This window comes from Bradyrhizobium sp. B120 (genome assembly GCF_049075665.1).
GTDB lineage: Bacteria > Pseudomonadota > Alphaproteobacteria > Rhizobiales > Xanthobacteraceae > Bradyrhizobium.
Genome location: NZ_CP185242.1, coordinates 5,207,520 through 5,321,577 on the forward strand (window position 1 = coordinate 5,207,520; position 114,058 = coordinate 5,321,577).

The 114,058-nt window shown below is 64.5% G+C and carries 103 protein-coding genes and 2 tRNA genes (2 of these 105 only partly in view); 35 read left to right on the plus strand and 70 right to left on the minus strand.

Annotated features, from left to right (window positions below):
- From rpoB to ACOIX3_RS24100, 10 genes are all read right to left on the minus strand, one after another.
- Window positions 1–2,211, minus strand: the 5' portion of a protein-coding gene (rpoB, locus tag ACOIX3_RS24055; protein WP_097675067.1) for a DNA-directed RNA polymerase subunit beta. Its footprint begins 1,908 nt before the window's first position; 2,211 of the gene's 4,119 nt are visible here — the first part of the coding sequence; the start codon lies at window positions 2,209–2,211; its stop codon lies beyond the left edge, outside the window.
- Window positions 2,212–2,650: 439 nt separating this feature from the next.
- A complete protein-coding gene (gene rplL / locus ACOIX3_RS24060; protein WP_420964556.1) occupies window positions 2,651–3,028 on the minus strand; it encodes a 50S ribosomal protein L7/L12 in 378 nt (125 codons plus the stop codon).
- A gap of 54 nt (window positions 3,029–3,082) precedes the next feature.
- Window positions 3,083–3,601 carry a 50S ribosomal protein L10 gene (gene rplJ, locus ACOIX3_RS24065; RefSeq protein WP_223967656.1) on the minus strand — a complete coding sequence of 173 codons (519 nt, stop codon included), beginning with the start codon at window positions 3,599–3,601 and terminating at the stop codon, window positions 3,083–3,085.
- Between the two features lie 579 nt (window positions 3,602–4,180).
- Window positions 4,181–5,134: a 2-hydroxyacid dehydrogenase gene (locus tag ACOIX3_RS24070; protein ID WP_420964557.1), complete on the minus strand. Its 954-nt coding sequence runs from the start codon at window positions 5,132–5,134 to the stop codon at window positions 4,181–4,183.
- A 208-nt stretch (window positions 5,135–5,342) separates the two neighbouring features.
- A complete protein-coding gene (rplA, locus tag ACOIX3_RS24075) occupies window positions 5,343–6,035 on the minus strand; it encodes a 50S ribosomal protein L1 (protein ID WP_029081784.1) in 693 nt (230 codons plus the stop codon).
- 6 nt (window positions 6,036–6,041) lie between these two features.
- Window positions 6,042–6,470, minus strand: a complete 429-nt coding sequence (gene rplK / locus ACOIX3_RS24080) for a 50S ribosomal protein L11 (RefSeq protein WP_066499365.1) — start codon at window positions 6,468–6,470, stop codon at window positions 6,042–6,044.
- A gap of 132 nt (window positions 6,471–6,602) precedes the next feature.
- Window positions 6,603–7,136 (minus strand): transcription termination/antitermination protein NusG, encoded by a 534-nt coding sequence (gene nusG, locus ACOIX3_RS24085; RefSeq protein WP_044538613.1) that lies wholly within the window; start codon window positions 7,134–7,136, stop codon window positions 6,603–6,605.
- Window positions 7,137–7,156: 20 nt separating this feature from the next.
- The gene (secE, locus tag ACOIX3_RS24090; RefSeq protein ID WP_044538526.1) at window positions 7,157–7,348 is read right to left on the minus strand and encodes a preprotein translocase subunit SecE; all 192 of its coding nucleotides are present in this window, start codon (window positions 7,346–7,348) and stop codon (window positions 7,157–7,159) included.
- 328 nt (window positions 7,349–7,676) lie between these two features.
- Window positions 7,677–8,960, minus strand: a complete 1,284-nt coding sequence (locus ACOIX3_RS24095; protein WP_420964558.1) for an ATP-binding protein — start codon at window positions 8,958–8,960, stop codon at window positions 7,677–7,679.
- A 47-nt stretch (window positions 8,961–9,007) separates the two neighbouring features.
- On the minus strand, window positions 9,008–9,754 hold the full coding sequence (locus ACOIX3_RS24100; protein WP_420964559.1) for a response regulator: 747 nt from the start codon (window positions 9,752–9,754) through the stop codon (window positions 9,008–9,010).
- Window positions 9,755–9,960: 206 nt separating this feature from the next.
- On the opposite strand from ACOIX3_RS24100, the gene ACOIX3_RS24105 reads away from it, so the two are divergent.
- Complete coding sequence (locus ACOIX3_RS24105) at window positions 9,961–10,869, plus strand: DUF3313 domain-containing protein (RefSeq protein ID WP_420964560.1); 909 nt, start codon at window positions 9,961–9,963, stop codon at window positions 10,867–10,869.
- 5 nt (window positions 10,870–10,874) lie between these two features.
- On the opposite strand, the gene ACOIX3_RS24110 is transcribed toward ACOIX3_RS24105, so the two are convergent.
- Window positions 10,875–12,488: an acyl-CoA synthetase gene (locus ACOIX3_RS24110; protein ID WP_420964561.1), complete on the minus strand. Its 1,614-nt coding sequence runs from the start codon at window positions 12,486–12,488 to the stop codon at window positions 10,875–10,877.
- Between the two features lie 51 nt (window positions 12,489–12,539).
- The gene (locus tag ACOIX3_RS24115) at window positions 12,540–13,304 is read right to left on the minus strand and encodes a FadR/GntR family transcriptional regulator (RefSeq protein ID WP_420964562.1); all 765 of its coding nucleotides are present in this window, start codon (window positions 13,302–13,304) and stop codon (window positions 12,540–12,542) included.
- Between the two features lie 186 nt (window positions 13,305–13,490).
- Between ACOIX3_RS24115 and ACOIX3_RS24120 the strand changes: the two genes are divergently transcribed.
- A complete protein-coding gene (locus ACOIX3_RS24120) occupies window positions 13,491–14,696 on the plus strand; it encodes an ABC transporter substrate-binding protein (protein WP_420964563.1) in 1,206 nt (401 codons plus the stop codon).
- Window positions 14,697–14,761: 65 nt separating this feature from the next.
- On the opposite strand, the gene ACOIX3_RS24125 is transcribed toward ACOIX3_RS24120, so the two are convergent.
- Window positions 14,762–14,837, minus strand: a tRNA-Trp gene (locus tag ACOIX3_RS24125).
- A 169-nt stretch (window positions 14,838–15,006) separates the two neighbouring features.
- Between ACOIX3_RS24125 and ACOIX3_RS24130 the strand changes: the two genes are divergently transcribed.
- A complete protein-coding gene (locus ACOIX3_RS24130; RefSeq protein WP_420964564.1) occupies window positions 15,007–16,230 on the plus strand; it encodes a serine hydrolase domain-containing protein in 1,224 nt (407 codons plus the stop codon).
- A 146-nt stretch (window positions 16,231–16,376) separates the two neighbouring features.
- On the opposite strand, the gene ACOIX3_RS24135 is transcribed toward ACOIX3_RS24130, so the two are convergent.
- On the minus strand, window positions 16,377–17,144 hold the full coding sequence (locus ACOIX3_RS24135) for an SDR family NAD(P)-dependent oxidoreductase (RefSeq protein WP_092115009.1): 768 nt from the start codon (window positions 17,142–17,144) through the stop codon (window positions 16,377–16,379).
- Between the two features lie 75 nt (window positions 17,145–17,219).
- Complete coding sequence (locus tag ACOIX3_RS24140) at window positions 17,220–17,927, minus strand: histidine phosphatase family protein (RefSeq protein ID WP_420964565.1); 708 nt, start codon at window positions 17,925–17,927, stop codon at window positions 17,220–17,222.
- A 153-nt stretch (window positions 17,928–18,080) separates the two neighbouring features.
- Between ACOIX3_RS24140 and ACOIX3_RS24145 the strand changes: the two genes are divergently transcribed.
- Window positions 18,081–18,866, plus strand: coding sequence for an SDR family NAD(P)-dependent oxidoreductase (locus ACOIX3_RS24145; RefSeq protein ID WP_229165650.1), 786 nt, complete (start codon window positions 18,081–18,083; stop codon window positions 18,864–18,866).
- A 306-nt stretch (window positions 18,867–19,172) separates the two neighbouring features.
- On the opposite strand, the gene ACOIX3_RS24150 is transcribed toward ACOIX3_RS24145, so the two are convergent.
- A complete protein-coding gene (locus tag ACOIX3_RS24150) occupies window positions 19,173–19,523 on the minus strand; it encodes an NIPSNAP family protein (RefSeq protein ID WP_420964566.1) in 351 nt (116 codons plus the stop codon).
- Between the two features lie 134 nt (window positions 19,524–19,657).
- Here ACOIX3_RS24150 and ACOIX3_RS24155 point away from each other — a divergent pair, with 134 nt between their 5' ends.
- The 4 genes from ACOIX3_RS24155 (at window position 19,658) to lepB (ending at window position 23,236) form a co-directional block, all read left to right on the plus strand.
- Complete coding sequence (locus tag ACOIX3_RS24155) at window positions 19,658–20,554, plus strand: hypothetical protein (RefSeq protein ID WP_420964567.1); 897 nt, start codon at window positions 19,658–19,660, stop codon at window positions 20,552–20,554.
- Between the two features lie 90 nt (window positions 20,555–20,644).
- The gene (gene argE, locus ACOIX3_RS24160) at window positions 20,645–21,814 is read left to right on the plus strand and encodes an acetylornithine deacetylase (RefSeq protein WP_420964568.1); all 1,170 of its coding nucleotides are present in this window, start codon (window positions 20,645–20,647) and stop codon (window positions 21,812–21,814) included.
- Between the two features lie 148 nt (window positions 21,815–21,962).
- Entirely contained in the window at window positions 21,963–22,346 is a 384-nt protein-coding gene (locus ACOIX3_RS24165) for a bleomycin resistance protein (RefSeq protein ID WP_420964569.1), read from the plus strand.
- A 131-nt stretch (window positions 22,347–22,477) separates the two neighbouring features.
- Window positions 22,478–23,236 (plus strand): signal peptidase I, encoded by a 759-nt coding sequence (lepB, locus tag ACOIX3_RS24170; protein ID WP_420964570.1) that lies wholly within the window; start codon window positions 22,478–22,480, stop codon window positions 23,234–23,236.
- A 123-nt stretch (window positions 23,237–23,359) separates the two neighbouring features.
- Here the strand turns inward: lepB and ACOIX3_RS24175 are convergent, their stop codons facing one another.
- The gene (locus ACOIX3_RS24175) at window positions 23,360–23,671 is read right to left on the minus strand and encodes an ArsR/SmtB family transcription factor (protein WP_298376717.1); all 312 of its coding nucleotides are present in this window, start codon (window positions 23,669–23,671) and stop codon (window positions 23,360–23,362) included.
- 96 nt (window positions 23,672–23,767) lie between these two features.
- Here ACOIX3_RS24175 and ACOIX3_RS24180 point away from each other — a divergent pair, with 96 nt between their 5' ends.
- Window positions 23,768–24,520: an SDR family NAD(P)-dependent oxidoreductase gene (locus tag ACOIX3_RS24180; protein WP_420964571.1), complete on the plus strand. Its 753-nt coding sequence runs from the start codon at window positions 23,768–23,770 to the stop codon at window positions 24,518–24,520.
- 92 nt (window positions 24,521–24,612) lie between these two features.
- On the opposite strand, the gene ACOIX3_RS24185 is transcribed toward ACOIX3_RS24180, so the two are convergent.
- The 3 genes from ACOIX3_RS24185 to ACOIX3_RS24195 form a co-directional block, all read right to left on the minus strand.
- Window positions 24,613–25,527, minus strand: a complete 915-nt coding sequence (locus ACOIX3_RS24185; protein WP_420964572.1) for a DMT family transporter — start codon at window positions 25,525–25,527, stop codon at window positions 24,613–24,615.
- Window positions 25,528–25,683: 156 nt separating this feature from the next.
- Entirely contained in the window at window positions 25,684–26,742 is a 1,059-nt protein-coding gene (locus ACOIX3_RS24190) for a phosphotransferase family protein (protein ID WP_420964573.1), read from the minus strand.
- 134 nt (window positions 26,743–26,876) lie between these two features.
- Window positions 26,877–28,109: an acyl-CoA dehydrogenase family protein gene (locus ACOIX3_RS24195; RefSeq protein ID WP_212309687.1), complete on the minus strand. Its 1,233-nt coding sequence runs from the start codon at window positions 28,107–28,109 to the stop codon at window positions 26,877–26,879.
- 272 nt (window positions 28,110–28,381) lie between these two features.
- Here ACOIX3_RS24195 and ACOIX3_RS24200 point away from each other — a divergent pair, with 272 nt between their 5' ends.
- Window positions 28,382–29,071 carry a TetR/AcrR family transcriptional regulator gene (locus ACOIX3_RS24200; protein WP_092115017.1) on the plus strand — a complete coding sequence of 230 codons (690 nt, stop codon included), beginning with the start codon at window positions 28,382–28,384 and terminating at the stop codon, window positions 29,069–29,071.
- 119 nt (window positions 29,072–29,190) lie between these two features.
- Here ACOIX3_RS24200 and ACOIX3_RS24205 read toward each other — a convergent pair whose 3' ends face one another.
- The gene (locus ACOIX3_RS24205) at window positions 29,191–29,586 is read right to left on the minus strand and encodes a Rid family hydrolase (protein WP_420964574.1); all 396 of its coding nucleotides are present in this window, start codon (window positions 29,584–29,586) and stop codon (window positions 29,191–29,193) included.
- Between the two features lie 241 nt (window positions 29,587–29,827).
- Window positions 29,828–31,054 carry a CaiB/BaiF CoA transferase family protein gene (locus ACOIX3_RS24210; RefSeq protein WP_420964575.1) on the minus strand — a complete coding sequence of 409 codons (1,227 nt, stop codon included), beginning with the start codon at window positions 31,052–31,054 and terminating at the stop codon, window positions 29,828–29,830.
- 285 nt (window positions 31,055–31,339) lie between these two features.
- Here ACOIX3_RS24210 and ACOIX3_RS24215 point away from each other — a divergent pair, with 285 nt between their 5' ends.
- Entirely contained in the window at window positions 31,340–31,582 is a 243-nt protein-coding gene (locus tag ACOIX3_RS24215) for a hypothetical protein (protein WP_420964576.1), read from the plus strand.
- Between the two features lie 88 nt (window positions 31,583–31,670).
- On the opposite strand, the gene ACOIX3_RS24220 is transcribed toward ACOIX3_RS24215, so the two are convergent.
- From ACOIX3_RS24220 to nirB, 7 genes are all read right to left on the minus strand, one after another.
- Window positions 31,671–32,213 (minus strand): carboxymuconolactone decarboxylase family protein, encoded by a 543-nt coding sequence (locus ACOIX3_RS24220; RefSeq protein ID WP_420964577.1) that lies wholly within the window; start codon window positions 32,211–32,213, stop codon window positions 31,671–31,673.
- A 4-nt stretch (window positions 32,214–32,217) separates the two neighbouring features.
- On the minus strand, window positions 32,218–33,966 hold the full coding sequence (locus tag ACOIX3_RS24225) for a thiamine pyrophosphate-binding protein (protein ID WP_420964578.1): 1,749 nt from the start codon (window positions 33,964–33,966) through the stop codon (window positions 32,218–32,220).
- Window positions 33,963–35,492 carry a flavin monoamine oxidase family protein gene (locus ACOIX3_RS24230; RefSeq protein WP_420964579.1) on the minus strand — a complete coding sequence of 510 codons (1,530 nt, stop codon included), beginning with the start codon at window positions 35,490–35,492 and terminating at the stop codon, window positions 33,963–33,965. The genes ACOIX3_RS24225 and ACOIX3_RS24230 overlap by 4 nt, the downstream gene beginning before the upstream one ends.
- Window positions 35,493–35,506: 14 nt before the next feature.
- Window positions 35,507–38,836: an AAA family ATPase gene (locus ACOIX3_RS24235; RefSeq protein WP_420964580.1), complete on the minus strand. Its 3,330-nt coding sequence runs from the start codon at window positions 38,834–38,836 to the stop codon at window positions 35,507–35,509.
- Window positions 38,837–39,247: 411 nt separating this feature from the next.
- Window positions 39,248–41,911, minus strand: coding sequence for a molybdopterin-dependent oxidoreductase (locus ACOIX3_RS24240; RefSeq protein WP_420964581.1), 2,664 nt, complete (start codon window positions 41,909–41,911; stop codon window positions 39,248–39,250).
- Window positions 41,912–41,932: 21 nt separating this feature from the next.
- Window positions 41,933–42,262, minus strand: coding sequence for a nitrite reductase small subunit NirD (gene nirD / locus ACOIX3_RS24245; protein WP_420964582.1), 330 nt, complete (start codon window positions 42,260–42,262; stop codon window positions 41,933–41,935).
- Window positions 42,259–44,718, minus strand: coding sequence for a nitrite reductase large subunit NirB (gene nirB, locus ACOIX3_RS24250; protein WP_342728461.1), 2,460 nt, complete (start codon window positions 44,716–44,718; stop codon window positions 42,259–42,261). Before nirB ends, nirD begins: the two co-directional genes overlap by 4 nt.
- A 634-nt stretch (window positions 44,719–45,352) precedes the next feature.
- Between nirB and ACOIX3_RS24255 the strand changes: the two genes are divergently transcribed.
- Window positions 45,353–46,612, plus strand: coding sequence for an MFS transporter (locus ACOIX3_RS24255; protein ID WP_420964583.1), 1,260 nt, complete (start codon window positions 45,353–45,355; stop codon window positions 46,610–46,612).
- A gap of 30 nt (window positions 46,613–46,642) precedes the next feature.
- The gene (locus tag ACOIX3_RS24260; RefSeq protein ID WP_420964584.1) at window positions 46,643–48,346 is read left to right on the plus strand and encodes a protein kinase domain-containing protein; all 1,704 of its coding nucleotides are present in this window, start codon (window positions 46,643–46,645) and stop codon (window positions 48,344–48,346) included.
- Between the two features lie 20 nt (window positions 48,347–48,366).
- On the opposite strand, the gene ACOIX3_RS24265 is transcribed toward ACOIX3_RS24260, so the two are convergent.
- Window positions 48,367–50,142 (minus strand): acyl-CoA dehydrogenase family protein, encoded by a 1,776-nt coding sequence (locus ACOIX3_RS24265; RefSeq protein ID WP_420964585.1) that lies wholly within the window; start codon window positions 50,140–50,142, stop codon window positions 48,367–48,369.
- 309 nt (window positions 50,143–50,451) lie between these two features.
- Here ACOIX3_RS24265 and ACOIX3_RS24270 point away from each other — a divergent pair, with 309 nt between their 5' ends.
- A complete protein-coding gene (locus ACOIX3_RS24270; protein WP_420964586.1) occupies window positions 50,452–51,390 on the plus strand; it encodes an IclR family transcriptional regulator in 939 nt (312 codons plus the stop codon).
- A 43-nt stretch (window positions 51,391–51,433) separates the two neighbouring features.
- Here the strand turns inward: ACOIX3_RS24270 and ACOIX3_RS24275 are convergent, their stop codons facing one another.
- From ACOIX3_RS24275 to ACOIX3_RS24290, 4 genes are all read right to left on the minus strand, one after another.
- Window positions 51,434–52,060, minus strand: coding sequence for a hypothetical protein (locus ACOIX3_RS24275; protein ID WP_420964587.1), 627 nt, complete (start codon window positions 52,058–52,060; stop codon window positions 51,434–51,436).
- Window positions 52,057–52,599, minus strand: coding sequence for a c-type cytochrome (locus tag ACOIX3_RS24280; protein WP_420964588.1), 543 nt, complete (start codon window positions 52,597–52,599; stop codon window positions 52,057–52,059). The genes ACOIX3_RS24275 and ACOIX3_RS24280 overlap by 4 nt, the downstream gene beginning before the upstream one ends.
- A 79-nt stretch (window positions 52,600–52,678) precedes the next feature.
- Complete coding sequence (locus ACOIX3_RS24285; protein WP_420964589.1) at window positions 52,679–54,451, minus strand: PQQ-dependent dehydrogenase, methanol/ethanol family; 1,773 nt, start codon at window positions 54,449–54,451, stop codon at window positions 52,679–52,681.
- A 143-nt stretch (window positions 54,452–54,594) separates the two neighbouring features.
- Entirely contained in the window at window positions 54,595–55,080 is a 486-nt protein-coding gene (locus tag ACOIX3_RS24290; protein ID WP_420964590.1) for a copper chaperone PCu(A)C, read from the minus strand.
- 130 nt (window positions 55,081–55,210) lie between these two features.
- Here ACOIX3_RS24290 and ACOIX3_RS24295 point away from each other — a divergent pair, with 130 nt between their 5' ends.
- Window positions 55,211–56,206: a phosphotransferase gene (locus ACOIX3_RS24295; protein ID WP_420964591.1), complete on the plus strand. Its 996-nt coding sequence runs from the start codon at window positions 55,211–55,213 to the stop codon at window positions 56,204–56,206.
- A gap of 3 nt (window positions 56,207–56,209) precedes the next feature.
- On the opposite strand, the gene ACOIX3_RS24300 is transcribed toward ACOIX3_RS24295, so the two are convergent.
- Window positions 56,210–56,938, minus strand: coding sequence for an NUDIX hydrolase (locus ACOIX3_RS24300; RefSeq protein WP_420964592.1), 729 nt, complete (start codon window positions 56,936–56,938; stop codon window positions 56,210–56,212).
- Window positions 56,939–57,039: 101 nt separating this feature from the next.
- On the opposite strand from ACOIX3_RS24300, the gene ACOIX3_RS24305 reads away from it, so the two are divergent.
- Window positions 57,040–58,083: an SPFH domain-containing protein gene (locus ACOIX3_RS24305; protein ID WP_420964593.1), complete on the plus strand. Its 1,044-nt coding sequence runs from the start codon at window positions 57,040–57,042 to the stop codon at window positions 58,081–58,083.
- Entirely contained in the window at window positions 58,067–59,002 is a 936-nt protein-coding gene (locus tag ACOIX3_RS24310) for a sugar kinase (protein WP_420964594.1), read from the plus strand. The genes ACOIX3_RS24305 and ACOIX3_RS24310 overlap by 17 nt, the downstream gene beginning before the upstream one ends.
- 16 nt (window positions 59,003–59,018) lie before the next feature.
- Here the strand turns inward: ACOIX3_RS24310 and ACOIX3_RS24315 are convergent, their stop codons facing one another.
- From ACOIX3_RS24315 to ACOIX3_RS24325, 3 genes are all read right to left on the minus strand, one after another.
- Window positions 59,019–59,201: a hypothetical protein gene (locus ACOIX3_RS24315; protein WP_420964595.1), complete on the minus strand. Its 183-nt coding sequence runs from the start codon at window positions 59,199–59,201 to the stop codon at window positions 59,019–59,021.
- A gap of 89 nt (window positions 59,202–59,290) precedes the next feature.
- A complete protein-coding gene (locus ACOIX3_RS24320; protein WP_420964596.1) occupies window positions 59,291–59,746 on the minus strand; it encodes a cupin domain-containing protein in 456 nt (151 codons plus the stop codon).
- 107 nt (window positions 59,747–59,853) lie between these two features.
- Window positions 59,854–60,369: a GNAT family N-acetyltransferase gene (locus tag ACOIX3_RS24325; protein WP_420964597.1), complete on the minus strand. Its 516-nt coding sequence runs from the start codon at window positions 60,367–60,369 to the stop codon at window positions 59,854–59,856.
- 198 nt (window positions 60,370–60,567) lie between these two features.
- Here ACOIX3_RS24325 and plsY point away from each other — a divergent pair, with 198 nt between their 5' ends.
- Window positions 60,568–61,254, plus strand: a complete 687-nt coding sequence (plsY, locus tag ACOIX3_RS24330) for a glycerol-3-phosphate 1-O-acyltransferase PlsY (RefSeq protein WP_420964598.1) — start codon at window positions 60,568–60,570, stop codon at window positions 61,252–61,254.
- 28 nt (window positions 61,255–61,282) lie between these two features.
- On the opposite strand, the gene ACOIX3_RS24335 is transcribed toward plsY, so the two are convergent.
- From ACOIX3_RS24335 to ACOIX3_RS24405, 15 genes are all read right to left on the minus strand, one after another.
- Complete coding sequence (locus ACOIX3_RS24335) at window positions 61,283–62,110, minus strand: cysteine hydrolase family protein (RefSeq protein WP_420964599.1); 828 nt, start codon at window positions 62,108–62,110, stop codon at window positions 61,283–61,285.
- Window positions 62,111–62,168: 58 nt separating this feature from the next.
- Window positions 62,169–63,092, minus strand: a complete 924-nt coding sequence (locus ACOIX3_RS24340; RefSeq protein ID WP_420964600.1) for an ABC transporter permease — start codon at window positions 63,090–63,092, stop codon at window positions 62,169–62,171.
- Complete coding sequence (locus tag ACOIX3_RS24345; RefSeq protein WP_420964601.1) at window positions 63,089–64,177, minus strand: ABC transporter permease; 1,089 nt, start codon at window positions 64,175–64,177, stop codon at window positions 63,089–63,091. Before ACOIX3_RS24345 ends, ACOIX3_RS24340 begins: the two co-directional genes overlap by 4 nt.
- Before the next feature lie 13 nt (window positions 64,178–64,190).
- Window positions 64,191–65,747 carry an ABC transporter ATP-binding protein gene (locus ACOIX3_RS24350; protein ID WP_420964602.1) on the minus strand — a complete coding sequence of 519 codons (1,557 nt, stop codon included), beginning with the start codon at window positions 65,745–65,747 and terminating at the stop codon, window positions 64,191–64,193.
- Between the two features lie 2 nt (window positions 65,748–65,749).
- Entirely contained in the window at window positions 65,750–66,739 is a 990-nt protein-coding gene (locus ACOIX3_RS24355) for a BMP family protein (protein WP_420964603.1), read from the minus strand.
- A gap of 100 nt (window positions 66,740–66,839) precedes the next feature.
- Window positions 66,840–68,285 (minus strand): DUF1116 domain-containing protein, encoded by a 1,446-nt coding sequence (locus tag ACOIX3_RS24360; RefSeq protein WP_420964604.1) that lies wholly within the window; start codon window positions 68,283–68,285, stop codon window positions 66,840–66,842.
- Complete coding sequence (gene fdrA / locus ACOIX3_RS24365) at window positions 68,285–69,883, minus strand: acyl-CoA synthetase FdrA (protein WP_420964605.1); 1,599 nt, start codon at window positions 69,881–69,883, stop codon at window positions 68,285–68,287. The genes ACOIX3_RS24360 and fdrA (ACOIX3_RS24365) overlap by 1 nt, the downstream gene beginning before the upstream one ends.
- A gap of 204 nt (window positions 69,884–70,087) precedes the next feature.
- Window positions 70,088–71,047 carry a carbamate kinase gene (arcC, locus tag ACOIX3_RS24370; protein ID WP_420964606.1) on the minus strand — a complete coding sequence of 320 codons (960 nt, stop codon included), beginning with the start codon at window positions 71,045–71,047 and terminating at the stop codon, window positions 70,088–70,090.
- 4 nt (window positions 71,048–71,051) lie between these two features.
- Window positions 71,052–72,560, minus strand: coding sequence for an acyl-CoA synthetase FdrA (gene fdrA, locus ACOIX3_RS24375; RefSeq protein ID WP_420964607.1), 1,509 nt, complete (start codon window positions 72,558–72,560; stop codon window positions 71,052–71,054).
- Window positions 72,557–73,807, minus strand: a complete 1,251-nt coding sequence (locus ACOIX3_RS24380; protein ID WP_420964608.1) for a DUF1116 domain-containing protein — start codon at window positions 73,805–73,807, stop codon at window positions 72,557–72,559. Before ACOIX3_RS24380 ends, fdrA (ACOIX3_RS24375) begins: the two co-directional genes overlap by 4 nt.
- Window positions 73,808–73,817: 10 nt before the next feature.
- Window positions 73,818–74,006: a hypothetical protein gene (locus ACOIX3_RS24385; RefSeq protein WP_050404632.1), complete on the minus strand. Its 189-nt coding sequence runs from the start codon at window positions 74,004–74,006 to the stop codon at window positions 73,818–73,820.
- 205 nt (window positions 74,007–74,211) lie between these two features.
- Window positions 74,212–75,048: a DUF2877 domain-containing protein gene (locus ACOIX3_RS24390; protein ID WP_420964609.1), complete on the minus strand. Its 837-nt coding sequence runs from the start codon at window positions 75,046–75,048 to the stop codon at window positions 74,212–74,214.
- A gap of 120 nt (window positions 75,049–75,168) precedes the next feature.
- Window positions 75,169–77,703, minus strand: a complete 2,535-nt coding sequence (locus ACOIX3_RS24395; RefSeq protein ID WP_420964610.1) for an ATP-binding cassette domain-containing protein — start codon at window positions 77,701–77,703, stop codon at window positions 75,169–75,171.
- Window positions 77,700–78,575 (minus strand): branched-chain amino acid ABC transporter permease, encoded by an 876-nt coding sequence (locus tag ACOIX3_RS24400; RefSeq protein ID WP_176530589.1) that lies wholly within the window; start codon window positions 78,573–78,575, stop codon window positions 77,700–77,702. The genes ACOIX3_RS24395 and ACOIX3_RS24400 overlap by 4 nt, the downstream gene beginning before the upstream one ends.
- Window positions 78,576–78,615: 40 nt before the next feature.
- Entirely contained in the window at window positions 78,616–79,818 is a 1,203-nt protein-coding gene (locus ACOIX3_RS24405) for an ABC transporter substrate-binding protein (RefSeq protein WP_420964611.1), read from the minus strand.
- Window positions 79,819–79,960: 142 nt separating this feature from the next.
- On the opposite strand from ACOIX3_RS24405, the gene ACOIX3_RS24410 reads away from it, so the two are divergent.
- The 3 genes from ACOIX3_RS24410 (at window position 79,961) to ACOIX3_RS24420 (ending at window position 83,062) form a co-directional block, all read left to right on the plus strand.
- A complete protein-coding gene (locus ACOIX3_RS24410; RefSeq protein ID WP_420964612.1) occupies window positions 79,961–80,944 on the plus strand; it encodes a polysaccharide deacetylase family protein in 984 nt (327 codons plus the stop codon).
- Between the two features lie 17 nt (window positions 80,945–80,961).
- On the plus strand, window positions 80,962–82,182 hold the full coding sequence (locus ACOIX3_RS24415) for an amidohydrolase family protein (protein ID WP_420964613.1): 1,221 nt from the start codon (window positions 80,962–80,964) through the stop codon (window positions 82,180–82,182).
- Between the two features lie 142 nt (window positions 82,183–82,324).
- Window positions 82,325–83,062, plus strand: coding sequence for a TetR/AcrR family transcriptional regulator (locus ACOIX3_RS24420; protein ID WP_342711812.1), 738 nt, complete (start codon window positions 82,325–82,327; stop codon window positions 83,060–83,062).
- Window positions 83,063–83,115: 53 nt separating this feature from the next.
- Here ACOIX3_RS24420 and ACOIX3_RS24425 read toward each other — a convergent pair whose 3' ends face one another.
- From ACOIX3_RS24425 to ACOIX3_RS24445, 5 genes are all read right to left on the minus strand, one after another.
- Window positions 83,116–84,708 (minus strand): gamma-glutamyltransferase family protein, encoded by a 1,593-nt coding sequence (locus ACOIX3_RS24425; RefSeq protein ID WP_420964614.1) that lies wholly within the window; start codon window positions 84,706–84,708, stop codon window positions 83,116–83,118.
- 152 nt (window positions 84,709–84,860) lie between these two features.
- Entirely contained in the window at window positions 84,861–85,748 is an 888-nt protein-coding gene (locus ACOIX3_RS24430; RefSeq protein WP_420964615.1) for a 2-hydroxy-3-oxopropionate reductase, read from the minus strand.
- 106 nt (window positions 85,749–85,854) lie between these two features.
- Window positions 85,855–86,640 (minus strand): hydroxypyruvate isomerase, encoded by a 786-nt coding sequence (hyi, locus tag ACOIX3_RS24435; protein WP_420964616.1) that lies wholly within the window; start codon window positions 86,638–86,640, stop codon window positions 85,855–85,857.
- Window positions 86,641–86,679: 39 nt separating this feature from the next.
- On the minus strand, window positions 86,680–88,467 hold the full coding sequence (gene gcl, locus ACOIX3_RS24440; RefSeq protein ID WP_420964617.1) for a glyoxylate carboligase: 1,788 nt from the start codon (window positions 88,465–88,467) through the stop codon (window positions 86,680–86,682).
- A 191-nt stretch (window positions 88,468–88,658) separates the two neighbouring features.
- A complete protein-coding gene (locus ACOIX3_RS24445; RefSeq protein ID WP_420964618.1) occupies window positions 88,659–89,501 on the minus strand; it encodes an IclR family transcriptional regulator in 843 nt (280 codons plus the stop codon).
- 238 nt (window positions 89,502–89,739) lie between these two features.
- Here ACOIX3_RS24445 and ACOIX3_RS24450 point away from each other — a divergent pair, with 238 nt between their 5' ends.
- From ACOIX3_RS24450 to pyk, 6 genes are all read left to right on the plus strand, one after another.
- A complete protein-coding gene (locus ACOIX3_RS24450; RefSeq protein WP_420964619.1) occupies window positions 89,740–90,153 on the plus strand; it encodes a CBS domain-containing protein in 414 nt (137 codons plus the stop codon).
- Between the two features lie 85 nt (window positions 90,154–90,238).
- On the plus strand, window positions 90,239–91,255 hold the full coding sequence (locus ACOIX3_RS24455) for a 2-dehydropantoate 2-reductase (RefSeq protein ID WP_420964620.1): 1,017 nt from the start codon (window positions 90,239–90,241) through the stop codon (window positions 91,253–91,255).
- Window positions 91,256–91,260: 5 nt separating this feature from the next.
- Entirely contained in the window at window positions 91,261–92,043 is a 783-nt protein-coding gene (locus ACOIX3_RS24460; RefSeq protein ID WP_420964621.1) for a fumarylacetoacetate hydrolase family protein, read from the plus strand.
- A 63-nt stretch (window positions 92,044–92,106) separates the two neighbouring features.
- Complete coding sequence (oxlT, locus tag ACOIX3_RS24465) at window positions 92,107–93,426, plus strand: oxalate/formate MFS antiporter (protein WP_420964622.1); 1,320 nt, start codon at window positions 92,107–92,109, stop codon at window positions 93,424–93,426.
- Complete coding sequence (locus ACOIX3_RS24470; protein WP_420964623.1) at window positions 93,416–94,711, plus strand: glycerate kinase type-2 family protein; 1,296 nt, start codon at window positions 93,416–93,418, stop codon at window positions 94,709–94,711. The genes oxlT and ACOIX3_RS24470 overlap by 11 nt, the downstream gene beginning before the upstream one ends.
- Window positions 94,712–94,714: 3 nt before the next feature.
- Window positions 94,715–96,130: a pyruvate kinase gene (pyk, locus tag ACOIX3_RS24475; RefSeq protein ID WP_420964624.1), complete on the plus strand. Its 1,416-nt coding sequence runs from the start codon at window positions 94,715–94,717 to the stop codon at window positions 96,128–96,130.
- 501 nt (window positions 96,131–96,631) lie between these two features.
- Here pyk and ACOIX3_RS24480 read toward each other — a convergent pair.
- The 4 genes from ACOIX3_RS24480 to ACOIX3_RS24495 form a co-directional block, all read right to left on the minus strand.
- A complete protein-coding gene (locus ACOIX3_RS24480; protein ID WP_420964625.1) occupies window positions 96,632–96,781 on the minus strand; it encodes a hypothetical protein in 150 nt (49 codons plus the stop codon).
- A gap of 94 nt (window positions 96,782–96,875) precedes the next feature.
- Window positions 96,876–97,706, minus strand: a complete 831-nt coding sequence (locus tag ACOIX3_RS24485; protein ID WP_420964626.1) for an alpha/beta fold hydrolase — start codon at window positions 97,704–97,706, stop codon at window positions 96,876–96,878.
- A gap of 39 nt (window positions 97,707–97,745) precedes the next feature.
- Window positions 97,746–98,351: a hypothetical protein gene (locus tag ACOIX3_RS24490; RefSeq protein WP_420964627.1), complete on the minus strand. Its 606-nt coding sequence runs from the start codon at window positions 98,349–98,351 to the stop codon at window positions 97,746–97,748.
- A gap of 541 nt (window positions 98,352–98,892) precedes the next feature.
- Window positions 98,893–100,050, minus strand: coding sequence for a DUF6236 family protein (locus tag ACOIX3_RS24495; protein WP_420964628.1), 1,158 nt, complete (start codon window positions 100,048–100,050; stop codon window positions 98,893–98,895).
- A gap of 193 nt (window positions 100,051–100,243) precedes the next feature.
- On the opposite strand from ACOIX3_RS24495, the gene ACOIX3_RS24500 reads away from it, so the two are divergent.
- The 3 genes from ACOIX3_RS24500 to ACOIX3_RS24510 are packed head-to-tail and all read left to right on the plus strand — an operon-like array spanning window position 100,244 to window position 103,607.
- Entirely contained in the window at window positions 100,244–100,852 is a 609-nt protein-coding gene (locus ACOIX3_RS24500) for a nucleotidyltransferase domain-containing protein (RefSeq protein ID WP_420964629.1), read from the plus strand.
- The gene (locus tag ACOIX3_RS24505) at window positions 100,845–101,270 is read left to right on the plus strand and encodes a hypothetical protein (protein ID WP_420964630.1); all 426 of its coding nucleotides are present in this window, start codon (window positions 100,845–100,847) and stop codon (window positions 101,268–101,270) included. The genes ACOIX3_RS24500 and ACOIX3_RS24505 overlap by 8 nt, the downstream gene beginning before the upstream one ends.
- 54 nt (window positions 101,271–101,324) lie before the next feature.
- The gene (locus ACOIX3_RS24510; RefSeq protein WP_420964631.1) at window positions 101,325–103,607 is read left to right on the plus strand and encodes a hypothetical protein; all 2,283 of its coding nucleotides are present in this window, start codon (window positions 101,325–101,327) and stop codon (window positions 103,605–103,607) included.
- A 132-nt stretch (window positions 103,608–103,739) separates the two neighbouring features.
- Here the strand turns inward: ACOIX3_RS24510 and ACOIX3_RS24515 are convergent.
- Window positions 103,740–103,813: transfer RNA gene (locus ACOIX3_RS24515), tRNA-Gly, on the minus strand.
- Window positions 103,814–104,294: 481 nt separating this feature from the next.
- Between ACOIX3_RS24515 and ACOIX3_RS24520 the strand changes: the two genes are divergently transcribed.
- Window positions 104,295–104,681: a YciI family protein gene (locus ACOIX3_RS24520; RefSeq protein WP_298372976.1), complete on the plus strand. Its 387-nt coding sequence runs from the start codon at window positions 104,295–104,297 to the stop codon at window positions 104,679–104,681.
- 21 nt (window positions 104,682–104,702) lie between these two features.
- Here ACOIX3_RS24520 and ACOIX3_RS24525 read toward each other — a convergent pair whose 3' ends face one another.
- A complete protein-coding gene (locus ACOIX3_RS24525; protein ID WP_420964632.1) occupies window positions 104,703–105,110 on the minus strand; it encodes a hypothetical protein in 408 nt (135 codons plus the stop codon).
- Window positions 105,111–105,211: 101 nt separating this feature from the next.
- On the minus strand, window positions 105,212–106,012 hold the full coding sequence (locus ACOIX3_RS24530) for a lytic murein transglycosylase (RefSeq protein ID WP_420964633.1): 801 nt from the start codon (window positions 106,010–106,012) through the stop codon (window positions 105,212–105,214).
- Between the two features lie 300 nt (window positions 106,013–106,312).
- On the opposite strand from ACOIX3_RS24530, the gene ACOIX3_RS24535 reads away from it, so the two are divergent.
- Together ACOIX3_RS24535 and ACOIX3_RS24540 are read left to right on the plus strand one after the other, a co-directional pair.
- Window positions 106,313–106,813, plus strand: coding sequence for a MerR family transcriptional regulator (locus ACOIX3_RS24535; protein WP_420964634.1), 501 nt, complete (start codon window positions 106,313–106,315; stop codon window positions 106,811–106,813).
- A complete protein-coding gene (locus ACOIX3_RS24540; protein ID WP_420964635.1) occupies window positions 106,749–107,075 on the plus strand; it encodes a VOC family protein in 327 nt (108 codons plus the stop codon). Before ACOIX3_RS24535 ends, ACOIX3_RS24540 begins: the two co-directional genes overlap by 65 nt.
- 68 nt (window positions 107,076–107,143) lie before the next feature.
- Here ACOIX3_RS24540 and ACOIX3_RS24545 read toward each other — a convergent pair whose 3' ends face one another.
- On the minus strand, window positions 107,144–107,371 hold the full coding sequence (locus tag ACOIX3_RS24545; RefSeq protein WP_021081740.1) for a hypothetical protein: 228 nt from the start codon (window positions 107,369–107,371) through the stop codon (window positions 107,144–107,146).
- A 155-nt stretch (window positions 107,372–107,526) separates the two neighbouring features.
- Window positions 107,527–107,823, minus strand: coding sequence for a hypothetical protein (locus ACOIX3_RS24550; protein ID WP_420964636.1), 297 nt, complete (start codon window positions 107,821–107,823; stop codon window positions 107,527–107,529).
- Window positions 107,824–108,250: 427 nt separating this feature from the next.
- On the opposite strand from ACOIX3_RS24550, the gene ACOIX3_RS24555 reads away from it, so the two are divergent.
- Both ACOIX3_RS24555 and ACOIX3_RS24560 read left to right on the plus strand, forming a co-directional pair.
- Window positions 108,251–108,646, plus strand: a complete 396-nt coding sequence (locus ACOIX3_RS24555) for an NUDIX hydrolase (RefSeq protein ID WP_420964637.1) — start codon at window positions 108,251–108,253, stop codon at window positions 108,644–108,646.
- Between the two features lie 168 nt (window positions 108,647–108,814).
- Entirely contained in the window at window positions 108,815–110,131 is a 1,317-nt protein-coding gene (locus ACOIX3_RS24560) for a chloride channel protein (protein WP_420964638.1), read from the plus strand.
- 6 nt (window positions 110,132–110,137) lie between these two features.
- Here the strand turns inward: ACOIX3_RS24560 and ACOIX3_RS24565 are convergent, their stop codons facing one another.
- The 3 genes from ACOIX3_RS24565 to ACOIX3_RS24575 all read right to left on the minus strand — a co-directional run.
- A complete protein-coding gene (locus ACOIX3_RS24565) occupies window positions 110,138–111,334 on the minus strand; it encodes an adenylate/guanylate cyclase domain-containing protein (protein ID WP_420964639.1) in 1,197 nt (398 codons plus the stop codon).
- A gap of 416 nt (window positions 111,335–111,750) precedes the next feature.
- Window positions 111,751–112,995 (minus strand): amidohydrolase family protein, encoded by a 1,245-nt coding sequence (locus ACOIX3_RS24570; protein ID WP_420964640.1) that lies wholly within the window; start codon window positions 112,993–112,995, stop codon window positions 111,751–111,753.
- Window positions 112,996–113,027: 32 nt separating this feature from the next.
- Window positions 113,028–114,058, minus strand: partial view of an MFS transporter gene (locus ACOIX3_RS24575; protein ID WP_420964641.1) — the 3' portion only. 325 nt of this gene lie beyond the right edge of the window; only the last 1,031 of its 1,356 coding nucleotides appear in the window; its start codon lies beyond the right edge, outside the window; its stop codon occupies window positions 113,028–113,030.

Genomic DNA, 114,058 nt, shown 5'->3' on the forward strand with positions numbered 1-114,058 from the left:
GTCGATCTGGTCGATCACGCCCGAACGGCGCGCGGCGATCGCCGCGCCCGAGTCACGGGCGACCACGCCTTCCATGCCGGTGCCGACGAACGGCGCCTCGGCGCGAACCAGCGGCACCGCCTGGCGCTGCATGTTCGAGCCCATCAGCGCGCGGTTGGCGTCGTCGTTCTCGAGGAACGGGATCAGGGCCGCGGCGACCGAAACCAGCTGCTTCGGTGACACGTCCATGTAGTCGACCTTGTCCGGCGTCACCGGCAGCACTTCGCCGGCATGACGGCAGACCACGAGGTCGTCGGTGAAGCGGCCCTTGGCGTCGAGCGGCACGTTGGCCTGCGCGACGCGGTAGCGGCCCTCTTCCATCGCCGACAGATAGACCACCTCGTCGGTGACCCGGCCGTCCTTGATCTTGCGATACGGCGTCTCGACGAAGCCGTACTTGTTGACGCGCGCGAACGTCGCCAGCGAGTTGATCAGACCGATGTTCGGGCCTTCCGGCGTTTCGATCGGGCAGATACGGCCGTAGTGCGTCGGATGCACGTCGCGGACTTCGAAGCCGGCACGCTCGCGGGTCAGACCGCCCGGGCCAAGCGCCGACAGGCGCCGCTTGTGGGTGATCTCCGACAGCGGGTTGGTCTGGTCCATGAACTGCGACAGCTGCGAGGAACCGAAGAACTCGCGCACCGCGGCGGCCGCGGGCTTGGCGTTGATCAGGTCCTGCGGCATCACGGTGTCGATATCGACGCTCGACATGCGCTCCTTGATGGCGCGCTCCATGCGGAGCAGGCCGATCCTGTACTGGTTCTCCATGAGCTCGCCGACCGAACGCACCCGGCGATTGCCGAGGTGGTCGATGTCGTCGATCTCGCCCTTGCCGTCACGCAGGTCGACCAGCGTCTTGATGACCGCCAGGATGTCTTCCTTGCGCAGCGTGCGATGGGTGTCGGGCGCATCGAGCTCGAGGCGCATGTTCATCTTGACGCGGCCGACCGCGGAGAGGTCGTAGCGCTCGGCATCGAAGAACAGCGACTGGAACATCGCCTGCGCCGAATCCAGCGTCGGCGGCTCGCCCGGACGCATCACGCGGTAGATGTCGAACAGCGCATCCTCACGCGTCATGTTCTTGTCGGCCGAGAGCGTGTTGCGGATGTAGGCGCCGACATTGACGTGGTCGATGTCGAGCAGCGGCAGGTCCTTGTAGCCCTGCTCGTTCAGCACCTTGAGCGACTTCTCGGTGATCTCCTCGCCGGCTTCGGCGTAGATCTCACCGGTCTTCGGGTTGACGAGATCCTCGGCGAGATAGTTGCCGACGAGCTCCTCGTCCGACATCCGCAGCGCCTTGAGGCCCTTTTCCTGCATCTGGCGCGCGCTGCGCACGGTCAGCTTCTTGCCGGCCTCGAGCACCACCTTGCCGGTGTCGGCGTCGATCAGGTCGTTGATGGTGCTGTAGCCGCGGAAGCGGTTGGCATCGAACGGCACGCGCCATCCGTCCTTGGTCCGCTTGTAGGTGATCTTCTTGTAGAAGGTCGACAGGATCTGCTCGCCGTCGAGACCGAGCGCGTACATCAGCGAGGTCACGGGCAGCTTGCGGCGGCGGTCGATGCGCGCAAACACGATGTCCTTGGCGTCGAACTCGATGTCGAGCCAGGAACCGCGATACGGAATCACGCGCGCGGCAAACAAGAGCTTGCCGGACGAATGGGTCTTGCCCTTGTCGTGGTCGAAGAACACGCCGGGCGAACGGTGCATCTGCGAGACGATGACGCGCTCGGTGCCGTTGACGACGAAGGTGCCGTTCATCGTCATGAGCGGGATATCGCCCATGTAGACGTCCTGCTCCTTGATGTCCTTCACCGACTTGGCGCCGGTTTCCTCGTCGATATCGAACACGATGAGGCGCAGCGTCACCTTGAGCGGCGCAGCGAAGGTCATGCCGCGCTGGCGGCACTCGTCGACGTCATACTTCGGCTGTTCGAACTCGTAGCGGACGAATTCGAGCATCGAGGTGCCCGAAAAATCCGAGATCGGAAATACCGAGCGGAACACCGCCTGCAGGCCCTCGTCGAGGCGACCGCCGGCCGGCTCGTCAACCATCAGGAACTGGTCATAGGATGCCTTCTGAACCTCGATGAGGTTCGGCATCTCGGCGACTTCCTTGATGTGACCGAAAAACTTGCGTACGCGTTTGCGACCGGTGAATGTCTGCTGCGCCATCGTGGCCTCTCATTTTCGTCGCCTTTATGGGGCGAACCTTCCGGGAGCGACTGCCATCGGCCCCGGGTTGAATTTCGAATCGTCCCGAAGGAACGAAGCGTAAAGTCAGGAATTAAATCCCCGGCCCAGCCCCATCACCTCCAAAACGCAAAACGACGCGCGAGGCGCATCACTGCACCCGCTCGTCCAAACGCTTCGCTTTACGGACTGAAAAAGCCCGAAATCTGACTGTCTCCCAACGGCTTCCGCCGGGTGCCCTGCCGCCCCCGCCGCCTACCGTGTTTTTCCGCTGCCAACCCGATATGGGATGGCAATAAAGGAGATTCGAGGGTTAAGTCCACGGATCCCCACACTTTCTTGTGTCCGGCGCGCCACGCGACACCCTGTCGCACGCCGTTTGCAGGCCCGGGAGCGCCCTGCGGCGCTCCCGGATCGCGCATTACTTGAGCTCGACCTTGGCGCCAGCCTTCTCGAGCTGGGCCTTGATCTTCTCGGCTTCGTCCTTGTTGACGCCTTCCTTGACGGGCTTCGGAGCGCCTTCGACGAGGTCCTTGGCTTCCTTCAGGCCCAGGCCGGTGATGGCGCGGACTTCCTTGATGACTTCGATCTTCTTGTCGCCGGCAGCAGCCAGCACGACGCTGAATTCGGTCTTCTCTTCAACCGCAGCAGCGGCAGCGCCGCCGGCAGCCGGGCCGGCCACCGCAACGGCGGCAGCGGCGGAGACGCCCCACTTTTCTTCGAGGAGCTTGGCGAGTTCAGCCGCTTCGAGCACGGTGAGGCTCGAGAGGTCGTCGACGATTTTCTGCAAGTCAGCCATTGATCTGTTTCCTTAAACGTTTGGTTCGAACCAGGTTTTGAGATTAGCGAAGGGTCAGGCCGCTTCGCTCTTTGAGGCATGAGCCTGAATGACGCGTGCGAGCTTGGCCGCGGGCGCGTTCGAGAGCTGAGCGAGCTTGGTCGCCGGCGCCACGAGGAGGCCAACGATCTTGCCGCGCAGTTCGTCAAGCGACGGCAGTGAGGCAAGCGCCTTCACGCTGTCGACATTCAGGACGGTTTTACCCATCGAACCGCCAAGGATGACGAACTTTTCGTTCGCCTTGGCGAATTCGACGGCAACCTTTGGCGCCGCAACCGGATCGCTCGAAGTAGCGATCACAGTCGGCCCCTTCAGCAGGGAACCGATGGCAGCGACGTCAGTGCCTTCAAGAGCAATTTTGGCGAGACGGTTCTTCGAGACCTTCACCGACGCACCCGCCTGCTTCATCTGCATGCGCAGCTTCTGCATCTGGGCCACGGTGAGGCCGGAATAGTGAGCGACGATCGCAACGCTCGTGGCCTTGAAGGCCTCGTTGAGCTGTCCGACCGCCTCTTTTTTTGCCGCTCGTTCCACAGCAAGCTCTTTCCGGTTGGCGGCCTTTCCGCGAAGGCAGGACCGCCGGGTTGCACCCATCGTCCCGCCCTAAACCTGATCCGTTGGGTGCAAAGACCCTTCGGACATGCCGGGCAAGACGACATCTAGAAGCCTGCCCTCCCAGAGCCTTGCGGCCATGGGCTGTCGAGGTTCGAACCAAACCAGCCTCCCAGCCGCGAACAGGCCGCGACGTGGAGCACAAAATCCGGTCTTCACCCGTCTATGCAGGCCATGCGATTAAGCCGTTGAAAACACGAAGTTCTCGCGGGCGCCTGCAGTCTCGGACAGGATCGGGCTATCGGCCGAGGCCGAACGCCCTGCTCTCATTCCGTTGGAGGCGACGGGTTTCCTTCCTCTCGAGCATCCTTGCGGCATGCGGAAAGGAATGATCTCCTATCACCTCAGGTTTTCGGAATGCGAGCACGGACATGCCAGCAAGTGCCAGCACGCCCGGAAGCCGCTATGTAACCGGTCCCGCCCTGCTTGCCAAGAGCAAATTTCAGACCAGTTTCACATTGCGGCCGGGGAACCGGTTCCGAGGCAGGAACCGGTAGCCGCTCAGGCGCCCCTTACCTCATACGGCAGCGGCTTGCCGGCGAAGAACGCGTCGAGATTGGCGAGCACGCAGTCCTGCATCGCCACGTGCGATTCCAGGGTGTGGCCGCCGATATGCGGCGACAGCACGACGTTCGGCAGCGCCGTCAGTTCGTCCGGCGCGTGCGGCTCCCTCGTGAACACGTCGAGGCCGGCGCCGGCGATTGCGCCATCGGTCAGCGCCGCGACCAGCGCCTTCTGGTCGATCACGGAGCCGCGCGAGATATTGACCACGATCCCGCTGCTGCCGAGCCTGCGCAGGATGTCGGCGTTGACGGCGTGAACCGTGTCCGCGCCGGCGCGCACCGCGATCATCAGCACGCTGCACCAGTCGGCCAGCGCCTCGAGGCTCGGAAAGTGCTGATACGGCACGTCCTGCGGTGACCGGCTGAAATAGCCGACCTCGGTCTCGAACGCCGCGACCCGCGCCGCGATCTTGCGGCCGATCTCGCCGAGGCCATACACGCCGACCTTGCGGCCGCGCATGCCGGCCTGCGGCCGCATCATCGGCGACGGCTTGGCGCCGATCCAGTCGCCGCTGCGGACATAATTATCGACGACCGGCAGCCGGCGGACCGCCGCCAGCATCAGCGTCACCGCGATGTCGGCAACCGATGCGGCATTGGCGCCGGGGCTGTGGCCGACCGCAATGCCGCGCTTGGCGGCGGCGGCAAGATCGATGCCCTCATAGCCGGTGCCGTAGCAGATGATGGCGCCAAGCTTCGGCAGCAGATCCATCGCCTCGCCGCCAAGTGCCGTGCCGCCTGATGTGATCATCGCCCGGATCTCGCCGAGCTCCGCTGCCGGAAACATCTCGGTCGGCGGCTTGCCCGCGGCATTCAGCAGCTCGTAGCGCTCGCCGAAGCGCACCAGTTCGTTTCTCGGAAAGCGCGAATAGACCAGGACCTTATCGGGCATTGTTGTTTCCTGCGAGCGGCTTCACCTGGAGCCTTTTCCGTTCCGATAGAATCGGAACGAGGCTTTGGATTCTTGTCCTGAGATTCTCGTCCTGGCGCGGTTTCTTCACGAGAGTTCGTAGCCACTTCGCGCGAAAACGCTCCGGCAAAACAAAGGGCGGAACCGGTTGCCCGATCCCGCCCTGTCTAACTCGTCACGGCCACAGACCTCAGCCGAGGATCGTGCCCGGCTCGACCTTCACGCCCGGGCCCATGGTGGAGGAAACCGCCACGCGCTGGATGTAGGTGCCCTTGGAACCCGCCGGCTTCGCCTTGGAGACCGCATCCGCGAGCGCCTTGACGTTCTCGACCAGCTTGTCCTCGGAGAACGAGGCCTTGCCGATGCCGGCCTGCACGATGCCGGCCTTCTCGACGCGGAACTCGACCGAGCCGCCCTTGGCGCCCTTCACGGCGTTGGTGACGTCCATGGTCACGGTGCCGATCTTCGGGTTCGGCATCATGCCGCGCGGACCGAGCACCTTACCGAGGCGGCCGACCAGCGGCATCATGTCGGGGGTAGCGATACAACGATCGAAGTCGATCGCACCGCCCTGCACCTTCTCGACCAGATCTTCGGCACCGACGACGTCGGCACCGGCGGCCTTGGCTTCCTCAGCCTTGGCGCCGCGCGCGAACACGCCGACGCGCAGCGTACGGCCGGTTCCGTTCGGCAGGTTGACGACGCCGCGGACCATCTGGTCGGCGTGGCGCGGGTCGACGCCGAGATTGATCGCGATCTCGATCGTCTCGTCGAACTTCGACTTGGCGCGCTCCTTGACCATCTTGATGGCGTCCGCGAGCGGATAGAGCTTTTCGCGATCGACACCCTCGCGGGCCTTCTTCAAACGCTTTCCGATTGCCATGGCCCGTTACCCCGCAACTTCCAGACCCATCGAACGGGCAGAGCCCTCGACCATCTTCATGGCCGATTCGATGGTGTCGCAATTCAAGTCCTTCATCTTCTTCTCGGCGATCTCGCGCACCTGCGCCTTGGTCACCTGGCCGGCCTTGTCGCGGCCCGGCGCCTTCGAGCCGGACTGGATCTTGGCAGCCTGCTTGAGGAAGAACGACATCGGGGGCGTCTTCATCTCGAAGGTGAACGAACGATCGGCGTAGATCGTGATCACCACCGGGATTGGGGTATTCTTCTCTTCCTTCTGGGTCTGCGCGTTGAACGCCTTGCAGAACTCCATGATGTTGAGACCGCGCTGACCAAGCGCGGGGCCGATCGGGGGCGAAGGATTCGCCGCACCGGCCGGGACCTGAAGCTTCAGGTATCCGGTCACTTTCTTTGCCATTTATCACTCCTGTTGTGCCGGACGGTGCCGGCGGTTTCAGGTTCCGTGGTTCGGTCGAAGGGGCTGGCGACCGCCTCCTCCCTCCCACGGCCTCTCACTTGACGCAGGGCGCATATACCCCACGCCGTCCGGTCAGACCACCTTTTCGACCTGACCGAATTCCAGTTCCACGGGGGTCGCGCGGCCGAAGATCGACACCGCGACCTTCACGCGCGAGCGCGCCTCGTCGATTTCTTCCACCACGCCGGAGAACGAGGCGAACGGGCCATCGGCCACGCGCACGTTCTCGCCGATTTCGAACGACACCGACGCCTTGGGACGCTCCACGCCCTCCTGCACCTGGTGCAGGATCCGCATCGCCTCGGATTCCGAGATCGGCATCGGCTTGTTTTCAGCGCCGAGGAAGCCGGTCACCTTCGGGGTGTTCTTGATCAGATGGAACGCCTCGTCGGTCAGCTTCATCTTCACCAGCACATAGCCCGGGAAGAACTTGCGCTCGGCATCGATCTTGCGGCCACGGCGCACCTCGGTGACCTTCTCGGTCGGCACCAGCACCTGCTCGAACAGCTCTTCCAGCCCGCGCTGCTTGGCCTGCTCGCGAATCGATTCCGCGACCTTCTTCTCGAAGTTCGAATAGGCGTGAACGATGTACCAGCGCTTGTCCATCAATTGAGTTCCCATGCTCATCAGTGGATGCCCAGTACCAGGGTGATGAGGTAGCGGATGACCTGGTCCGCGGCGAAGAAGAAGATCGAGGCCAGCGCCACCATCACGAACACCATGATGGTGGTGATGGTCGTCTCGCGGCGCGTCGGCCAGGTGACCTTGTTGGTCTCCGAGCGCACTTCCTGCAGGAATTTGAACGGGCTGAAAGCCATCGTGAGATCCGCGTCCGTCTCCGGACGATTTGCAACGTTTCAAGGAATCCGAACAGCCGACCTTGCGGACCCAGCCCTCGTTTGGAAGGTTGAGCCGATAAACGAGCTCGAATGTTCGGGGAATTAGGCCGCGCCGGATATCCGCGATCAAAGCGGGCCGGCTGCGAGTGTCGGGTATCTACTGCGAGACCGGCCAAAGGTCAAGGTCGGCGGGGTCGCGCCCCGCCCCGGCCCCGCCCCCGGCGGATCGGAACGGGGCCTCTCGAATCAAGCACTTAGCCGGCGCCCGGCGGTATCCCCGCTTGCTACCGAGATAACCGTCGCTCGTCTAGGCCAGGGCGGGCTTCGGCGGCAGCAGCATCGATACAAGCAATCCACTCGGCTCCCGCAGCCTCAGTGCGATGCTGCCGCCATGACGTTTGACAATATCCTGGGCGATCGACAGCCCTAGCCCGAAGCCGCCTTCCTGTCGTGCGTTGTCAGCCTTGAAGAAGGGCTCGAACACCCAGTCGTGCAGCATCGGCGGGATGCCGGGACCATCGTCGGCCACCTCGATCTCGACGTGGTCGGCCTCCGTAAGGCGGAGCGTCACCACGACCAAGCTGCCGTGCTTGACCGCGTTCTCCACGACATTGGTGACGGCCCGCGACAGCGCACGGGGCCGGCAGACATAGGGCAGTCGCGCCGGCCCGGAATAGGACACCGCGTGGCCCGTGTCGGTGAAGTCCGAGCAGATCGTCTGCAGAAAGCTCGGCAGGTCGATGCACGACGGCGCCTCCGAGCGCGCATCGTCGCGAAGATACTCCAGCGTCTCGTTGATCATGCGCGTCATCTTGGCGATATCGCCCAGCATCGCTGTGCGCAGTGCATCTTCGCGTACCCGCTCGGAGCGCAACCTGAGTCGCGTCAGCGGCGTCCGTAGGTCATGGCTGATGGCGGCCAGCATCCGGGTGCGGTCGTCGAGCAGCGCAGCGATACGGGTGCGCATGTCGTTCAGTGCGTCGGCAACCTGGGCGATTTCGAGCGGGCCGCGCCGGTGCAGCACCTCGGGAGCCCGCGGCGAGCGGCCGAACGACGTCGCGGCGCTTGCCAATTCCGCCAGCGGTGCGATCATCCAACGCACCGCATAGACCGACAGCAACAGCATCGAGATCAACACGATAGTCGCCATCACGGCCGCCGGACGAAGCAGAAAGGACCAAAAGCCGCCGGCGGTCGCGACGTCGGCCATCAGCGCGTGGCCGTCGTCGAGTTTCACGATCACCTGTGACGCCGAGCCTGCCGGATGACGCAATTCCTCCAGCAACTCAATTCCAGGCTCGGCCGCCAGTTGCCGAAACGCCCGCATGGACGGCCGCATCTCTCCGATCGTCCGGGGCACGAGTTCGCTCAACGCGACGCGCCTGACATCGAGACCGCCGCGCCTCGCCGCGGCCAGCAGCCCGTCCGCTTCGGTTGGCGTGGTCGTGGAGCGCAGGAGCTGTGCGACCTCCGCGACCCGCCCCGCAAGAAACTTCTGGGTGTCATTGACCGAGGGAGAATCGAACAGAAAAATGACGCCTGCCGCCGCGAGCGTGATGCCGATCAGTTCCGACAGCGCGACCAGGCTCATGATCTGCGCAGCGATGCTGCGCGGCACCAACCGCTGCGCCCATCGCATCAGATCTGCTCGACCGCTGGCGTGAAGAGGTAGCCGCCGAGCCGCACCGTCTTGATCATCGAGCGGTCCTTGGGATCCGGCTCGATCTTCTGCCTGATGCGGCTGATATGGACGTCGACGCTGCGCTCGACCGATGCGATCAAACCGCCGAAGGCCTGCTCGATCAGTTGTTCGCGTGACAGCACCTGGCCGGGATTGCGGCAGAACGCCAGCAGCAGATCGAACTCGGCCCCGGTCAGCGTGATGCGCACGCCGGCCGGGTCATGCAGTTCGCGCGTGGTGGGGTTGATGCGCCATCCGGCAAAGGTCAAAGGACGCGGCCGGGAGCGCGACGCGGCGCCGCTTTCGACACGACGCAACAATGCGCGGATGCGGGCCATCAGCTCGCGCGAATTGAACGGCTTGGTGACATAGTCGTCGGCGCCGAGCTCGAGGCCGAGGATGCGGTCGATATCCTCGCCCCGCGCCGTCAGCATGATGATGGGAATCGAGGACGACATGCGCAGGCGCCGGCAGACGCTCAGTCCATCCTCCCCCGGCAGCATCACATCGAGCACGATGAGATCGAAGCTCTCCTGCTTGAGCAGTGCGTCCATCTCCATGGCCGAACCGACCAGCACTGGTCGGAAGCCGTTGTCCTGCAGCACCTCGGCCAGCATGCGCGCGATATCGGCATCGTCCTCGACGCAGAGAATGCGCGCGTTGGTGACGGGCAAAGTCACGAAGTCATATTCCAGGATTTGCATCACGGCATTTTAGAGGCGTCTGCCGCAGATGCGCAGCCACGCAAATATTGCGTTTTGTTAAGCCTGCGCGGCCAAATGTGGCTCAAATAGGTCGCGCGATTTCGCGGTCTATAACTGACTTAATATCTCTTAATCCCGGCCTCGGCGGCCCCGCCCTATCGTGACACGCGATCGTTGCTGGGGTGAGCGGTCGTTCGAGGGGTGACATGAAAATCAAGTTTCGACCGGACTCTGCTGCGAACGCGCAGGGCACGGACCGGGTTTGGCTCGATCGCCGGTACGATCGGTCATCCGCGCTCGCCGGAGCCGCCGTCGCGGTCGCGTTGTTGTCGGGCTGCGCCAGCGCGCCGATGACCAGAGGCGGATCACTGGCGTCCTACGACAAGCTGACGCCATCCGACGGGCTGCTGGCGAAATCGCTGGTTCACGTCAACAAGGACGAGGTGCTCGCCGCGAAGACGGTACGGATCATGCCGACGACCTTCGCGCCCCCGGCCTCGCCGACGCTGTCGCAAGAGCAGAGGCGCCTCGTCGCCAACGTGATCGACCGTTCGCTCTGCGTCGGCCTCAGCGATCGGCTCGAAGTCGTTGCTCCCGATCAGCCAGCCGATCTGACCGTGCACGCGCTCGTCACCCAGGCGGCGCCCACCGACGAAGTCGCCGCGGGCGCCTCCACGGTGATCGGCTTTCTGCCGACGGCACTCAGCGCCAACGTGCCCGTGCCGATACCGCGGCTGCCGGTCGGTCTCGGCAGCCTGACCGTCGAAGCCGAGGTGCGCGATACGGCCAGCCGTCAGCAAGCGGCGATGGTCTGGGCCCGCGGCGCAAATTCATTCACCAACACGCCGAGGGCTTCGAGCGCCGCTGACGCCTACGATCTTGCGTCCTCCTTCAGCGACGATTTCAGCAAGCTCGTCGTCACCGGCGCTACGCCGTTCGGAAAGGTGCCGGAGCTGCCGTCATTCGACAAGATCGGCGCCTCGCTCGGCGGCAAGCCGAAATATGCGGTCTGCGAGGCGTTCGGCCGCAACCCCGGCTTGATCGGCATGGCTGCCGGAAAGCTTGGCTTGCCGCCGGAATGGTCCGACAAGGCGCCGGCAACAGCCGGCCAATAGCCGGCCTAGCCGGCAAAGCTCTTCTGGACCGCCTGGTCCAGCGTGCTGCCGCCGACATAGCGCTGGCGCAGTTCGCGCTTCAGCAGCTTGCCACTCGGGTTCTTCGGCAGGGCATCCACGAAGATGACCCGCTTCGGCACCTTGAAATGGGCCATCGACGCCGCGCAGTGCTTGATCACGGCCTCGGCGTCGAGGCTTTCGCCCGCCTTGGCCACCACGATCGCGGTCACCGCCTCGATCCATCGCGGATCGGGCAGCCCGACCACCGCGACCTCCGACACCGCAGGCAGCCGGTAGATCATCTCCTCGACCTCGCGGCTTGCGACATTCTCGCCGCCGCTCTTGATCATGTCCTTCACGCGATCGACGACCGTGATGTAGCCGTCGGCATCGACGGTCGCGAGATCGCCGGAATGAAACCAACCGCCGGCAAACGCCGCCGCGGTCTTGACCGGATCGTTGTGGTAGCCGGACAACAGATGCGGCGAGCGGTGCACGATCTCGCCGACCTCGCCCACTTCGACGTCGGTCATGTCCGGCCTGACCACCCGCGTCTCGACATTGATCGCGGGCTTGCCGGCCGATCCCGCCTTCGGCAGCTGGTCCGCCGGCGCCAGCACGGTCGCGAGCGGCGCGATCTCGGTCTGGCCGTAGAAATTCCAGAATTTTACGTCGGGCAGCCGCCGCTGCAATTCGAGCAGCACCTCGACCGGCATGATCGAGGCGCCGTAATAGCCCTTGCGCAGGGACGACAGATCGGTGCGGTCGAACGCCGGGGAACGCAGCATCGCGATCCAGATCGTCGGCGGCGCGAAGAACGCATTGATCTTGTGGGCCGCGATCAGCGCCAGGACGTTGTCGGGCACCGGCTTGCCGGTAATGAGACTGGTGGCGCCGAGATAGATCGCGGGCCCCAGGAAGACGTCGAGCTGCGCGCAATGATACAGCGGCAGCGCGTGCAGCACGATGTCGTCGGTCGCCATGCCGCCGTCGATGATGCAGCTGACATACTGCCACATCACGGCTTCATGGGTGAGGATCGCGCCCTTCGGCAGCGACTCGGTGCCGCTGGTGTAGATGATCTGCGCGGGATCGCGGCTGTCGACCGCGGCATCCGGCGCCGAGGCATCGCTGTGCAGCAGGCTGTCGAACGTCGTGATGCCCTCAGGCGCGGCGGCGGGATCCTCGCCCGGCAGCCAGATCAGGGTTTCGACCGCCGAGCCCTTGGCGGCGGCCGCGTGCGCGGTCTCTACGAAGTCTGGGCCGACCGCCAGCAGCTTTGCGCCGGAATTGGCGAGGATGAAATTGATCTCGTCGGGATTGAGCATGAAGTTGATCGGCACCAGGATCGCGCCGATCCGCGCCACCGCGAAGCGCAGCGCGGCAAAGCCATGCGAGTTGCGCGACAGCACCGCGACGCGGTCGCCCTTCGCAATGCCAAGCGCGAGCAAGCCGCGTCCGAGCCGATTGCAGATCGCGTCCATCTCCACAAAGCTCCAGCTCACCTCGCCGCAGATCAGCGCGGTCTTGCTGGGGTAACGCTTGGCGGAGCGGCGCAACAGATCGCCGATGCTGTGCTCGCGGGCGCGCTGGATGGTTGCTGCGATGTCTCCGCTCATATGTCCCTCCCGAATGTGCTTTTTGTCGTTGTCGTCTTCGCCGCGCCGTCCCTATTGCCGGGCGGCGTAGGCGTGTTCCATGTAGGTGTGCTCGACCGAGCGATCGAGCGAGGCGATCTTCTCGAAGCCGCGCCGCCAATCCTGCAGGTGCCGCCGCGTCCACAGCACGCCGGCCTCCTTGTCGCGCCCCTTGATCGCATCGAGGATGTGGCGATGCGCCTCGACCAGGCGCGCACCGCCCTCCGGCACGCGGCCGACGATCATCTCGGTGGTCGGAAAGAACAGCTGCGCGGCGGGCTCGCGGGCAAGCTGCAGCACGCGGTTCTGCGAGGCCTTGGCCATCAGCACATGGAATTCCGCATCGAGCTCGGCGAGATCGGCGGGATTGCCGACCACGGCCGCACTGCGCTCGAGATTGCCGGCGAGTTCGGCGATGTTCGCCTCGGTCGCGCGCTCCACCGCGCCCTCGACGCTCGCGACCTCCAGCGTCATCGAGGTCTCGAACAATTCGCGGAACGTCACCTCGTGCAGGATCAGGGCGCGGGACAGCCGCGTGGCGAGCTTGTTGTAGCGCGGCAGGCAGGCCTGCAAGCGGCGGCTGGAATCGCGGCGGATCAGCCCGCCCTCCTCGAGCACGCGAATGCCTTCGCGCACCGTCGAGCGGTTGACGCCGAACTGCGCCACGAGCTGCTGCTCGGTGCCGATCGGCTCGCCCGGCTTGATCCGGCCGTTGATGATCTCGCGTTCGATCGCGTCCGCGACCTTCTGATAGGCCGGCGCGACGTCGATGCGTCGAAACAGCGGCGTGGCGGGCATCTTCAACTCCCCGGGGCTCCCGATTGTCGTTTGTCGGACAAAGCATAAGCCAAGCCATTTGTAGCGTCAAACCAGCTATATTTGGCCGAATTGTCGCACCTGGTTGGGCTAGAATTGACAGCGGAACCGGCCAAATCTAGCTTTGTCGGACAAACCGATAAGAACACCCTGGGGAGGTCCATCACCATGAAATCCATCGTCACGAGTCTGTCCGCGGTCGGCCTGATTGCTGCCGCGCTGGCGGGCCCCGCGCTCGCGCAGCAGACGCCGCTCAAGATCGGCGTGCTGACCGATTTCCAGTCGGTCTATTCCGACATCGGCGGCGCCGGGAATGTCGAGGCCACCAAGATGGCGATCGAGGAGTTCGGCGGCTCGATGTTCGGCAAGCCGATCGAGCTCGTCACGGCTGACGCCCTCAACAAGGCCGACGTCGCCGCCACCATCACCCGCAAATGGTACGAGGCCGAGAATGTCGACATGATCATCGACATGCCGACCTCGGCGACCGCGCTCGCCGGCATGGAGATGTCGAAGCAGTTCGAGAAGATCATGATCGTGACGGATGCGGCGAGCTCCGACATCACCGGCAAGTCCTGCTCGCCCTACACGCTGCACTGGACCTACGACACCTACGCCAACGCCCACACCGTCGGCAGCGCGATCGTGAAGAACGGCGGCGACAGCTGGTTCTTCATCACCGCCGACTACGTCTTCGGCCATTCGATCGAGCGCGACACCGGCGATGTGGTCCGCGCCGCCGGCGGCAAGGTGCTCGGCAGCGCGCGGCATCCGCTCAACACGCCGGACTTCTCGTCCTTCCTGCTGCAGGCGCAATCGTCGAAGGCGAAGATCGTCGGTCTCGCCAATGGCGGCGGCGACACCATCAATGCCATCAAGCAGGCCGCCGAATTCGGCATCGTCGCGGGCGGGCAGAATCTGGCTGGGATCGTGATGTTCATCTCGGACATCCACAGCCTCGGGCTGAAGCTCGCGCAGGGCCTGATCATCACCGAGGCCTATTACTGGGATCTCAACGACCGTACCCGCGCCTTCGGCAAGCGCTTCTTCGAGCGCATGAAGCGGATGCCGACGATGAACCAGGCCGCGACCTACAGCGCCACCCTGCACTACCTCAACGCGGTGAAGGCCGCCGGCACCAAGGAGACCAAGCCGGTGCTGGCGAAGATGCGCGCGACCCCGGTCCGCGACGCCTTCACCGACAATGGCGTGGTCCGCGAGGACGGCCGCATGGTGCACTCGATGTTCCTGTTCGAGGTCAAGAAACCTGAGGAATCGAAGGCGCCGTGGGATTACTACAAGGTGCTCGCCGAGGTGCCCGGCGACCAGGCGTTCCGGCCGCTGAAGGACGGCGGCTGCCCGCTCATCAAGTGAGCGAATACAAATCATGGCCGGGGTCCAGGACCTCGGCCAACACGTTCAAATGATTAGGGAAAAGCTGGCAGGAGTGGCAGGGCTCGAACCTGCGACCCCCGGTTTTGGAGACCGGTGCTCTACCAATTGAGCTACACTCCTGCAGGGAACCTGCGTCGCCGCCGGTTCGCGCCGTTTCAAGCACAGGGCATGGCCGGTTTGCAAGGGCGAAGCGGTGAAGCTTCTGTTCATTGCAAAACTTCTGCGCCAGACTTCGGCCATCACTCCACGTCGGCGCTCCGCCGCAAGAATCAAGAACCCGGGAGAGACCATGAACGCCCAGACCGCCACCAAGCACGCCGCCAGCCAAACCACCCCGTCCCTCCCCCTCGCCAAACCCGAATCGATCGGACTGTCGAGCGCACGGCTTCAGGCGCTGTCCGACACCTTCAAGCGCGAGGTCGACAAGGGAACCGCGCCCGGCTTCACGGTGCTGGTGGCGCGGCGCGGCCAGATCGGCTGGTTCGACGCCATCGGCCGGCAAAGCCCGGCGGCCTCTGCGCCGATGACGCATGACACGATCTTCCGCATCTTCTCGATGACCAAGCCGATCGTCTCGGTCGGCATCATGATGCTGCTGGAGGACGGCCACTTCCTGCTCAACGACCCCGTCGCGAAATTCATCCCCGAATTCGCCGAGACCAAGGTCGGCGTCGAGCACAACGGCAAGCTCGAGCTGGTCCCGGTGCAGCGGCAGATGACGATCCAGGACCTGCTGCGCCACACCTCCGGCCTGACCTATGACCACACCGGCAACGGCCCGGTGCAGCAGCTCTACCAGCAGTCACGGCTGCGCAGCCGCAAGATCACCAATGCCGAGCACGCCACCATGCTCGCCGGCATGCCGCTGATCTGCCAGCCCGGCGCCGAGTGGAACTACAGCCGCTCCACCGACATCCTCGGTCGCATCATCGAGGTAGTCAGCGGCAAGCCGCTCGGCGAATTCCTCACCGAGCGCATCCTCTCGCCGCTGCAGATGAACGAGACCGCCTTCCACACACCGGAAGCCAATGCCGGCCGGCTCGCCGAGGCGTTTGCCAACGATCCCTGGACCAACGAGAAGGTGCAGCTGTTCAACATGCTGGAGAAGCCGGCGATGGAATCCGGCGGCGGCGGTCTGGTGTCGACCACGATGGACTATGCCCGCTTCGCGCAGATGCTGCTGGGTGGCGGCGCGCTCGACGGCACCAGGATCATCGGCCGCAAGACGCTCGAATTCATGGCCTCCGATCACCTCGGCGCCAGCGTCAAGGTCCAGGGCACGCTGGTGTCGCCCGGCCACAGCTTCGGCCTCGGCTTCGCGGTGCGCATGCAGCAGGGCATCGCGCCGTTCTCCGGCTCGGTCGGCCAATACTTCTGGAGCGGCATGGCCGGCACGTTCTTCTGGATCGATCCGAGCGAAGACCTGATCGCGGTCTTCATGATGCAGGGTCCGGGCCAGCGCGAATATACCCGCTCGCTGGTACGCAACGGCGTGTACGCGGCGGTTGAATAAGTCTCGTGCCCCGGATGCAACGCAGCGCGCGAGCGGTGCGTTGTTGAGCCGGGGCCTACCTCGATCCAATCGTGCACGTCCTCATGGGTCCCGGCGCTGCGGAGCGGCACTTCGCGCCGCACCGCGTCCGGGACACGAGATCGGCCTCAGCTGATCGTCGCGCCGCCGTCGATCACGATGGTCTGGCCGGTGAGGAAGTCGCCGGCGCGCGAGCCCATCAACACGGCGGCGCCCGCGATCTCGTCGGGCACGCCGATCCGCAGCAGCGGCGAGCGCGCGGTCGAGGCCTTCAGCGTGTCCGGATTGTCCCACAGCGCCTTGGCGAAGTCGGTCTTGATCAGGCCCGGCGCGATGCAGTTCACGCGGATATTGTGCTTGCCATATTCGCAGGCGAGGTTGCGCGCGAGCTGCATGTCGGCGGCCTTGGAGATCGCGTAGGCGCCGAGCACAGTCGAGCCCTTGAGGCCGCCGATCGAGGACACGATGATGATGGAGCCGTCCTTGCGCTCGATCATCTGCGGCACCACCATCGAGATCAGCCAGTTGTTGGCGACGATGTTGTTGTCGAGGATCTTGCGGAACTGATCGTCGGAGATGCCGGCAAGCGGACCGTAATACGGGTTCGACGCCGCGTTGCAGACCAGCACGTCGATCTTGCCGAAGGCGCGATTGCTCTCGTCGACCAGGTTCTGCAGGTTTTCCTTCGACGAGATGTTGGCGGCGATCGCAACCGCGGTGCCCTTGCCGAACTTGCCGTTGATGTCGCCCGCGACCTGCTCGCAGACGTCGGCCTTGCGCGAGGAGATCACGACCTTGGCGCCGTGCTCGGCCATGCGCTCGGCAATGGCCAGCCCGATGCCGCGCGTCGAACCGGTGATGACGGCGACTTTTCCCTTCATGTCGAACAAGGTCATGTTTCTCTCCCTGATGTAAGGCGTTTGAATTCTGTGTTCAGCTTAGGCAGCGTTCCGGCGTTGCGATAGCAGCAATCACGCAAGCTTGCTCGCCGGCCGGACTTCAGGTCCGGACGGCTGATGCATCGCGGCGTGGCGGGGATCGGCGATCCAGGGCTGCTGGTTCACCATCGGCAGCCGCCAGGTCGACAGGCCGATGCCCGCGATGTGATCGAGCCGCGTCACCGAGACATTGTCGATGTCGAAGGACAGGCCCCGGTCGGGCTGGCCGCCGAGCGCGAGACCGACCGCAGCCCGGATCACGCCGCCATGGCCGACCGCGATGATGTTCTTGCCCGGCTCCGCAGCCGTGATCCGCACGATCGTGCGGCAAACCCGCGTGTAGAGATCCATGAAGCTCTCGCCGCCGGGCGCGGGCTCGTTGACGTCGGCAAACCAGCTTCTGGCGGGGGGCTGGCTCGCGAGCAGCGCGGCGCGGTTCATGCCCTGCCACTGGCCGAGATGCTGCTCGGCGAAGTCGCGTTCCTGCGTCATATTGGCCGGCTTCGGAAAGCCGGCGGCCCAGATCGCTTCAGCGGTCTTGTGCGTGCGCTTCAGATTGCTCGAATACCAGACCGCATCGCGCGGCAGCATCTTGGCGACCGCCTCGAACACTTCGACGTCGCCGGTGTCGCAGTCGATGTCCTCTTGTCCGTAGATGTTGCCGCCGTCGCTGCGCACCGGTGCGTGGCGAACCCACCACCACCGCGTCACCGTCACGTTGGGCTTGTCTGGATTGGACATCGGATGGGCCCTTCAATAGTGTCCCCCGTCGCTGTACGTCACGCCGCACATCGTCTCAAGTGCTTCGGACGTTTGAAATTTTGTTTGAATTCCGTCGCGCGGCAGACGCGCCAAGGATCACTCGAACTAACCATGTAAACAGGGAGAAAAACCATGGGCCGCCTCGAAGGCAAATCCGTCATCATCACCGGCGCTGGAAGCGGCATCGGCCGCGCCGCTTCGCTGCTGTTCACCAAGGAAGGCGCCAAGCTGATCGCGGTCGATCGCACCGATGGTGTCAACGAGACCGCCAAGCTGGTGCGCGATGCCGGCGGCACGGTCGAAGCCGTCACTGCGGACGCCGGCTCGGAGAGCGACGTGAAGGCCTTCATCGAGAAGGCGGTTTCGAAATACGGCAAGCTCGATGCGATCTGGGCCAATGCCGGCGTCAGCGGCGGCCTCGTGCCGCTCGCCGACCAGACCCCGGAACATTGGCAGGAAGTGCTGCGCGTCAATCTGATCGGGCCGTTCCTCGCGATCAAGCATTCGATTCCGCACATGACCAAGCAGGGCTCCGGCTCGATCGTCTGCACCGCCTCCGTCGCGGGCCTGAAGTCCGGCGCCAGCGGACATCCCTACGGCGCAAGCAAGGCCGGCGTCATCAGCCTGGTTCAGACCACCGCCTACTCGCTCTCCGGCACCGGCGTGCGCATCAACGCGGTCTGCCCGGGCCTGATCGAGACCGGCATGACCAAGCCGGTATTCGATCGCGCCAAGGAGCGCGGGACCCAGGACAAGATCGGCCAGCTCAATCCGTTGAAGCGCCCCGGTCAGCCGCACGAACTCGCCGCGATGGGATTGTTCCTGGCAAGCGACGAGGCGTCTTACGTCAACGGCCAGGCCATCCCGGTCGACGGCGGCCTCACCGCGTCGATGCCGTATACGGGCAAGCCGATTTAACAACGGCATTCTCCGTTCGCGGCGCCGCGTGTTCGTATGACGCAACCGCGGCGCCACACCCACAACCGTCGTCCCTGCCTAGTGCGCAATTGCGCACGGGAGCAGGGACCCATAACCACAGAGTTGCGTTGCCGGACGCACTGTGGCTGCAGCTTCGCAAACCAATTGGCATTCGTGGTTATGGGTCCCGGGTCGCGCTACGCTGCCCGGGACGACATCGAATTTGTGGTTCGCTGCGCGCCAGCGCCCCCGTTTGCACCCGCGCTTCTCGCGACATGATTTGTCGGAGCGTTGCGCTACTGCACGTTACCCCGGCAACAAGCTCCGCTCCCTCGCCGGCGAATAGTCTACCTGAGCCAGCAGCCGATCCTCGATCTGCCCGACCATCGGGCCGTGCTCGGCAAGGGTGACCCGCTTGATCTCGCTCCATTCGGCGTCGCTCATGAATGCTGCCCATTGCGCCGTCTTGGTCGCCTCGTCGGGCCATTCGAGCAGGTACACGAACTCGGTGCGGTCACCGATTTTCGTTTCCCACATGCTGGCGAATTTGAACCCGTAGCGCTCCGTCATGATCCGCGCCGCGTGATCGCGGAACCGGGCGTGAAACGCGGCCTTGTTGTTCTCGAAGATCTCGTAGATGCGCAGCTGCTGGATCATGGCCATCTCCCCGCCTGACCAGCAGATGGGGGCGCGAATTTGGTTAGCAAGCTTGCCACCGGAAGTGACCCATCGCAATCTGCGCCAGCGTCGAGCATTGATCGAACGATTCCGTCACCCCGACCGAGCGTGCAATGAGCCTTGCCAACGACCCGCCTCAGCTCCCCTATCCGAAGCTGCCATTCTCGAGCACCGTTCGCCTTTCATATTCGAGTTACTTCCGGAACCTCGCCGATCTCCTGCGCGTCGCCTGGCCGGCGCTGCTGCTCGTCACGGCGGTCACTAGTATGACCAAGTGGCAACAAGGGCCAGAGGTGTTTCAAGACATTATTGCACCTCCATCTTTCTGGGCGGTGTCAACATGGCTGAAAGCGCTTGTTCTGATCGATACCACCCTGACGATCGTCGTGGCAGCAAGCATCGCCGTCACATGGCACCGGATGATCATCCTGAAGGAACCTCCCCGCTGGATCGGACGCAACGTGGCAACGATTAACTTCTGGCGCTACGTCGTCGTCAGCCTCGTTCTTGGTGCATTTGTGCTTGTGCCGGTCATGTGGAGCCTTCTGCCTATCGGATACATCCTACCCGCGTCGCTGATTGCAAACATGAATATCCACTCCGAGGGCACCTTTCTCGCGCTGACGCTGGGATTGCTTGCGGCGTACTGTGTGTCGGCCGTCATCATTGCTCGGCTTTGTCTTCTGCTCCCGGCTAGCGCAGTCGATCGAGGCAAATGGCCGATACGAGAAGCATGGGAACGGACAAGAGGAAACGTCTGGCGGCTGTTCTGGGGGTTGGTGTTCGCCACCCTCCCGCTCCACCTGGCCGCCAGATTCACGTTCGACAGGCTGATCGGCTCTGCCGTTTTCGCAAGGGAGGAAAATCTGGCCGCTGACTTCATGTTGACTATGATTGGCTCCGACGTCCTCGTGGCAATCGTCGATCTGCTGATCCTTCCGATCAGCATCGGATTCCTGTCGTACGCCTACCAGCACTTCTTCGAGCATCGGATCGCGCAACCGACCTAGGTCCGCACCATGCTTGCCCAACTGCATAGGGCGACCTAGGTGTTATAATCGTCGACCGGCATCGCCGCCCCCCTTCAACCGACCTGGACCATGCAAAATCAACGCCCCGACCGTATCCGCAAGCTCTTGGCCGACCTCGTCGCGTTCGACACGGTCAGCGACCGTAGCAATTTGCCCCTGATCGACTACATCGAGCGCTACCTCGCCTCGCTTGGCGTCAGCGGACAGCGCATCGTCGATGACACCGGACAGAAGTCCTCGCTGTGGGTGACGGTCGGCCCCGAGGACAAACCCGGCCTGGTGCTGTCGGGCCATACCGATGTCGTGCCGGTCGCCGGACAGGACTGGAGCCACAACCCATTCGAGCTCGTCGAGCGTGACGGGCGGCTGTACGGCCGCGGCACCACCGACATGAAGGGCTTTGTCGCGGTCTGTCTCGCGATGGTCCCGGAAATGCTCGCGGCCGGTCTGAAGACGCCGATCAATCTTGCAATTTCCTATGACGAGGAGATCGGCTGCGTCGGCGTCCGCCCGATGCTGCGCGACGTCGCACGCAAGCCGATCAGGCCACTCGGCTGTTTCGTCGGCGAGCCGACCCGGATGCAGGTGATCATCGGCCACAAGGGCAAGCACGGCGTGCGCGCCACGTTCCGCGGGCTCGCCCGCCACTCCTCGATCGCGCCCGACGGCGTCAACGCCATCGAATACGCGGCCGACCTGATCACCGAAATCCGCCGCCGCGCCGCGTTGCTGGCCGCGGATGCCGAACAGAACAGCCTCTACGACGTCCCGCACTCGACCCTGCTCACCAGCATCGTGCACGGCGGCGCCGCGCTGAATATCGTGCCCGACAGTTGTGTGGTGGAATTCGAATGCCGCGGCATCGGCATCACCGAGTCCAGGCAGGTGACGGACGCGATCATCGCCTGGGCCAGGGCCGAGATCGAGCCTGCCATGCGCAAGCGGCATCCCGAATGCGGCATCGATTTCGAGGAGATCCTCGACTACCCCGCACTCGACACCGCGGCGGATGCGCCGATCGTCACGCTCGCCAAGCAGCTCGCCGGCCGCAACGACCACGCCAAGGTCGCGTTCGGCACCGAGGCCAGCCTGTTCGTCAGCATGGCCGATGTCCCGTCGGTGGTGGTCGGCCCCGGCTCTATCGCGCAGGCACACACGCCGGATGAGTTCGTCGAGATGTCGCAGCTCGAGGCTTGCGGCGAATTCGTCGCGCGGCTGATCGCCCATTGCGCGAAGTGAATTGATTTCGTAGCCCGCATGAGCGACTTGTCCGCCATAGCTCGAAGAGCGACGGCGGAAGCGATATGCGGGAGCAGTTCCCTGGGTATCGCTTTGGCTCACCCGGGCTACGGACTGAGGGCGCCAAGTCAGGAAGGGAGTGGCACACATGGCAGCCGCACCGACGAGCAAGCCGATCCTTCATGCAATCTCTCCTCGCATCGCAGTTGGAAATGCGGAGCAAACCTTGGCCTTCTATGGACGACTGGGCTTTGCCTGCACACATCAGGAGGAAGGGTTCATGATCGTTGAACGAGATGGGGTGCAGCTTCATCTCCACCCCTCCAATGATCCTCCCACGCGCCACGGCGCGTTCTGGATCAGGGTGAGTAGCATCGAGGCCCTGTACCAGGAATTTTTGGCAGCCAATGTGATTACTTCGTCTAAGGTCAAGGCGCAGCCATGGGGATTCAAGCAGTTTCACATCTGTGATCCCTTTCGAAACATCTTTATTTTCGCCGAGAGTCTCACTGACGCGGCACCAGTCGCGTAGCCCGCATGAGCGAAGGGATATGCGGGAGCACTCTCCCGGGTATCGCTTCGCTCACCCGGGCTACGCAGCTGATCGGGCGTTACGCGAAGTGATGCTCTGCTGCGTAAGGCGTGAAACAGGAGCCCGGGACCATGTCGACCGAGAAGGAACGTCAGCAAGGCGGAATCGCGGAAACCTTCCGCGTGGCCGTGCAGGCGCTGATCATCGCGCTGGTGATCCGCACCTTCCTGTTCCAGTCCTTCAACATTCCGTCAGAATCGATGGAATCGACGTTGCTGGTCGGCGACTACCTGTTTCTCTCGAAATACAGCTACGGCTACACGCACTACTCCCTGCCGTTCTCGCCACCGCTGTTCTCGGGCCGCATCTTCGGCTCCGAACCCAAGCCCGGCGATGTCGTGGTGTTCCGGCTGCCGAGCGACGACTCAGTTGATTTCATCAAGCGCGTGATCGGCCTGCCCGGCGATCGCATTCAGATGATCGACGGACAGCTGTACATCAACGGCACCGCGGTGAAGCGCGAGCGCGTCGATGACTATGTCGATCGCGACGAGGGGCCGCGCCCGGTCCGCGTCAAGCGCTGGCGCGAGACCCTGCCGAACGGGGTCAGCTACGACACGCTCGATCGCATCGAGCGTTCCGAATACGACAACACACAGGTCTATGTGGTGCCGCCGGGGCATTTCTTCGCAATGGGCGACAACCGCGACAACTCGGCCGACAGCCGCGTGCCGCCAGCGCGCGGCGGTGTCGGTTACGTGCCGTTCGAGAACCTGATCGGGCAGGCCAAGGTGATCTTTTTCTCGATCGGCAATGACGCGCCGGCATGGCAAGTGTGGCACTGGCCGTCCTCGGTGCGCTGGAACCGGCTGTTCACCGGCATTCACTGACGAGCGAGCGGCGCGGATCAAGACGTAGCCCGCATGAGCGAAGCGATATGCGGGAAGGCCAATCCGCGATTGCAGCTGCGTTGAACGAACGGCGGATTAGGATTCGTTGATCCGCCCTGTGCGCTATTCCGGATACCCCAGGATCGTCTTGAGCAATTTGGGAAAGCGCGCATTGATATCGGCTTCGCGCACCACGTTGCGATGCTCGACGCCTTTTTTCGAGGTTTGAATCAAGCCGGCCTCTCGCAGGACGCGGAAGTGGTTCGACAGCGTCGATTTGGCCATGCCAGGGCACGGCGCCGCGGCCGTGCACGACATGCAATCGCCCTGCTCGAGCAGGCCCCTGACAATCTTCAACCGCATCGGGTCCGCGAGCGCTGCCAGCACTCCGGCCAATGTGATGTCCTCACGCGACGGGTGAACGAACTGCACCATCACGAAATATATAGCGCTGCCCTTGAACAGCTTCAATAGTTCACTATTACTGAACTATTGAACAACTGCGCATCCGCGTGGACAATGGAGAACGAGATGAGCAAAAGACTCGAGGGCAAAGTGGCGCTGGTAACCGGCGCGTCAAAGGGCATCGGCGCGGAGATCGCCGTCCGGCTCGCCGCGGAGGGAGCCGCGGTTGCTGTCAACTACAGCGCCAGCAAACAGGCAGCAGAGCGTGTCGTGGATGCGATCACCAGCAAGGGCGGCAAGGCCATCGCCGTCCACGGCAATCTCACCGACGCCAGCCATGTGAAGTCGGTGGTGGCTGAGACCGTCAAGGCATTTGGTCCGATCGATGTCGTGGTCAACAATGCCGGCCTCTACGAGTTCGCGCCGCTGGATGGCATCACCGCCGGGCACTTCCACAAGCATTTCGATCTCAACGTGCTTGGCCTGTTGCTGGTGTCGCAGGAAGCCGCGCGGCACTTCAATACGGCAGGCGGCAGCATCATCAATATCAGCTCCGGCGTATCAACGATCGCGCCGCCGAACACCGCCGTCTATACTGCGACCAAAGCCGCGGTGGATGCGATCTCCTCGGTGCTGTCGAAGGAACTGGCGCCGCGCAAGATCCGCGTCAACACCGTCAACCCCGGCATGATCGCGACCGAAGGCGTCGTGTCCGCCGGCCTTGCAGAAGGCGACATGCGCAAGTGGATCGAATCCACCACGCCGCTGGCACGGATCGGCAAGGTCGAGGAGATCGCAGCCGCTGTGGCTTTCTTCGCCTCGGACGATGCCTCCTACGTCACCGGCGAAACGTTGCACGTGACGGGCGGTCTCCGCTGAGGCGGTTGTTTTCGTCATGCCCGGATATCGGGCCTTGAACCTGCGATCGCCGTAGGGCGGATGACGCTGCGCGAAATCCGCCCTACAAATCTTCACAACCCATCCGGCGGCAGGCCCGGCCCCGTCGCGGCCGGACGCAGCTTGTCGCGCTTGCGCTCGCGGTAGAAGGCGTAGAGGCCGGAGGCGACGATGATCGCGGCGCCTGCGAGCATCTGGGCATCGGGCCGGTGGCCGAAGGCGAAATAGCCGAGCAGCATCGCCCATAGCAATGCGGAGTAACGGAACGGCGCCACCGCCGAGATGTCGCCCGTGCGCAGCGACACGATGATGCATTGATAGCCGATCAGGATCAGCACAGCGGCCAACACCAGCAGGCCGAGGGCGTGGCCCGACGGCGGTTTCCAGCCACCCAGCGGGACCAGGACGGCAGCGCCGGCCGTCGTCACCGTCACGGTGGTGAGCAGCGTGATGAACACGGTCGGCAGCGCTTTCGGGATGCGGCGGGTGGCGAGATCGCGCACCGCGCAGAAGCCGACCGACGCCAGCGCCAGAAGCGACGCCTGGCTAAAGCCCTCCGCGCCCGGCCGCACGATGACGAGCACGCCGATGAAGCCGGCTGATATCGCAAGCCAGCGCCGCCAGCCGACCGGCTCGCCGAACACCAGCGCCGCACCCAGCGTGATGACGAGCGGCAGCGCCTGGAAAATCGCCGACGCGTTGGCGAGCGGGATCTGCGCGATCGCCGAAAGATAGGTCAGCGTGCCGCCGATCTCGCCCATCACGCGCAGTCCGACCGGCCAGATCAGCAGTGCGCCAAAACTGCGCAACGCGTCGCGGTACCAGGCGAGTGCTGCGACCAGCACCATCGCGACCAGGCCGCGGACCAGCAGGATCTCCCCGATGTTGAGCTCCGCCGACACCGCCTTGGTGATGGCGTCGTTGGCCGTGAAGCTGGCCATGGCCGCCGCCATGAACAGGCTGCCGCGAAGATTCGGGGAAAGGGCCAAGGTGAAAGTGTCCGATCAGGACCAGGGCGGGCGTCGACCGGACTGACTTGCCAAAGCGGCGCAGCGAACTCAAGTCACAGATGGCTACAATGCGGAAACATGCCGCAGCTTGCGGAAGCGGCGCGAACCCTGGGGGATCGCGCCGCATTTCTCGGATCAGGTTGCGCCGGCCTTCTGCGCGTATTCCCAGGACGCCTGCGACAGCGGCACGGTGCGCTTGGCCGACTCGAGGGCCTTGGCATTCGCGGCGGTGCCGTCGCGGACCCGGCCCGCAATGCCCTGCGTGATGCCGGCGAGGCGGAACAGGTTATAGGAGAAGTACCAGTTCAGATCCGGCACAGCCATGCCGGTGACGTCGCAGTAGATCCGCGCGGCCTCGTCCTGGCTCGGAATGTTCAACGCCTTGAGGTCGGCATTGGCGAGGCCCGGCATGGTCCACTGCATCAACAGATAGGTGAAGTCGGCCATGGGATCGCCGAGCGTCGACAATTCCCAATCGAGCACCGCCTGCACCCGCGGCTCGGTGGCGTGGAAGATCATGTTGTCGAGGCGATAGTCGCCGTGCACGACCGAGACGCGCTTCTGCTCCGGCACCGTCTTCGGCAGCCACTCCGCGAGCTTCTCGAACTCGGGAATGTGCTGCGTCTCGGACGCACGATACTGCTTGGTCCAGCGGTCGACCTGGCGCGCAAAATAATTGCCGGGCTTGCCGAAATCGCCGAGGCCGATCGTTTCGGGATCGAGCATGTGCAGCTTCGCCAGCGTCTCGATCTTGCTGGTGAAGATCTTGCGGCGCGCGTCGGGCTGCTGGCTCGGCAGCGTCGGATCCCAGAACACCCGCCCCTCCTCCATCGACATGACGTAGAAGGCCGAGCCAATCACCGCATCGTCGGTGCACAGCGCGTAGGCTTTTGCGACCGGGAAATTCTGCTTGCCGAGCGCCGCGATGACGCGGAACTCGCGATCCACAGCATGGGCCGACGGCAACAATTTACCGAACGGGCGTCGGCGCATCACATAATTGCGGCCGGGAGTCTCGAGCTTGTAGGTCGGGTTGGACTGGCCACCCTTGAATTGCAGGACCGTGAGCGGGCCCTGATAGCCCTCGACATGTTCCTGCATCCAGGCCGCGAGGTTCGCCTCGTTGATACGATGGCGCTCCTCGACTTCCCTTGTGCCGGAAAATTCTTCGTCTTTCCTGACGCCGTCCGCCACGATGACGCTCCCTCAATTCAGTTTTTGGGGAGCGCCGTCGGACGCTCCTTCAATCAGGCTGGCACGCCAGCCTGATCTCTATTTTTCATTCTGAACACGATGTCAGCGCGAACGCCATGCGTTCCGCATCATGCTCAGTGCGACGTGTTTGCATACTTCCGAAGTTCAAGTCTGGCAATGGCGCGATTGTGCACCTCGTCCGGACCGTCCGCCAGCCGCAGCGTGCGGATGTGGGCATAGTCCTTGGCGAGCCCGGCCTCGTCGGAGACGCCGCCGCCGCCATAGGCCTGGATCGCCTGGTCGATGATCTTCAGTGCCATGTTCGGAGCTGCGACCTTGATCATCGCGATCTCGGCCTGCGCGGTCTTGTTGCCGACCTTGTCCATCATGTCGGCGGCCTTGAGGCACAGCAGGCGGTTCATCTCGATATCGGTGCGGGCCTCGCCGATGCGCTGCTCCCAGACCGAATGCTCGATGATCTTCTTGCCGAACGCGGTGCGCGAGGCGAGCCGCTTCACCATCTTCTCCAGCGCCTCCTCGGCCTTGCCGATGGTGCGCATGCAGTGATGGATGCGGCCCGGACCGAGACGGCCCTGCGCGATCTCGAAGCCGCGGCCTTCGCCGAGCAGGATGTTTTCCTTCGGCACGCGGACGTTTTCGAGCAGCACCTGGGCGTGGCCGTGCGGTGCGTCGTCGAAGCCGAACACCGGCAGCATCTTCTCGACCTTGATGCCGGGGGTGTCGAGCGGCACCAGGATCTGCGACTGCTGCTGATGCTTGGCGGCGTTGAAGTCGGTCTTGCCCATCAGGATCGCGACCTTGCAGCGGGGATCGCCGACGCCCGACGACCACCATTTGCGGCCGTTGATGACGTAGTGATCGCCGTCCTTCTCGATCCGGGTCTCGATGTTGGTGGCGTCAGACGACGCAACCGCCGGCTCGGTCATCAGGAAGGCGGAGCGGATCTCGCCGTCCATCAGCGGGCGCAGCCATTTGCGCTTCTGCTCCTTGGTGCCGTAGCGGATGAACACTTCCATGTTACCGGTATCGGGGGCGGAGCAGTTGAAGACCTCGGACGCCCAGGAGATGTGGCCCATCTCCTCGGACAACAGCGCGTATTCGAGGTTGCTCAATCCCGCGCCGTGGAATTCGTCATCCTCATGCGAGGACGGCGGCATGAACATGTTCCAGAGGCCCTCGGCCTTCGCCTTCTTCTTCAGATCCTCGAGGATCGGGATCACCTTCCAGCGCGGGCCTTCGGCGTCCTGCTTGTCGTAGATCGGCACGGCGGGGCGGACATGCGTTTTCATGAAAGCCTGAACGCGCTCAAGCCATTCCTTCTGCCTGGCCGACATCGTGAAATCCATGGGACGCTCCTCGTTTCCTAGACTTGGGCTTTGCACTTAGGCCGCGGAACTGGGCCTTGGCCGTTTGGGCAACATTGTTGACCCCGCGTCCGCGGCCCGCAAGGGCGTTCACGGAAACGGCGGCGGTGGTGTGCCAGAACGCCGCCCCGCGATCAGCGGATTGACATTTCCGGCTCTTCAAACGATAGTTTCATACAAATGTTTGAAATGCAACTCCCCGTCGTCTTCGTCATTCCCCGGCGCACCGCGGAATAACGGAAAGGCTCAAGACCATGGCCAGCGACCAGACCCGATCCGCCATTCTCGCCGCCGCCGAGCGACTCTATGCCGACCGCGGCTTCGGCGACGTCACGCTGCGCGACATCGTCGCGGAGGCGAACGTCAACCTCGCCGCGGTGAACTATCATTTCGGCTCCAAGGACGAATTGATCGCGGAGCTGTTCGTCACCCGCAGCATCCAGACCAACCGCGAACGTCTCAATGAACTGAAGGCGGCGGAGGAAAATGGCGGCGGACGCGCCTCGATCGAGGACATCATGCGTGCTCTCGTCGGCCCCACTTTGCGCGGCTGCCTCGGGCCCGATCGCGAGGGCTCGACCGCGGCGCGCTTCATGATCCGCGCCTCGATCGAATCGGTGCCGCCGATCCGCCGCATCAAGAACCGCGAGGTCGATCATTTGCGCAAATTCGCCGCCGCGATGCGTCGCGCGATGCCCGGCCGCGACGACACCGAACTGTACTGGGGCCTGCACTTCGCGCTCGCGATGGCGCATCACACCATCCGCGAGAAGGAACGCCTGCTGCGCCTGTCGGAAGGCAAATGCGATCTCGACGACGTCCGCGCCATCATCGATCGCGTGGTCACGGTCTCGGTGATGGCGCTGACGATGGGCGACGTGCCGAGCAAGCCGGCGCTGCGGCCGGTCGTGGTCCACGGCCGGCTGACGCGGCAAGATTTGTAAGCGGCTCTGCCCTCAAGCGCGATTTTCCATCGCGCTTTCGTTTCTTCTGAGCACGATCCGCGCAAACGCCTTGCGTTTGTCGCGACGGAAAACCGCTTCACACTTTTCCTGATCGTGCCCTACACCATCGCGATGCAATCTATCTCGATGTCGAACGGCCCGGTCCATTCCGGGATGCAGACGAAGATCCGCGCCGGCAGATCATCCGTGAAATATCTCCGGTAGATCGCGTTGAAGGTCGCGAAGTGTTTTGCCGAGGTGCAGAAGATGTTGCACTTCATCACGTTGTCGAACGATGCGCCGGCGGCCTCGAGGCACTGCCTGAGCTGCTCCATCACCAGTTCGCTCTGCCGCTCGATCGAGGCGCCGGCGGCGATCTCGCCGGTTGCCGGATCGAACGGCGGCAGGCCGGAGACGAACACCATATTGCCGGCGCGCGTGACCGCCGACGCCGGCGCCTTCCAGCGCTCCAGCCAGCTCGAGATCGGTTCGACGCGGACCACTTCCCGTTTCATGATTGGCACCTTCGATAGGGATCGATGGCGCCAATCTAGCAGGCTCGTGTCAAGAATGCTTCGATATAGGTCGAAGTGTTGTAGCCGACCAGACAGCCCTCTCCCCGTCATCCTGAGGAGCGCGAAGCGCGTCTCGAAGGATGCACGGCCCGGCTGGTGGCCGATTCATCCTTCGAGGCTCGCTCCGCTCGCACCTCAGGATGACGGGAAGAGCGGACCGCCCGCGGCTCCGAAGTCAGCGTTACAGAATCCCCTGCGCCTTCAGCCCTTCGACCTTGGCGTCGTCGTAGCCGATGGTCGCCAGCACGTCCTTGGTGTCGGCACCTAACAGCGGCGGGGCGCGGTAGTCGGTGATCGGCGTGCCCGAGAAGGTCAGCGCGTTGCGGATCAGCGACAGGTTCGGCTCGAAGGGGTGATCGACCTTCACCCGCATGCCGCGCGACTGCACATGCGGATCGCTGAACACCTGCTCGAAATTGTTGATCGGACCGGACGGCACGCCCGCCTCTTCGAGCTTGTCCAGCCAGTAGGCGACCGGATGCTTCAGGAACAGGCCGGCGAAGATCGCCATGATCTCCTTGCCGTGCACGACGCGGTCGTTGTTCTTGACGAAGCGCTTGTCGTTGGCGAGCTCTGGTTCGCCGAGCACGGCGCAGGTCCGCTGGAACTGGCCGTCATTGCCGACCACCAGCATCAATTCGCCGTCGGTGCAGCGGAACACGCCGGCCGGCATGCCGCCATTGCCCCAGGTGCCGCGGCGCGGCGGCATGTTGCCGTTGACGAGGTAGATCTGCAGCCAATGCGACAGCGAGGCAATCACCGTATCGAACAGGCAGACGTCGACATGCTGCCCTTCGCCGTTGTTGGCGTCGCGATGGTACAGCGCCGACAGAATCCCGATCGAGGTGTTCATGCCGGTCATGTAGTCGACGATCGACGGGCCGACCTTCATCGGGCCCGCGCCGGGCTCGCCGTCGATATGGCCGGTAACGCTCATCAGGCCGCCCATCGCCTGCAGGATCGCATCATAGCCGGCGCGCGTGGCGTACGGGCCGGTCTGGCCGAAGCCGGTCACCGAGCAATAGATGATGCCGGGGTTGAGCTGCTTGATGGTGTCGTAATCGAGGCCGTAGCGCTTGAGGTCGCCGACCTTGTAGTTCTCCATCATCACGTCGACCGACTTGGCGAGCTCGCGGACGATCGCCTGCCCTTCGGGCTTGGCGATGTTGACGGTGACCGACTTCTTGTTGCGGTTGGCGCAGAGGTAGAACGAGTTGTTGTTGTTCGCCTTGCCTTCGGGATCGGCGAGGTAGGGCGGACCAAAGGCGCGGGCGTCGTCGCCGCCGCCGGGCCGCTCGATCTTGATCACCTCGGCGCCGAGATCCGCCAGCATCTGGGCCGACAGCGGGCCCGCGAGCACCCGCGTCAGGTCGAGAATCTTGATGCCCGAAAGTGGCAGAGCCGACATGAACGTTCCTCCGAAATCTTGCTAAATCTTGATTATCCGGCGCCGGACCGTGTCTTGCCCGTTTCCTGCCCGTCTCCTGGGCGCGCCAGAGCTTGCGGATACACCATTTTGCTGCCGCGAGCACTGCATTGTCGGCATGAAGCCATCCCCGTGTGGCGCAGCGGCGGGGTCCTTCGGGAACCGGCCGCGCGTATCGGGCCGATTGCCGCCACGCGAAATTGTGAAGTTGGCCGACACCGATTTGCCGCAGCGTCAGCGGTACTTTACCGCGACGAGGAGGACATCATGCGGACGATCGCAACAGCCGGGCTGCTGCTGACCCTGGTTGCGGCTGCAATGCCGCCGGCGGATGCGCGCGGCGGCCACGGCCATGGCGGCTTGCACGGCATGCATGCCGGCGGCGCCGGTCGCGGCGGCGGATTTGCCGCCGACAAACGCCACGCCGACGACCCCTACACCAAGGCGGCCTCCGATGAAGAGGACCGCCTGCTCAACAGCAAGCTGAAGAGCATCTGCCGCGGCTGCTAGGACGCGATGAGGTTCAATCGTCATCGCGCTTCAGGGAGTTCATCAAGTGCTCCCGAGGTTCGACATCTACGGCTTGTACGGGACCGTCTCAGAACGGCGGCGGTCCGGGATTGGGCAGGGCTACGTCGAAGGCCGTGACGACGGTGGCGATGCAGCGGTAGAAGCCGCACAGCGTCACCAGTTCGACCACGCCCTTCAAGCCCAACGCCTGCTGCAAGCGCTGCTGCAGGAGGTCGGGCAGAGACTCTTGCGCCACGACATGGCGGGCCGCGCTGCAAATGTCGACGTAGAGAGCGCTCATCGGCGGAGCCGCGAAATCACCAGCCTGCAAGGCGTCCACCACCGCCTGGGGCACGCCCGCGGCGAGAGCGATCGGCGCATGCTGCTCCCATTCATAGGCCACGCCGAGGCCGCGCGCCGTCGCCAGGATGGCGAGTTCGCGCACGTCGGCACTGAGCAGGCCATGAAAGCGCAGATAGCTGCCGAGATTGCCGATATGCTCAGCCAGCACGGGATTATTCATCAGCGCCAAATACATGCCATGGAGTCCGCCGCGCGGGCCGGCCAGGCGCCGGTAGATGGCGCGGCCCTCATCGTCCAGATCCGGCGTCGGGTCGGGTAATTGTGCCATGGCTTCAATCCAGTGACGCGCCTTTGGCGCGGTTCCAGGGGCCCACGGGCGTGGTGGCGTCACGGTCGCAGCTCACATCGACGATGAACGTGCCGCCCGAACGAAAGGCATGCTCGAAGGCGCCGACCAGGTCGCCGGGCTGCTCCACCACCACGCCGTCGGCACCGAGCGAGCGCGCAAATTGCACCCAGTCGTGGGTGCGAAGCAGGGACAGCTCGGCTGCGGCCGGGCTCATCTGCTTGGCCCGCAGGTAGACATTCCCCAAGGCGCCGTTGTTGATGACGACATAGACGATAGCGAGACCGTGACGCGCCGCGGTCTGGATCTCGATGCCGTGCATCAGCATGCAGCCATCGCCGGTGATCACCGCACACGGCAGCTCCGGCCGCGCCAGCTTGGCGCCGATTGCCGCGGGAATGGCCCAACCCATCGGCGCCATGGCGGTGGCGGTGAGATAGGCGCTGGGCCCATGACTTTGCCAGTAATGCCCGCCAAAGACCCGATGCGCGCCGGAGTCGACCAGCAGCACGCAGTCGCGCGGGGCCACCTGACGCAGGTCGGCAACGGCGCGCGCCGGGTGGATGGGCACCGCATTGCTGCGGGTGTTGGCCACATCGTACAGGCGCGGCATGGCGCGTATGCGCGCGGTCCACGCATCGCGCGCCGCCCGGGTGCCGGCGAGAGCGCTGCGCACCGGCTCGTCTTCCAACATCCAGCGCACAAACTCGCGCGCGTCGCCCACCACGGACCCGGTCACCGCATAGTCGCGACCGAACTCGCAAGCGTCGATGTCGACCTGTACGGTGACCGCCGGCAGGTTCGGACTCCACGACATGGTGTCGCGCTGGCTCAGGCCCGAGCCCAGGATCAACAGCACGTCGGCCTTCACGTCGGCCGCCGGCGGCGGGTTGGGGCCGGTGTCGTCGTCCGGCGTCAAAGCCAGTGTCGAATGGCGAGTCCCGCCATAGCCAAACACGCCCAGCGACAGGCGATGGTCTTCCGGGATCACGCCCTTGGCGCGCAACGTGGTGGCCACCGGAATGCCGAAGTTATCGGCAAGCCGCACGAGGTCCTCCGTGGCGCCGGATCTCACGCAGCCGTTTCCGGCCAGAATGGCGATGCGCGGGCCTGCCGTCAGCAACGCTCGCGCGGCGGCCGCGGTCTCCCGGTCCAGCACACGCGGCGGCGTTGCCGGGCCGTATTGCAGCGGGCGGTAGGCCTCGGTCACGGGCCGCTCGTGCAGATCTTGCGGCAGGCTCAGGAAGACCGGCCGCGGCGAGTCCCCCACCATAGTGCGCAAGGCCACATGCAAATGATGCGGCAGCAGACTGACCGCCGGCACTTCCTGAGCGAACGCCGTCACCGGCCGCATCAGGGCGACGTCGTTCATGCCGGTACCGCTGCCGTCCTGGAATGAGCCGCGGCCTTCCCAGTCGCTTTGCACTTCGCCGGTCACGGCGAGGATCGGCGACTCGTCGGCATAGGCATTGGCGAGCGCCGCGACCAGATTGGCCGCGCCCGGCCCGCCGATGCCGAGGCATACGCCAAACCTGCCGCTTGCCCGCGCATAACCGTCCGCCATGAAGCCCGCGCCGCCTTCATGGGCGGCGACGATGGCTTTCACGCCGGTGACGTCACCGAACTCGGTGAGGAAGCCGTCGATCAATCCGCCGGGCACCATGAAGACATGGCTGATGCCTTCCTGCTTGAGCGCGCCGAGCACGAATTCGATGGCGTTGGGTGACTTGTTCATCGCATGACACCCAGTTGGGCTGCGGCCGGCTTGCGCCCTTCGCTGACAGCCAGCGCGGTGCGCACGCCGGACTCGATGGCGCCCTCGATCCACGCATGCTTGAGCGAGGTGTGCTCGCCCGCGAAGTGAACCTTGCCGCCTTCCGGCTCGAGCAGGTAGGGCATCAGCATCTCGAACTGCCCGGGCGCGAAGATGGCCGCCTCGCCGCACGCGAAAGGATCCTGCATCCAGCTCTTGCTGGTGCCACCCACATACAGTTTACGCACGCCCTCGCCGTGCAATGCGCAGATGCCGTCCAACGCGAACTGCAGGCGCGTGGGCTCCGTCAGCGAGTCCCAGCGCAAGGCGTCCTCGCCCCAGACGTAGCTCGCGAGCACGACGCCGCCCCGGTTCGAGCCCATGTCGTGGCTCGGGTAGTAGATGTAGCGGTTGGCAAGGTCGGTGGTGGAGCCCCCGCCGTAGATGTCGTCGTCCTGCTCCCAGAAGCGGCGGCTGAATTCGAGCAAGACCTTGGTGGCGGCGTCATAGTGCAATTCGCGAATGGCGCGCCGGCGCTGCGGCACGAACAACGGGTCAGTGCGCACGAAGCGCAGGCTGGAAAAGGGGATCGCGACAATGGCCGCGTCGCCCTTGAAGGTCTCGCCACTGGTCGTACGCAGACTGACGCCGCTCCCGTCCCAGCTCAGCGCGCTCAGGCGCTGGCCAAAGCTGATGCTGTCTTTCAGCGCCGGCAGGAAGGCCTGCGGCAACAAGTCGTTGCCGCCGGGTATCTGCCAATAGCGAACCTTGTCATTGATGATGGCAAGCTCGATGAAGGCCTGCACGAAGGACGTCATCAATCGCGATTCCAGGTTGTTCAACACGACGATCATCTCGATCGCCTCCTCGGAATACAGCGTCTGTTCCTTCAGGAAGCGGCGCACCGAGAATTCGCCGAAGCGTTCGATCACCACCGGCCATCGCGACGCCGGATCGGCCTTGATGAAATCGCGCAGCGGCGCCAGCGCGGCGTCCAGCATTTGCTGCGCAGTCTGGCCTTCCTCGCCCGGCGGCAGCGGGAAGTTCAACTGGCCGGCGGTGTAGGCGCTACGCCTGATCTTCACGCCATTGACGAACAGCCATTCATTGTTGCGCGACACCGGGTCGGCAGCGTCGCGGGTCGCGGGGTCGATGTCGACGTTGAAGAAGGGTTCACGCGGCAGCCTGAACAGATCGGCGAATGCGCTCACCAGCTGGTGCTGGCTCGGGATCCGCATCGCGCCCGCTTCGGCATAGAGATCGCCGCTGAAGGAGCGAAAGGTATGCACGCGGCCGCCGACATAAGTGTTGGCTTCCAGAATGCGCACGTGGTGGCCTGCGTTGCGCAAAAGATACGCCGCGGTCAGGCCGGCCATGCCGGCGCCGACAATGATCACGTCCTGCGGGCGCGCCGGTCGCGGCAATCCCCGCTGGACGATCTGGACATACTCCTTGATGATCGGGTCCAGCGCCTCATCGCCCAGATCATGCAGCAGCGACTCTTCCATGGCGTTATTTCCCTTTATGATGCTTGGAGCAGCGTACGGGCTTCGCGCAGATCCGGTTCGTCATACCCTTCGGTGAAAGCGGAACAGGCGGTTTGCAGTTGATGCCCGTCGCGTCGCCCCCGGTGATGGCGCTCCAGGCGATAGAGGCTCATCGCCGCGCGCAACTCCAGTGACCGGTTATTCTGCCGACGCGCCAGGGCCAGCGCCTGGTGCAGGCTGTCCCGAGCGGCATCCGCCGCGCCGGCGTCTTCGGCGAGCAGCAATTCGGCTTTCAGGCGCAGCAGTTCAGGTTGCCAGCGGCGCTCGAGGGTGTGCTCGATGCGCTCCAATGCGTCGTTCACGGCGCGCAACCCCGCGGCCGCTTCGCCGTTCTTGAGATACAGCTCGGCCAGCATAGCCAGGTAGTTGGGCTGGGCCAGTTCGGCACCGGTCGCCTGCACCGCCTCGATGCCGCGCAGCATGGTGCGGATGCCTTCAGCCGTGTGGCCTTCTTCGCCCAACAGCCAGCCCTGAAGCACGGAGCCCCGCGCTTCCCAGTAGGAGAAGCCGCGCTCGGTGGAGCAGGCCATCAACTGCTGCAGGCAATCACGCGCCCGATCCGCGGCCCGTCTGAACTGATGCAGCAGCGACGCGTAGTACAAGGCGTGGGCGAGGCTCGGCAGATGCGACAATTCGTGTGCCAGACGCACCGATTCCTCGCTGCGCATCAGCGCCTGGTCGGCTAGGCCCTGATGCCACAACGCCCAGGCGCCGCAGGAAAGACTGGTGATGCGCGGGTCGCTGGCCGCCACACTGACATGCTGCCGCGGGTCGTACAGCGCCACGGCTTGTTCCAGGTTGGCGGCGGCGGGCTCGATCTCGCCCTGGTAATATTGCGTGGTGCCCATCGCATAACGCGCCATCGACCATTGTGTGTCGACGCCCGATTCCTCGGCCGAGGCGATGAGTTGCTCGGCGAGACCGCGCGACGCGGCCAGGCGGGCACGGTTCAAGTAGTAGCGCCACAGCCCGAACAAGATGGTGAACCGCTGCTCGGCCTCGCCCAGTTCGTTCGCGAGTTCGCGTGCCCGCTCGTAGGTCCGCTCGACCTCCGGCGCAGCATAGCCGCGCGCCGCCATCAGCGCCGGTCCGAGACCGAGCCTCACCTCAAGTTCCTGCTTGGACCGCTCGGACCCCGCGGGCAGGCCGGCCAACAATCCCAGCGCCGCATTGAACTGGCTGATTGCCTCACGATGCGCCGCGCGCCCGACTGACAATTGCGCCGCGCGCTGCCACTGCGGGATGGCCTGTGCGGCGAGGCCGGCCTCGGTGTAGTGATAGGCCAGCACCTCGGGTTGCCCCTGCGTAAGGGTGGCGAAGCTTTCCACCAGTACCTGGGCGACGCGCTGGTGAAACAGCTGGCGCGTGCTGCGCAGCAAGGAGCCATAGGCGGCGTCTTGCACCAGCGCGTGCTTGAAGGTGTAGGTGGCGCTGGGCGGCAGGCCGTGTTGCTGCAACACCTCGGCGACGACAAGCTGCTGCAGCGACTGGCGCAACGTCGCCTCGTCCATTTTGGCCACCGCATGCAACAGGTCGTAGGCAAAACTGCGCCCCAGCACGGCGCCTAGTTGGGCCACAGTCTTGGCCGTCGATAGACGGTCCAGGCGCGCCATCAACGAGTCGTGCACCGTGGCCGGAATGGCCAGTGGGGTCAGCGGGCCCACGAGTTCGTAGCGCTCGCCAAGGTCCCTGAGCAGACCGAGCTCCATCACCGTCTTGGTCAATTCCTCGACGAATAGCGGCACGCCATCCGTCTTCTTGATGATCTGCTCCAGCACCTCCGCCGGCAGCGGCTTGCTGCCCGTCACCTGCAGCACCAGCTGGCTGATCTCGCTGCGCGCCAACCGGCCGAGGCGCAGCGCGTTGACCTGCGGCCGCGCACCCCAGGGCGGCTGGAAGTTGGGTCGGGCCGCGGTCAGCAACAGGATGTTGGCCGTGGGCACCTGATCGATCAGCAAGCCCAGGAGTTCCAGCGTGGAAGGATCCAGCCAATGCAGATCTTCGACCACAAGCAGGACCGGTTTGTGTGCGGCCAGCGCCAGCAACAGAGTGAGGATCGCTTCCAGCGTCTCCTTTTGCGTCCCGGCCGTCGCGGCGGGTTGGCCAGCTTCGCTGGGGAGCGACAGCAAGGCGGCGAACACGCTCGCCATGCGGGCGTCGCCGAGACCATGCAAGGCGAGGCCCTGATGCAGCTTGGCGAGGCGTGCCGGCGCGTCGTCGCCGGGCTCAAATCCCAGCAACCCTTGCAGGAGATCGATGACCGGGTGCAGCGCGGTGTTTTGGTGGTATGCCGAGCCGCTGGCCGAGAAGCACAGGGCGTGACCGGCCGACACATGGGCGCGCAGCATATGAACCAGGCGCGACTTGCCGATGCCGGCCTCGCCGCTGAGGCAGACCACCTGCCCCGTTCCTTCCACCACCTGGGCCCAGCGGTCCTGCAGCAACGAAACCTCGCTGTGCCGCCCGACCAGAGCCGTTAGTCCCGCGGAGGTGGCGGCTTCGAAGCGGCTGGCCGTCTTGCTTATGCCGCGGATGCGATAGCCATGCGTGGGGGGCGCGATGCCCTTGAGCGTCAGCTCGCCCAAATCCTCGTAATCGAACGTTCCTCCGGCCAGGCGCCGCACCTGCTCGCTCACCACGATACTGCCGGGGTGGGCTACGCTTTGTAGCCGCGCGGCGAGATTTGGTGTGTCGCCGACCACCGGATGCTCCTGCGCGGAGCCTTGTCCAATGAGATCGCCGACGACCACGACCCCCGTCGCAATACCGATGCGGATTTGAAGCAGGTCGGCGGCCCGCGTCTCCAGCCCCGCAAGGACAGCAACGATTTCGAGACCGGCGCGCACGGCGCGCTCAGCATCGTCTTCATGCGCGAGCGGATAGCCGAAATAGGCCACGATGCCGTCGCCCAGGAATTTGGCGACAAAACCTTCATAGCGCGCGATGACGCCCGAGCACGCGTCCTGATAGGAGCGCATCACCTCGCGCATGTCCTCTGGATCGAGTCGCGCCGACAGTGCGGTCGAGCCAACCAAATCGCAGAACATGACGGTCAATTGACGACGCTCCGCGGCGTCCCGCGGGCTCGGTTCGGCCGACGTCGGTTGCGATACCTCCGCCGTTTCCGTGGCGCTCAATTTCGCGATCGCCTTGAGGAGGCGCTTGCGGTGCCCCAACGGCACACCGAGCTTCTCAAGATCGTTCTCGGTCAGCTCAAGCAGGACTTCGGCATCGACTTCGTTCGCCCGGAACAGCGTTCCATACTGTTCGAGGCCCAGTTCCTGCAACCATCCCTCGACGTCCATGGTCGCGTTCCAATCGGTTTCAAAATCCTTTGCCGTAATATCCTATTGCGCGCTGCTGCTTTCGTAGCTCTACGATCGCCTGCAACGGGAGCTTCATCGGGCCGGCCCGACCTTCGGTCACCTGCCGGCCTTCAGCCTTAAATCATTGGCGCACGCAACTTGGCACTTCGATCGAAGTGCTGGAAAATTGATGAATGATTTGTACGGAATCAATCGAAACGTGATGGAATCGCAACTGCGGCGCCAGATACTGCAAACCGTATTTTCTATTGCGGCTTCCATCTGAACGAACGCTATCTGAAGTTTCTTGAGGAAACTATTGCACGTCTTCCGGCAATACGCAATGAATACAGCCGCTTCGCACTTTTCGGATCATGCGATCATTCGCTCGGCTCGCGCGGGCAGCGAGCCTCAGGACGCGATCGCCTGCCGCGGCTGCGCGGTGGCGCCGATCAGCTTCCCGATCTCGGGCTTGCAGCCGCCGCAATTGGTGCCGGCCTTCAGGCAGCGGCCGATCGCCTCGACGCTGCCCGCGCCCTTCCTGATCTCGGCGGTGATCTGGTGTCGTCCGACGCTGAAGCAGGAGCAGACGATCGGCCCAACATCCTCGCCGGCGCCGAACGGCCGCCCGGCGAGCAGCGCCATCCGCGCATTGGCCGACAATTGCTGCTCCGCGAACAACCCGGTCAGCCACGCCCGCGACGGCAGCGCGTGGTTGGGCGCGATGAACACGCAGCCCTCGAGCCGGCCGTCGCGCACCGCCGCGTAGCGGAAACGGCCCGCGGCCGGATCGCGATAGGCGATCCATTCGATCTCGACGCCTTCGAGGCCGAGCTGCGTCCGCGCCCAGTCGCGCCAGCTCTCCGGGCGGACGTCGAGCGCGAGCTCCAGCCGCGTGCAATCGCCGGCCTTGCCGTAAACCCAGTAGCCGCTTGCCGGACGCTTGATCGCATCGCGGCTCAGGATGAAGGCGTGCCATTTCGGCGCGTAAGGATCGGCCTTGACCGGCGTGTGCTTGGACTCCGGCTGGCCGGACAGCGGATCGACCGCCGGATTGACCAGCGCGTTGACGCGCCCCTCGCCGGCAAATTCCTCGTTCCAGTGCATCGGCACGAACACGCAGCCGCGGCGCTGGTCGGCGCTGACCACGACGCGCGCGATCATCTCGCCCCAGTTGCTGGTCAGCCGCGTCAATCCTTCGTTCTGCAGACCGGCCTGCCGCGCGTCCTCGGGGTGAAACTCGGCATAGGGCTCGAAGATATGCGACAGCAGCCGTCCGGTTTTCCCGGTCCGGGTCATGGTGTGCCACTGATCGCGGACGCGACCGGTGTTGAGCACCAGCGGAAAGTCGCGGCTGGTCGCATGCCGCGCCGCGCGCGGAGCGATCGGCACGAAGCGCGCCTTGCGGTCGGGCGTGAAGAATTTCTGGCTCTCGAACATCCGGGGCGTGCCGGCCGGATACTCCGATGTCACCGGCCACTGCACCGGCGCCAGCGCGTCATAGGCGCCGTCATCGAGCGCAGCCAGCGCCGAGATATCGAAATCGCGCTGGCCGTTATTCTCGAAGCCGGACAGTTCGGCGTGCTCGCGGAACACGTCTGCGGCTGACGCGTAATCGAAGCCGGAATAGCCCATGCGGGCGGCGACGTCGCAGATGATCCGCCAGTCGGCGCGCGCCTCGCCGGGCGCGGCGAGGAACGGCCGCTGCCGCGAGATCCGGCGCTCGGAATTGGTGACGGTGCCGTCCTTCTCGCCCCACGCCAAGGCCGGCAGCAGCACGTCGGCATGCCGCGTGGTGTCGGTGTCGCGCATGCAATCCGTCACCACGACGAGCTCGCAGGCGTCGAGCGCGGCGCGGGCGCGGTCGGCATCGGGCAAGCTCACCACCGGATTGGTCGAGATGATCCACACCGCCTTGATGCGGCCACTCGCGATGGCATCGAACATGTCGACCGCCTTCAGCCCGCCCTTCTCCGCAATCACAGGCGCGCGCCAGAACCGCTGCACCAGATCGCGATGCGCCGGGTTCTCGAGCTCCATATGCGCGGCAAGCTGGTTGGCGAGGCCGCCGACCTCGCGGCCGCCCATCGCGTTGGGCTGGCCGGTGAGCGAGAACGGCCCCATGCCGGGACGGCCGATCCGCCCGGTCAACAGATGGCAATTGATGATGGCGTTGACCTTGTCGACGCCGCTCGACGACTGGTTGATGCCCTGCGAGTACAGCGTGACGACGCGCTCGGTCCGGGTGAACCAGTCGAAGAACAGTCCGACCGCGCCTTCGCTCAGCCCACACGTCGCAGCCGTCTGCGCCAGGGTCTGGCCGGCCACCTGCTTGAGGGCGTCGACGATTCCCGTCGTGCAATTGCCGACAAAGCCGCGATCGACCGCGTTGCTGCCGGCGAGGAATGCGAACAGCCCGTTGAACAGCACGGAATCGCTGCCGGAGCGCAGCGGCAGATGCAGATCGGCGCCCTCGCAGGTCGCGGTGCGGCGCGGATCGATCACCACGATCTTGCACGCCGGGTTCTTCTCCTTCGCCGCCAGCATACGCTGATGCAGGATCGGATGGCACCAGGAGGCGTTGGAGCCGACCAGCACCAGAAGGTCGGCCTGCTCGAGATCCTCGTAGCAGCCCGGCACGGTGTCGCTGCCGAACGCGCGCTTGTGTCCGGCGACGCTGGAGGCCATGCACAGCCGCGAATTGGTGTCGATATTGGCGGTGCCGACGAAGCCCTTGGCGAGCTTGTTGATGACGTAATAGTCCTCGGTCAGGAGCTGGCCGGAGACGTAGAACGCGACCGCGTCAGGTCCGTGCTCGCGAATAACGCGACTGAAGCCATCGGCGACACGATCGAGCGCGTCATCCCAGCCCGCCGGCGCGCCGTCGACAACAGGCGCGAGCAGACGCCCGTCGAGATCGATGGTCTCGGCGAGCGCCGAGCCTTTGCTGCAGAGCCGGCCGAAATTGGCCGGATGCTGCTTGTCTCCTTCGACCCGGACGGCGCCCGCCGCGTCCTTCGACGCGATGACGCCACAGCCGACACCGCAATAGGGACACGTGGTCTTGACGGACATGGCTGGCCGATCCTTGCCCGCTCAGCTCACCGCAGCCGCCTGCCGCAGCGACAGCCAGACAACGCCGTTCTCGACCTTGGCCGGATGGGTATGGGTGCAGCCTTCATCAGGCGCGACCGCCTGCCCGCTCGCCAGCTCGATGACGAAATTATGCAGCGGACAGGTCACGCGCTTGTTGTGCACGATGCCCTGCGAGAGCGGCCCGCCCTTGTGCGGGCAGCGATCGTCGAGCGCGAACACCTCGTCGCTCTCGGTCCGGAACACCGCGATGTTGCCGCCCGGCGTCCGCACCACGCGCGAGCCGAGCCGCGGAATGTCGTCGAGCGCGCCGATTTCGATCCAGCTGGTCATGCGAGCTCCAATTCGGCGAGAGGCGCGAACTCGTTGCGGTCGACGCCGCGGCTGGCGCGCTCGGCCCACGGATCGGTCTGCGCGAACTGCTGCGAATGGGCAAAGCGGGCGAACAGCGCCTTGCGGTTCGCGATGTCGTCGACCACGCGCTTCCTGATCTGCTCGAGGCCGACGCGGTCGCACCATTTGTACATGCGCTCCAGATACCAGCCCTCCTCGCGATAGAGCTGGGTCAGCGCCACGATCACCTCGAGCGTCTCGTCCTCGGTCTCGACCTTGGTCAGGAACTCGGTGCCCTTGATGTGCAAGCCCGCGGCGCCGGCGAAGTGGATCTCGTAGCCGGAATCGACGCAGACCACGCCGACGTCCTTGCAGGTCGCTTCCGCGCAATTCCGCGGGCAGCCCGAGACGCCGAGCTTGACCTTGGCCGGCGTCCACGAGCCCCACATGAACTTCTCGAGCTTGACGCCGAGACCGGTGGAGTCCTGGGTGCCGAAGCGGCACCATTCGGAGCCGACGCAGGTCTTCACCGTGCGCAGGCCCTTGGCGTAGGCATGGCCCGACACCATACCGGCATCGTTGAGATCGGCCCACACCGCCGGAAGGTCCTCCTTCTTGACGCCGAGCAGGTCGATGCGCTGGCCGCCGGTGACCTTCACCGTCGGGATGTTGAACTTCTCGGCGACATCGGCGATGGCGCGCAGCTCACTCGGCGTGGTGACGCCGCCCCACATCCGCGGCACCACCGAATAGGTGCCGTCCTTCTGGATGTTGGCGTGGACGCGCTCGTTGATGAAGCGCGACTGCTGGTCGTCGCGATATTCGCCCGGCCAGGTCGCGAGCAGATAGTAGTTCAGCGCCGGACGGCAGGAATGGCAGCCGTTCAGCGTCTTCCACTCCATGAAGCGCATCACGGCGGGAATGGTCTTGAGCTGCTGCTCGACGATGACGCGGCGAACGTCGTCGTGGCTATGATCGGTGCACTTGCACAGCGGCTTGACCTTCGGCGCCGCCGAATAGTCGCCGCCGAGCGTGAACGCCAGCACCTGCTCGACCAGGCCGGTGCAGGAGCCGCAGGACGACGACGCCTTGGTATGGGCGCGGACGTCGTCGAGCGTGAACAGCTTCTTCTCGGAGATCGCCTTGACGATCGCGCCCTTGCAGACGCCGTTGCAGCCGCAGATCTCGGTCTCGTCGCTCATCGCGGCAACCGAGTTCTGGCCGTTGACGCCGCCGTCGCCCAGATTGGCGGCGCCGAACACCAGGCGCTCGCGCATGTGCGAGACGTCGGTGCCGTCGCGCAGATGCTGGAAGTACCAGGGGCCGTCGATGGTATCGCCATAGAGCACGGCACCGACGATCTTCTTGTCCTTCAGGATGATGCGCTTGTAGACGCCGCGATTGGCGTCCTGCAGCACGATCTCCTCCTTGTCCGGGCCCGGCGCGAAGTCGCCGGCCGAGAACAGGTCGATGCCGGTGACCTTCAGCTTGGTCGAGGTCACCGAGCCGTCATAGGTGGCAAAGCCCTTCATCGCAAGATGGTTGGCGCAGACCTTGGCCTGGTCGAACAGCGGCGCAACGAGACCATAGGTCTGGCGGCGGTGCTGCACGCATTCGCCGACCGCGTAGATGCGGCCGTCATAGGTCTGCATGGTGTCGGAGACGACGATGCCGCGTTCGCAGTACAGCCCGGCCTTCTTGGCGAGCTCGAAGTTCGGGCGGATGCCGACCGCCATCACCACGAGATCGGCCGCCAGCTCGGTGCCGTCGCCGAAGCGCACGCCGGTGACGCGGTCCTCGCCGAGGATCGCCTGGGTCTGCGCCGGCATCTTGAACACCATGCCGCGCTCTTCCAGCGACTTACGCAGCAGCCCGCCGGCCACGGGATCGAGCTGGCGCTCCATCAAGGTGTCGAGCAGATGCACCACCGTGACGTTCATGCCGCGCTTCATCAGCCCGTTGGCGGCTTCGAGGCCGAGCAGGCCGCCGCCGATCACGACGGCGTTGCGGTAGTCGGTCGAGGCCTTGATCATGCGGTCGACATCATAGATGTCGCGGAAGCCGATCACGCCCGGCAGGTCCTTGCCCGGCAGCGGCAGCATGATCGGGTTTGAGCCGGTCGCGATCAAAAGGCGGTCATAAGGCACGCGATCGCCGGCATCGGTGACGACTTCGCAGGTCCGGCGATCGATCATGCTGATCGTCTCGCCCTTGCGCAGCGTGATGTTGTTGTCCTCGTACCAGTCGACGGTGTTGAGCATGATGTCGTCGACGGTCTTCTCGCCGGCGAGCACCGGCGACAGCAGGATGCGGTTGTAATTGCCGTACGGCTCGGAGCCGAACACCGTGATGTCGTAGAGATCGGGTGCGCGCTCGAGCAGCGCCTCCACCGTGCGGATGCCGGCCATCCCGTTGCCGATCACCACGAGCTTCTGCTTGGTCACTTTGTCGAGCATGGTCTGCCTTTCAATTCCGACGGCGCTACGCAGCGACGCGATGTGCGTCGTTGATGGGCACCGATAAGGTTTGGAGTTGTAGGAAGCCCAGCCGCGGGCGCAGACCGTCTTCGATGACGACCGATGTTCCGTTATCGATTGGTATTCAAAACGCGTGCCAACTTTGGGCGAACGGATTTGGACGCAAAATCAATGGGTTCTCGGCAATCTCGAATCTGCCTCATGATGCGCCGCGCGGACGGCAGGCCGATTTTTTAGCCACGCCGATGATCTCTTGTGCATCACAGCATCGGCGGCCGCGGCCGCAAACGTGAACCCGTCATTGATACGCCATCGCGCGCTCGTGACGCATCGCACAAGAAAGCATCAGCGTGCGCGTTTGCGCGGCGGCGCTTGCCGCTAGCCACGCCAATCCCGATCGCGCGACGCGGTTCGCGATCTCGTAGCAACGTCTTGCGACTGCAAGGCAAAGCGGCGCGATCGATTCGATGGCACGCAAATTGCTGATCTGAACGGTTGACGGAGTGCGTCTCAACGACGAGCGCGCTCACCATTCACCCACATTCGATTTATCTGCGCCCGAGAGAGCCGCACCCGTGCGGCTATCTCCGCCGCATCACCGCGAGACGTTGCGATGAAGCTAGCCGAGTTCAAGAAGGCAGGTCACTGGCCGACCCTGCTCGCCGCGTTCCTGTACTTCGACATCAGTTTCATGGCGTGGGTCGCGCTCGGACCGCTGATCGTCTACATCGCGCGCGACATGAATCTGGCCGTGAACGAGAAGTTCACCCTGGTCGCCATTCCGGTGCTCGCCGGCGCATTGTTGCGCGTGCCGATGGGCATTCTCGCCGACATCATCGGCGCCAAGCGCACCGGCATCATCGCCCAGCTCGTCGTGATCGCCGCGACCGCGTCGGTCTGGCATTTCGGGCTGACCAGCAAGCTCTCGATCGAGCTGTTCGGGCTTGCGCTCGGCGTCGGCGGCGCCTCGTTCGCGGTCGCCCTGCCCCAGGCCAGCCGCTGGTATCCGCCGCAATATCAGGGCGTGGTCATGGGGATCGCCGGTGCCGGCAATATGGGCGTCGTGCTCGACACGCTGCTCGCACCGAGCATTGCCGAACATTGGGGCTGGCAGGCCGTGTTCGGATGCCTCCTGATCCCGATGCTGATGGTGCTTGCCTATTACGCGCTCGCGGCCAAGGACGCGCCGGGCGAGCGCAAGAAGATCTCGCTGCAAGCCTACGGCGCGCTGCTGAAGGATTCCGACAGCCGCTGGTTCATGTTCTTCTACTTCATCACGTTCGGCGGCTTTGTCGGCCTCGCCAACGCGCTGCCACTCTATTTCACCGTGCAGTATCACGTCTCGGGCGTCGCGGCCGGCATGCTGGTCGCGCTGATCGTCGCGTTCGGCTCGGGCTTCCGCCCCGTGGGCGGCATGATTGCCGACCGCATCGGCGGCATTCGTTCGCTGTCGATCTTGTTCGGCGTCGTCGTCGCGGCCTATCTCGTCATCGCCTTCATGCCGGAGGGCCCGACCGCGCCGGCTGCGGGCGGCTGGGCGTTGACCGAGCTGCCGCGCATCGCCTGGATCTCGGTGCTGCTGTTCTCGATCGGCGTGCTGGCGCTCGGCATGGGCAATGGCGCGGTGTTCCAGCTGATCCCGCTGCGCTTCCGCCACGAGATCGGCCTGATGACCGGACTTGTCGGCTGCGCCGGCGGCATTGGCGGCTTCTTCCTCGCCCAGACGCTTGGCTTCGCCAAGGGCATGACCGGCGGCTTCGGCGCCGGCTTCCTGTTCTTCGGCGTGCTGGCGTTGCTTGGCTTCATCGGACTTGCGATGGTCAAGGTCCGCTGGCGCACCACCTGGGGCGCGGTGTCGGGAGCGCGCGTCTAACGGCCCGCTCCGAAAAGGACGGGTTCGGACGTGTCGAACGGCGCGCAACACGATCTGGGCGTACGCGTCGGTTTCGCCAGCGAGACCGGCAAGCGCGCCGCCAATGAAGACTATGTCGCGGCCTGCCTCGGCCAGCCGGGCGCGCTGCATCGCGAGGTGGTGGCCGCGGTCGCCGACGGCGTCGGCGGCCACAAGGGCGGACGCGAGGCCGCGGAGGTCGCGGTCCGCAGCTTCATCGACGCCTATTATTCGCTGCCCGAGACGCTCGGCGTCCGCCGCCGCGCCGCGCGGGCACTTGAAGCCGCCAACAGCTGGATCTACGGCCAGGGCCGCGTCGATGCTGCGCGCAGCGGCATGGCCTGCGCGTTCTCCTCGATCATCCTGTCGCGTCGGCAATGCCATGTGATCCATATCGGCGACACCCGCGCCTACCGCCTGAGCGACGGACGGCTCGAGCGGCTGACGCAGGACCACATCGCCGGCCGCGGCGACCTCGCCCATCTGCTCAGCCGCGCCATCGGTTTCGAGGAGTTCGCCCGCTTCGACTACACTTCCGTCGGGCTCCGGCAACATGACCGCCTCGTCATCTGCAGCGACGGGGTTCACGGCGCGCTCGGCGATTCCCGCCTCCAGCAGCTGCTGGAGGAACGCACGCCGCCCGACGAATCGGCGCGCAGCATCGTCGATGCCGCGCTCGCGGCCGGCAGCAGCGACAACACGACCGCGCTGTTGCTCGACGTCGTCGACCTGCCACCGGCGGACCGCGACGATCTCACCCACGCGATCGCGACCTTGCCGATTTTGGACTTGCCGGAGAGCGGCGACACGATCGACGATTTCGCACTCTCCGACGTGCTGTCCGACGGACGCTACAGCCGCCTGTTCAGAGCGACCGACAAGCGCGCCGGCCGCGAGGTCGTGCTGAAGTTTCCGCATCCGCGGGTCGCCAGCGAAGGCTCCTACCGCCTCGCCTTCGTGCGCGAGGCCTGGGTCGCCGCACGCGTGCGCAGCCTCTGGATCGGCGAAATCATCGAGGTGCCGGCGGAGCGGCAGACCAGGCTCTATTCGGCGATGCCCCTCTACGAGGGCGAAACGCTGGAGCAGCGGCTTGGCCGCGCGCCGCGGCTGTCGCTCACCGAAGGCATTGCGATCGCAACCAAGCTGGTGCGCGCGGTCACGGCGCTACACCGCGCCGGCATCATCCATCGCGACATCAAGCCCGACAATGTGATCCTGCTGAAAGACGGCGGATTGCGCCTCGTCGATCTCGGCGTCGCGCGCGTGCCGCTGCTGGAGGATTTTCCCGCCGAGGATATTCCGGGCACGGCGAGCTACATGGCGCCGGAACTGTTCGGCGGCAAGGCCGGCGACGAGGCCTCCGACCTGTTTGCGCTCGGCGTTACCGTCTACCGTATGTTCACCGCGAACTATCCGTTCGGCGAGATCGAGCCGTTCTCGCGGCCACGGTTCGGCAAGCCGGCACCGCTGTCACGCTACCGGCCGGACCTGCCGGCCTGGCTCGATGCCGTGATCGGCAAGGCGCTCAGTATCGAGCCCGCGCAACGCTTCGGCGACGCCATCGAGTTCGCGCATGAACTGGAGAACGGCGCGACCTGGGCCGGCCCCGCCGTCACGACGCGCAAATCGCTGCACGACCGCGATCCCGTGACCTTCTGGAAGGTGCTGTGCGCCATCCTCGTCCTGATCATCGTGGTGCTGCTGGCGCGACATTGATCCGCGCCAAGACCTGGCGATCAGGCATCCAGCAACGCCGCTGCCTGTGCGAGCGGAACCGCTTCATTCCCGAGCACCAGCGCGATGGCCTCGCGCTCCCACGCATCGTCGGCCGGCGCCAGCGGGTCCTTGGCGGTCAGGCGATGCTCGAGCACGAAGCGCGACAGCAACAGCCGCCTCGCATCGACCTCCGGCTGGGATCCTTCCCATGCGAGCGTGATCGCCGAGGTCGCATGGTAGAGCGCGCTGGCGGCAAGCCGCGCCGTGTGCTCCGAGCCGGGATCGGCCGCGACCTGCTCGGCAAAGCCGACCGCGCGGTCGAGCGCGATCCGAAGGCGCTTGCGGAACGGCTCGGGCAACGCCTTCGCCTCCTCGAGGCGCGCCTGAAGGACAGTGGCAAGCGCCCGGTGCGCGCCGCTCTTGCCGACGGCGCGCGAAATGATGTCGAGCGCGTTGATGTTGCTGGTGCCCTCCCAGAGCACGCCGACATGGGCGTCGCGCACCAGCCGTGGCTGCACCCATTCCTCGATGTAGCCGTTGCCGCCGCGCACCTCCATCGCACCGGTGGCGACCGGAATGTTGTCGCGGCAGGCGCGATACTTCAACAGCGGCGTCAGGATGCGCAGCAGGTCCCTTGCCTCCGCCGAGCCGGCATTGGCATCGTCCATCGCCCGCGCGGCCACCAGCATCATCGACAGCGCCTGCTCGGTCGGCACGATCAGCTTCATCAGCTGACGGCGCAGCAGCGGGAAATCCATGACGCACTGGCCAAACGCCGTGCGCGACGAGGCGCTGACGACTGCCTCGTTGACACAGCGCCGCATCATCGCGGCGGCGCGCACGCCGTGCGACAGGCGCGAGAGGTTGACCTGCTCCATCATCTGCTTGAGGCCCTGCGTGGGGTCACCGACCAGATAGGCAACCGCGTTGTCGAGCCGGATCTCGCCTGATGCCATCGATTTGGTGCCGAGCTTGTCCTTGAGGCGGACGATCCGGTAGCTGTTGCGCCGGCCGTCCTTGAGACGGCGCGGCAGCGCGAACAGTGCGAGCCCCCTGGTGCCATCGGGCGCACCTTCCGGCCGCGCCAGCATCAGCGCGACGTCGGCATCGGCGTGCGAGCAGAACCATTTGTCGCCGGTCAGACGCCAGACGTCGCCGTCCCGGCGCGCGACGGTCTCGACGGCGCCGACGTCGGAGCCGCCGGCGCGCTCGGTCATGAACTGGGTACCCTTCCACAGCGTCGCCATATCATCCGACAGCATCTTCGGCAGCAGATAGGCCTTGAGCTCGTCGGAGCCGAACTTGCGGATCAGGTGTGTCGACGTGTCGGTGACGCTGATCGGGCACATCAGCCCGAACTCGGACTGCACGAACAGATACTGAAACACGTACTTGGCCACGGCCGGCAGCGGCCGGTCCATGCCGAGCACACCGGCGCGATGGCTCATGGCATGAAACTGAAAATCGCCGAAGGCGATCGCCTCCATCTCGCGGTAGGCCGGGTGATAGTCGATCCAGTCCTCGTCACGGCCGTAGGCGTCCCTCGGATTGAGTACCGGCGCATGCTTGTCGGCGATCCGGGCCAGCCGGTCGAGCCTGCCGCCCGCCAATTCGCCGAGCCGCTTGAAGTGCGGCTCCAGCCGCTCGCGATCCTCGCGCGCCAGATAGAGCCCCAGAAGGCCGCGGAGCCCGCGATCGAGATCATAGAAATTGAGGCCTGCGCAATCATGCGAGATGTGGCGGGCCGGATCGGCGGCATCGTTGGAGCTGCGAAGGTCGCGCGCGCTCATCTGCATCGGGGCTCTCCTGGTTCGGGATGACGTCGCGGCAGCCGCGCCGGTGTGCGCAAGGTCATCGCTCGGTGTTCAAACTTCGCCCGCAACATCGGGAACGATCGCTACGAAGTCTACTAGCGGACGCCCGCGCGAGAATAATTTCAGATACGTGGAGGAAATGCCGCCCACGCGCGGATCGCACGCCCGGTCATGCTGCACCGCGGACGCTTGACCTCCGTTGGTTTCGCTGCACATTCGACAGCAGAAGGCGACAATGAATGTTGCAGCGCACCAGGGCTGCGCTGCGTTCAAGGACCGAGCGGCAAGAAGATGAAGGGAGTTCGCTCCGATACCCAGCCCCCGTCCAGGCGGGGCCGCAGGCGCATCGTCGCCGACCGCGTGCGCACGCAAGCGGACGATCCCGCGGCGACGGTGATCGAAGCCAACCGGCATGACGAGTTGTTTCGCGCCGCCGACGGCAGCCCCGATCCGTCAATCGTCAAGTCGGCGCATCGCGTGCTCCGCATCTTCGAATATTTTGCCGAGATTGAACGGCCCGCGACCATGACCGAGATCGCGCGTCGGCTCAACTATCCGCCGTCGAGCACATCGGCGCTGCTGAAGAGCCTCGTCGAACTCGGCTATCTCGACCATGACCGGCAGGCGCGCAGCTACCGGCCGACGGTCCGCGTCGCCCTGCTCGGCGGCTGGCTCACGAGCCAGAGGTTACCGGGAGCGATGCTCGATGCCATCACACGCGAGCTGCACGAGGCAACACGGCTGACGACTTTCGTGGTGGCGCGCAACCAGCTCTACAGCCAGTATATCCGCGTGCTGCAGGGCACGACACCGGTGCGCTATTATCTCGAGCCCGGCGCACGGCGGCTGCTGACCCATTCGACTCCGGGCCGGGTGTTTCTCAGCCTGATGAACGACGAGGATGCGCGGCGGATCGTGCAGCGGATCAATGCCAAGGAGGCACCGTCATCCGCGGTCCGCTACGGTGATATCCAGCATGCGCTGGCGACGATCCGCCGCCAGGGCTTCGCCTATACGCGCGACATGGGAACCCCCGGCCTGAGCGCGATTGCGATGCGGCTGACCGAGGCCGACCAAACGCCTCCGCTTGTCATTACCGTCGCCGGCCCGAGCTCGATCGTCTCGGCGGAAAGCAAAGCGATCATCGGAAAGATGCGCGAGCTGGTCGAACGGCAGTCGCCCGGCCTGTTGCCGCAGATCGACATTGACGCAGCGCCGATCGAGACCTGAGATCGGGCGGGCTACCCGGCGCAAACGCGCCCGATCGATGTTCCTACAACCCCGCGCGGCGAATCGTGATCCGGGTCTCGTCGGTCATGTCCTTCAACTCCTTGTTCGGCTCACGATAGAGGTGACGCTCGATCTGGACCGTCCGGCCATCGGTGGTCTTGCTGCACGTCTCGTCGACGAATACGCCGCCGACCTCCTGCTTGTCGGCGCCCGGCTTCGCCGCCGAGCAGCTCCAGCCGTCCTCGCCGTAGCGCGACTTCGCCTGCAGGCCGAGCAGGAACGCCTTCTTGCGCAGATAGAGCCGCGCCTTCGGATCGGTCTCGATCGTCAGCGCCGCGATCCTGGCGTCCTTGTCGACCATCACGGTCAGGATCGCCGGATGGCCGCCGACCATGGTGCCTTCCCGCGCGGTCTCGCGATCATACTCGAAGCGGATGCCGCGCAGCTGGTCCGGCCCGGCCGGGCAAGCCGTCCACTGCGCCCATTCCGCCAATCGGTGCGTCTTCTCTCCGACGCAGGTCAGATTGATATATCCCGCGTCGGGAACGCTGCTGATGTCCATGCCGACATTGATGTCGCGCAGGTCACCTGCCGTGGCCATCGCCGGCACGGCCGCGGTGACTGACGCGGCGAAGACCAACCCGCGGATTGCCGATCCCAGCTTGCTCATGGCTTTGCCTTCTCGCTCTGGTCGGACGACGCGGCGGCGTGGCCGGCCTCCTTGTAGATATTGCAGACACGCGAGCCATCGCCGAAGAAGGCGATGCATTCGTCATAGTTCGGCTCACCCTTACCCTTGACGTGGGCGAGCACGTAATCGGCGACCGCCTCGATCTCGTTCGGCCGCAGGAACACATTCGCCTCGGGCGGCATGCGGTCCGCGACATCCTGCCGGGTCATCTCGTAGCATTTCGTGGTGTCGTAGGAGCCGCGCACGAAGAACGGCATGCCGGTGCCCGGCCGTCCGCACGTCACGGTCTCGATGATCTGCTCACGGGTCAGCTCGGTCTTGCGCAGCGACAGCGCATCGCCGCCATAGCCGCCGCCGCCATTGCCGTGCCATTTGTGACAGCCGACGCAATTGCCGCGCTTGAACACCGCCTTGCCCGCATCGGTCGGATCGCTCGCCGACTGTGCTTGCGCCGCACTCGCAAATCCCGTCACCAGCGCGCAGCCGAGCCACGCGCCAACCAGCCATTTTTGTTTCATTTGTTCTGTTTCTTGTCTGATTTCTCTCGGCCAGATCGACGCGGGAGGCCTCTCAGTGAAGCCTCCCGCGCTTGCGATGTCAGAGCGCGAACACGTAGAGCATCGAGCCCGGCTGCATCCGCTTCAGCTCGGGCGTGGCATCGATGAACCACTTGTCCCAGGCACCGCCGAGGCCAACCAGGATCGCGACATACTGCTTGCCGTCCACCGAGAACGTCATCGGAGGCGCATTGACGCCGCCGCCGGTGTTGAACTGCCAGAGCTGCTGCAGCGACTTCGCGTCGTAGGCGACCACCTCGCCGGACGGCTGTCCGGAGAACACGAGGTCGGGCGTCGCCAGGATGCCGCCGAGGTTCGGGAATTGCGTCTCCGCCTTCCCTGCCACCTTGCCGGTGGTGACGTCGATCGCGGTCACGCTGCCGGTGATCTTGACGTTCTGGCTCGGCCCGCCGCCGGTGAAGAACTCGCGCGCCTTCACCTTGTCCGGCGTCATCTCCTCGACCTTGATGTGGTTGCAGCTCTCGATCACCGGAATGTACCAGAGCTTCAGGTTCGGATTATACGCGGTCGGCGGCCAGTTCTTGCCGCCCATGTTGCCGGGACAGATATCCGTTTCCTTGTTGGTGCGGCTCGGCGTCACCGACGCGTTGTACTTCTGCACACCCTGCTTCGGATCATACTCCACCGGCTTGCCGGACTCGGGGTCGAGACCCTTGGTCCAGGTCACCTTCTTGACGAAAGGCAGACCCCAGATGAACTTGCCGCTGTTGCGATCGACCGCATAGGCAAAGCCGTTGCGGTCGGCCTCGAGCGCGAGCTTCAGCGTCGTGTTGTTCGGGCCGGGGACGTCGACCAGCACGTTCTCCGCCACGCTGTCATAGTCATAAGGGTCGTTCGGCGTGTGCTGGTAGTGCCACTTGATCTTGCCGGTGTCGGCATCGAGACCGAGCGACGAGTCGGTGTAGAGGTTGTCGCCGGGCCGGTATTCATTGTCCCAGTCCGGTCCGGGATTGCCGACGCCCCAGACGATGGTGTTGGTCGACGGGTCGTAGCTGCCGGTGACCCAGGTCGATCCGCCACCGCTTGCCTTGGCGTTCTTGTCGTCCTTCCAGGTCTCGGAACCGGGTTCGTCCTTACCCGGGATGGTGTGGGTACGCCAGACTTCCTTCTGGCTCTTCAGGTCGGTCGCGGCGATCCAGCCGCGAATGCCGTATTCGGCGCCAGCGACGCCCGTGATCGCCATGCCCTTGACGATCAGTGGCGCGCCGGTGATCACCTCACCCTTGTCGGGATCGGCGACCTGACGCTGCCAGGCAACCTGCCCGGTCTCCTTGTTGGTCGCGATCAGGCGGCCGTCGAGCGTGTGCGAGATCACGAGGTTGTCCCACAGCGCGACGCCGCGGTTGTCGACGCCGCAGCAGGCGACCGCGCCGGCCCAGTCGTGGTCGGTCTTGGGATCCATCTTCCAGAGCAGCACGCCTTTGCCGCCGTGCGCGTCGATCTTGTAGACCGAGCCCCAGCCGTCGGTGACGTACATGAATCCGTTCTCGACGATCGGAGTTCCCTCCAGGCCGCCGTGTCCCCAGATTCCGCCGCCCTCGACGCCGCCGAGATGCATGGTCCAGGCGACCTTCAGGTTCTTGACGTTGTCCTTGTTGATATCCGCCAGCGACGAGAAGCGGGTCGCCGAATAGTTCTTGTGGTGGTGCAGCCAGTTGCCTGCTTCCTTGTCAGCGTTGAGCAGACGATCCTGGTTGACATCGTCCGCGAGCGCGAAAGAGCCCGCGAAGGTCGCGGCGGATGCTACTGCCGCCGCGAGCATGTGCGATTTAACCCAATTCAACCTTGTCATGAATTCATTTCCTCCGGATCCAGCGTTCTTCATTGATCGAACCGCCCGTCATACACGGGCAGTTGCGCGAGAAGCCTTGCGTCCCGGCGATCGGCTGTGCCGCCCGCCGCCTTCCTTAGTCACTTGCCTTCACTTGTGTTGGGTCACTTCTGGACCTGTACCTCCGTCTCGATGGTTCCTGCTTTCTGAAAAACGACCGCGCATTTGAAGGTCTCGCCCGGCGCGAGCGCCTGACGCAACTGGAGCAGCATGACGTGATAGCCGTCGCGCTTCAGCTCGAGCGTCGCCTTGGCCGGGACTGGTATATTGGATATCGAGCGCATGGCGGGCGCGCCTTCACCGCGATCGACGATGTGGCGCTCGGAAAAATTTGCGACCGGGCAGCGCACACGGAGCAGCGCATCGGCGCTGTCGGCCTCATTCTTGATCGTCATCGTCAAGGGAAGGTCTCCGCCTTCTTTGTCCGCAGCCGGTACGCGCGCATCCACAATCTGCAAGGATTCGTTCGCGACGGCGTGATGCATCACTCCGAACGTGCTGATCAGGCAGAATAATGGCAACGCGATCCATGATCTGCACTTAACGGTCCTGCACGCAACGGCGCCATGCAACCCCCGCTCGAACGACATCAAGTTTTCTCCCGACATGATTTTTGCGACATTGTTTCATGCTTCGTCGCGCGCGACCAGCAATTGAAGATCGGGAACCCAACATCAATGCGATTTCGGCACGCATAGCCGTCATGCTAACTTTTTGAGCATGAGCGACCTCGATGCACTTCCACCGGAACAGCGCGATGCAGCGCATGCTGCGTTGCGTGAGGTGATCGGCGCTGCATCGATCGACGCCGTGACGTCGATCGCAGGCGGCGCCACGTCGGCGCGATTGTTTCGGATCGACGCGGGCGGCAAGAATTATTTGCTACGAATCGAAGGCGTGCCGAGCCCACTGCGCAATCCGTATCAATATGTTTCGCTGCGCATCGCCGCCGAGGCCGGCATCGCGCCGCGACTCTATTACGTCGACGAAGCGTCGCGCGTCGCGGTGATGGATTTTATCCAGCGGCAGCCGCTCAGCCGCTATCCCGGCGGCCTGCCGGCATTGGCAAAGGCGCTCGGCGAATTGCTGGCGCGGTTGCAGGCGACGCCGACCTTTCCGGCTTTCGTGCGTTATCCGGATATCGTGGCTCGGCTCTGGGTCCATGTCTGCCGCACCGGCCTGTTCGCACCCGGCGTACTCGACCAGTGCAACAAACATCTCGAACGCATTCGCGCGGCCTATGTCTGGGATGAGGCGAACTCGGTCTCGAGCCACAACGACTCGCTTCCCGCCAATATCCTGTTCGACGGTAACAGGCTCTGGATGATCGACTGGGAATCAGCCTATCGCACCGATCCGCTGGTCGATCTTGCTGTTGTCGGCGACAGCTTCGCGCGAACGCCGGAGCTGGAGGAGATTTTGCATCGCGCCTGGCTCGGCCGGCCGCTCGACGCGGCGCTGCACGCCCGGCTCCGATTGGTCCGCGCCCTCACCCGGCTCTACTACGCAGGCGTGCTGTTCAGCGCATCTGCGACAGCACCGCGCGCCGCACCCGATACGAGCCTCGCCGCGCCGACGCTTGCCGAACTCGCAGCGGCCACAAACGCCGGCCGGCTCAAGATCGACACGCCGGCGGCCAAGCACGTGTTCGGCAAGATGTTCCTTGCCTCGTTCCTGACCGATGTCTCGACACCCGGCTTCGATCTCTCGGTTTGACGTTCAACCCGGCGGATTGAACGTGCGCGCAAAGAACACCGGCACCCTGGACTTCTTCAAACGATAGAGCTGCGCCGGCCGGTTCGGTCCCTTGCGCATCTTCGCGACCGGCTCGATCAGGTCGGCGGCGAGCATGCGGGTGCGGAAGGCACTCTTCTCCAGCGGACGATCGAGCACGGTCTCATAGGTCCGCTGCAATTCCGGCAGCGTGAATTCCGGCGGCATCAGATAGGCGGGCAGCGACGTGTACTCGACCTTGCTGCGCAAACGCTGCAACGCCGCCTGCAGGATCTCGGCATGGTCGAAGGCAAGCTTCGGCCGCACCTTCTCGCCCTCGACCGCGAACCACTGTGCATCCGCGGCCAGCGCGCCGCCCGCGGCATGCTCCGGCAGCAATGCGAAGTAGGCATGCGTCGCAGACCAGCCGCGCGGATCTCTGGTGGCACTGCCCCAGCTGCCGAGCTGCTCCAGATACGGACTGATCACGCCGGTCTTGTCCTTCAGCTTGCGCGCGGCGCAGGCTTCGAGGTCGCGATCGCCAGCAATGTCGACGAAGCCACCGGGCAATGCCCAAGACCCTGGAAACGGCTCGGTTTCCGCTCTTGGGCGTTGAACCAACAGAACCTGAAGCGCGTCTGACCGTATGGCGAAAATGACGACGTCGACCGTCGTCAGCGGCCTCGGAAAGTCGAGTTCCGGCGTGCTCGCCATGCTGTCCTGCCCCTCTGCCATGCGGCGCGAACCTTTTCGTTGCTGGCCTTGACAATAGCATACTTAGTTGTACAGTCCAACTAACTTAGTTGCCTAGACACACTTATTCAGGAGTGCACGCCATGTTCGGTCTCCGCTTCATCAAGGCCCAGCCGACCACCTATCTCATGAAGTACCGCCGCGGCGCGGTGACCCAGCAGGGCGCCGGCCTGTCCGGCTTCTATTATGGGCCGGTCACCTCGCTGGTCGCGGTGCCGATCGGCAGCCGCGACGCCGCCTTCATCTTCCAGCAGATCGCGCGCGACTTTCAGGCGCTGACCATCCAGGGCCATGTCACCTACCGGATCAGCGAGCCGCAGAAGGCCGCCGCGATGCTCAACTTCACGCTCAAGGCCGACGGCAAGACCTACGAGTCCGACGACCCGGAGCAGCTGCCGCAGCGGATTCTCGCGACCGTCGAGGTGCTGGCGCAGCAGGCGGTGAAGGAACTGCCACTGAAGGAAGCACTGCAGGCCGCCGACCGCATCGCTGGCCTGATCGAGAGCGGACTGCGCGCTCGCGCCGATATCGCCGCCCTCGGCCTCGAAATCCTCGGCGTCTCCATCCGCGGCGTGAAGCCGACGCCGGACACCGCCAAGGCGCTGGAGGCCGAGGCGCGCGAGGCGATCCTCAAGAGCGCGGACGAGGCGATCTTCGCGCGGCGCAACTTTGCGGTGGAGCAGGAACGCGCCATCCGCGAGAGCGAGCTCGACACCGAGATCGCGGTCGAGCAGAAGAAGCGCTCGATCCGGGAGACCCAGATGGACGCCGAAGCGAGCGTCGCGGCGAAGCAGGCCGAGCTGCGCGAGGCCGGCATGGTCGCCGACATCACGCTGGAGAGCAAGCGCAAGGATTTCGTCGGCCTCAACGCCGAGAACACGCGCACGCTGGCCGATGCCGAGGCCTATCGGGTCGGCGCGCTGATGAAGATCTTCGAGGGCGTCGACACCCGCGTGATCCAGGCGCTGGCCGCAGCCGGCATGCAGCCGGGACAGCTGATCGCGCAGGCCTTCAGCGGCATCGCCGAAAAGGCCGAGAAGATCGGCCAGCTCAACGTCTCGCCCGATCTGCTCAACACGCTGCTGGACAGGCCCGTCGTGGAGGCTCCCCGTGCCCGCCGACAATGACCGCAAGATCGTCCTCGTCACCCGCAAGACGCGGCTCGAGGAGCTGATCGCAAAGTACCTGACGGCGGCGCAGGCGCGCTTCTATGTCGAGCATCTCGGCGCCGACTTCTCCGACTACCAGCGCGAGCACGATGTCTACCAGGCCGAGCGCCGCGTCACCGTGCAGGCGCTGGAGCAATGGGGCCGCTACCAGATTATCGACCGGGCTTTTCTGCCAAACTTCATTTTCGGCCCTTCCGACATCGTGGTGGCGCTCGGTCAGGACGGCGTCGTCGCCAACACGATGAAGTATCTCGACGGCCATCCGCTGATCGGACTCAACCCGGATGCCAGGCGCTACGACGGCATCCTGCTGCCCTTCGTGCCGCGCGACCTCCCTGCCCTGCTGCGCGAGGTCGCGGGCGACAGACGCGGCCACAAGGCGGTGACGATGGCCAAGGCCGCGCTCACCAACGGCCAGATCCTCTATGCCGTCAACGATCTCTTCATCGGCGCGCGCACGCATACATCAGCCGTCTACGAGATCGCCCTCGCCGATCAAAAGGAACGTCAGTCCTCAAGCGGCCTGATCGTCGCGACCGGTCTCGGCTCGACCGCCTGGTTCAAGAGCATCGTCACCGGTTCGCTCGCGATCGCAGGCAGCTTCGGCGGCGGCGCCGGCAGCCCACCCTATCTGCCGCAGGCCTGGGACGCCGGCGCGCTGCGCTTTGCGGTGCGCGAGCCGTTTCCGAGCCGCACCTCGCAGGTCACACTGGTCTGCGGCAGCCTCGAACGCACCGAGCGCCTCAGCGTCCGCTCGCTGATGCCGGAGAACGGCGTCATCTTCAGCGACGGCATCGAAGCCGACCGGCTCGACTTCAACTCGGGAACGGAAGCCCAGATCACGGTCGCGGACCGCGAAGGACGGCTGGTGGTGTGAGGCTGCCGCACGCAGCTCACTGCGGCACCGGATGCAGCCGCGCTAGCTGTTCGAGCGACAGGCCGGCCTCGCGATCGCTCAAGGCAAAACGGACGATGATATCCTGACGGGCCACCTGCCCCCACAGCGCGTCCGACGACCACTTCTGCGGCTCGGGTCCGCGCGGACCGTCAATCCAGATGAAATACCATTCCGTCATGGACGCGACCAAATCTCCCTCGCCGGAAGATTGGTCCTTCGCCGGCCAATCCGCAACGCCGATTTTCGCGGCAGCTTGCGGTTCAGGACCTATTCGTACGGCCGGCCGTCCTTGTGCAGGAAGCGGCCGTCGGAGCTCGGGCTCATCATGTCGATGTCGGAACAGGTGATGACGTCGGCACGCGAGCGCGAGCCGACCTCGAGATAGGTCGCCGTCATCTGCGACCGGTTGATCATGTGGTGCCCGTTGCCGGAATTCTTCGGGAATGCCGCGCAATCGCCGGCGCGCAGCACCGTCTCGCCGCCGTCCTCGATCAGCACCACCTCGCCCGCGAGCACATAGACGAACTCGTCCTCGTCCGAATGCCAATGACGCTGGCTCGACCAGTCGCCCGGCGGCAGCCGCATCAGATTGACGCCGAAATCGGCGAGCCCACCGGCGTCGCCGAGACGCTGCCGGATTCGCTCCGCGCACGGTGCGGCGAACTCGGCCGGATAGCCGGAGCCCTTGCGTTCCGGCACGTTTGTCAGATCGATCTTCGGCATGGCAGCATCCCCGGGGCGATGACGGCAAACGAATGCGCGACGTTGAGCGTGGACGTGCGCCTATCGCAACGTGACGCCAGAATTGTGACGCTCCACCCTGTGCGACGTCAGGCGCGCTCGATCAGGTCCTTCGCCATCAGGATGTCGTCGTAATAGCGGCCGTCGATCTTCAGGGCATGCTTCTCCAGCCCGTACTCGACAAAGCCGGCGCGCCGGTAGAGCCGGCAGGCAGGCTCGTTGCCCTTCACCACGACGAGCTGCACCAGCTCGACCGATTGCGCGGCGAGCGCGAGCGCGGCATCGACCAGCAGCCGGCCGACACCGGCGCGGCGCGCCTGCTGCCGTACATACATGCTCACCAGCGCGCCCTTATGCTGCCGTTTCGGCCCTTCCGCCGCGATGAAGCCGACGATGCCGGCGAATTCACCGTCCCGAAACGCCCCAAGTATCACAACTGCGCCCGCGAGCCTCTCCGCGAACCAGCCGACGGGATGAACGCTCTCCGTCTCATACGCACTGCCGAACGCCTCGGGGCTGAAGCGCAGCGCCTCGAGGCGGATGTCGCGATAAAGCGCAGCGTCGGCAGGCAAGAGGCGGCGAATCTCGATGGCGTGCGTCGTCATTCCGTGTCCTGTCTCCGTCGCGGCAGCATGGCCGATCGATCGGCATGTCGGTCGCAATTTCTATCGCGCGGCCAGCCTATTCCAAACAGGGTTGCAGCGGGTAAGCGATTCCACCTCTCATATCCGCGGCATCGGCCGTCGCATAGATGTAGACTCCGGATGACGCTTGCCTGACACTGGCGCATCGAGGAGAAGCCGATGATTTTCTGGATCGCGAGTGTAGCTGGACTGGCGACAGCCTACCTTCTCGGCTCGATACCCGCGGGCTATCTGGCGGGAAAACTGCTGAGGGGTATCGACATCCGGGAGCACGGCTCCAGGTCCACCGGGGCCACGAACGTCTTGCGTACTTTGGGCAAGTGGCCCGCGTTGGCGGTCCTGCTGGTCGATGTGCTGAAGGGCGCGGGGGCGATTGTATTTGCCCGCTGGTTCTATCCCTGGCTCGGGACATTGCCGTCGGTCACGCCACCGACGGCGATCGATCTGCAAACCTTGCTGCCTTGGGCGGTGTGCCTGGCCGGACTTGCCGTATTGCTGGGCCACAGCCGTTCGGTCTGGTTGAATTTTACGGGTGGCAAATCCGCCGCGGCAGGGCTCGGCGTGTTGCTGGCGCTGTCCTGGCCGGTCGGTTTAGGCGCCGCCGCAGCCTTTGGCGTTGTGCTGGCAATTTCCCGGATCGTTTCCCTGAGCTCGATGTTGGCGGCGCTCACTGCCATCGCACTGGTCTGCACCTTGGAGCAGCCATTGCCCTATCGGCTGCTGGTCATCGCAGGTGGCCTTTACGTGATCGCGCGCCATCGCGCGAACATCCAGCGGCTGCTTGCCGGGACCGAGCCGCGCCTGGGCTCGGGTGGACGAGAATCGCAAGCGGCGTCACAAGGCTAATGTGCGCGCTCGGAGCGCGACCGATCCGTCACGCCGTTGGATGTGCTCCTGAAATGGCCTCGATGACATCTGACGAATGCGTCACGAAGCCGAAGCACTTCTTGACGTTGAACAGGGTTGCTTCAACGCAGTAGCCCGGCGAGGTCGTTGCGCAGCAGTCCTCGACCAGGAGGCAACCGTAGCCGAGGAAGTTCGCGTCGGTGAGCGAATGCAGCACGCATTGATCGGTGTTGACACCGGCAAACAGGATCGTCTTGGTTCCGAGATTGCGCAGAATGCTGTCCAGCGGCGTGTCCCAGAATCCGCTGATCCGGTACTTGTCGACGTGAATGTCCTCGGGCTCCTGCCCCAATTCATCGACAACGGCCGCGGCCCAACTGTCCTTCTGCAGCACGCGCGCGCCGCTACCCGGCAACGGCTCGCCAAGGCCGATGCCGACGCCCTTCGGCTTGTAGAGATGGAGCTGGTTCGGCGCCATGTTCTTCAGATCGGGCCGATTGCCCCAGTTCAGCCAGATGATTTGCACGCCGGCGTTCCGCAACACCGGGAGAAGCTTCTGCAGCGGCTCGATCGGCGCCCGATCCGGCGTATGGTCGAGGCCGAGATGGTCGACCCATCCTCCCTTCGCGCAGAAGTCGTTCTGCATGTCGACGACGATGAGAGCGGTGCGATGCAGATCGACCGTCACCGTTTGCGGCTGCGCGTCGATCGTGACCGCCTTGGGCGGCGGCGGCGCCATCGCCATGTTGACGTTGGCGTCGTCGACCAGCCATTTATAGCCGGGCGCAGACCCAAGGGGATTGGCGTTGCTGGGTACGGCGGATTCCGTGGCCTTTGCTAAAGTGGAACTCGTCATCGGATTGTCCTCCCTTGGCTATGTTTTCTTGCCTATGTTTTCTTGAAGTCTGTTGTGATCAGCCGCCGCGTTCGAACGGAATGGTCAGGGCCGAGGGCTGTCTGCTTTTTCCGACGAAGCCCGCGATGGCGACCAGCGCCAGCAAATAGGGCAACAGCAACAGCAGCGCGACCGGCACATCGAGCTGCAACGCCGGCATCAGGAATTGCAGCGCGGTCGCGAAGCCGAACAGCAGGCATGCCGCGAGCGTGTACCAGGGATTCCAGCCGCCGAAGATCACGGCCGTGATCGCAAGATAGCCTGCACCCTTGGTCATGTTCTCGGTGAACGTATTGCTGTCGGCAACCGACATGAACGCGCCGCCGAGGCCCGCCAGGATGCCGGCGTAGAGCACACCGAGATAGCGCGTCTTCGCCACGCTGATGCCGGCCTTGTCCGCGGCGCGCGGATCCTCGCCGACCGCCCGCACCGCCAGCCCGAACGACGTGTACTTCAGGATCAGCCAGGTCACGACGACCATCAGGATGCTGACATAGGCAAGGCCGGTCTGGTTCGCCAATGCCGGCCCGATCACCGGGATACTGGCGAGCCACGGCAGATTGAGCTGCGCGAAGCCGGGAATCGGATCGCGCGACAGCGGCCCGAAGATCTCGCGGTAGAGAAACGTCGTCGTGCCCAGCGCCAGGATGTTGAACCCGATCCCCACCACCAATTGATTGGCGCGCAAGGTCACACTCAGCACGGCCTGGACCGCGGCCACCGCCATCGCGACCAAGACGCCGGCTGCCACGCCGAGAAGCGGCGAGCCGGTCGCCCACGATGCCAGCGCCGCCGTGAAGGCCGACATCAGCATCATGCCGTCGAGGCTGAGATTGAGCACGCCGGCGCGCTCGCTCAGCATCTCGCCGGTTGCGGCGAAGATGATCGGAACCGCGAGACGAAGTCCGGAACCGATGAATACGGCCATTTGTTCGTCAATCATCGGGTCACCTTTCGGTTGGTGAGGATCGCGGAGCCTGCAATGACAATGACGATCAGGCCCTGGCAGATCAGAACGACGGCGGACGGGACGTGCGCCGAGATTTCCATATTGATCGATCCCGATCGCAGAAAGCCGAACAGCAACGCACCGATCACCACGCCGACGGCCGAGCCGCGCGACAACAGGCCGACCACCAGGCCGTCAAATCCGTATCCGGACGAGAAATCGCTCGTCAGATAGAACTGCTGGCCGAGGATCATGATCGCGCCGCCGAGACCGCCCAGGCCGCCGGAGACCGTCATGGCCAGGATCACGTAGAAGCTCGTCCGCATGCCGGCACGACGGGAGGCCATCGCATTCAAGCCGACGGCGCGCAGCCGCAGGCCGAGCGTGCTGTGCTTGAGCACCAGCCACACCACGACGACTGCGATCGCCGCGATCAGCAAACCGATATGGAGCGGCGATCCGTTGTCCGGGAATAGCAGCGGCAGCTTGGTCGTGTCAGGAATCTCAGCCGATTCCGGCAGCGACGACACATCGCTGATCGGCTTGCGCAACAAGTGAAAGGATTCGACGGACCAGTACACCAGCGGCAACGCAATGAAGCTCAACAGCAAGGTGCTGATGACCTCGTTGGTGCCGCGTGCCGCCTTGAGGAAGCCCGCCAGGCCGCCCCAAACGGCACCGGCGACGGTTCCGACGGCAAGCGGAACGATGAACGCCAGTCCGAGCGGCAGGTCTCCGGCGCCATGCAGGGTCGCGGCCGTCGCGAACATGCCGCCCATCGCGATCTGCCCCTCGCCGCCCACATTGGTCAGGTTGGCACGGCTGGCGAAGATGAAGCCGAGACCGACCAGCGCGAGGCTGATGGCGCGATTGATCGAGGCACCGATGTTGAAATCGCTTCCGGCCATGCCGTCCCAGAAGGCTTCGATCGCCTCGAGGACGGATGCACCGGTGGCGGCGATGATGAGCAGGCCGATCCCGAGCGCGATGATGGTCGATATCACCGGAACCAGAACCTGCAACGGCACGAGCTCGAGTCTTGCGCCCTTTGCGACCCGCGCGAGCTTCGGATTTTTCATAACCATGGCCAACCTAGACATGCGCATGCCCCGACATCATCGCCCCGATCGCCTCGCGGCTGAACGACCCGGCCGCGAGCTCGCCAACCAGCTTTCCGCGGTAGATCACCGCAATCCGATCCGACACCGCCATCAGCTCCTCGAGCTCGCTCGAGATCAGAAGCACCCCGAGGCCGTCATCGCGCGCGGCACGGATCCGATTGTAGACCGCCTCGATCGCACCGACGTCGAGGCCGCGCGTCGGCTGCGCGGCGAGCAGGAACACCAGCGGATCGAGCGAGAGCTCGCGCGCCAGCACCGCCTTCTGCTGATTGCCGCCGGAGAGGCTCGCCATCGAAACATCAGGGCTGCTCGCCCGCACGTCGAAGTCGCGCATCATGGCCTCCGCCGCCTTGCGGCGCGCCGACTTGTCGAGCAGGCCGAAGCGGCTGAATTTTCCGATCGCGCCGAGAAACAGGTTCTCGGCCACCGACAATTCCTTGATGCAGGCCACCGCATGGCGATCCTCGGGAACGATGCCGACGCCGGCATCGGTGATCTCCTGCGGCGTGCAGCCGCCGACCTGTGTCCCGCCGACGACGATCGCGCCGGCGCTTGGCGCGGCGAGCCCGGCCAGGATCAGTCCGAGCTCGGTCTGGCCGTTGCCTTCGACGCCCGCGATCCCGACGATCTCGCCGGTGCCGACCGTGAGGCTCAGGCCGTCGAGCCGCGGCACGCCATGCGGGTCGCGATACACGAGGTCCGAGATCTGCAGCACCGCCTCGCCCGGCGACACCGGACCGGCCGCGTCCACACTGGATTTCGCCGGCGTCTTGCCTTCGATGTCGACCGCGGCAGCAAGCACCGAGCCTGCCGACTGGACGTCGCGGCCGACCATTGAGCGCACCAGCGATCGGATGTCGGCGCCCTCCATCGCGACGGTCTCGATGATGCGGCCCTGCCGCAGCACCGTGGTGCGATCGGCCACACGGCTGATTTCACCGAGCTTGTGCGTCACCAGGATCACGGATTTTCCGCGCAGCGCCACCTGGCGGCAGATCGCCAGCAGCGCGTCGATCTCGTCCGGCTGCAGAACGGCAGTCGGTTCGTCGAGCACCAGCAATTGCGGATCGCCGAGCAGGCATTTGATGATCTCGACCCGCTGCCGCTCGCCGACCGAAAGCTCGTCGATCCGCGCCGCGGGGTCGATTTCGAGCCCGTATTCGGCTGCGAGCTGCTCCATCCGCACGATGATGTCCTGCGGCTTCAGCACCGCGCTGGCGCGGCCGAGCATCAGGTTCTCGGCCACGCTCATGTTGGGCACCAGGCTGAAATGCTGATGCACCATCACGACGCCGCGCTGCAGCGCTTCCGCCGGGCCGCGCGGATCGAACGGCTCGCCGCCCAGCGTCATCGTGCCGGCATCCGGCCGGTGCACCCCGAACACCAGGTTGCACAACGTCGATTTGCCGGCGCCGTTCTCGCCGAGCAGGCAGTGCACCTCGCCGCGCTCTATCAGCAGCGATATGTCGTCGAGCGCGGTAAAAGCCCCGAAGCGCTTGGTCAAGCCAGACAGTTCGAGAAGAGCCACGGTCAACCCACCTTGACTTTGATCTTGTTCGACAGCAGGTCGTCCTTGAGCTCCTTGATCTTGGCCTGGATCTCCGGCGTCGCGCCGGCGCAGATCTCGATGTCGGCCGAACGTGGCCCCATCGCGAGGCCGAACTGCTTGTATTCCGGGTGCCACGTTCCGGCGACGGCCTGGTCGATGGCATATTCGACCATGAACCCGATGCCGCTGACCGTGTAGGCGATGTAGAGCGGGTTGTTGTCGGAGCAGTAGTTGGTATAGCTCCCGATCATCCTGGTGCCCTTCTCGCGCGCCGCCTGCTCCATTCCGCGCACGCCGAGATTGAGGATGTTGTAGTGGACGTCAGCCCCCTGCGCGATCGCGGCAAGGGTCGCTTCCTTCGCCTTGGCGACGTCGTCGAAGTCACCGGTGTAGGTCACGAAGCATTTGGTGTCCGGCTTGACGTGCTTGGCGCCGTTCGCGAATTCCGTTCCGGTGTTGACGATGGCCGGGATTTCAAGCCCGCCGACGTAGCTGACCGCGCCGTTCTTCGACATCATCGCGGCGACCGCGCCGGCAATGAAGCCGATCTGTGCCTGCAGCACGTCGTATTGCGCGACGTTTTCGGTCGGTTGTCCGGTCGGGCCAACGATAGAGAACTTCACCTTCGGGAATCGCTTGGCGACCTTGAGCACCGATGCCTGGGTCTGCCCCGCGGCGCCGATCACCATGTCGTTCTTGCTCGCGAGCGTGACGAGCGCCTGCTCCATGTCGGCGAACTTGACGTTCTCGATCGACGTGATCACGACCTTGTTCCCGTGGCGTTGCTCGGCCGCCTTCATGCCGTTGTAAGCCGACTCCATCCAGCCATGGTCGGCCCGCGACCCCGGAATCAGAATGCCGATGCGAAGCGGCTTCGCCGCATCGTCGGCAAAGGCGAGCCGGCCTGATGAACCGATCCAGGCTGCCGAGAGCAGGCCTGTTTGCAGAAATGCACGACGGGTACCGTTCATCTGTTTCCTCCTGTTCGTTCCCGGTGTGCCGCAATCTTTGCTGCGGCATTTTTTCAATCGACGGCGCGACCGCGCCGTCGTTCTCAGACTCGAAGCAACGTCATCTCCCAGCCACCGTCGCCAGCGCGCCGACGGCGTCGACGAAGCACTTCATCGGCGCTTGCACGACGCCAGCGCCGATGATCCCCATGCCCGGCTCCTTGTGCGCCGTTGCGGTGTTGATGACCGGCCGCCTGCTTTCGTCCACGACCTTGCGGATGTCGATGCCAACAGGCGCTCCGATGAAGTCGAGCATCGGCAGGGTGAAGCCGGGATTGCGGCCGATCGTGACGTGCGCCATCTCGCGCGAATAACGCAGCGCGTCCTGCGGCGTGCCGCCGACGAACTGAACCATCGCGGGGGCCGCCGCCATCGCGAACGCGCCCAGCCCCGCAGTCTCGGTGATCGCGCTGTCGCCGATATCGGGATTGGCATCGGCCTCGCTGAAGCCCGGCAGGAACAAGCCGACGGGGATGTCGGCCGGACCGACAAACCACTGCCCGTTCAGCCCGCTGACCCTGATCCCGACATTGACGCCGTTGCGCGCCATTGCGGTCACGATGCTGCTGAACGGCACGCCGTGCGCGGCATCCATGGTCGCCTTGCATGCCGCCATCGACAGGCTAAGGAAGAACATGTCGTCCGCCCCGATCGTCCGCAGCGTCTCGTGAACGAGATCGCGCGAGATCGAGGATTTGAGCAGCGATTCCGTGACGGCGCGATACAGCAGCAGGGTCGCCGCCGTGTTGCGGTTGTGGACGTCGTCGCCCATGTGCAGCGACTGCGACATCAGCGGCTTCAACGGCAATCCACCGTCGATGCCGGCGACCGCGGCCTTCAGACACGGCGCCAGCACATTTTCGATCAGCTTGAGGCCTTCGATCACCTCGGGCGCGAAAGCGCCGAAACGCAATGTCTTGGCGCCGCCGGATTCCATCATCGGCGCATAGGCGCGATTGCCGGTAGTCTGGTTCTGCACCACGAACAGCGGCATCGAAGGCGAAATAATCCCGGTCATCGGCCCGACCGCGCCGAATTCATGGCACGGCGCGAAGCGGATGCCGCCTGCCGCGACGAGTTGCTCGGCCTCTTGCTGGGTCGTCGCCCATTTCTCGTAGAGAATTGCGCCGACGACCGCCCCCTTCATCGGGCCGCACATATCGCCCCAGGCGATCGGCGGACCGGCATGGAGCAGCGTCCGGCCCATGTCCGGCCAGACTTCGGACGCGTGCGCCGCGACGTCGACCCATACCGGCTGCGCGGTCAGGATGCGCTCGAGTACTTCCGCATTGGCGCGATCGATCCGCGATCCGAGGCAGTCGGAATCGCCGGCATCGCCAACCAGTTGCGCGAGACTCCAGGCGACCTCGGGACTTCCGTCGCCGACCGGCTGCCACTGCAGACGCACCAGCGGGGCTCCGCTGCTCTCGACACCGCGGTCGAGGCCGGAGGCGCCGAGGCTGATGACGGAGGTCTTGTGCTGGAGCGCGGAAGGAGCTGCGTTCATCATCGTTCTCCACCTTGCATCACGCGACGCCCCGTGGCGTTGTCGTCCGCGGCCATACGGCTCGCGATGGCTTGCGCAGAGCGGGCTGCGGCCGTGCTGCTGCCGACAATCTCCGCGCCGGCGTCCGCCAACATGGCTTTCTGGGTCTCGTAGGGCTGCGGATCTGAATCCGTGCCGCAGACGAAGCAGACCACGGGAAGCTCCCGCCCCTGCGCTCGCGTCGCGGCCTTCGCCCGGCGGATCGCCGGGGCCAGGAGCTCGGCCGGATTGGGGTGGCTGCCGTAACCGAGCACGACGTCCAGGACGATGCAGGCAACGGTCGGATCGTCCGCTTCCTTCAGCAGCCGTTCGATCCGCACGCCATAGTCGATCATCGGATGCGGGCGCCCCACCGTGAATTCGTCACTGCCCAGATCGATCGCCGTGTGCCCGTGGCTCTCTTCCACGTCGGCGAGACGGTCTGCGCCGGCAAGCGGCGCATTCGACCGGGCACGAATGCCCGCCGCCCGCCAGATGGTCTGGGCTTCCGAGCAGAACGTTCCGCCGGAGTAGAGACCGCGCAGGTAGCGCTGCGAGGGTGCCAGCGACGCGCAAACCCTTGTTGCCAACTGTTCGATCGCACCTTCGTTACGCTCGGGCTGGCCGGGCGCCGCAAGCGCGAGGGCCTGCCGCGCCGTCTCCTCGAGCGACGATGTGCGGTGAACATTGCCGGCGGATGCGGCGGGCTCGCCGCCGAGGAAGCAGATCACGACCGGTTTTCCGATCGCGCTGGCGCGCTCGATCACCCGCTTCTGGACATCGGGCGCAGGAGGCTTGGAGACGATGGCGACAACTTTGGTCTCCGCGTCGGCGGCCAGCAGCTCCAGGCCCTGCAACATGGTGATGCCGCCGACCTCACTGGAAACGTCGTGGCTGCCGGTGCCGATGGCCTGCGAGATGCCCTGGCCATGACGATGGATCTGGCACATCACCTCCTGCAGGCCGGTGCCGGACGCTCCGACGAGCCCGATCGCGCCGCGCCGAACGACGTTGGCAAATCCAAGCGGCACGCCATTGATGATGGCCGTGCCGCAATCCGGTCCCATCACCAGCAGGCCCTTCTGCGCCGCAACGCGCTTGATGGCCTTCTCCTGTTCGATCGGCACATTGTCGCTGAACAGCAGCACGTTGAGGCCCCGCCGTAGCGCCTTCAGGGCTTCGGCGGCGGCATAGGGGCCGGGCACCGAGATCAGTGCGAGGTCGGCATGATCGGCCACCGCGACGCCGCCGGAGATCGAGCGCGGCGGTGCTTCGGCCGCGGCTTCAGTCGATCCGCCCTTCGGTTCTTCGCCGGCGATCAGGGAGTGGATCTCGCGCTCCGCGGCTGCGAGCTTCTCGGGCGCATCGTCCGCCACAACGATCATGATATCGCCCGGCTTGGCGCTCTCGAGCGCCGGACTCATCAGCCCGGCCTGCTGCAGGAACTCCTTGTTGCTGCGCGTTCCCATCAGCAGCGTGACCCGCTGCACACCGGTCCGTGCGACCGTCACCTGCGAGATCCGCATCAACGACACGGAATCCTTGTAAAGGTTCGCCTTTATGCTGGATTGAATGGCCATTGCCTTGTCGTTCCCTTGAATCCCGCGGGCTGCTTGTTTGTCTTGTATGTGTGAGCTTGAGCCGGCGGCCAGCTCGATCGCCTGATCAGAATGAGGCGCCGATGCGCCCCAACTGCTTCAACTCAGTGAGCGCGCGCCATCTGCTCGACGCTCGAATGCAGATTGGCGCGGGCGGATGTCCCGTTGATGCGCCAATCCCGGTGGTTAGTGAACGACGTGCGTCCCCGTCTCGCCCCGCAGCGCCGCCATGGCGCAATCGAGGTGACTGATGATCGCGCGCTTGCCGCCTCCCTCGAGAAACCGGATCGCCGCATCGACCTTGGGTCCCATGCTTCCCGGAGGAAAATGTCCTTCACGGTGGTACGCCTTGATCTCCTCGAGACTGACCTGATCCAGATCCTTCTTGTTCGGCTTGCCGAAATTCACCGCGACGCGCGGGACCGCGGTCAGGATCAGCAACTCTTCGATACCCAGCACATTCGCGATATGAGCGGATGTCAGATCCTTGTCGATGACTGCCGGCACGCCGGTGCGCACGCCCTTGGCATCACGAACCACGGGAACGCCGCCGCCGCCTCCCGCGATGACGATCGTTCCCCGCTTGACCAAGGCATCGACCAGCGAGATGTCGCAGACATGCTTGGGCTTCGGCGACGGCACGACATGACGCCAGCCGCGCCCTGAATCCTCACGCATCGCCCAATTGAGCTCCGCGCTGATCTTCTTCGCCTCGTCCTCGGAAAAGAACGGTCCGACGAACTTGGTCGGATTCTCGAACGCGGGATCGTCCTTGTCTACCTCGACCTGGGTCAGCAGGCTTGCCACATGTCGCTGGTTGCCTTGCTTGCGCAGGGCATTCTCGATCGCCTGCATCAGGAGATAGCCGATGCCGCCCTGGCTGTGCGCGACGCAGATGTCTAGGTCCATCGGCGGGATTCGGTTCATCGTCAGCATCTGGCGCATCATGATCTTGCCGACGACCGGACCGTTGCCGTGCGTGATGACCAGCTCATTGTCGAGTTGCGCAAGTGGCAGCAGCGCTTCCGCAGTGATCTGCGCGACGGACTTCTGCTCCTGGGAGGTGCCCCTGATATCCTCGGGGTGAACCGCATTGCCACCGATCGCGACCACCAGGCGACGCGGCACGTCATTGAGTGTACGCATTTCCTTACCTCCCGGCATTCTGGACGATGGCAACCGCAAGCTCGCACGCCTGCGCGTTCGACGGCGCAACGAGGATTCCGGCCTGCTCCAGTTTCTTGACCTGCGCGGAGCGCCCTTGCGGATCCTGCTCCGTGCCGACGACGGACGCGATCAACGCCGGCGCATCCTGCCCGCGATCGGCGACGATCTTCGTCAGATGCTCGGCGGGATCGGCATGCGCGCCATAGCCGAGCACAAGATCGAGCAGGACCACCGAAAGATCGCGATTCCTGAGCGCAGCACGCAACGCATCATCGCGCACTGAGGGGTCGATCATCGGGTGCGGTCGGCCACGGGTATATTCGTCGTCGCCGAGGTCGATCAGCCGGTCCCGTCCGGCGTTCGGCTCGACGCCGAGCTTGACCACGCCGGGGATGGCGGCGTTCGACGCCACCTTCCGGCCTGCGGCAGCAAGGATCACCTGAGCTTCGGCACACAGCGTTCCGCCGGCGAACAAGCCCTCGATCCCGCCGCGGCCGCTGCGCGGAAGCCGTGATGCGACCGCGTTCGCGTCGAAGCCCGCGCCGATCTTCTTGTCTCCCAGTGCCAGCTCCGCGGCGCCCTTCAGCGTCGGCGAGAAGCGGGCGTTCGGCGGCAGCTCGATCTCCGAAGCACCGATGAAGCACACGGTGTACGACTTCCGGCTTCTGCCGATCCGCTCAAGCACGGATTTGGCGACGTCAGGATGCGGCGGCTTCGAGATCAGCACCACATGATCGGTTTCCGGATCGGACTCGAACGCATCGATCGCCATCAGCGTGGTGATGCCGCCGATATCCTTCTTCAGATCGCGCCCGCCGACCCCGATGGCGTGGGAGATCCCCGCGCCGGCTTCCGAGATCAGGCAGGAGACCTCCTGCGTGCCGGTTCCCGACGCGCCGATGATTCCGATCCTGCCGCGCCTGATCTTGTTGGCGAACGCCAGCGGCGCGCCACCGATCACGGCGGTTCCGCAATCCGGCCCCATCATCAGCAGGCCGGCCGCCCGCGCCTGCTGCTTGAGCGACAATTCGTCCTCGAGGGATACGTTGTCGCTGAACATCAGGACATGCAGGCCGCGATTGAGCGCCTTGCGGGCCTCGGCGGCGGCGAACTCACCGGGAACGGAGATCAGCGCAAGATTGATCTCCGGCCTGACCTTCACGGCCGCAGCAATCGAGTGCGGCCGCCAGGCAGCCTGCGCATCGCCCTGGGTCTTCGGCTTGTCGAGCGACTTGATCGCATTGTCGAGGGCTTCGCGGGCAGCGGGCTCCGACTCGGCCTTGACCGCGATCACGAGGTCATTGCCCTTCACGGCAGTGCCCTCCTCCAGCAGCCCCGCATTGCGCATGATCGCCGCGTTCGACGGCGTTCCCATCATCAACGCCGCCTCGATCACGCCGGGCGAGCCGGCCACCTCGCGCGACAGCCGCATCAGCGCGACCGAGTCGAGATAGAATCCCTTGCGGACCTCGTTCAGGACAACGACGTTCATGACACACCCAAATCGTTGGCGATCGCGACGATCGCCTGCTGGAAGCACGCCAACGGCGCCTTGACCACGCCGGCACCGACCTGGCCGATGCCGGGCTCGCGATGCGCGATGCCGGTGTTGATGACCGGCACCACGCCGGAATCGACGACCAGGCGGATATCAATGCCGGTCGGCACGCCGGCGAAGTCCATTGCGGCGATGGTCCATTCCGGATTCTGCGCAACCGTGATCTCGCCCATCGAGCGGGTGAAGTTACCGGCCTCGGACGGCGCGCCGGCCCCGACGAAGCCTGCGACGGCCGGCGCCGCCGCCATCGCAAATCCGCCCAGGCCGATCGTCTCGACGATGGCGGAATCGCCCATGTCCGGATTGGCGTCCTTCTCGGAATAGCCGGCAAAGTACAGCCCTTCCGGCATTTCGACCGGCGCGGTGAACCATTGCTCGCCGAGCCCGCTGACGCGGATCCCGAAATCGGTGCCGTTGCGGCACATGGTGGTGACGATGGTCGAACCCCGAATGCCGTTGGCGGGATCGGTGATCGCCTTGCCCATCGCCATCGCGATGTTGAGGAAGAACTGATCGTTCTGCCCGATGAACGCGAGGCATTCGGCGAGAACGGCGTTGTCGGTCGAGGTGCGTGCCATCCAGGGCGCGATCTCGCGAAGGAAGACGCTCGAACAGGCCAGATTGCGCTGATGCAGCTCGTCGCCCATCGACAGGCCCCGCGCGACGATCGATTTCAGGTCGATGCCGCCGGCGGCACGGATCGCCTTGCCGAGCGTCGGACCGAACACGTCGCGCAGCCAGGCGAGCCGCTTCAGCACGCTGGCGTCGTTGCCGCCGAAGCGCATCACCTTGCCGAGCCCCTCGTTGATCGCGCAATAGGCGCGGTTGGAGAAGCGCGCGTTCTCGACCACGAACAGCGGCATCGACATCGTGGTCATGCCGGTCATCGGGCCGACCGCCCCGAAGTGGTGGTTCGGGTGAAATTCGATCTCGCCATTGGCGGCGAGCTTGGTCGCGGTCGGGAGATCCTGCGCCCATCCCTCGAACACGATGGCGCCTGCGACCGCACCGCGCATCGGGCCGCACATCCTGTCCCAGGAGATCGGCGGTCCGGCGTGGAGGATCATCCGTTCGCGCAGGTCCGGGATCAATTCGCGGGCGGGAACGATGTCGATCAGCCGCGGCTCCCCTTCGAGGATCCGGGCGAGCGCCTGCTGGTTTGCGTCTTCGATCAGCTTCATCGGTGCGCCCTCACACACCGAGCTTCGCGAGCAGGGCCGCCATCTGCGGATCTCCGCCCGCCGACGGCTTCCAGTCGACGTGGACGACATCGATGCCGCAGTCGCGAAGGTCCTTCACGAACCCCTCAAGCCCGACATTCACGACTTCGACCTTGCGCGCCAGCAACTGCTGATACTGCGGCCTATCCTGATCCGTCATCGTCTCCGCCCTAATCAAGTTTCGTTTTCGTTGCGTCGAGTTAATAAGAAAATACTTACTTCGTCAAGACCGGATTCTCGAAGAATGCGAATTTCCGCAACCCTCGAACAGCGGACCGGTCGAAGTGCAATCGCGCCTTAAAAAAAGTGCTCCGAACTTCGTTCGGAGCAGTCTGGGAGAACTCGAAATACGGTCTGCAACGGCGTCACCGCTCGCGAAGGGCGTGACGCAGGACGATCAGACTGCCGGCAAATGCATCCAGTCCGGATGAATGCCCGATCGCGGTCAGGGCCGTGAGGGCGCGACGAAATCCGGCGGCCTCGCCGCTCATCGTTGCATGGATGGCAGCGTGCAGGGCCGCCGCGCCGTAACCCAGCGCCGCCGCGCGCAGATGGATTCGGCTGATGTCGTTGGTGCCGTCGAGCAGCCTGCGGCAATGCTCCCACAATGCGTCGCGAGCTTCGATACGTCCGAGCGCAGCCAACGCAATCAGCGCACCACCGATCAGATCGTCGCCGGATGGCGTCAGCCCCGGCCCGAGACCGATCAGACTGCCAAGCCCGGGCTCGCGATCCGTATCATCATCCGAGCCTGCGAGGATCAGCTCCAGTGCAGCGAGACCAGGCATGGCAGCTCGAACAAGCGGAGAAGCGTCGCTCGGAACATGTCCGGTCCCGAGCGTGGCGAGGCCCTCCGCAATCAGATCACCGCCCCACACCTCGTCGACGGCATCAAGGCCGCGTCGCAGGCTGGCCGTCGACCAGTGTGGTGCAGCGGGCGGCGCCCAGACCGACCGCGCCGCCAGATTCGCGAGCGGCGTCGCTCCGATCCACAGAATGGAGTCCGCGACCCGCACCGGATCGCCGACCGCCAATCCCGGCCATCGGAAGTCGCCGACCACGTGCAACGGACCCGATCCGATGCCGATCCGTCCGACGCAGATCCAGATCCCGTCGATCACGGCGTAGAACGAACGTTCGAACACGGCGACGACCTGACCCGCGGTGCGATCGCGAAGCGCCTTGTCGGCAAGCAGCCCCACTTCCACATCGGCACAGACCGTCGCTGCGGGCTCGGGACGCCGCTCGCCGGGCGCACTCCCGCGACCTGGCTGCCTTCCGTCCGTTTCGCGGCCTCCGACCAACATCCGCCCTCGCCTCCCTCAGCGTGCCTGGGCCGCGAGCCGTTGCGTCGCGCCGGCCTGGGCCTCGCCGCCCAGATACGCCGCCTCGAGCAGCGGATCCTCGGCGATGATGTCGGCGGCGCCGCTCTTCAGGATCGCACCGGTCTCCAGCAGATAGGCCCGGTCCGCCAGCGCGAGCGCGTGACCCGCCATCTGATCGACCACGATGATGGTCATGCCCTCGCTGCGCAGCCGCTCAAAGGACGCGAACAGTTCATCGACCACGAGCGGCGCCAACCCGAGCGACGGCTCGTCCAGCATGTAGATCTTCGGCCCGGTCAGAAGTCCGCGTGCCACCGCGAGCATCTGCTGCTCGCCTCCGGACAAAAGGCCGGCGCGCTGGTCGATGCGCTCCTTCAGGCGCGGAAAGCGCACGAACATCGCCTCGATCTCGGCATCGAGGTCTATTCCCTTGCGCGCATAGGCACCGAGCTGGAGGTTCTGCTTCACCGTCAGCTCCGGAAACACCTGCCGCCCCTCCGGCACCAGCACGACGCCATGGCGGGCACGAACATGTGCGGGCATCCTGTCGATGCGCGTCTCGGCGAGCCGCACTTCACCCGTGGAGCGCGGCGGCTCGAGACCGGCGATCGACCGCATCAGGGTGGTCTTGCCGGCGCCGTTCGCGCCGAGGACGGCGACCGCCTCGCCGGGAGCGACCACCAGATCGATCCCGTTCAAGGCCCGCGACAGGCCATAGAACGAATCGAGCGTCTTGACCTCGAGCGCGGTGCCTTGCCGCGCCGGCCGCGGCGCGCGGCTCTTCTCACCGGCCGTCGCGTCGCCGAGATAGGCCTTGCGGACCAGCGGATCGTTGCGGATCGCCGCCGCATCGCCGATCGCGATGCGCTTGCCGCCGTCGAGTACGACGATGAGATCGCTCAGCGACATGATCATCGGCATGTCGTGCTCGACGATGATGACGGCGATCCCGAGATCGGCGATCCGGCGCAACAGCGCGGTCAGGCGTTGCTTGTCGCCCTTGGAGAGGCCCGCCGCGGGCTCGTCGAGCAGCAGGATGCGGGGCCGCAACGCCAGCGCGCGCGCGATCTCGACCAGCCGCTTTTCGCCATGGGACAGCGAATCCGCGAGACGATCGACGTCGCCATCGACACCGGCAAAGCGCAGCAGGAACCGGGCGAAACTCTCGGTCTCCGCGTTGCGCAGTGCGGAGACCACGCCGCCGAGACGGCCGACCCGCTCGGCCAACAGGATGTTCTCCAGGATCGTGAGAGAGCCGAACAGCTGCGTGGTCTGGAACGTGCGCGCCACGCCGACCCGCGCCAGCAAATGCGACGTCATGCCCGTGACATCGCGATCGCCGAGCTTCACCGTCCCCGCCTGCGGCCGGTAGAAGCCGCAGAGCAGATTGAGCGCGCTGGTCTTGCCGGCGCCGTTGGGGCCGATGATGCTGGTGACGGCGCCGGGCGCCGCCTTGAACGAGACGCCCTGGACCGCGCGCACGCCGCCGAACGAGATCGACAGATCCGTCACGTCGAGCCCCGCCGCGTTGTGGGTTTCGAGGATCGCCGCATCGGTTTCCGCTGCAGCGGTCGCGGGCTCGGCCGCCGGCTTGCGCGCCGGCAGGAATTTTGCGGCGAGCTGCTCCACAAGGCCGACGATGCCGGAGGGCGCGGCGCGCAGCACGACGAACAGCAGCACGCCGAAGGCCAGCAGGCGATACTCGGCAAGATCCGACAGCGCTTCCGGCAGCAGCACCACCAGCGCTGCGCCGATCACCGGGCCGAGCACCGAGCCGGCGCCGCCGACCATCACCGCGAACAACAATAGCACCGATTGCAGGAACGGAAACGAGCTCGGGCTGATATAGCCCTGCAGCGGCGCAAACAGCGCGCCGGCCAGCGCCATCGCGGCCGCCGAGATCACGAAGGCCACGGCGCGAACCTGCACCAGATCGATGCCGAGCGAGCGCGTCGCGACCTCGGTATCGCGGGCGGCACGCATGGCATAACCCCAGCCGCTGCGCTTCAGCCGCTCGAACAGGATGAGGCCGACAAACACCAGAACGACGCCGGCGATGGCAAGCGAACGCTCGGACAGCGAGTACCCGAACACGCTCGGCGGCGCACTCAGCATCAGGCCGTTGCCGCCGCCGGTGAGATCGCGCCACTCGATCGTGACATGCTCGACGATGAAGCCGAAGGCAATCGTCACCATCGCCAGATACGGCCCGCGCACGCGCAGCGCCGGCATCGCCAGCAGCCCGCCGACGATGCTGACCAGCACGATGGCCCCCGCCGTCGCGGCGAGGTAGGGCCAGCCCGCCTTCTCCATCAGCAGCACGGTGGTGTACGCACCGATCGCCATGAAGCCGATATGGCCGAGCGAGATCTGGCCCGCGAGGCCGAGCAGGACGTTGAGGCCGATACAGCCGATCGCCGTCAGCGAGATCGTCGCGATCAGGAACACCGAATAGCTGTCCGCGACCGCGGCGTAGCCGATGGCAATCGCGAACGCTGCGACCGCGACGAGAAGGGAGGCGCGCGAGGTCATACCTTCTTAACTCCAGCTCGGCCGAGCAGCCCGTGCGGCATGACGACGAGGATGACGATGACGGAAGCGAACGTGATGATCTGGGTGTAGACCGACCCGAGATAGTTGGTCGCGAACACCTCGATCAGGCCAAGGCACAGTCCGGCCAGCATGACGCCCCAGGCGCTGGCGAGACCGCCGATGATCGCGGCGGCGAACGCCTTGATGCCGAACAGCGTGCCCATCTCGGACGAGACGTTGAACAGCGGCGCGATCAATAGCGCGGCGACGCCCGCCAGCATGGCCGACACCGCGTAGCTCGCGGCAATGGCGCCGCTGACATTGATGCCCATCAGCCGCGCGGCATTGGGATTCTGCACCACCGCAAGCATCGCGACGCCATGCCGCGTGCGGCGGGTGATCAGATGCAGCGCCAGCGCAAGCAACAGGCCGACCACCGGAATCAGGAGCTGCAGCGGGTAGACCCCTGCCCCCTCCACGATCTGGATCGGCTTGGCCGCGAGCATCGACGGGAAGCTGCGCGGCTCCTTGCCGAACACGAACAGCATCACATTGTCGACGATGATGCCGACCGCAACGGTCGCCATCAGCCAGTTGTCCGAGCCGCGCAGCACGAACGGACGAACCGCGAAGCGTTCGATCAGGACGCCGTAAACCGCGCAGACCAGCAACACCGCGGGGATGCCGATCGCGGCCGGCCAGCCCCACACGATGAGGAAGAAGTATCCGGCAACGGCTCCCAGGGTCATCGAGCTGCCCTGCGAGAAGTTGACCGTGCCGGATACTGCGTACGTGACGTGAAAGCCCAGCGCGAGCAGACCGTACATGCTCCCCAGCGCCATTCCGGTTATTATCGCCGAAAGAAACGACATCGATGATCACCCCGATCTGCTTGCTGGACGACCGCTGCCGTCAGTTCTTGAACGGCAGGATGTGGTTGTCCTCGAAATGGGCCCAGATGTAGTCCTGCGCCGTCAGCGCATCGTGCTTGTCCTGGGCGAACGGCTTCTCATAGGTCTTGATCAGGCCTTCCAGCCGGTCGATTCCGTAGAAGCCGTCACGAATGGCGGTCGGATCCGTGCTGCCGGCCTTCTGGATCGCGGCGGCGATCACCAGGACGCTGTCATAGGCGTTGGCAAAGCCGACCGCGGGCGTCACGTCCGCCGGGCCCTTGATGTCCGGATACTTCGCCTGCAATTCGGCGAGCACGCGCTTGCCGACCGGCGAGAGGTTGCCGAAGAAGCTGTAGGTCTGGACGAAGACGACGCTCTCGGCGCTCGGCCCGGCGAGCTCGGTGAAGCGGCCGCCGGCCGGTCCCCAATGCGATACGATCGGCGGCGCCCAGCCCATCCGGTCGAGCGATTTCACGACCTGCGAGGATGGACCGACATTGCCGACCAGGTACAGGGAGTCGGCGCCGGCCTGCTTGAGCCGGGACAATTGCGCGACCACGTCGACGTCGTTCGCCTCGAACTTCTCGACACCCGCCGGCTCGATCCCGGCCGCCTTCAGCGCCGCGCGCAGGCCGTGCTCATTCGATTCGCCCCAGGGATTGTTGACGAGGATGAGGCCCGGCTTCTTGGCGGCGAAGGTCTTGCCGGCGAACGCAACGATCGCCTTGTCGACCTCGTCGTCCATCGCCGAGACGCGGAACACATAGTTGGACGCGGCGCCGTTCTGGGTGATGTTGGTTCCGGCGGCCCATGGCACCACGAAGGGCATCTTGACGTTGTTGACGAACGGCACGATCGCGAGCTGGACCGGCGTATCGAGACCGCCGAGCAGCACCGCGACCTTCTCGCGCTGGATCAGTTCGCGCGCGGCGGTCAGCCCCTTCGCGGGGTTGCTTTCATCGTCACGGCGCACCAGCTCCAGCGGACGGCCGAGCACGCCCCCTTTCGCGTTGATCTCCTCGATCGCGATCGTGGCGCCGCGCGTCAATGCTTCGCCGGCGCGCGCCGACTGGCCCGACAGCGCGGTGACCAGCCCGATCTTGATCGGCTCGGCGGCCCGCGCCCGCTCCGCAAGCGGCACAGCGCCGAGGAGAATGGCGAGCGCGCCCTGCAAGACGACACGGCGGCACAACCGGGTAATGGGGGTACAAGCGTAGCTCATTTCTGCAATTCCTCCCGCTCCGACGGCTCCTCAGCCGCCTCTGGTCCGCTGCCGCCGTCTCCGCGGCCTTGACGGAAGTAAAAACTTTCTTCACAAATTGACGAATGTCAAGCGGCTGATCGCGCGCCGAATGGAGATTGCAATGCAACGGGAGACTGGAGCGGAACCGGAGCGGGCCACCTCAAATGGCGTTCTCGGCGGTGCAACATCCGCACAAGCGGCGGATCCAGCGCGGGGTCTCAACTCTCACGACCGCTATCGCTACAGCGCGATCACGCGCCGGCCCGACTTCGTGTGGCCACACGGAAAGCGGCTCGCGGTTTACATCGCGCTCAACCTCGAGCATTTCGCTTTCGGCGATGGACTCGGCGCCGAACTCTGCCCAGGCGGTCCACATCCGGACGTCCTCAATTACGCCTGGCGCGATTATGGCAACCGGGTCGGCGTCTGGCGGCTCATCGACCTGTTCAACGAGCTGAAATTGCCGCTCTCCGTGCTGGCGAACAGCAGCATCTATCACTACTGCCCGGAAGTCATGGACGCATTTCGCGCGCGCGGCGACGAGGTCGTCGGCCATGGACGGACCAATTCCGAACGGCAAGGCGTGCTTTCACCTGCCGAGGAGCAGCAACTGATCGAGGAGGCGACGGATGTCATCGCGCGTGCCGAGGGACGACGGCCGCTCGGCTGGCTCGGTCCGTGGATCTCGCAATCCGCCGTGACGCCGGACCTTCTCGCCGAAGCGGGCTACCAATATCTGCTCGACTGGTGCATGGACGACCAGCCGGTGTGGTTCTCGACAAGGGGTGGCGGGCGGATCCTGTCCGTCCCCTATCCACAGGAACTGAACGACATCCCCTCGATTGTCGGACGCAAGGACAGCGGCGAACAGTTTGCGACCATGATCACGGACACATTCGAGGAGATGCTTACCCAATCCACCAAGCAGTCGCTGGTGATGGGGATCGCGCTGCATCCATACCTGGTCGGCCAGCCGCATCGGCTGCGGCCGCTGCGGCGCGCCCTGCAGGCGATCGTCGCACGGCGCGAGGACATCTGGATCACCACCGCCGGTGAGATCGCGGCATTTTCGCGCGCCCTGCCCGACGGCATCGTCCCGACATAAAAAACTGGAGACTCGAATTGACTGCCATCGACACACTCTTTCAGAACGCGCGGCTCGCCGACGGCCAGCTGGTCGAAATCGCCGTCCGCGGCGGCAAGATCGTGGCGATCGCGTCGTCCCCGCAAAGCTACGGCGCAGTCGGCGAAAGGCGCGACCTTGGCCGACGCCTGGTGCTCCCCGGCATGGTCGAAGGTCACATCCACCTCGACAAATGCTTCATCGGCGACGACTGGAAGCCGCATCGGCCCTGCACCGCGGGCTTCAGCGTGCGCGAGCGCGTCAAATTCGAGAAGGAAGCGCTCGCCGGCGCCAAGCCGATCCCGGTTCGGGCCGCGGCCCTGATCGACCTTTGCGTCTCGCAGGGCACCACTCACATGCGCAGCCATGTGGATGTCGATGCCGAGGTCGGCCTGCGACATTTCGAACCGATCGCCGCCGCGCGGGAGGCGCACCGGGAGAAGCTTTCGATCCAGATCGTCGCGTTTCCCCAGAGCGGCATCCTGACATCGCCCGGAACGGCCAAATTGCTCGAGGAAGCCGTTCGCGCCGGCGCTGATCTGGTCGGCGGGCTTGATCCCGCAGGCCATGACGGTGACGTCGCCGGGCATCTCGACGTCGTCTTCGGGATCGCCGAGCGGCATGGCGTCGGCATCGATATTCACCTGCATGACGGCGGCCTGCAGGGCATCTCGGAGATCGAGGAGATCGCGCGACGCACCAAGGCGTCGGGCCTTGGCGGCAAGGTCACGATCAGTCATGCCTACGCGCTCGGCGAAGTGGCCGTTGACGTGGCTCAGCGTACCGCGCAGCAGCTTGCCGAGGCCGGCGTCGCTATCTTGACCAATGCCCCGGGCGCGCACGCATTCCCGCCCGTGTTGCTGCTTCGCGATGCCGGCGTCACCGTGTTCTCCGGCAACGACAACATCCGCGATTCCTGGTGGCCCTACGGCGACGGCGACCTGCTCGAGCGCGCAATGATGGTCGGCTATCGCTCCGGCTTCAACACGGACGATCAATTGGCCGCGGCCTTTGACATGGTCACGACCAACGCAGCGCGCGCGCTTGGCCTCAAGGACTACGGCCTCACGGTCGGCGGGACGGCGGATTTCGTCGTGCTGGACGCCCGGCATGTCCAGGAAGCCGTGGTTGCTCGTCCCAAGCCACGCGATGTCTACAAGGCTGGCCGACTCGTCGCGCACAACGGCGCGACGGTGGCAGCCGGCGCCCAGAAGCAGTGAACATGGAGGAATCGCACTTGACGAACAGTCGCAATGCCGATCTCAATCCCAGCTGCTTGCGCCGGGAACCGGTCCGCTGTCCGATGTGGCCTGATGCGGATGTGCCCTGCGTGAATACCCGAGCCCAGGCAAGGTTGACGCCGTGACAGAAACGACAGCACCGACCAGCCCCACCCGCAGCACCACACGCGGAAAGCGGCCTCGCGACTCCGCGCTCACCAAGGAAGCGATCCTGCGCGCCGCGACCTTCGAGTTCTGTCACAATGGCCTCGGCGGCGCACGCGTCGAGGCCATTGCGCAGCGCGCCAAGGCCAACATGCGCCTGCTCTACGCCTATTTCGGCGACAAGAACGGGCTCTACATTGCCGTGCTTGAGGACGTCTACACCGAAATTCGCGCCGCCGAACAGCGGCTGAACCTGGATGATCTCGAGCCGATCGCCGCAATGAGCGGGTTGATCGATTTCACGTTCACGTTCTTCGGGCAGCACCAGAACTACATCGCCCTGATCAACACCGAGAACCTTCAGCGCGGACGCAATATGCGCAAGTCGCGCAAGATTGCCGATCTCACTTTGCCCCTGGTTGCAAGCATCGAAAGCATTCTGCGGCGCGGCGTGGCGGCGGGCCTGTTTCGCGGTGACGTCGATCCCATCCAGCTCTATGTCTCAATCACCGCGATGAGCTATTTCCACGTTTCCAACCGGTACACATTGTCGGCGATGTTCGACAAGGATCTCGGCGCGTCGGACTGGCTAGAGCTGCGCCGAGAGCATGCGCAGGACATGATCCTGACCTGGCTGACGGCCCCTGCCGGGGGACGCAAGGACAAGTCAGCAGGATCGAAGGCGACGACGCGCCTCAGCAAGCCGTCCCGCTAGCGGGGCAAGCCGCACGACGCAATATCGTGCGGATCATGCGCCGGGAATGCCCCTCAGCGGGTCGCAACGACGCCGTCACTGCGCGGATCGCTGGCTCCTTCCATCAGGCCGTCCGGATGCCAGACGATCGCGCCGGCGTGTCCCATGACCTCCTCGAACGGACCGGTCACCTGAATGTCGTGGCCGAGTGCGCGGAGCTGTTCGATGATCGCGGGATCGAAGCGGGATTCGATCTTCAGATTGTTGTTTTCCTCGCCCCAGGTGCGACCGAGCAACCAGCGCGGCGCCGTGATCGCCGACTGCAGCTCCTGACCGTGCATGGCGTAACGGGAGAAGATAGCGGCCTGGGTCTGCGGCTGCCCCTCTCCGCCCATCGTGCCGAAGGAGATCAGCCGCCCGTCGCCGAGTTCGGCCATCGCCGGCTGGATCGTGTGGAACGGCAGGCGTCCCGGATCCAACCGATTGGTATCGGTCTCGCTGAGGCTGAAGCTCGTTCCGCGGTTTTGCCAGGTCACTCCGCTCTCGGGGAGGATAACGCCCGAACCAAATTCCCAATAGACGCTTTGAATGAAGCTGACGCTGAGTCCGTTGCGATCGGTCGCAGCGAGCCACACCGTATCGCCCTGCTTGGACGGATCGGGCCACGGCGCGGCGCGGCGGTCGGATACCGTTTCGTGAAGCGCGGCGAGCGACTCCTCGGACAGGAATTCAGCGGCCGGCCGCTTCATGTAATCGGGATCGGTCACATGGCCGTTGCGAATACGGAACGCAGCCTTCGTGCATTCGACGAGCCTGTGCAGATGATCGACGCCATCGGCTTCGCCGGCGATGCGCCGGGCATACAGTGCCAGGATCAAAAGCGAGGCCAGCCCCTGCGTCGGCGGAGGCATATTGAAGACCTTGTGTCCGGACACCTCGACCGACAGCGGCGTCACCAGCGATGCCTGATGCCGCTCCAGATCAGCGAGCCGCAGCGGGCTCCCTACCCGCTCGAGGTCGGCCGCCATCGCGCGCGCCAGTTCGCCGCGATAGAAATCAGACAGCCCTGCCTTGGCCAGACGCCGCAGCGTCTCGGCGACACGCGGCTGCCGCAGCCGCGCACCGAGCGCGAGCGGGGTGCCTTGCGGCAGATAAACCTCGGCATAGCCGGGCACGTTTTCGAGCTCATGCCGCTTCTTGCGGATGTTCTCGTGCAGCGTGCTGGTGACGGCCGCGCCCTCCTCGGCATGCCGGATCGCGGGCTCGAGAAGCCGCGACATCGGCAGCCGCCCGTCATGACGATCGCGGCTGAGTTCGTAGGCCTTCTGCCAGCCGTCGACGGTGCCGGCGACGGTGAGCGCGGCGAGCGGGCCGCGACCGGGAATGCTGCCGCAGCCACGCTCGCGATACCAGCCGCGATCCGCGGCCATCGCAGAACGTCCGCAAGCCTGAATCCCGACCGGCATCGAACCGGCGCGGCCGACCAGCCAGAAGCTGTCGCCACCGAGACCGTTCATGTGCGGATAGACCACCGCAATCGTCGCGGCCGCGGCGATCATCGCCTCAATGGCATTGCCACCTTCCGACAGGACGGCGAGTCCCGCCTGCGCCGCCAGGTGGTGCGGCGCGGTCACCATGCCGCCATAGCTTCGTTTTGTCTGCAACATCGGTCGTCTCTCCCAAGCCCGCGTATGTAATAATATTTTTACTTACCGTGTCAAGGAGCCAAAGACCGCTCTTTGGGATACCCGTGCCGGGCCGTCGAACTCGTCACCGGGGCGGACTGTTCAAAGTCCGCACGGCGACCATTGCATGAAGCTCAGGCAGCCGCCACCTCGTGGCCCGCCATGACTTCCAGCGCCCTCAGCATTGCGGAATGATCCCAGGCCTTGCCGCCGAGCGCGGTGCAGGTGTTGAACAGCTGCTGGGCTGCCGCGGTGCCCGGCAGCGACAAGCCGAGCGCCCGCGCGCCTTCCAGCGCGAGGTTGAGATCCTTCTGATGCAGCTCGATGCGAAAGCCCGGATCGAAATTGCGCTTCAGCATGCGCTCGCCGTGCACTTCAAGGATCCGGGACGAGGCAAAGCCGCCCATCAGCGCCTGGCGCACCAGCGCAGGATCGGCGCCCGCCTTGGACGCGAACAGCAGCGCTTCGCTCACCGCCTCGATGGTCAGCGCCACGATGATCTGGTTCGCAACCTTGGTGGTCTGGCCGTCACCATTGCCGCCGACATGCGTGACGTTCTTCCCCATCGTATCAAAGAGGGGCTTCATCGCGCTGAACGCCCGCTCCCGCCCGCCGACCATGATGGTCAGGCTTGCCGCCTTTGCACCGACCTCACCGCCGGAAACCGGCGCGTCGAGATAGTCGGCTCCGAGCGCATCGATCTTCCGTGCAAACTCCTTGGTCGCCAGCGGCGAGATCGAGCTCATGTCGACCACGATCATGCCCTTGGAGACGCCCTCAGCAACGCCGCCCTGACCGAACAGCACGGCTTCGACATGCGGCGTATCCGGCACCATGATGATCACGGCATCCGCTTCCTGCGCCACTTGCCTCGCGGACTCGCAAGCGACGGCGCCGGCCGCAATCAGGTCCGGCGGAAGAGGTGCGACGTCGTGCAGGAACAGGCGATAGCCGGCAGCCAGGAGGTGGCTCGCCATCGGACGTCCCATGGTGCCGAGCCCGATAAATCCGATGTCTTTCATTTGTCGTCGCTCCTGTCAGGCGGGTTAGAGCGTTCTCCAGCGAAGCGGAAAACGCATCAAAACAAGATCCAGAGTTCCGTTCCGGTAAGATCGGAACGCAAAATCTCTAGGTCACGAAGGTCTGCGCGGCATGCCAGGCGAGGCTCTCGAGCGTGGTCGTCCGCGGCTTGTATTCGCACCCGATCCAGCCGCGATATCCGATGCTGTCGAGATGCTTGAACAAATAGGGATAGTTGATCTCGCCGGTCCCCGGCTCGTTACGGCCGGGATTGTCGGCGAGCTGGACATGCGCGATCCGGTCGAGATGCTTTTGCAGCGTCCGCGCCAGATCACCTTCCATGATCTGCATGTGATAGATGTCGTACTGGATGAACAGGTTGGATGAGCCCACGTCGGCAATGAGCTGCACCGCCTGTTCCGTCCCGCTCAGGAAGAAGCCGGGAATATCGAGCGTGTTGATCGGTTCGATCAGGAGCTTGATGCCGTGCTGGCCGAGCGCAGCGGCGGCGAAGCGCAGATTGGACACCAGGACCTCGCGCAGGTCGGCGGCATCCGCACCGGCGGGAGCGATGCCGACCAGGCAGTTCAGCTGCCGGCAATCCAGCGCCTTCGCATAGTCGATCGCGCGCACCACGCCGTCGCGAAATTCATCGACACGGTTGCGCAGGATCGCAATGCCCCGCTCGCCGGCGGCCCAATTGCCGGCCGGAAGGTTGTGCAGAACCTGGGTCAGCCCACAGCGCGCCAACTCCTCGCGCAACGCGCCCTTTTCGAAGTCATAGGGAAAGAGATACTCGACTGCGTTGAAGCCGGCGGCCTTGGCGGCGGCGAACCGATCGAGGAACGGCAGCTCGTTGAAGAGCATGGTGAGGTTGGCGGCAAATTGAGGCACGGGTGGAATCTCCGCTTGGGGCAGCGCTGGATGATGTCGTCAGGCCGGCAACAGCGTGCCGGATCGTTGTGCGCTCGGCACGTCATCGAGCGGGAGATCGAGCACCTCCTCGAATTCGACGATGTTGTCGATCTCCGTTCCCATCGCGATATTGGTGACCCGCTCGAGAATGAACTCCACCACCACGGGCACCCGGTGCTTGGCCATCAGCTCGCGCGCGGTCGCGAACGCAGCCTGCGCCTCGTTCGGATCCGTCACGCGGATCGCCTTGCAGCCGAGCCCCTCCGCGACGGTGACGTGGTCGACACCGTAAGCGCCGATCTCGGGTGCGTTGATGTTCTCGAACGAGAGCTGGACGTGATAGTCCATGTCGAAGCCGCGCTGCGCCTGCCGGATCAGCCCGAGATATGAATTATTCACGACGACGTGGATGTAGGGCAGATTGAACTGCGCCCCGACCGCGAGCTCCTCGATCAGGAACTGGAAGTCGTAATCACCCGACAGCGCGACGATGTCGCGGTCGGGATCGGCGGCGCGCACGCCGAGCGCGGCGGGCAGCGTCCAGCCGAGCGGACCGGCCTGCCCGGCGTTGATCCAGTTGCGCGGCTGATAGACGTTGAGGAACTGGGCACCCGCGATCTGCGACAACCCGATCACCGTCACGTAGCAGGTGTCGCGGCCGAACGCCTTGTTCATCTCCTCGTAGACGCGCTGCGGCTTGATCGGGATGTTGTCGAAGTGGCTCTTGCGCAGCATCGAGCGCTTGCGGTCGCGACAGGCCGCGGGCCAGGCCTGCCGATCGCGCAGCTTGCCGGACTTGCGCCACTCCCGGGCGATGGTCACGAACATCTCCAGCGCGGCCTTGGCGTCCGACACGATGCCGAGGTCCGGATTGAAGACCCGTCCAATCTGCGTCGGCTCGATGTCGACGTGAACGAATTTGCGTCCCTTGGTGTAGGTCTCGATCGAGCCGGTGTGCCGGTTGGCCCAGCGGTTTCCGATGCCGAGCACGAAATCGGATTCGAGCATCGTGGCGTTGGCGTAGCGATGGCTAGTCTGCAAGCCGACCATGCCGGCCATCAGCGCGTGATCGTCGGGAATGGCGCCCCACGCCATCAGCGTCGGGACCACGGGAACGTTGACCGCTTCGGCGAACGCGACCAGCAGCTCGGATGCATCGGCGTTGATCACCCCGCCGCCAGCCACGATCAGCGGCCGCTCCGCGGCGTTCAGCATCTCGAGCGCCTTCTCGATCTGCTTGCGTGTCGCCGCAGGCTTGTAGACCGGCAGCGGCGAATAGGTCTCGTCGTCAAACTCGATCTCGGCCAGCTGCACATCGACGGGAAGATCGATCAGCACCGGCCCCGGCCGCCCCGAGCGCATGATATGGAAGGCCTGGCTGAACACCCGCGGCACCAGCGCCGGCTCCCGCACCGTGACGGCCCATTTCGTCACCGGCTTTGCGATCGCCTCGATGTCGACGGCCTGGAAATCTTCCTTGTAGAGCCGCGCCCGCGGCGCCTGACCGGTGATGCAGAGGATCGGAATCGAATCCGCGATCGCCGAATAGAGGCCGGTGATCATGTCGGTTCCGGCCGGGCCCGACGTGCCGATGCAAACGCCGATATTCCCCGCCTTCGCCCTGGTATAGCCTTCCGCCATATGCGAGGCGCCCTCGACGTGGCGCGCCAGAATGTGCCGGATCGAGCCGTTGCGCTTCAGCGCGGAGTAAAGCGGATTGATCGCGGCGCCGGGAACGCCGAACGCGCAGGTGATCCCCTCGCGTTCGAGAATGCGCACTGCTGCATCGATTGCTCGCATCTTCATCTGATGATCCCGCTTCGCTATGAGTTGGCCTGAGTATGATCATCAGGCCCGGGGTCATCGATCTCAACGCAATCGATTGGATTTTCCGCACAGTGGCAGCGCTTGCGATTTCTCGCATGTCTCCAAGCGATTAGCGCCTGCGAAACAATGGAAACCGGCAAAGCCGAGAACCGCAGCAGGCCTTGCGCCTGCTACGGTTGCGTGCGGCTGCTGCCGCGAAGCTCCGCCGAGAGCTCGGCTGCGATCTGATGCACGATGGCGCCGATCTCCGGCAGGCGCGCGTCGGTCAGCCGATCCGCCATCCCCGACACCGAAACCGCGGCGAACGGCTCGCTGCAATCGTTGAAGACGACCGCAGCCACGCAGCGCAGGCCGAGCCGCGCCTCTTCATCGTCCACCGCATAGCCCTGGCGTCGCACGGTCTCCAATTCCCGAAACAGCTCGCCCGGCCGAATGATCGACTTTTCCGTCAGGCGCGGCATGCCGCGACGGCGGATGATCGCGTTGATGTCCGCATCGGAATACGCGGCGAGCACCGCCTTCCCCACGCCCGACGCAATCAGCGCTACGCGTCCGCCGACCTTGGTCAGCGAGCGCATGATCTCCCGGCTTTCGATGCGGGATACGACGATGATGGAATCATCGTCGACCACGGCAAGATTGGCGGTTTCCCTGGTCTGGTCGCGCAGCTTGCGCAGATAGGGCAATGCCCGCGCGGAAAAATTGCGCCGACGCATGAAGGTCGAGCCGACCACGAAGCTTTGCGCGCCGATGTGCCACTTCGACTCCTCGCGGTCGAACTGCACGAACCTGCGATTCTCCAGCGTCGTCAGCAGCCGATGGGCCGTCGAGGGCGGCAAGCCGATGCGGATCGCAAGATCGGTCAGCCGATAGCCTTCGTCATCCTCTGCAAGCGCTTCGATGATTTGCAGCGCGCGATCGACCGATTGAACGCCGCCGTCTCGCGCGTCCTGATCCGGCTGCGCGCGAAAATCGGGATCGGACGGCTTGCGCCGGATCGGCTCTCTTTTCATCACGACCTGCCCCTAACCGGTTGCGGTTCAGAACGAAATTGCTCGCCGACAACGAGCCTCACATTTGGCATATGGCATACCAAAAGACCCCTGAGTCAAGGTAGCAGAATTCGAGAATAGGTCAGTATTTTTGCCATTTATCTTGCATAAAGCGTCGATTCTTTTGTTTGACTTCTGGGATAATGTATACCACGATTGTTTCTTAACGACCCAATGATGCAACCGGGAGGACCATACCATGTATGTCGGGGACATCCTTCGCACCCACAGTGCGCACGTGGTGACGATCGGCTCGAGCGAAACCGTGAGCATTGCAGCGAACCTGATGTACGCGAGCAATGTCGGCGCACTCGTGGTCAGGAGCGCCTCCCGCAGCGTCGACGCCGCCGTGGTCGGAATGTTCAGCGAGCGCGATGTCGTCGCTGTGATCGCCGAGCGCGGCACTGGTGGTCTTGGCGCGAAAGTCGCGCAGTTCATTTCGCCGCGGCCGCTGGTGTCCTGCAATTCACAGGATGCGCTCGCCGATGTCGAGCGTCTGATGGTCCGTCACGACATCCGCCATATTCCCGTCATCGACAACGGCCGGCTCGTCGGCGTCGTGAGCATGCGGGACATCGGCTTTGCCTTGGAGGAAGCCGCCTGCGCGGCCTGACGGATTTCCCCAAGGCCATTGCCACGCAACCCGGTTCGAGCCGTTGTGGCTCATGCTGTGCCCCCACTCTGCTCGCGAGGATTTCATGAAGGTCTGCATCTACGGCGCCGGTGCCATCGGCGGCTATCTCGGTGTCGAATTTATGCGTGCTGGCGCCGATGTCAGCCTGGTCGCGCGGGGCGCGCACCTCGCCGCGATGCGGCAGAACGGCCTGAAGCTCCTGATCGGCGATGAGGAGCGCGTGGTGCATCCTCGCTGTACCGATAACCCCGCCGAACTCGGCGAGCAGGATTTCGTCATCATATGCCTCAAGGCGCATTCGATCACCGGCGTCATCGAGCCGATGCGGCCGCTGCTGGGTGAGCGGACCCGCATCGTCACCGCTGTCAACGGCATTCCCTACTGGTATTTCTACAAGCACGGCGGACGGCACGAAGGATCGGCGCTGGAGAGCATCGATCCCGGCGGTCGGCAGTGGAACGAGCTCGATCCCGCGCGCGCCATCGGCTGCGTGGTCTATCCCGCCACCGAGATCGAGGCGCCCGGCGTGATCCGCCACGTCTACGGCAACAGCTTTCCGCTCGGCGAACCCTCCGGCGAGATCACACCGGATGTCGAGCGGCTTGCCGCCCTGTTCGCGGCAGCGGGCATGAAGGCGCCGGTCCTCGACCGCATTCGCGACGAGATCTGGCTCAAGCTGTGGGGCAATGTCTGCTTCAACCCGATCAGCGCCCTCACCCACGCGACCCTCGACGTGATCTGCACCAATCCCGGCACGCGCGCGCTGTCCAGGGCGATCATGCTGGAGGCCCAGGCGATCGCGGAAAGCCTCGGCGTCAAGTTCCGGGTCGATGTCGAACGCCGCATCGAGGGCGCCCGCAAGGTCGGCGCGCACAAGACCTCGATGCTGCAGGATCTCGAGCGCGGACGGCCCGTCGAGATCGATCCGCTGATCACCGTGGTGCAGGAGATGGGCCGGATGACAGGGATTGCAACGCCGGCGCTCGACGCGGTGCTGGCGCTGGTCGCGCAGCGCACCAGACTGGCAGGCCTCTATGACGGGGCGGCCGGCGTCGAAGCCCAATCGCTGGCGGTGGCGTGATCGCGATGACCAATGTGACGCGCTGGGTCCGCTTCCGCCACCATGCCGAAATCGGCTTCGGGCAACTCACCCCGTCCGGCATCTCCGTGCACGCAGGCGAGATGTTCGGCGAGACACGACCAACCGGACAGACGCTGGCGCTTGACGATGTCGAGCTGCTCGCGCCGACCGAGCCGAGCAAGATCATCGCGCTCTGGAATAATTTCCACGCGCTGGCGGCGAAGCTGAAATCACCTGAGCCGGCCGAACCGCTGTATTTGTTGAAAGCGCAAACCAGCGTGACCGCGCCTGGCGCCGTCATCACGCGCCCCTCAGGCTACGACGGCAAGACGACCTACGAAGGCGAGCTCGGCATTGTCATCGGAAAGAGCTGCACGGCCATCGCACCCGAACAGGCCGACGGCTTCATCTTCGGCTATACCTGCACCAACGACGTCACCGCCGCCGACATCCTCAATCGCGATCCGACCTTCCCGCAATGGGCGCGGGCCAAGGGTTTTGACGGATATGGCCCCTTCGGTCCCGTCATTGCCTCGGGCCTCGACCCCGCACGCCTCGTGGTGCGCACCATCCTCAACGGCGTCGAGCGCCAAAACTACCCGATCGCCGACATGATCTTCAGCGCGCAGGCGCTGGTCAGCAAGATCTCACACGACATGACGCTGTTGCCGGGCGACCTGATCTGCTGCGGGACATCGATCGGCGTCGGGGTGATGAAGGAGCCCGTCAATACCGTCACCGTCGCGATCGACGGAATCGGGGAGTTGACCAACGAATTTCGTCAGTAGGCGGCGGCAGGACCACAGCCCGACGCAGCCGGACCAACCGACCAACATCTTCTGGGAGCGCACATGATCTCCAGCACGAAACCGGCATCGACGCCCGGCGGCTTCCGCTGGCTCCAGCTCGCGATCGGCATCGTCTGCATGGCGATGATCGCCAACCTGCAATACGGGTGGACGCTGTTCGTCGATCCGATCGACGCGAAGTTTCACTGGGGTCGTCCGGCCATCCAGCTCGCCTTCACGATTTTCGTGATGACGGAGACATGGCTGGTGCCGGTCGAAGCTTGGTTCGTGGACAAATACGGCCCGCGCATCGTCATCATGTTCGGCGGGCTGATGATCGGATTGGCCTGGGTGCTGAACTCCTACGCCTCTTCTCTCGTCATGCTCTATGCGGCGGCTATTGTCGCGGGCATCGGCGCTGGCGCCGTCTACGGCACTTGTGTCGGCAACGCGCTGAAATGGTTTCCGGACCGGCGCGGCCTCGCCGCAGGCGCGACCGCCGCAGGCTTCGGCGCCGGCGCAGCCCTCACCGTCGTGCCGATCGCCAACATGATTGCCACGAGCGGCTACCAGAGCACCTTCCTGACGTTCGGTATCGGGCAAGGCCTCATCGTTCTCCTGCTGGCCTGGTTCGTCCGCCCGCCGCATGGCGTCGAGGCCCCGAGGAAAAAGCAGCTCAACCTGCCGCAGAGCGCAATCGACTACACGCCGCCCCAGGTCCTGCGCACACCGATCTTCTGGGTCATGTACCTGGTGTTCGTCATGGTGGCTTCCGGCGGGTTGATGACCGCCGCGCAAATCGGCCCGATCGCCCATGACTTCAAGATCGCGGACACGCCGGTTACCCTGGCGGGCTTCCAGATGGCGGCGCTGACCTTTGCCATCTCGCTCGATCGCGTGTTCGATGGGTTCGGCCGCCCGTTCTTCGGCTGGGTCTCCGACACGATCGGCCGCGAACACACGATGTTCATAGCGTTCGCGACTGCGGCGCTGATGTTGCTGACGCTGTCCACCTACGGCCACATTCCGGTTGTCTTCGTGCTGGCCACCGCGGTCTATTTCGGCGTCTTCGGCGAAATCTACAGCCTGTTTCCGGCGACGTCGGGCGACACGTTCGGCGCCAAATACGCAACCACCAATAACGGCATGCTCTACACGGCGAAGGGCACGGCGGCACTCCTCGTGCCGCTCGCAAGCATCATCTCCTCGCAGCTCGGCTGGCAGGCCGTGTTCATCGTCGCGGTTGCGCTCAATGCGACCGCCGCCCTCACCGCCTTGCTGGTGATCAAGCCGATGCGGCGCGCGTTCATTCTCGGCAGTGAGACGACGGCAAAGGCCGCGATCGCGCCTGCACCTGGCCGGAGCGCGGCGATTGAACACTGATTGGACGGACCTGCGGGCGCGGACCGCGCTGCGGAAGATCTTCGATGCTGCAATCGCCAGCTGCGATCCAAGGCTAACCATCGCGCGCGCCCTGCCGGCAAAGCCGAAGGGCAGATGCATCGTCGTCGGCGCCGGCAAGGCTTCGGCCGCGATGGCGGCAGGCCTCGACGCGGCCTGGCCTGATGTCGACCTTTCAGGCGTCGTGGTGACGCGCCACGGCCATTCAGTTCCCGCAGGCCGCATCGAAGTGCTCGAGGCGTCTCATCCCGTGCCTGATGACACGAGCAAGACCGCCGCCCTTCGCATGCTCAGCGCCGTTCAGGGACTTTCAGCTGATGATCTCGTCATCGCCCTGATGTCCGGCGGAGGCTCAGCCCTGATGACTCTTCCTGCCTCCCCGATGACCCTCGCCGACAAGCAGGCGGTCAACCGGGCGCTCCTTGCGAGCGGCGCGACGATTGCCGAGATGAACGTTGTCCGCAAACATCTGTCGGCGATCAAGGGTGGACGGCTGGCGCTCGCTGCCCGCCCCGCCCACGTCACGACCCTCGTGATTTCGGATATTCCCGGCGACGATCCCGCCGCGATCGGCTCCGGTCCCTCGCTGCCGGACGGCAGCACAAAAGCCGATGCGCAGGAGATCGTGAGCCGGTTTGCAATCGACCTGCCGGACGCGGCGCGGCTTGTCCTCGCGCAAGCCGACGAGACCCCAAAACCCGGCGAGATCGACGCCGATGTGCGCATCCTTGCCGCGCCGATCCACGCGCTTGACGCTGCGGCAAAGGTCGCGCGAGATGAGGGCCTGACCCCGATCATCCTTGGCGATGCGATCGAAGGCGAGGCGCGCGAGCTCGGAACCGTGATGGCGGGCATCGCCCGCTCGGTCGCAAGCCATGCGCAGCCCGGCCCTGGCCCTGCTGTGCTACTCTCCGGCGGCGAGACGACGGTGACGATCGGACGTGGGCCGGCTGGCCGCGGCGGCCGCAACACCGAATTCCTGCTGGGGCTTGTCATCGCCCTGTCCGGTACGTCCGATATCTGGGCGATTGCGGGAGACAGCGATGGTATTGATGGAACGGAAGATGCGGCTGGCGCTTTGATCAGTCCGGATACCCTGCGGCGCGCTGCCGCGAGTAGCCTCGACGCACGGGCCTACCTGGCAGCCCATGACAGCTACACCTTCTTCGACCGTCTTGGGGACCTCGTGCACACCGGGCCAACGCTTACCAATGTCAACGATATCCGCGCCGTGCTGATTGCGGCCGGCAAGCCAGCAATGAGGTAACCCATGCGTCGTCATCGACGGGCCAAGATCGTCGCAACCGTTGGCCCCGCCAGCAGTTCCCCCGAGATGCTCAAGGCGCTGCTGCTGGCCGGCGTCGATACGTTCCGTCTCAACTTCAGCCACGGAACCCAGAGCGACCACGCAAGCATCCATGCCGCGATCCGAAAGCTGGAACAGGAAGTCAACCGGCCGATCGGCATTCTGATGGACCTCCAGGGTCCGAAAATCCGCGTCGGCACCTTGCGCGATGGCAAGATTGCCGTGGCGACCGGCGAGACCATCCGGTTCGTGCTGTCCGGATCGGAGGGCGAGCGAACGTCGATTCCGCTGCCGCATCGGGAAATCTTTGCCGCCGTGGCCCCCGGCCACGACCTTCTGATCGACGACGGCAGGGTCCGGGTTCGCGTCGCCGGGCTCGGTGACGATTTCATCGAAGCCAGGGTGATCGTCGGCGGAACGATCTCGAATCACAAGGGCGTCAATCTGCCGGGGACGGTGCTCGACCTTTCGCCGCTCACCGCCAAGGACCGCCTCGATCTGGAGTTCGGACTGAACCTCGGCGTCGACTGGGTCGCCTTGTCGTTCGTGCAGAAGCCCTCCGATATCATCGAGGCGAGAAGCCTCGTCGGCGACCGCGCCGGTCTGATGGCCAAGATCGAGAAGCCGGCAGCGCTCGAGCGGATCGACGACATCATCCAGCTGTGCGACGCCATCATGGTTGCGCGGGGTGATCTCGGCGTCGAAATTCCACATGAGGACGTGCCCGGGCGCCAGAAGGAGCTGGTGCGGGCTTGCCGTCTCGCGGTGAAGCCCGTGATCGTCGCCACGCAAATGCTGGACTCGATGGTCGCAGCGCCAACCCCGACGCGCGCGGAAGTCTCCGACGTTGCGACCGCGATCTATGACGGCGCTGACGCGGTGATGCTGTCAGCGGAATCCGCGACGGGCCACTATCCGCGCGAGGCCGTCGAGATGATGGATCGCATCATCCGCAGCACCGAGCAGCACAAGATGTACCGCTCGATCGTCGAGGCGACCCAGCCCGGCGAGGAGCAAACGCCGCCGCATGCCGTTGCAACAGCGGCCGCCGACCTCGCCTCCGTCATTCACGCCGCGGCCATCGTGGCCTACACGTCGAGCGGCACCACGGCCGCACGCGTCGCGCGCAAGCGGCCGAGCCTGCCGATCCTCGCCATCACCCCCAGCCGCGAAGTGTCGCGCCGCTTGTGCCTGCTCTGGGGCGCGCACAGCGTTCTGTCCGACGATGTCGGGAGCTATGAGGAGATGGTCGAGCGCGCGACGGTTGTTGCGCATGCAGAGCAGTTTGCATCAAGCCGGGACCTGCTGGTCGTCGTCGCCGGCATTCCCTTTGGACAGGCGGGAAGCACCAACAACCTGCGAGTCGTTTCGCTCCCCTGACGGAGCCATCCACCAGCATCGCGGTCCCAAGCACCCTGCGCATCCGGCCCGTCGGGATTTCTCGGCCTCGTTGCGCCGGGCGCCCGAGTCTCAGGGCATGGCGCCAAACCAGATCACGAGCGCGAATATCACCAACAAGGCGACGGTGATGATCGCTTCGCTCGTTGGTATGCGCTTCATAGGCCGCCTCCGCGCGCGGGAGCGGGATGCTGCGACGGGGCGGTGGTTCACATCAGCACGACACCGCCCGCTTGAAATGCATGCGGACGGCGTCGGCTCTAGCCCCAGGAAGGAAATGCAAAATCCCGGCAGCCAATAGGTCTACACATCTGGGCAGAAGGTTCACGTGACGATCGGCATACTCCAAAGGGTGTAGGATCGCCGACCGCAAGGGACGCCGTTGACACCCATCCTTGGCACCCTCGGCCGCATGACGATCTCACCACGACCATGGGCCGCAAGATGCAGCGCCGGCAGCACCTGTCGCTCGACGCCGAGCCCTTAGCGCCACGAACCGTCCGGCCCAAGGGGCAAAGTCGGATGGTCGCGGTCGTTCTCGTCGGGCTTGACCCTGAATCCCTGTCGAAACGCGAACCAGATAAAGCCGCCCAGTGCGGCCACACAGATCGGCGCGAGAATCCAGTCGGGCATGGCGTGGTCCTCCAGTCTACCGACTGTTAGTCGCCGCTATCTTCGGCCGAGTTCAATACGGGTGCCGCGCCCCGTCGCAGCGCGCCCCCGCCCCTCAACCGCTGGCATTTCCGATGAAACCTTGGATGCGCGGCAAGACGCTGTCGATGTCGCTCATTTCCATTTCATGTGTCAGTCCGTCGATCGTGCATAGCAATACCTTGGAGTTCGCCAAGGCGGGCTCGATGCTCCGGGCACTTTCCAGTGCAACCGGATTTTTCCCGCCGACGATCCAAAGCGTTGGACAGAGCAGTTGCGCCGGAACGATTTCGTCCCAGTCGAGTATGGCGGTAAGCCACGGAACTTCGTGCTGCGCACGGGCGCTCTGAAGATAGGCGCGCTCGGGGTGAGTAAGCGACTCCAAATCGAGTGTCCCCTCGTCTCGCGCGCGCAGAATCGGTATCCAGCGATCCCGAACGCCCGTCACCGTGCGGCGGAAGTCACCGGAAGCGCCGGGACCAAACGGCACACCGACCATGACGAACCGTGTTACGCGCTCCGATTTGGCCGCAAGATAGCGGCCAGCATTTGCTCCGAAAGAGTACCCCCAAAGCGCGAATCGTTCGATACCCGCATGATCGGCAACAGACAGGATGTCTTGGCAGTGGCGGTCGATGCCGTATGCCTCAACTCTCGTCGGCTTGTCGCTTTCACCGTGACCTCGAAGGTCCATAGCCACGACGGTGAAGTCCGAACTTAACCTATCCACGTAGCCAGCATCTTGCCACGTTTGGCGAGACTGAGCCCCACCGTGCAAAAGCACCACAGCAGGACCTGAGCCGGTCTTTTCATAGGCAATACGAGTTGCGTCGTCTGACGTAGCGAAATGCGCAGGCATGTTTCTTTGCTTCTTTCGGATATGATTGATATCGGGCTGAGCGCGCATGCGTCTCAAGCCGTGTCGGCGGCAGTCGTCTCGCTCAGGTCAAAGATTGCGCGCTGTCGGCGTACGACCAATCGGCAAACGACCACGGGTCGCCGCCAGGCGAGCCGAGCAAAGAGCGCGCCAGGCGCGGGTGCCATAACTTGCGACGAGATCGTTCCCCGTCTCCTTCCAGAGCGACGACATGGGATCCAGCCCTAGCATTCGTACGAAATTTTCGTCGCCAACGACGATCTGCCTTGCGAACGGAAATAGAAACCGCGCGCCACCTTGGCGGCAGAAAGAGCGGGCGTCAGCATAGGTTGAAAACCAGCTGTTGAGCAGGAATTGACAACGAAGATCGTACCAGAGGCCGCCGAGGTCGTCGGATAGTTGGGCTCGCCCCTCAAGCACACGGCGAGCGTGCGCCCAATCGTGAAATCCAAGTTCCGCGGAAACGATATTCAGGGCGTGCGCAAGCTTCCAGGACACTGGCAAAGCCCAACGTCGCTTCCTCGAGATCCAGCGCGCATAGAACATCGCATCTGGTACTTGATTGGCCAGATCATTCAGGCGGAGCCGCGCGCGGATCTTGACTTCGCGCAGGAGTTCGCTCGCGGCGACTTGAGACGACGCAAACGCAATTTCTTTTGATGGAGATAAAGGCACAACAACCCTCCGTAGAGACTTCGGCCTTCCCGCTGTGGCCGAACAAAGGGTCGAGTCATTGTCGTAACCCCGATGCCATTCGAAGCATCTATCGCAACGGGAAACGAACTATTGAAGGGTGAGAGCCTCTTGCGCGGGAAGGCGCCCCTTCGGCACCTTCGTGAATAGTAAAGCCGATTTGGAAGCAGTGCAAGTTGGTAGCGGAGAGCCCTCTGCTTCTCTGCTGCTGCGGCACGAACCGCGCGTAGGGGCGGTAGTACGGCTGCGGCGTCTGCGCCGCGTATGTCGCTGGCGAGGCGATCCGCTCGTACTCGATGGCAGTGGAGAGGCTGGAGCGGGTGAAGGGAATCGAACCCTCGTATTCAGCTTGGAAGTCAGGAAATCTTGTAGTGCTTTCAATGATCGTTCTGACATTTTTTGGTATTTTTGCCCATTGAGATCATTGCAGAAGTTATCTTTGTCAGAACGGAACCGCGGACCGACGCTTAAGCCCTAGCACCGTCGCTCGTCGGCTCTCAAAGCACCGTCGCCTTAAGAGATCTTATTGACGTTGATATTGCTGGTGCGCCTGCATCAGCATGCCTGCGGACGCTTTCGTGGGTGCGCTGAACGCCCGTTGGGCATCCAGCAAATAGGTGTATTTGGAATCCCTCCGCGCCTTGCGCCGCGCGAAATAGGTCTTCACGGCGACATCGGTCAAGGTCAAGAGCGCGCCGCTGCCGAGCGCAATCGCATGGGAGATCGCGGCGGCGGACGGAGGCAAAAGATGCGAAGCGGCTGCGACCGCAACCGTTTGGCCGGGAACTGTCAAACTCATGCAACGCTGAAACGCATCCCACGTGCTTTGGATAGACGCGGCTTGGAGCTCAGACTTAAGGTCGGCCATACCCTTCTCAACTTCATCCGTGTAAATCCGCTTTGCTTGACGCTCCATCTCCTTGGGGTCCGCTTCTTTAATTTTACTATTCAACTCATTGAGCTTCGCGCTCAGCTCGATCAGCTGATGCCGGCGCTTTTGTTTGAACGTGATGATCTTCGCAATCGGGGTCTCGGGATCGATGCGAAGGTTCTTCATCGTGAGGCTGACCAGCCTTCCCGCTTGCGGTACCGAAACCGAGGCTGAGTCCGCCAGCAGCGAATAAACCGCAGAGCCGTGGTCGACAGCACTGTTCGTCACCGGCACAAGATCGTCCCGCGCTTCCGCCAGCAAAAGCGCGAGCGCGGCCATGTACATGTCGCTAAAATCAGCGTTGACGAGCATCCATTCCGATGAATCCTTTTCCGCCCGCTCGAACATTTGCCGAAGCGCGAAGGAGACCTTGTCGGGATGAAGCTCCGAATACCCCGCTTTGTCGCGGTGGAGCTGCACGCGGGTCGGACTGCGAAAAGCTTCCCATAGTTCGACGAGGTTCGGCTCAGCTTCACCCACCGCAAGCGTGAAGGGAAGCGGCGAACGGAGCTGCGCAATGAGTTCAAGCGTGCGCTCTCCGAGGCTCTTAATGACTTCCGGATGGTCATCGCAATAAAGCGGACGAAGCTGCCCTTCTTCGAAACAGATTTTCGTGTCGTCTGTCTCGTAAGGCGTCTTAATCGCCCGCGGCACGATCGTATAAAGGTCGTCCCAATAAAGGAGCGCCGATCGGAGCCAGGCCGGGTCGCGTACATCGATATTCGGGTAATAAAGCGCCGAGCCGTTCATGACGTCTTCCCACCTTTCAAGCGATTTGGTTTGCGCATCCTAGCGCTACCCCGCGACGCCCCTCACCCGCCAAGCGCGTCCCGTCTCAAATTTAATATCGATGCGCGAAGAGGAATGATTTATAATACTTTGATTATACTACGTTTTACCTTTATTATTGAACCTTCCCAATTTGGGTAGTATGTTCCCCAACATGGAAAACCCGCCAAAGACCTTTGGCTTATCGGACGCGCTGTTCTCGAAAGTGCAGCAGCGCGTCCTAGCCCTGCTCTTCGGCCAACCGGAGCGTAGCTTCTACACCTCCGAGATTTTGCGCGAGGTCAATTCTGGCGTTGGCGCGGTTGACCGCGAACTCGGTCGTTTGCACCATAGCGGCCTCGTCACCTTGGAGCGGATCGGCAATCAGAAACATTACCGCGCCAACCAAGACGCACCCATCTTTGAAGAATTGCGCGGCCTGCTTGAGAAAACGGTCAACGTCACTGAGCCTCTCAAGAAATCTTTCGAACGCCATGTGCGCGGGATCCATTCCGCTTTCATTTTTGGCTCGGTTGCCAAGGGCTCTGATACCGCCGACAGCGATGTCGATATTCTCGTCATTGGGGACGACCTCAACTACGTCGATCTGTACACCGCAGCGCAAGAGGCCGAGCGGGCGTTGCAGCGCCCTGTCCATCCGCTCTTTCTGTCGTCGCAAGACTGGGAACGCCACACCGCTGACCACGGCTCCGTGATCAATAAGATCAGCCAATCGCCCAAGCTCTTCTTTATCGGCTCCGAGAACGGGCTTCGCCATGGCTAAGGCCGAGCTCGACAACCTCGTCAAAATCAAACAGCTCAAGCTCGAGGCACCCTCGCGCAAAGAGTATGACGGCATGCTGAAATCTGCGCAACGCGGTCTCACCGATGCCCAAAACGAAGACCTTGAAACGGACAGCCAGTTCGACCTTGCCATTGAGGCCGCGCACAAGCTGGCACTGGCGACGCTCCGGCGCGAAGGCTACCGCTCGGAAAACCGAGTCACTGTTTTCCAGGCGCTGGTCCACACCATCGGCGTGAGCAACGCCGATCTCCAGATCTTTCTAAAAGCCCATAACGAGCGCAACCTTGCCGCCTATCAAGGCCGCTACGATATCGATGAAAAGCTTCTTGCCGACCTGATCGCCGCTACCAAGCGCCTCAGTACCGCCGTCGCAAAACTGACGCCGCCCGCAGCTTAAGACTTTCATCGCTACTTAAGCCCGCATTAGCCTGCCGCAGAAACGGCACAACGCATGATTCCTGATCGTCTTGCAAAACTGAAGTTCATCGCCGAAGACATGCAGTTTGCCTTTCACATGGCGTCGCAGGTCACGGACCCGTTCCTCACCCGCACGATCGCCCGTCACGTGCTGATCCGCGCCGAGAACTTCATCGAGCATGCTCGCGGGCTGCGTCGTCCACTTCAGGACGCCGGCTTCGACATGAACGCCTTCCGCCAAGCTACACGCGCATACGCCGCCGCTTTCGAAGAGTATTTCACGCTGGCGCGTCATCGCCTCGGGGCGCATGTGCAGGATTTCGACTTCGGCAAACGGATCGAACTCTGGAATGAGATCGAGATCGTCAAGGTCAGCTATTTCGTCGATGGCGCGCGGCAACTTTACGAGAGCCTCGCAGCACTCGGCGTGCCGGGCTATGTCGCCTATGCCGACCCGCCTGAGATCTCCGATCCGCGCGTGGTCGACACGCTCCTCCATATCCAACGCACGCTGGACGCCCGCACCTGGGTCGAGATGGGAACCGATGCGCTCGCGATGACGCGCGGCAACACAGCAGCCGTCCTCAACATGACGCCGGTCCATTCCCGCGCTGGGCAATTGGCCTTGATACGGCGCTGGATCATACTGCAACTCGACCTTATCGAGAAATTCGCGGCATTCCCCGCGATCACACGCATCTTCAAGGCCCGCATCATCACCGACATCGTCAGCTTCTGCGACTGCCTCGTGACACGTCCGGTGGCACCCGACGCGCCGCAAGCCATGGACGGGCTCGACAAGCTCGTGCAGGCCGAAGGCCAATCTTCGGCACCGATCGACAGCTTTGTTGCCGCTTCACATTTCGAAACCGAGCTCGACGCCACCCGGGCGGTGCGCAACAAAATCGGCGCGCATCTTGAAAGCGATGACGCGCATCCGCTCGCAACGCTTCTGTCCGACCTCGATCGCTTCGATCTTGCCAAGGCGCTCGCCTTCTACCGCCGTTGTGCCGCAGCCTTCCATAAGCTCTGCTTTACTGTCCACTTCCTTCGTATGTACGCCGCCGATGGCAGCCGGCTTTACGGCGTGAGCATGAGCCATTCGTCGGTCCAACCGTTCGCCGGCACCAACGCGGCACTACCGCCGGCGCCGCCCGAGCCGCCAAAAGTCAACGATGAGGAGGAGTATCGCAAGAACCTGACGCTCTGGATTGATGGCGATGAAAACCAGAAAGGCACCGCTCGCTCCTTTTTCTGGAACGCGTTCCTGGGCTCCGACGCGGTTGAGACCATCGATGAGACCGAACGCCTCGGCTTCAGCGCCCGCTATGGCTCGCACCCGTTTCGAAAGGCCCACGCGTTTGTCCTTCAAGCCTTAAACGACAACCTTTCCGACGTCGATTTCAAGGGCGTGCTCGATCTCCTGCTCAACAACCGGAGTGGCGCGCCCTACCCGCTTGCGGAACTTCTCGTCCGCTACGGCCAAAACGCCACGCCGTTCCGGCGCTACCTGATCTGCCACGTGCTGGGTGAAATCGGCAGCGCGCCGCACGAAAGCGTCTCCGCGTTTCTCGAGGCCTATAGCCGTTCTCCTATCTGGGGTATCAGGCTGGAAGCTTCGCTTGCCCGCTACAAGACTTTCGTCAAAGACGAAGGCTTTTATCGCATCAATCACAGGGGGCAATCCCGCGCCGAGCACGACGATCTCGTAGCCGCCATCACGCGCACCATGACGCCCGACGAACAGTTGATCTGCCTTCTCAGTTTCGCAAGCCATCTCAGCGGGCCAAACCTCGGTTCATTTGCAAAGCCCTTCGAGGCGAACTACACGGCCATGAAGTCCGAGATCGAGGCGCTTTGCATGCCGTACCTCCATGACGACCCCGCCATGGCAAAGGCCACGCTTCTCAAGCAGCTCATCGACACCAACGACTATGTTGGCATCGGCATCCATCTTGCGCTCAATTTCGAAGACGGCGAGAAGCATCGGTTGTACGACGCCGTTGTGCGCAGTTGTTGCGACGGAACGATCAAAGATGCCGGCCACGACCAGGCCACGCGTCATCTCGCCATGGCCTTCATCTTGAAGAAGGAGCACCGATACGCGCTGGATATTGCAGAGCCGCTTGCCTCCCGTAATCCTGAGTGGATTGACGTTCAAATCCTTGTCGCGCAAATCCTCGGCCAGATGGAAGGTTCCGAAACCGGAGCAAAAGAGCGGGTCAGCACCATCCGAAGCGCTTACAAACTAAGCCCAACACAAGAAGCCCTGCTCACCGTGGTCGAAGCGGAAATCACGCAGCGCGCCTCGTCCTAGACTAACATGAAGGCGCCAGAAGGCTCTTTTTTGGATGCAGTTGTACCGGTCTTCAGCCGCCGCAAAAAACGATTGTCAGAATGACGCTAAATCGGTTTCCAAAATTCGTAGCTAAGCTATTGAAATAGTTATTGGAGCGGGTGAAGGGAATCGAACCCTCGTATTCAGCTTGGAAGGCTGCTGCTCTACCATTGAGCTACACCCGCATCGAGCGATCACCTAACACGGCCGGGCGGCCGTCTCAACTGCCTCGGCAGGCGTCCCTGTGCGCCGGTCAACGAGACTATGTCCGCGCAATCCGGCCGGTTCCTGGCCCGGATGGGGCGGACGGCGGGCTTAACAGCGGCAGATTCGCCACCTATATTGCTGGTCCCATCAACAAAGAAAGGAGGTGATCTAGTGTCTTGTCTCAAGCGCTGTCACCTCGCTGGGATCGCCCGCTAGGCGCTGAGTAATCAGCCTGGCAATCGGGGCGCTCTCAGCCCTGGACCAGCGAGACAACAAATCCGGGGGCGCGGCGGAAGCGATTCCGCCGCGCCTTTTTGGCTGTTCGGGCCGCGCTAGTCGACGCCGGCGGGATACCTTGTCGCAGCACGAAAACCGGCCGGTCCGATACACATGAAATGTCGGCGTGGCCGGCTCTGGGCCGTCCTTGGCCTGTCGCATCAGAAATGAGGAGCTCACCAGATGCTTTATGCCATCCTGGCCTATCACGTCGAAGCCGAGGTCAAGTCGTGGAGCGCCGATGAGGACGCAGCCGTCATGGCGGGCCTGCGCGAGGTCCATCAACGGTTGAAGGGACGGCTTGGCCCGGCCGCCCGGCTCGGCGAGACCCGCAACGCCAGCACCCTGCGCGGGCCCGGCCATGGCATGGTGATCGACGGCCCGTTCTCGGAAACCAAGGAGCAGCTGCTCGGCTTCTACGTGATCGATTGCGCCGATGAGGCAGAAGCGATCGCCGCGGCGCGCGACCTGCGCAGCGTCAACCCGTCGGCCGTCTACGAGATCCGCGCGCTGAAGCGCTACACCCCGGGCGCACCGTTTCCGGAAACCGCGGGCCCAAGCGACGCGTAGAGATCGCGCCTGGAGAGCTGCTCAACGGCTCGAGCGTTTCGGCAATTTCGGCAGCTTGCTTGGATCGAATTTCGGCAGCGGCAGATCCGCCGGCGGCTCGGGCGTCACCTCGTGGCTCGGCATCAGCGTCACCTCGAAGGCGAGATCGGGCACGGCATCGGCCCTGCCCGTGCAGGTCGCGATCGCGCCGCTGAAGATACCCTCGAGCCGCACCACGAGATCGTCGGTGCCGAACACGGTCGCATGACCATCGGAATGCCGCCTGGTGGTGAGAACGGCTGAGAAGCGCTCGCCGTCGACCTCATAGGTGCCGCTGTAGAGCATGATGGCATCGCTGCCCCACAGCCTGCCGTCGGCCACATGCACGATGCCGGTGCCGTCGGCGAGCGACGTTCGAAACCACGCCGCATAGGTGCCGTTCTTGAGCATGGAGCCGGTCTCCACTCGCTCCGTTTCACCGCAAACGATCTGGGCACCGTTGCGTTAACAGGGGGTGAAGGAACCTAGAGTGAAGGAACTTGGCCCTGCGCTCATTGGCCGCCGTCGATCTGCCGTCCCATGATCGCGATCGCCTTCTGATAGACCCCTGCCGCGTTCCACGCCTCGATCGCGGCGAAATTGGGTTCCCCGGGCTGATAGCCGGCGCCTGCGCGCCAGCCATTGGCGCGCAGGAAGTTCGCCGTCGAGCTCAGCGCGTTGGCGGCGACGTCGAGATTGCCGGTGCCATAGGCGAGGACGTTCTTCGGCATGAACTGGGTCTGGCCGATTTCACCATGCATCGATCCGCGCGTGCTGCCGGATAGACTGCCGCGGTCGATCAGCTTCAGCGCGGCATAGAGCTGCTCGGTGAAGAACTCGGGACGGCGGCAGTCATAGGCAAGCGTCGCGATCGACGACAGCATGTTCCGGTTGCCGCGCTGGCTGCCGAAGCCGCTCTCCATGCCCCAGATCGCGATCAGCGGTCCCGGCGGCACGCCGTAGCGCTGCTGGATCGAGGCGAACAGCGCCGCCTGCGACTGCTTCAGCGAACGGCCGCGCGCCACGATGGTCGCAGACCCACGCTTGGCCATGAACTGCTCGAGCGACAGGCCAAAACTGCGCTGACCGCGATCCGCGGCGATCGTCGCACTGGCGTAGTGTGCCTGCATCAACGCGTCGATCGCGGTGGCGCCGACGCCCTTGGCCCTCGCCTCGCCGGCAAACTGCTCCTTCCAGGCTTCGAACCCGCCGGGCCCGTTGCCGCACTGCGCCGCGTTCGCTTCTGCGCCCAGCGTTGCAACCATCACGACGATGGCGAGCGCCGACGTCGCAATCTGCCAGCCTCTGATCATCCGAACCCCCTCCGAAAAATGTGCCGCCGCCCCTCGCGGGCGCGGCGCTGACGATGGCCTGATGTAGATGACCCGGCGATGAACGATCCGCCTCAAATTCGGCCGCGGACCGTCACGATATGTCGCCGGCGGCGGATTCGCCATCCCGGCCAGGTCAGGCAGGCCGGGACATTTGGCCCCTGCGTCCGTGTCGGCGGATTGACGGCGTTCAGCGGCGGCGCCCCGGCAAGCCCCGCAACACGGCGCTTGACATTGCCACTAATGAGAAGGTGCTAGGCCGACCCTCGACAGGAGATCGCGATGCGGATTCAGGAGGCTGCACACCATCTTGGCGTGAGTGCACGGACGCTTCGGCACTATGAGGCGGCCGGCCTGATCGTGCCGCGCCGGAATTCGAACGGCTATCGAAGCTACGCCGCGTCGGAGATCGAGCGGGCTGCGTGGGTGAGAGACCTCATCGCCGCGGGCTTCTCGACCCGCGAGCTTCGCAACCTCCTGACCGCGCTTGAAGACGGCCGGCGCGGCGCGCGCGTGAGCTGCTCCGCAGTGATGCAGGAGAAGCTCGACCAGATCGATCGAGCGATCGCGGCACTGCGCAAGCGGCGGCGCGCCTTGTCGCGTCGTCTGGCTGAGCCGGATGGCGGTCGCAGCAACATGAGAACATCAGGACCTGGCGATGAAGATACTCAATATCCTGGCGAGACGTTACCTGCCGCTCGAGGGCCTGGACGAAGCCGTGGCCTTCCACGAAGCCCTGATCGGCCAGCCGGCGCGGCTTCGCTTCGACTATCCCGAACATGATCTCAGGCTGGCGCAGGTCGCCTCGATCCTGTTCATTGCAGGGACGGAACGGAGCCTGAAGCCGTTCACGGCGACGCATCTGACGTTTCTGGTCGACGACATCGACGCATTCGCCGCGCATCTCCCCGGCGTCGGCGCCACGATACTCGAGGCCGCCAAGCCGGTCCCGACCGGCCGCAACATGCTGGTGCTGCATCCGGACCAGACACGCGTCGAATATGTCGAGCATCGCGACAAGCATCCCGCCGATGTGCTGCCTTGAGCATGTCAACCACACGGCGGTGCTGACCGCAGCACCAGTTCGCGAAATGCCGTACGCGATGCTGCGTTCTACGGCACCTCGCCTCGCCGCAGCGGGCCAACGGTCTGCGGGCGGTTGAGGAAGAACTCGCGGTTGCCAAGCGCGGCCTCCGCATACTGGTCGATCGCCACGATGATCGCCTGCACGTGGTGAAAGCACCAGCCTTCCCGCGTCGCCATGTGCCGGACCTCGGCCAGCGCCTTGATCCAGGGCGCATGATCATCGCTGTCGTGGAAATACCGAAGCGGCTCTCTCATCTTTCCTCCGGCAGATCACGTCCTCCAGCTCGGCGCGCTTGCGCGACAGCAGAAGCTGCGCCGATGCACTATCGCGTCCGGCCTGCCTCAGCCGGTTCACGGATGCGTCGAGTGCGCGCAACTCGGCGCGCAGCCGTTGCATCCTGGGTGCGTCATCACCCACGCGCTTCGCCGGCGACGAGCTCTCGCTTCGCCGCGCGAAGGAAGATCGGTGTCGCGGCACGGCGGCGCGGAGCAACGCCCGCATGCACGATGATCGGCTCGCGGTCGCCCAGCATGCCCCGCTCTTCGACCAGACGGCTCATCACCAGACGCATCTTCAGGAGGTCCCCGGCCACGAAGGCGCAGTCCTCATCCCGGTTGATCTGCTGTCGCATGATGGCCTCGGCCTCGAGCATGCTGACGCGCAGCGCCCTGATCTGCCTGCGAATTTCGTTGATGCGGTTGTCCATGGCGGCCTCCTATTCACGGTGGAAGGCAATTAGAACAAAACAAGAACATGCAGTCAAGCGGCGGGAGCCTGCCTGTCGTGGATTTTTGTCATCGCAGGTCGCGCCAGTTCCTGCCGTGGGAACCAGAAGGATCACCATTCTCACGAACTCAACGTGAGGATGTTCGATGAAGCGAGACCAGAGAGCCGCGGACCAACGCGCCCCGCCGGATCATGGTGAAGCCGCGACAGACCGTCACAGCCGGCCGCCTCTTCTTCTGCGGCCTCCCTTACGAGGATGCGCGTCGTCAGGATTTCCTCAGTGCTCGGGCCTTCCGCGGCAGACAAACCGCCGACACATGACTGTGGAACAATTCGCCCTTGGAACTTGTCTACTCAAATAGACAAATTAAGATGGGATCGATTCTGTTTCGATCATTGCGCAGTACATGACGAAGTCTTCCAAACTGGTTGCCGCGAAGCGCGGCAAGGTCCTTCTGGTCCGACGTCGGTCTGACGGGCTGTGGATGTTCCCCGGCGGCCGCAGGCGTGCGCGCGAGACCGGCAAGGACTGCCTGAAGCGTGAGATCAAGGAAGAGCTGCCGAAGCTCAAGCTCGGCAGGCTCAGCCTGTGGAAGGAAGTGACGGCCAAGAACAAGCGTTCCGGCCGCAAGATGAGCGATGCGATCTTCATCGCCAAGAACGCCAAGGGACGGCTGGCGATCGGCGACAAGAAGGAGATCGACCGTGCCGCCTGGCAGAAGCCCCGCGGACTTCGCCTGACGGCAACCTCGCGCTACATCCGCGATCGGCTGTTTCCAAGGAAACAGCGGAGCCGGAGATAGACGGCAGGACATCTGCCGCGCGCGGAAAATCACAGATTTCATCTTCGGCATGTGGCGGCTGCGCGGGCATGCCTTGCTGATTTGTTGAGCTTCGCCCACCATCGACGCGTGCTAGGAATGATGTGATCCGTCCGGACCGGACACGACATCAGCCGGAATTGCGTCAGAATGGGCTTCCCCTCCAACCGCCAGAGGCGGCTGTTCAGAATCGTTTCCGCGCGCTGGCAGCGCCGGGCCATCTTCCTGCTGGGCGGCATCGCGGTCGGTGCGGCAGCTGTCGCGCTCGCACAGCTCGCGGATCTGGCGCAGGTCGCTTTTGCGGCACTGGTGTCGCATGTCCGCTATGCCTCGCTGGTGCTGACGCCGATAGGCTTCGCGCTGTCGGTCTACCTGACCAATCGCTTTTTTCAGAACGCGCAGGGCAGCGGCATCCCGCAGGCCATTGCCGCACGCCATTTGACCGACCAGACCGCGCGCGAAAGCCTGGTTTCGCTGCGCATTGCCGCCGGCAAGATTCTGCTGACCTTGTTCGGCCTGCTGTGCGGCGCGTCGGTCGGGCGCGAGGGACCGACGGTGCAGATCGGCGCGTCGATCATGTTTGCGCTCGGCCGCTTCTCGCCCCGGCGCCAGCCCGGCTTGATCCTCGCCGGTGCTGCCGCGGGCGTCGCGGCAGCCTTCAACACCCCGCTGGCCGGGATCGTGTTCGGCATCGAGGAAATGAGCCGCGCCTTCGAGACGCGAACCTCCAGCCTGATCATCGGCGCGGTGATCGCCGCCGGCCTGACCTCGCTCGCACTGATGGGCAATTACACCTATTTCGGCACCAGTGCGACGGCGCTGCGCAACGGCGCCGACTGGCTCGCGGTGCCGCTGTGCGGCGTGGCCGGAGGTCTGGCAGGTGGCCTGTTCAGCCGCATCCTGATCGCCATGGCGCGCGGATTTGCCAATCCGGTCGGACGCACGATCAAGCGTTACCCGGTCGGCTTTGCCGCGATCTGCGGATTTGCGGCGGCGATATGCGGCGGGATCGCTTCCGACGGCGCGATCTACGGCACGGGATATCAGCAGGTCAAATCCGCGCTCGAAGCCGGATCACAATTGCCCGCGAGCTTCAGCGTGTGGAAATTCCTGGCCACCACATTCGCCTCGATCAGCGGCATGCCGGGCGGCATCTTCGCGCCCTCCCTCGCGGTCGGCGCCGGGCTCGGCTCCAACATCGCGCCGCTGTTTCACGGCGCGCCGCTTGCGGCCATCATGCTGCTCGGCATGGTCTCGTATTTTGCCGGCGTGGTTCAGGCCCCGATTACGGCCTTCGTGATCGTCACCGAGATGACCGACAATCACGCCATGGTCGTGCCGCTGATGGCCGCGGCCCTGATCGCGCATGCGAGCTCGCGCCTGATCTGCAAGGAAGGCGTCTATCACGCCCTCGCCAAGGGATTCATCGATCGGGCTGCGCCGGCGCAGCAGGCGACGCCAGCCTGAGATTCTTCAGCCGCTATAGGCAAACAGCTCGATCGGCTCGCTGAAACCGCGCACCGGATGCTCGCCGACATGCTCGAGCGCGAAATCGTGCTCGACCAGGTCCGCAAAGGCGCGGGACAGCAGCACCGTCTTCTTCAACTGCTTGGTGAGCGCTTCGAGCCGCGAGGCCATGTTCACGGCGGGGCCGATCACGGTGAAGTCGAGCCGGGTGCGCGATCCGATATTGCCGTACATGACGTCGCCGACATGGACGCCGATGCCGTAATTCATCGGCGCCCGGCCCATCATGCCGTTCCGTTCGCTGAGCGCCGCCATCGCCAGCCGCGCCTCGGCTACCGCATGCAGCAGGTTGGCGCAGGCCTTGGGATCGCTGAGCGGGAAAATGGCGAGCAGACCGTCGCCGATGAATTTCAGGATTTCCCCGCCATGCCGCGCAATCGGCTCCGACATCGCGTCGAAATAGTCGTTCAGCAGATCGATCACGTCATCGCGCGGCCAGGAGTCCGAGATCCGGGTGAAATCCCGCAAGTCGCAGATCATGATCGCGGCGCGCACCGTCGTGCCGCTGCCCCGCCGCGTCGCGCCGGCCAGGATCAGCTCGCCGGCATGCGCGCCGACATAGGTTTCGAGCAGCGTCCGCGCCAGGCGGTTCTTCATCCGGATCTCGCTGACCAGCGCCAGCACCGGCAGCACCGTCTTCAGGCTGGCGATCTGCGCATCATCGAAACCGCCGGCACGATCGGTCGCGAAGGTCACGACATGCCGCTTGCCGAGCGTATGCAGCAGCGGCCAGGCCACATAATCGGTCAGGCCCTGCGCCCGCATGTCGTCATAGAGCGCGTGCTTGCGGCCCTGCGACGGGTCACGTTCGAGCTTCTCGCGCACCTCGTCGGCACCCTGATGGATTTCGTAGACCGGACTGCCGATATATTCCGAGCGCTGCTGGACATCGTAGTCGATCCGCGTGATCTCGGCCTCGCGTTTCCCGTCGGCCCAGATGATCCGGGCGCCGAGCCATTGCGGATGCTGGATCAGGAGGTTCATCGTCGCCCGCTTGAGCGGAATGCCCGCGCCCTGCAGCCGGATGCAAAGCTCGGCGAAGATATTGTCGATGAAGCGCTGGTCGCGCGTCTGGTTGGTCAACCAACTCACAACGTCGCCGTCGGACTGCGGCGGGGCGGAATCGATGTTGGGCGCGTTCATGGCTGGCTCCGGAGCGGCGGGTGGGGTCGGCAACCGGTATGTCGTGCTTCCGCCCGGCCACGTCAACGCCGCCTGCGGTATCGTGATCGAGCTAGTCGGCCTGCCCGAGCCCCTCGAAGGGCACCGCGGGCCTCCGCGTGGTGTGGAGAGGCCGGACGGTCATAAGATAGCCAAATGCGATAGCCTGCCGTCGCATGGACGTGGTGCCAAAATATCGAAAACAACCCCATGCAAAGTAGCCGGCGGATAGGGCAACTTGACTCGTCGGGCAAATCAGTGGCATTCTTCTATTATTCAGAAATCGTGCCGAGCCAGGCCATGGGACGTGGCCGATAGCCATATGCGATCGACCTGCCCGCTTGCGGGAGCGTTCAGGAGCCTGTCGCAGGATCGGTTCGGCCCGACCTCTTCCTGTCCTACCCGCCCAGCCTGTCGACTTCGGCCTTGCCGGCCTTCATGACCAGCGGGATGTGCTCGCCCTGCCCAAGCAGGCAGGTGACATCGCGCAGCGGATTGCCCTCTACTACCAGCAGGTCGGCAAAGGCCTCCGGCGCGATGCGGCCGAGCTTGCCTTCCATGCCGAGCACCTCGGCGCCGATAATGGTCGCGCTCGCGATCACCGCCTGCGGGCCCAACAATTCGGCCCGGATCCGGAACTCCTCGCTCTGCAGCCGCTGCGACGGGCCGAGCAGATCGCTGCCGTACCCCATCTTGACGCCGGCCTCGCGATAGATCGCGAGCGAGCGCAAGCCGGCGTCGCGCACGTCGGCGACCTTGGCGACGCTCGCCGCCGGCAGGCCGTATTTGGCGCCTTCGGTGGCCAACGCCTCATATGTGACGAGCGTCGGCACCACGTAAGCGCCCTGCTCCGCCATCAGGCGCGCGGTCGGCAGGTCGACCAGATTGCCGTGCTCGATGGTGCGCACGCCGCAGCGCACCGCGCGCTCGATCGCTTCCGCAGTGTAGGCATGGGCCAGCACATAGGTGTGCCGCGCCTTCGCCTCCGCGACGATGGCGCGGATCTCGTCCTCGGAATAGCCGTAGGCGCCGATCGGATCGGTGGGTGATGCAACGCCGCCGGACGCCATGATCTTGATCTGGTCGGCGCCCATCTGCAGTTCCTCGCGCACCGCCTTGCGCACCGCATCGACGCCGTCGACGACGCGCGCGATCGCGCCGACCCGCACGCAGCAGGAGCAGGTCGGGTCGGCCAGATAGTCGGAGCGTGCGCGTCCGTCGCCATGGCCGCCGGTCTGGCTCAGCGCGCGGCCGGAGACGAACAGCCTCGGACCATCGGTCAGGCCGGTGTCGATCGCCTGCTTGAGCGCGTAGCCTGCGCCGCCGGCATCGCGGACCGTGGTGAAGCCGCGCTTCAGCATGCCTCGCAGCAGCATGGTCGAGCGCAGCGTCACCAGCACGTTGGCCATCCGCGCCTGTTGCGACAGGTCGAGCTCGACGGCGACCGCATGCACATGCAGGTCGATCAGGCCGGGCATCAGGGTCTTGCCCTTGAGGTCGATGATGCGATCGGCCGAGGCCTCGATCGGCCGGTCGGACACCTCCTTGATCAGGCGATCCTCGACCAGCACGTGATGTCCTTCGAGCAGATCGGACCGCAGCGGATCGAGCAACGCGGCATTCTTGAAGAGGGTCGTGGACATAAGGGTCTCCTGTCAGAACGTAGCCCGCGTGATCACGCGGCTTCGCTTGCGATGTCTTCCAGCGATCGGCCGCGCGTCGGCACGCCCATCAGCACGACGGTGACGGCGCCGATCAACAGCACGGTCGTGGTGACGCCGAACACGCCGGCGAAACCAAAGTTCGGATAGAGGTAGCCGACCAGGATCGGGGCAATGATCGCGCCGATGCGGCCGATGGCGGACGCGAGCCCTGCCCCCGTGGTCCTGATCGCCGTCGGAAACACTTCGGCCGTGTAGGCATAGACGCCGGCATAGGTACCGTTCATGAAGAACGACAGCAGCAGGCCGGCCGTCATGATCTGCCCGTCGCTCGCGGCAAAGGCGAGCCCGAGCGCGCTGGCGCCGCCGAGGATCATGTAGGTCGCGATCGTGGACTGCCGGCCGATCCGCTCGTTGAAGAAAGCGGCGGTGAAATAGCCGGGCACCTGCGCGCAATACATCGCGAGCGAATAGCCGAAACTCTTGGTGATGCTCATGCCGTTCTGCACCAGCAGGCCGGGAATCCAGACGAAGAAGGAATAATAGCTGAACGTGATCGACAGCCACATGATCCAGGTCATGGTGGTGATCCGCGCCTGGCGGCCGGCCAGCAGCGCCGCAAAATTGCTCAGCAGCGTTCCCGACGATACGGCAGGCGCAGCGGGCTCGGCGACTGGCGCCGGCAGCACGCGGCCCTCCCGCGCGAAGCTCGCCTCGACCTTGTCGAGCACCGCCTCGGCTTCTTTCACCCTGCCGCGGCTTTCCAGCCAGCGCGGCGATTCCGGCAGCGACCGGCGCCACCACAGCAGCATCACGACAGGGATGGCGGTGATGACGAGCACGATGCGCCAGCCGTTCTCGTAGGCCGGCACGATGAAATAGCCGAGCAAGGCAGCTGCGACGAAGCCGAACGAGAAGAAGCCGGCGAGCGCGCCGGTGAAGGCGCCGCGGTAACGCCGCGCCACGAATTCCGCGAGATATGGCGCGATGATCGCGCTTTCCGCACCGGTGCCCATGCCGGCGACGACGCGCGCGGCGAAGAATG

Bases quoted from the DNA above. Each gene is read 5' to 3' on its own strand.
- rplL (WP_420964556.1), bottom strand. From the start codon at position 3,028: ATGGCTGACTTGCAGAAAATCGTCGACGACCTCTCGAGCCTCACCGTG.
- ACOIX3_RS24070 (WP_420964557.1), bottom strand. From the start codon at position 5,134: ATGCCCGATAAGGTCCTGGTCTATTCGCGCTTTCCGAGAAACGAACTG.
- rplA (WP_029081784.1), bottom strand. From the start codon at position 6,035: ATGGCAATCGGAAAGCGTTTGAAGAAGGCCCGCGAGGGTGTCGATCGC.
- rplK (WP_066499365.1), bottom strand. From the start codon at position 6,470: ATGGCAAAGAAAGTGACCGGATACCTGAAGCTTCAGGTCCCGGCCGGT.
- nusG (WP_044538613.1), bottom strand. From the start codon at position 7,136: ATGGACAAGCGCTGGTACATCGTTCACGCCTATTCGAACTTCGAGAAG.
- secE (WP_044538526.1), bottom strand. From the start codon at position 7,348: ATGGCTTTCAGCCCGTTCAAATTCCTGCAGGAAGTGCGCTCGGAGACC.
- ACOIX3_RS24095 (WP_420964558.1), bottom strand. From the start codon at position 8,960: ATGAGCCTGGTCGCGCTGTCGGAACTGATCGGCATCACGCTCGCGGCG.
- ACOIX3_RS24100 (WP_420964559.1), bottom strand. From the start codon at position 9,754: ATGCAAATCCTGGAATATGACTTCGTGACTTTGCCCGTCACCAACGCG.
- ACOIX3_RS24105 (WP_420964560.1), top strand. From the start codon at position 9,961: ATGAAAATCAAGTTTCGACCGGACTCTGCTGCGAACGCGCAGGGCACG.
- ACOIX3_RS24110 (WP_420964561.1), bottom strand. From the start codon at position 12,488: ATGAGCGGAGACATCGCAGCAACCATCCAGCGCGCCCGCGAGCACAGC.
- ACOIX3_RS24115 (WP_420964562.1), bottom strand. From the start codon at position 13,304: ATGCCCGCCACGCCGCTGTTTCGACGCATCGACGTCGCGCCGGCCTAT.
- ACOIX3_RS24120 (WP_420964563.1), top strand. From the start codon at position 13,491: ATGAAATCCATCGTCACGAGTCTGTCCGCGGTCGGCCTGATTGCTGCC.
- ACOIX3_RS24130 (WP_420964564.1), top strand. From the start codon at position 15,007: ATGAACGCCCAGACCGCCACCAAGCACGCCGCCAGCCAAACCACCCCG.
- ACOIX3_RS24135 (WP_092115009.1), bottom strand. From the start codon at position 17,144: ATGACCTTGTTCGACATGAAGGGAAAAGTCGCCGTCATCACCGGTTCG.
- ACOIX3_RS24140 (WP_420964565.1), bottom strand. From the start codon at position 17,927: ATGTCCAATCCAGACAAGCCCAACGTGACGGTGACGCGGTGGTGGTGG.
- ACOIX3_RS24145 (WP_229165650.1), top strand. From the start codon at position 18,081: ATGGGCCGCCTCGAAGGCAAATCCGTCATCATCACCGGCGCTGGAAGC.
- ACOIX3_RS24150 (WP_420964566.1), bottom strand. From the start codon at position 19,523: ATGATCCAGCAGCTGCGCATCTACGAGATCTTCGAGAACAACAAGGCC.
- ACOIX3_RS24155 (WP_420964567.1), top strand. From the start codon at position 19,658: ATGAGCCTTGCCAACGACCCGCCTCAGCTCCCCTATCCGAAGCTGCCA.
- argE (WP_420964568.1), top strand. From the start codon at position 20,645: ATGCAAAATCAACGCCCCGACCGTATCCGCAAGCTCTTGGCCGACCTC.
- ACOIX3_RS24165 (WP_420964569.1), top strand. From the start codon at position 21,963: ATGGCAGCCGCACCGACGAGCAAGCCGATCCTTCATGCAATCTCTCCT.
- lepB (WP_420964570.1), top strand. From the start codon at position 22,478: ATGTCGACCGAGAAGGAACGTCAGCAAGGCGGAATCGCGGAAACCTTC.
- ACOIX3_RS24175 (WP_298376717.1), bottom strand. From the start codon at position 23,671: ATGGTGCAGTTCGTTCACCCGTCGCGTGAGGACATCACATTGGCCGGA.
- ACOIX3_RS24180 (WP_420964571.1), top strand. From the start codon at position 23,768: ATGAGCAAAAGACTCGAGGGCAAAGTGGCGCTGGTAACCGGCGCGTCA.
- ACOIX3_RS24195 (WP_212309687.1), bottom strand. From the start codon at position 28,109: ATGGATTTCACGATGTCGGCCAGGCAGAAGGAATGGCTTGAGCGCGTT.
- ACOIX3_RS24200 (WP_092115017.1), top strand. From the start codon at position 28,382: ATGGCCAGCGACCAGACCCGATCCGCCATTCTCGCCGCCGCCGAGCGA.
- ACOIX3_RS24205 (WP_420964574.1), bottom strand. From the start codon at position 29,586: ATGAAACGGGAAGTGGTCCGCGTCGAACCGATCTCGAGCTGGCTGGAG.
- ACOIX3_RS24210 (WP_420964575.1), bottom strand. From the start codon at position 31,054: ATGTCGGCTCTGCCACTTTCGGGCATCAAGATTCTCGACCTGACGCGG.
- ACOIX3_RS24215 (WP_420964576.1), top strand. From the start codon at position 31,340: ATGCGGACGATCGCAACAGCCGGGCTGCTGCTGACCCTGGTTGCGGCT.
- ACOIX3_RS24220 (WP_420964577.1), bottom strand. From the start codon at position 32,213: ATGGCACAATTACCCGACCCGACGCCGGATCTGGACGATGAGGGCCGC.
- ACOIX3_RS24225 (WP_420964578.1), bottom strand. From the start codon at position 33,966: ATGAACAAGTCACCCAACGCCATCGAATTCGTGCTCGGCGCGCTCAAG.
- ACOIX3_RS24230 (WP_420964579.1), bottom strand. From the start codon at position 35,492: ATGGAAGAGTCGCTGCTGCATGATCTGGGCGATGAGGCGCTGGACCCG.
- ACOIX3_RS24235 (WP_420964580.1), bottom strand. From the start codon at position 38,836: ATGGACGTCGAGGGATGGTTGCAGGAACTGGGCCTCGAACAGTATGGA.
- ACOIX3_RS24240 (WP_420964581.1), bottom strand. From the start codon at position 41,911: ATGTCCGTCAAGACCACGTGTCCCTATTGCGGTGTCGGCTGTGGCGTC.
- nirD (WP_420964582.1), bottom strand. From the start codon at position 42,262: ATGACCAGCTGGATCGAAATCGGCGCGCTCGACGACATTCCGCGGCTC.
- nirB (WP_342728461.1), bottom strand. From the start codon at position 44,718: ATGCTCGACAAAGTGACCAAGCAGAAGCTCGTGGTGATCGGCAACGGG.
- ACOIX3_RS24255 (WP_420964583.1), top strand. From the start codon at position 45,353: ATGAAGCTAGCCGAGTTCAAGAAGGCAGGTCACTGGCCGACCCTGCTC.
- ACOIX3_RS24265 (WP_420964585.1), bottom strand. From the start codon at position 50,142: ATGCAGATGAGCGCGCGCGACCTTCGCAGCTCCAACGATGCCGCCGAT.
- ACOIX3_RS24270 (WP_420964586.1), top strand. From the start codon at position 50,452: ATGAAGGGAGTTCGCTCCGATACCCAGCCCCCGTCCAGGCGGGGCCGC.
- ACOIX3_RS24275 (WP_420964587.1), bottom strand. From the start codon at position 52,060: ATGAGCAAGCTGGGATCGGCAATCCGCGGGTTGGTCTTCGCCGCGTCA.
- ACOIX3_RS24280 (WP_420964588.1), bottom strand. From the start codon at position 52,599: ATGAAACAAAAATGGCTGGTTGGCGCGTGGCTCGGCTGCGCGCTGGTG.
- ACOIX3_RS24285 (WP_420964589.1), bottom strand. From the start codon at position 54,451: ATGACAAGGTTGAATTGGGTTAAATCGCACATGCTCGCGGCGGCAGTA.
- ACOIX3_RS24290 (WP_420964590.1), bottom strand. From the start codon at position 55,080: ATGTCGTTCGAGCGGGGGTTGCATGGCGCCGTTGCGTGCAGGACCGTT.
- ACOIX3_RS24295 (WP_420964591.1), top strand. From the start codon at position 55,211: ATGAGCGACCTCGATGCACTTCCACCGGAACAGCGCGATGCAGCGCAT.
- ACOIX3_RS24300 (WP_420964592.1), bottom strand. From the start codon at position 56,938: ATGGCAGAGGGGCAGGACAGCATGGCGAGCACGCCGGAACTCGACTTT.
- ACOIX3_RS24305 (WP_420964593.1), top strand. From the start codon at position 57,040: ATGTTCGGTCTCCGCTTCATCAAGGCCCAGCCGACCACCTATCTCATG.
- ACOIX3_RS24315 (WP_420964595.1), bottom strand. From the start codon at position 59,201: ATGACGGAATGGTATTTCATCTGGATTGACGGTCCGCGCGGACCCGAG.
- ACOIX3_RS24320 (WP_420964596.1), bottom strand. From the start codon at position 59,746: ATGCCGAAGATCGATCTGACAAACGTGCCGGAACGCAAGGGCTCCGGC.
- ACOIX3_RS24325 (WP_420964597.1), bottom strand. From the start codon at position 60,369: ATGACGACGCACGCCATCGAGATTCGCCGCCTCTTGCCTGCCGACGCT.
- plsY (WP_420964598.1), top strand. From the start codon at position 60,568: ATGATTTTCTGGATCGCGAGTGTAGCTGGACTGGCGACAGCCTACCTT.
- ACOIX3_RS24335 (WP_420964599.1), bottom strand. From the start codon at position 62,110: ATGACGAGTTCCACTTTAGCAAAGGCCACGGAATCCGCCGTACCCAGC.
- ACOIX3_RS24340 (WP_420964600.1), bottom strand. From the start codon at position 63,092: ATGATTGACGAACAAATGGCCGTATTCATCGGTTCCGGACTTCGTCTC.
- ACOIX3_RS24345 (WP_420964601.1), bottom strand. From the start codon at position 64,177: ATGAAAAATCCGAAGCTCGCGCGGGTCGCAAAGGGCGCAAGACTCGAG.
- ACOIX3_RS24355 (WP_420964603.1), bottom strand. From the start codon at position 66,739: ATGAACGGTACCCGTCGTGCATTTCTGCAAACAGGCCTGCTCTCGGCA.
- ACOIX3_RS24360 (WP_420964604.1), bottom strand. From the start codon at position 68,285: ATGAACGCAGCTCCTTCCGCGCTCCAGCACAAGACCTCCGTCATCAGC.
- fdrA (WP_420964605.1), bottom strand. From the start codon at position 69,883: ATGGCCATTCAATCCAGCATAAAGGCGAACCTTTACAAGGATTCCGTG.
- arcC (WP_420964606.1), bottom strand. From the start codon at position 71,047: ATGCGTACACTCAATGACGTGCCGCGTCGCCTGGTGGTCGCGATCGGT.
- fdrA (WP_420964607.1), bottom strand. From the start codon at position 72,560: ATGAACGTCGTTGTCCTGAACGAGGTCCGCAAGGGATTCTATCTCGAC.
- ACOIX3_RS24380 (WP_420964608.1), bottom strand. From the start codon at position 73,807: ATGAAGCTGATCGAAGACGCAAACCAGCAGGCGCTCGCCCGGATCCTC.
- ACOIX3_RS24385 (WP_050404632.1), bottom strand. From the start codon at position 74,006: ATGACGGATCAGGATAGGCCGCAGTATCAGCAGTTGCTGGCGCGCAAG.
- ACOIX3_RS24395 (WP_420964610.1), bottom strand. From the start codon at position 77,703: ATGACCTCGCGCGCCTCCCTTCTCGTCGCGGTCGCAGCGTTCGCGATT.
- ACOIX3_RS24400 (WP_176530589.1), bottom strand. From the start codon at position 78,575: ATGTCGTTTCTTTCGGCGATAATAACCGGAATGGCGCTGGGGAGCATG.
- ACOIX3_RS24405 (WP_420964611.1), bottom strand. From the start codon at position 79,818: ATGAGCTACGCTTGTACCCCCATTACCCGGTTGTGCCGCCGTGTCGTC.
- ACOIX3_RS24410 (WP_420964612.1), top strand. From the start codon at position 79,961: ATGCAACGGGAGACTGGAGCGGAACCGGAGCGGGCCACCTCAAATGGC.
- ACOIX3_RS24425 (WP_420964614.1), bottom strand. From the start codon at position 84,708: ATGTTGCAGACAAAACGAAGCTATGGCGGCATGGTGACCGCGCCGCAC.
- ACOIX3_RS24430 (WP_420964615.1), bottom strand. From the start codon at position 85,748: ATGAAAGACATCGGATTTATCGGGCTCGGCACCATGGGACGTCCGATG.
- gcl (WP_420964617.1), bottom strand. From the start codon at position 88,467: ATGAAGATGCGAGCAATCGATGCAGCAGTGCGCATTCTCGAACGCGAG.
- ACOIX3_RS24445 (WP_420964618.1), bottom strand. From the start codon at position 89,501: ATGAAAAGAGAGCCGATCCGGCGCAAGCCGTCCGATCCCGATTTTCGC.
- ACOIX3_RS24450 (WP_420964619.1), top strand. From the start codon at position 89,740: ATGTATGTCGGGGACATCCTTCGCACCCACAGTGCGCACGTGGTGACG.
- ACOIX3_RS24455 (WP_420964620.1), top strand. From the start codon at position 90,239: ATGAAGGTCTGCATCTACGGCGCCGGTGCCATCGGCGGCTATCTCGGT.
- ACOIX3_RS24460 (WP_420964621.1), top strand. From the start codon at position 91,261: ATGACCAATGTGACGCGCTGGGTCCGCTTCCGCCACCATGCCGAAATC.
- oxlT (WP_420964622.1), top strand. From the start codon at position 92,107: ATGATCTCCAGCACGAAACCGGCATCGACGCCCGGCGGCTTCCGCTGG.
- pyk (WP_420964624.1), top strand. From the start codon at position 94,715: ATGCGTCGTCATCGACGGGCCAAGATCGTCGCAACCGTTGGCCCCGCC.
- ACOIX3_RS24480 (WP_420964625.1), bottom strand. From the start codon at position 96,781: ATGCCCGACTGGATTCTCGCGCCGATCTGTGTGGCCGCACTGGGCGGC.
- ACOIX3_RS24485 (WP_420964626.1), bottom strand. From the start codon at position 97,706: ATGCGCGCTCAGCCCGATATCAATCATATCCGAAAGAAGCAAAGAAAC.
- ACOIX3_RS24495 (WP_420964628.1), bottom strand. From the start codon at position 100,050: ATGAACGGCTCGGCGCTTTATTACCCGAATATCGATGTACGCGACCCG.
- ACOIX3_RS24500 (WP_420964629.1), top strand. From the start codon at position 100,244: ATGGAAAACCCGCCAAAGACCTTTGGCTTATCGGACGCGCTGTTCTCG.
- ACOIX3_RS24505 (WP_420964630.1), top strand. From the start codon at position 100,845: ATGGCTAAGGCCGAGCTCGACAACCTCGTCAAAATCAAACAGCTCAAG.
- ACOIX3_RS24510 (WP_420964631.1), top strand. From the start codon at position 101,325: ATGATTCCTGATCGTCTTGCAAAACTGAAGTTCATCGCCGAAGACATG.
- ACOIX3_RS24520 (WP_298372976.1), top strand. From the start codon at position 104,295: ATGCTTTATGCCATCCTGGCCTATCACGTCGAAGCCGAGGTCAAGTCG.
- ACOIX3_RS24525 (WP_420964632.1), bottom strand. From the start codon at position 105,110: ATGCTCAAGAACGGCACCTATGCGGCGTGGTTTCGAACGTCGCTCGCC.
- ACOIX3_RS24530 (WP_420964633.1), bottom strand. From the start codon at position 106,012: ATGATCAGAGGCTGGCAGATTGCGACGTCGGCGCTCGCCATCGTCGTG.
- ACOIX3_RS24535 (WP_420964634.1), top strand. From the start codon at position 106,313: ATGCGGATTCAGGAGGCTGCACACCATCTTGGCGTGAGTGCACGGACG.
- ACOIX3_RS24545 (WP_021081740.1), bottom strand. From the start codon at position 107,371: ATGAGAGAGCCGCTTCGGTATTTCCACGACAGCGATGATCATGCGCCC.
- ACOIX3_RS24550 (WP_420964636.1), bottom strand. From the start codon at position 107,823: ATGGACAACCGCATCAACGAAATTCGCAGGCAGATCAGGGCGCTGCGC.
- ACOIX3_RS24555 (WP_420964637.1), top strand. From the start codon at position 108,251: ATGACGAAGTCTTCCAAACTGGTTGCCGCGAAGCGCGGCAAGGTCCTT.
- ACOIX3_RS24560 (WP_420964638.1), top strand. From the start codon at position 108,815: ATGGGCTTCCCCTCCAACCGCCAGAGGCGGCTGTTCAGAATCGTTTCC.
- ACOIX3_RS24565 (WP_420964639.1), bottom strand. From the start codon at position 111,334: ATGAACGCGCCCAACATCGATTCCGCCCCGCCGCAGTCCGACGGCGAC.
- ACOIX3_RS24570 (WP_420964640.1), bottom strand. From the start codon at position 112,995: ATGTCCACGACCCTCTTCAAGAATGCCGCGTTGCTCGATCCGCTGCGG.